Genomic DNA, 114,709 nt, shown 5'->3' on the forward strand with positions numbered 1-114,709 from the left:
GTGCAGGTCGTCGACAGCGGCGAGAACGTCACCGGCATCCTCCAGGCCCTCGACAATGCCCGCGCCGAGACCGACCGGCCCTCCTTCATCGAACTGCGCACCATCATCGGCTACCCCGCCCCCACCAAGATGAACACCGGCAAAGCCCACGGCTCCGCCCTCGGCGCCGAGGAAGTCGCCGAAGTCAAAAAGATCCTCGGCTTCGACCCCGACAAGAACTTCCAGATCGAAGACGACGTACTCGCCCACGCCCGGAAGGTGATCGACCGCGGCCGTGCAGCTCACCAGGCCTGGACGACGACCTACAACGACTGGGTCGCCCGAGAGCTGGACCGCAAGGAGCTGCTCGACCGCATGCACGACCGGTCGCTTCCTCCCGGGTGGGAGAAGACCCTGCCGAGCTGGGACGTCGGGCATGAGGAGGTGGCGACGCGCAAAGCCTCGGGCGAGGTGCTCACATCGCTCGCCGACGTGCTGCCGGAACTGTGGGGCGGCTCGGCCGACCTCGCGGGGAGCAACAACACCACGATGGAGGGAGCCGACTCGTTCGGCCCGCCCTCCACCGCCACGACGATGTGGAACGCCCACTGGTACGGCCGCACCCTGCACTTCGGCATCCGCGAACACGCAATGGGCGCCATCCTCAACGGCATCGCCCTGCACGGCCCCACCCGCCCCTACGGCGGCACCTTCCTCACCTTCTCCGACTACATGCGCCCCGCGGTCCGCCTCGCCGCACTCATGCAAGCCTCGGTCATCTACGTCTGGACCCACGACTCCATCGGCCTCGGCGAAGACGGCCCCACCCACCAACCCATCGAGCACTACGCCGCCCTGCGCGCCATCCCCGGCCTCTCGTTCATCCGGCCCGGCGACGCCAACGAGACCGCCCACGCCTGGCGCGCCGCGCTCGAACGAGCCGAAGGTCCCACAGGCCTCGCGCTCACGCGTCAGAACCTGCCCGTACTGGAGGGCACGTCCTACGAAGGCGTGACCCGCGGCGGATACGTGCTCGCCGAGGCATCCTCCGGCGGCCCGCAGGTGATCATCATGGCCACCGGGTCCGAGGTGCAGGTCGCGGTCGACGCCCGAACGGTCCTGGAGAACGACGGCGTGCCCACCCGGGTCGTCTCGATGCCCTGCGTCGAATGGTTCGACGAGCAGGACGAGGCCTACCGCGAGGCCGTGCTACCGGCCGCTGTCCGAGCCAGGGTCTCGGTCGAGGCAGGAGTCGCGCAGCCGTGGCACCGGTTCACCGGCGACATCGGCGAGTGCATCTCCATCGAGCACTACGGGGCGAGTGCCGACCACAAGACGCTCTTCCGCGAGTTCGGGATCACCACCGACGCGGTGGTGGACGCCGCGCGCCGCTCCCTGGGCCGGGTCTGATCCCCCTCCCCGGCTCGGCGCCGGGAGAGATCCGACGGATGACGATGCAGCAGATGGAGAAATGGAGCAGAAACCGAGCATGAAGATAGCGATGGTCGGATTGGGGCGGATGGGCGCCAACATGGTGCGCCGGTTGCTCCGCGACGGACACGAGTGCGTCGTTCACGACATCTCGGCCGACGCCGTCGCCGCGCTGGTCGGCGAGGGTGCAGAGGCGGCGTCGTCACTCGAGGATCTCGTGTCCCGGCTCGAGGCACCTCGCACCGTCTGGCTGATGCTTCCGGCGGCGATCACCGGGGGCACGGTCAAGAACCTGCTCGACGTGCTGAAGCCCGGCGACGCGATCGTCGACGGCGGCAACTCCTCCTACCGTGACGACATCGACCGGGCGGCTGCCGCGGCCGCCTACGACGTGGACTACGTCGACTGCGGCACGAGCGGTGGGGTGTGGGGGCTCGATCGCGGCTACTGCCTCATGATCGGCGGGCCGGACCGCGCGGTCACGCGGCTCGACCCCGTGTTCGCCTCGCTGGCGCCGGGCGTGGATGCGGCAGCACGTACGCCCGGCCGGCACGGCGCGGTGTCGCAAGCCGAACAGGGCTACCTGCACTGCGGCCCACCGGGAGCGGGCCACTTCGTGAAAATGGTGCACAACGGCGTGGAGTACGCCCTGATGGCGGCCTACGCCGAAGGGCTCAACATCATCCGCGGCGCAGGGGTGGGCCGCCGCGCCACCGGGGCGGACGCGGAGACCGCGCCGCTGCGCGAGCCGCAGTACTACCCGTTCGACACGATCGACCTCGGCGAGGTCGCCGAGGTGTGGCGCCGCGGCAGCGTGATCGGCTCGTGGTTGCTCGACCTCACCGCGCAGGCGCTGCTCGCCGACCCCGACCTGGAGCAGTTCACCGGGCGCGTCTCCGACTCCGGCGAGGGCCGATGGACGTCCATCGCGGCGATCGAGGAGGGCGTGCCCGCCCCGTTGCTCACCGCCGCGCTCTACAGCAGGTTCGCCTCCCGCGGGAGCGAGGTCTTCGCCGACAAGGTGCAGTCGGCTCAGCGCAGGGAGTTCGGCGGGCACATCGAGAGGAGCGCCGAATGACGGCCGCCGACGCCGCAGCGACCGATGTCGCTGCGGAGCACCCCGGCCCCCGTGCGGACGTACTGGTGCTCTTCGGAGTCACCGGTGACCTCGCCCGCAAGATGATCCTCCCCGCGCTCTACCGGCTCGTCGAGCGCGGTGAGCTCACCGTGCCCGTGATCGGCGTGGCCCGCACCGACTGGAACACCGAGAAGCTGCGCGAACACGTCGGCCACAGCGTCGAGGCAGCACTGGACGACGTCGAGCCCGCGGCGCTGCAGCGGCTGCAGGGTCTGGTGCACCTCGTGTCGGGCGACTACGGGGACCCACTGACGTTCGAGAGGCTCGCATACGCGGTCCACAGGCACGCGGGGCAGGGCGCGTTCGCCGTGCACTACCTGGCCGTCCCGCCGGGCTTGTTCGGCGCCGTCGCGGACGGGTTGGCCACAGTGGGGCTGCACGAGTTCGCCCGGCTCGTGGTGGAGAAGCCGTTCGGCCGCGACCTCGACTCCGCCCGGGCGCTCGACGCACTGTTGCGCCGCCACTTCGCGGACGAGCGGATCTTCCGCGTGGACCACTACCTGGGCAAGGAACCGGTCGAGGACCTGCTGGTGCTCCGGTTCGCCAACACCCTGCTCGAACCGATGTGGAACCGCACATGGGTGGAGCGCATCGACATCACGATGGCCGAGGACTTCGACGTCGCCGAGCGGGGCTCGTTCTACGACTCGGTGGGCGCGGTCCGCGACGTCGTGCAGAACCATCTGCTCCAGGTGCTCGCCTACCTGACGATGGACGCCCCACACAGCGACGCAGCCGACGACCAGCACGACGCCAAGAACCGGCTCCTGCGGGCCGTACGTCCCGTGGACCCGGCCGATGTCGTGCGCGGGCAGTACATCGGCTACCGGGACGCGGCCGGTGTCGCCCCGCGCTCGACGACCGAGACCTACGTGGCATTGACCCTGCACATCGACAACTGGCGCTGGAGCGGCGTGCCCGTGCACATCCGGGCGGGCAAGGCGCTACCACGCACCGTCGTGGACGCCGTCGTGGTCCTCCGCCGGCCGCCACAGATGTTGTTCACCGGGACGGATGGGCCGCCGCCGCCCAACCGGATCCGACTGCGGCTGCAGCCTGACGCCGGTGTCACCTTCCACGTCCTTGCGAAGCGGCCCGGTGGCGACGACGTGGCGACCGAGCTGCCCGTGTCGGTGGACTTCCGCCAGGTGCTCGGCCCGGTCCACGCGGCCTACGAACGGGTCTTCGAGGATGCGCTGGCCGGAAACCCCGCGCACTTCGCCCGGCTGGACAACCTCGAGCAGGCCTGGCGGATCGTCGGACCGATCCTGGACGTGGGAACGGAGCCCCTGCCGTACGCCCCCGGCACGTGGGGCCCCACCGAGCAGCTGCGCTCCTGAACCATCCGGTGCTTCCCGGACGTGATCTCTTTCATGGCGATTCGCTCCGGGGTGAGTGCGCCGCGCATCGACACCGATTCGCGCCGCTCGCGTCTCCCCTGCGCCTCATGCGTGGCTTGCCCGGGAATGTGACCGGGGACAAACACGGGCGCGACCAGGGGCTCACCCCACAAAAGTGCATACGTGCCCTTCTCGTCACATGAAGGAGAACGCGATGATCTGCGGACGATGTGGATGGTTCGTTCCCACTGACTGCACATGCCGCCGAGTCAGCGACCCGGCCACGATGGCCCGACTGCGGGGCATCGTCGACCAGCGTCATCGTGATTCAGCGGCTCGAGCGAGCAGATCGGGGTGGGCGATCGAGCCGCGGCTGGCCGGATGAGACCGGCCCCGCTCGTTTCGCCTACCACACCCGGTATCGGGCCGCTGTCGCGTAAGCCTGCGTCGGGTCCACCGTCACGTCGAGTGTGAGCGTCCAGATCCCCGGGAGCGGCACGACGGCGTTCGTGCTGTGCCACCGCGACGTGTCGCCCGGGTCGTTCACCAACCTGACGCCCAGGGCGGCGACGCTCGCGGTGGACAGGGCCGCGGTGATCGCCTGTACCGGGACCGGTCGGCCGGCACCGTCGATGACGTCGAGCTCGACGTCCTGCCTGCCCCGCCGCGTGTCGTCGACGTGAACGTGCACGACGTCCGCGCCGAGGGGTGCCTCGACGTCGACCGGCGGCCCGTAGGTCGTGGTGGCCGGTGGCTCCGACACGAGCACCGCGGTGACGGCCAGCACGACGACGGCGAGGGCGGCCTCGATGCGCACGCTGCGCCGGATGACGGAGAGCACGTCGCCGCCGGCGAAGCGTTCGTCGTCCGTCCCGCCCGGGGCGGGGGCCAGGACGCGTCGCTGTGCCAGAACGGCGGCGACGAGCATCGCGGCGACGACGCCGAGCTTGATCAGCAGCACGGCACCGTAGCCGGTGGACCACAGCGCCTGTACCGGGTCGATCTGGCGCGAGGCCTGGAACTCCCCGGTCACCACCAGGCACGCGACGCAGCTGTAGGCGATGTAGGACCAGCGCTTCATGGCGGCGGAGTGGAGCTCACGCCCGCCCCGTCGGGCGAACGGCACCACGACCGTGACGAGGACGGCGAGGCCACCCAGCCAGACCGCCATCGCGGCCAGATGCAGGATCGCGGAGATCAGCGCGAGCGGGACGTCGGGACCGATGGACTCGTGCCCGGTCAACGCGACGGTGACCAGGAGTGCCAGCGCCGCCACCGCACCGGTCACGGCATGTCCGAGGCGGCGCAGTCGAGCCAGCGAGGCGCTGGTCAGCAGCGGGATCACCAGGAGGAGCAGCGCCAGCCGGGCGATCAGCTCCTGCCCGAAGGCACTGCCGAGCGTCTCTCCCGCGCCGGCGAGCCGGAGCACCGCGGGCCAGCTGCCGTCCTGCGCCCGTGCTCCCTGGAGCAGGAACGCGGCCAGGGTGCCCACCATCATCAGTAGCCACCCGCACCACAAGGTCAGGCGGGTGCGGCGCGCGGTGATCACCCATGGCCACAACCACGCCGCCGCGGCACCGACCCCGATCAACAGGACGATCCCCAGATAGAGCAGGCCCTGCGCCACATCGCCGGTGACGTCCAGTGCACGCGTCCGGTCCGGCGGCGGTGCGGGCGCGGCCGAGGGGTCCACGCCGATGCCGAAGGTGACGGAGCCCCCGACGATGTGCGTGTCCGCCGACACCACGCGCCAGGTCGCGGAGTACGTCCCGGCGGGCAGGCCCGGCCGGAGCGGCAGCACGATCGTCGTGCCGTCCGCGGACTGTCGCAGCTGCCCGGTGTCGACCCGCTCCCCGGTGCTGGAGATGACCTCGTCGGATGCCGGGATCGGCTGGACGGCCTCGTCGAACGTCAGCGACACCGCGGCCGGCTCACTGTCGACCTTGGCGCCGTCCTGAGGTGAGCTGGAGTCCAGCACCGCGTGCGCGCTCGCCGGACCCGCCGACCCGACGAGAGCGACGACGGACAGCAGCGTGGCGAGGACCAGGGTGCAGAGCCTGGGGCGCGTGCGGAACGCCCGGATCACGACCCCGCCGTGGTCCTACGCCTGGTCAGGGCGAGCGCCAGGGCGGCGGCGCTGATCACCAGGGCGACGATGCCGAGGACCAGGCCTGCGATGCCCGTCCACGAGCCTCCCGACGAGCTCTCCTGCCCGGTCATCCCGGTCGTACCGGTCATCCCGGTCATGGCCGCGCCCGCGGCGGACATGTCGGCCCCGCCGGGCGAGAGTTTCAGCAACGGCGCCGGGTGGGCCGGTTCGGTGGTTCCGTCGGCCGACTGTTCGTCCCAGTTCACCGTGGTGCCGTCGCTGTAGGTCTGCAGCGCCCCGAACGACACGCTGGACGCCTTGGGGAACGGGCCAACCGACAGGTTGAACATGTCGAACTGTCCCGGCGGGATGGCCGACGCGGGGCTCGTCGCCTTGAAGTCGACCTGCGAGACGTACTGGGTGATCGTCGACCCGTCCTCGCCCGGCACCGGGTTGGCGAGCGGCTTCTTCTCGACCGTCGCGGTCCAGCCGGCCTTCGGTTGGGTGTCCACCGAGGTGAACGGCGTGTTCGCAGGAAAGGTGATCTGCAACCCCGTGGTCGACGCGGTGGCCGATTCGGTGGGCACCCGGAAGGTCACCACCCCGGAGCCCGCCTGGACCGCGTCGGTGCCGGACACCTTCACGTGCGCCGATGCCGGCACGGCGAAGGCCAGGGTGGCCACCACCGCTCCGATCCCGGCGAGACCGGCCCGAAGCGCCCACCGGCGCTTCCGGACCTCGGCACCGACCGCCGTGTCACTCAATTTCTCCTACCTCTCGTTCCGGTCCACCGCAGACGGCTAGGCCATCACGGCAAACGTCACCGCCATCGCGGCCGCCATCAGGCCGCCGATCACCGCCGTCACCGACGTGCCGGTTCGCGCTCGGCGGAAGAAGACGGGACGCAGTCCGTGCGCCACCAGTCGAATCGCCGCGGCACAGAACACGATCGCGAGAAGGACACACGGCGGCTTGGTCCACATCGGGAGCCCGGACATCGCATCCATTCCACCTGCGGCCGGCGCCGACATGCTCATTCCCGACATGCTCATGCCGGCCATCGACGCCATGTCGTCGGACGACATCTGCGCGGATTCGGAGATCGCGGACGCCGGGGGCGACATGGTGGACATCACCACACCCATCCAGACCATGGAGCCCATCATCATCGCGCGGTACCAGGCGTTGTGGCCGATCACGACCGGCGCACCGGTCGTCGGATGTGCGAAGAAGAGCGCCTCTGCGATGAACCACAACATCGCGCCGGTGAAGACCGTCACGTACAGCATGATCGGAACCGTCGCAGTCCAGAGCATCACGATCATCGCGATTCCCATGAGCGCATGCAGGCCGGCGCCGAGCGTGAACCACCACCCGAGCCGAGGCCTCCACCGCCCGGCCGCATGAGCGATGTAGTACCCGGCGGCCACGGCGAATGCCGCAGACAGAATCCACCGGGAAACCTGATCGGTCATCACTTCCGCCGGTCCTCCTCCCCCGAACATGCCGCTCTACTGGTCCGCGGTTCCACCCCCGCGGTTCCGCGCAATGGGCCACGTCACACAACCCGAGCTCCGCGACATCGGCATGTGTCGCTGTTCCGCGGGCCTCGGAACAGCCTTATGTGTCTAAGACACGACAGGGGGTCGTTATGTGACGCGCCAGGGATGTGACGAACGCCGGCTCCGGGAACCAAGCGGGTCGCGGCGACGACTATGGATGTCGACGCGCACACCAGGGCGCGACGACCCGAGGGCGGAGGTGGAGCACGACCGTGATCGACGATGCGCCGAGCTGGGGGGCGGCACTGGCGCTCTGGCGGTTCTCCCCCGTGGTCGACCTGCTCCTCGCGCTCGCGACGGTGGGCTATCTGCTGCTCGTGCGCCGCTGCGGTGCCGGGGACGGCCCCGGATGGCCGTGGTCGCGCACAGCCGCGTTCCTCGTCGCCGTCGCCGCGCTCGTGGTGGCGCTCGACGGCCCGGTGGCGGCCTTCTCCGACGTGCTGTTCTGGGTGCACATGGTGCAGCACCTGATGCTGATCATGATCGTGCCGGTGCTGCTCGTCTGGGCGCAGCCGTGGCGCCTCGTGCACACGGCAGGAGGCCCCCGGGCACGCGCCACCGTGGACCGCGTGGTCGGCAGCCGGGTCGCGCGCTGGCTGACCGCACCGCTCCTCGGCCTCGGGCTCTATGCGGCCGTGGTCATCCTGACCCACCTCACCGGCTTCCAGCAGATCTCGGCCACCCAGCCCCCGATCCGGGCGGTCGAGCTCGTTCTCTACCTGGTCAGCGGCTACCTGCTGTTCCTGCCGCTCGCGGGGTCGGAGATGAGCCCGTGGTCGCCGCCGCATCTCCTGCGGTTCGTGCTGCTGGCGTTGAGCATGGGCGTCGACACGCTCACCGGCGTGGTCCTGATGCTGACCCCGCGGCCCCTCGCGAGCGCCTATGCGGCCGCCCACCCGGGGTGGGGACCCAGCGCCCTGGCCGACCAGGAGGCCGCAGGCGCGATCATGTGGTTCGGCGGGGACGTCCTGATGCTCGTACTGATGATCGCGATCGCGGTGCGCTGGGGCCGGGCCCGCGACCAGGACCAGGGCTTCGGCACCTGGATCGAGGGCGTGCGCCACCGCACGCTGCTCGGCACCGCGGCGACCGACGTCGACCACGTGGACGACGACGAGAGCGCGCTGCGGGCCTACAACGAGGCGCTGGCAGCCCTGCATGCCCGCACCTCCGGAGACAAGGGAGACCGGCCGTGACGGCGGACGCAGCAGCCGAGGTCGCCTCCGGCCCGGTCGGCGAACTGCGGCAGTACGAGATTCTCGTCGGCGGGATGACGTGCGCGGCCTGCGCCGCCCGCGTCGAGCGCCGGCTGAACAAGCTCGACGCCGTACAGGCCACCGTCAACTACGCCACCGAGCGGGCGCGCGTGCTGTGCCGGGACGGCGTCGACCCGCGCACGCTGGTCGAACAGGTGGAGCGGGCCGGGTACACGGCACGGCGGATCGACGACGTCGCCGCCACGGGTGACGACGACAGCGACCACGAGCGTCGGGTCGCCGACCTGCGACGGCGGCTCGCGGTGGCCGCCGTGCTGGCCGTGCCGATCTGCGACATGTCGCTGGCCCTGTCACTGTTCGGTGAACTGCGCTTCCCGGGCTGGCAGTGGGTGCTGCTCGTGCTGGCCGCCCCGGTGGTCGCGTGGTGCGCACTGCCCTTCCACCGGGCCGCGCTGGCCGGGGCACGCCACGGTGCGGCCTCGATGGACACCCTCGTCTCGGTCGGGATCCTGATCGCCTCCGTGTGGTCACTGTGGGTCATGATCGCCGACCGCGACGTCACACCCGGCCTGGGCCAGGGCCTGTCCGTGCTGACGGGCAGCGACCACGCCCTCTACCTCGACGTCGCCGCGGGCGTCACCACCTTCCTGCTCGCGGGCCGTTACTTCGAGGCGCGGGCGAAGCGGTCGGCCGGGTCCGCGCTGCGGGCGCTGCTGGCGATGGGTGCCAAGGACGTCGAGGTGCTGCGCGACGGCGAGGCCCGCCGTATCCCCGTGTCGGAGCTGGAGGTGGGCGACACGTTCACCCTCCGGCCGGGCGAGATCGTCGCCACCGACGCCGTTGTGATCGACGGCAGCTCGGCCCTCGACCTCAGCATGGTCACCGGCGAGCCCGTGCCCCAGGAGGTCGTCCCCGGCACCGCGGTCGTCGGCGGCGCGGTGAACTCCGGTGGACGGCTCGTGCTGCGTGCCACCCGGGTCGGGGCCGACACCCAGCTCGCGCGGATGGCGCGCCTCGTCCAGCGGGCGCAGGAGGGCAAGGCCGGCGCGCAGCGACTGGCCGACCGCGTGGCCGGGGTGTTCGTGCCCGCGGTGCTGGCCCTCGCCGTGCTCACCCTGATCGGCTGGCTCCTCACCGGGCACCCGGTCGGGCTGGCGGTCACCGCGGCGGTGGCCGTGCTCGTCGTGGCCTGCCCGTGCGCACTGGGCCTCGCCACGCCCACCGCGGTGCTGGTCGGCACCGGTCGTGGCGCCCAGCTCGGCGTTTTCATCAAGGGCCCGCAGGCGCTGGAGGCCACCCGGGCCGTGGACACGATCGTCCTCGACAAGACCGGCACCCTGACCGAGGGGCGCATGCGGCTCGTCGACGTCCGCACCGCTCCCGGCGTCACGCGCTCGCGGCTGCTCGCCATGGCGGGCGCGGTCGAGGCGGCGTCGGAGCATCCCATCGCGGCGGCGGTCACCATGGCAGCCACGGCCGAGCTCGGGGCCCTTCCCGCCGTCACCGACTTCGCTGCTCAGCCGGGCCTGGGCGCCCATGGACTCGTCGACGGTGAGCGGGTGGTCATCGGCCGGGCGAAGCAGCTCGCCGAGCACGGGCTGCGGGTGCCGGAGGACGTGCAGGCCGCCCGCGACGAGCTCGAGACGCGCGGCGTCACCGTCGTCCTGGTCGGCTGGGGCGACGCGGCACAGGGCCTGCTCGCCGTGGCCGACACGCTGCGGGAGACGAGCGCGGCCGCGGTCGCCGCGCTGCGGCGGCTGGGGCTGCACCCGGTCCTCGTCACCGGGGACAACGCCCGCACGGCGGCCACCGTCGCCGCCGAGGTGGGCATCGACGACGTGGTCGCCGAGGCGCTGCCCGAGGGCAAGGTCGAGGTGATCCGGAAGCTCCAGCAGCAGGGCCGGAGCGTCGCCGTCGTCGGTGACGGGGTCAACGACGCCGCGGCGCTCGCGGCGGCCGACCTCGGCATGGCCGTCGGCGAGGGCACCGACGCCGCGATCGAGGCCGCCGACATCGTCCTCGGCCGCGAGGACCTGCTCGTCGTCGCCGACGCCGTGGAGCTCGCCCGCCGCACCCACCGCACCATCCGCGGCAACCTCTGGTGGGCGTTCGGGTACAACACCGCGGCACTGCCGCTGGCCGTGCTGGGCCTGGTCAGCCCGCTCATCGCCGCTGCGGCGATGGCCCTGTCGTCGGTGTTCGTCGTGTCGCACAGCCTGCGCCTGCGCCACTTCCGGCCCACCGCAGGTGGCCCCGCTGTGACGACGTCCGACCGGCACCGCGTGGCGACGCGCGATCGCCACGGCGTGAGCGAGCTTGCGAGCGAACCATGAGGCACAGCAGCTCCGCGAACGCGGTCGACGAGCGTCAGCGAGGAGGCGGCGTGAGCGGGCCCGGCGTGATCACCCCGGATCGGCGCGGCGGGGCGATGCCCGGCCGGTCCATGCGGGCGGCGCTGATCCTCGGGGTGGCGGTCTCGGCCGTACTCACCGGCGCGCTGCTCGCTGCGCTCGCTCCCAGCGTCGCGGTGCAGTACGGGCTGCAGGACCTCGGCCCGGTCGTGGACGCTGGGCTGCCTGCGGCTCGGGTCGTCGCGGTGGGCGCGGCCGCGCTGAGCATCGGGAACCTGCTGCTCGCGGCGGTGCTGGCCCCCGGCGACGTGCACGGTGTCGTCTCGCCCAGCGGCTACGCGGGCCTGCGGGCCGCCGCACGCTGGGCGCTCGTGCAGGCCGTGGCGTCGGCCGTGGTCACGGGGCTGCTCGTCGCGGAGAACAGTGGCGTCCCACCGGCGTCGCTGGCAGGCCGCCTCGACGTGCTCGTCGTCGGCATCGGCCAGATCCAGCAGGCGGGCGGGTGGGCGGTCTCGACGCTCGCCGCGCTGGTCGTCGCGGTGCTCGCGGCCCTCGCACTGTCGTGGCGCAGCGCCGTGGGCCTGTTCGTGCTCGCCATGGCCGCGCTGCTGCCCATCACCCTGACCGCGGCCACGAACGCCGAGCGCTCCCACGACATCGCGGGTGACGCGGTCACCCTCCACGTGCTCGCCGCCGTGCTGTGGCTGGGCAGTACCGCCGCCACCGCGGTGCACCTCGCGCGGCGCGGCCCGGCCGCCGACGTCGTGCTGCGCCGCCATCGCACCGTCGCCCTCGGTGCGCTCGTCGTGGTCGCCGCATCCGGCGTCGTGTCGGCCTCGTACGCGCTCGCGCCGTCCGACGTGTTCACGAGCGGGTACGGGTGGCTGGCCGTGGTCGGACTGCTGGCGGTGCCGCTGCTCGCCCTCGCCACGCACCGGCTCGGCGCGGTCGGGCCGGGGATCGCCGGGCGGCAGGCGGCGCTACGGGTCGTCGCCGTGGAACTGGTGCTGCTCGGGCTCGCGTTCGCGACCGGCACGGCGCTGACGCGGGTGCCGCCGCCGAGCGAGACCGGCTACGAGGCCACCCGGTACGTCTACCTGATCGGTTACGACCTTCCCGCACACCTCACCGCGGCCGACCTCGCCATGCGCTGGCGGCCGGACCTGGTGTTCGGCCCGCTCGCCGTGCTCGGGGCGGTCACCTACCTGATCGGGGTCCGGCGGCTGCGCCGCGCCGGCGGCGAGTGGCCCGCACGGCGCACGGTCGCGTGGCTGGCCGGCTGCGCCACCGTGCTGGTCGCCACGTGCTCCGGCATCGCCACCTACGGCGCGGCCCTGTTCAGCGTCCACATGGTGCAGCACATGCTGCTCGCCACCCTCGCGCCGGTGCTGCTCGTCCTCGGCCACGGTGTGACCCTTGCCCTGCAGGTGGCGGAGCCCGGCCCGGCCGCCCGGCTCGTCGGAATCCTCGACAGTCCGGCGGTCCGGTTCATCCGCCATCCGGTGGTCGGCTGGCTGGCGGCCGCGGCCACCGTCTTCGGGCTCTACCCCACCGGGTTGTACGCCGCGATCGTGCAGGAGCACTGGGCGCACCTCGCGATGAACGTCGCGTTCTTCGCCACCGGCCTCGCACTGTTCTGGCCCGTCCTCGGCCGTAGCCTGCCCGCACGCGCTCTCCCCGCGATCGCACGCATCGTCATGGTGTTCGCGGTGATGGCGCTGCACGCCGGATTCTCGGTGTGGCTGCTCGGCCTGTCCGCGCCCGTGGCCGGCGGCTTCTACGGCGCGCTGCAACTGCCGTACGTCCCGAACCTGCTCGCCGACCAGCGGCTCGGGGCGGTGCTGGCGTGGGTGCTCGGGGAGCTCCCGGTGATCCTCGCGGTGCTCGCCCTCGTCGCCCGCTGGGCCCGCGACGACCGCACTCCCCGCGCGGAGGCCGAATCGTCCTACCCGGACCGGCTGCGGCAACGGCGGCTGGAGCGGCTCGTGGCCCGCGAACCCGGCTGACGCACACGAGAACCCCGCAGGGGCCTCCGCGCCGGTGATTCCGAGACCTATCAGCTACTCGGGGTCGGAGTACGGGGCATATGAGCGCGGTCGCCGCCTCAGTTCCCGTGCTGGGTGACGATCGTGCCGAGCTGCGGGCTCGCGCCGGGTTCGGTCCACGTGGCCAGAAGGTCCAGAGCATGCCTCGCGGGCGACGACGGTGCGGCGAGGAAGACGATCAGCATCTGGTCGGGATCGCCAGGGAAGGTCATCGCCTCCGTCTCCAGGTGGATCTCACCGACCAGCGGGTGGCGCAGCGTCTTGTTCCCGTGGCCGAACTCGACCACTTTCTGGTCGGCCCACCACCGACGGAAATCGTGGCTCGTCATGGAGAGCTCGCCGACCAGCGCGGTCGTCTTCGGGTCGTCGGGATGACGAGCCGCATCCATGCGCAGCGTTCCGACCATGTCGGAGGCGACCCGTTCCCAGTCGTCGCCGAACAGTGATCGTGCACCCTCGTCGAGGACGAGCCAGCGGGTGGCGTTGCGGTCCCGGGCCGGCATCGATGTGAAGTCGGCCAAGAGCAGACGGGCCATGCGGTTGGCGACGAGGACGTCGGTGCGTCGGCCCATGACGAAGGCCGGAGTGTCGCCCAACTGGTCGATCAGGGCGAGCAGACCAGGACGAACTGACTGTGCCTTCGGCGCGGTCCGGCGCCGGGAGGGCCGTGACTGCCGGGCCACGGTGTGCAGGTATGCGCGTTCGGCAGGATTGAGCTGCAGCGCCGATGCGATCGCGTCCAGGACCGCCTCGGAAGGGGTGATCGGGCGGCCCTGTTCGAGCCGTGTGTAGTAGTCGACGCTGACGCCGGCCAGCGAAGCCAGCTCCTCACGACGAAGCCCGGGGACCCGCCGGCCGGTAGGTGGCAGCAGGCCTCCGGCCTCAGGCCGCAGCGCCGCACGCCGGACGCGCAAGAACTCGCTCAGTTCGTCGTTGTGCGCCATGCCCTCCATGGTGCCTCCGCTCGATTTGCGTCGCGGGACGTCATGGTGGCCCTCCGCGTCCTATGGTCGGGAGAGCCATTTTCGCGTCCTCGGGCGGCTCCATCGCGTGGGTTGATTGGTGCGACACCGATTTCCCTCCGAATCGTAAGGAGTCATCCCATGTCCGAGACTTGGCTGATCACAGGCGCCACCTCTGGCTTCGGGCGGCTTGTCGCCGACCGGGCGCTCGCCCGCGGCGCCCACGTGATCGCCGTTGGGCGCCGCGGTGACCTGCTCGGCCGGCTCGCCGCGGAGGCACCGGCCGGCGCCCGCGTCACACCGATCACCCTGGACATCACCGCACCGGACGCACAGGCGACGCTGAGTGCGGCGGCGAGCGCCGCCGGCGGGTTGGACGTGCTGGTCAACAGCGCCGGCTACGGGCTGTTCGGAGCAGTGGAGCAGATCAGCGCCGCCGAGGTCCGCGCGCTGTTCGACACCAACGTGCTGGCGAATCTGGCGGTGCTGCGCGCCGCGCTGCCGGCTCTGCGCGCGTCCCGGGGCCGCATCGTGCAGATCTCGTCGATGAACGGTCAGTTCGCCTGGGCGTCGTCCGGCCTGTACTCGGCGTCGAAGGGGGCCGTCGAGCTCTTCAGCGAGGCATTGGCGCTGGAGCTCGCCCCGACCGGTGTCCGGGTCACGATCGTCGAGCCCGGCGTCTTCGCCACCGAGTTCGCCACCTCCCTGCATGTCATCGCTCCCGACGAGGTCTACTCACCGACCGTCGGGAAGTTCCTCAGCGACTTCTCGCAGCTGCCGCCCTCCGCCTTCGGCGAAGCCGCGCAGGTGGCCGACGCGATCATCGCGGTGTCGACCATGGATGAGCCTCCACTGCGCCTGGCGGTCGGTGCTGACGCTGTCGCCGGGATCCGCGCCTCGCTGCAGTCGCGCCTGGCCGAGCTCGAGAAGTGGGAGACCGCCGTCGTCGGGTCGGCCGCCTGATCTCACAAGGAGTTCACATGACCGCATCTTCCCGAAGTTCGCTCACGAGCCTGCTCGATTCAGGAATCACCGCGCAGTCGCTGCTTTCGCTGGCTGCACCCGGCGCGGTGTTCGATAGCGCCCTCACCGACTGGCCGGGATTGTCCCGATCACAGGCGGCGAGTCTGCTGGCCGCGGAAACGGCCGGCGTGGAGAACAGTGGAGTCAGGGAGCAGTTCGTCGGCGAGCGCCGTGAAGGCCTGATGATCGCCGGCGAGGTCGAGGGCGAGCCCATCCGGCAGATCCTCTTGGCCACCTTCGACGAACACGGGCGACCGACCCGGATCAAGAGCTTCTTCAACAGGATGCTGCCGTTCACCACGTTGCGGGACCGCGCAAAGCTGGCCTTCGACGATCTGCCTGCCGAGGCCTGGGACGTGCCTCGCCTACCGGCTGACACGGGCGAGTATTCGGCCAAGCCCAACTTCGCGTACAGCCCGGCACTCAGTTTCGACAGTCCGGTCCTCCGCAAGAACGTTTCCCCCGAGCCGGTGTCGAGCCGGGTTCTCGGACACGCGACCTCGATCTACGGGGCGAGGGAGTGGAACGAGTTCAGCCTGGACCGCGGCGAGAAGCGCATGGGCTACTTCGACGGCGGCATCAAGGGGCGGCCGGTGTCGATCGCGTGCGTCCTGAGGTTCGACGATGGCAACCTGGCTGACATCGCCGCTTGTGCGCGGCCGTGGTCGGCGGCCCTGGCGATCTATTCCCGCATCAAGGGACGGCTCGGCGAAGAACTCGGCCCCGAGTACTTCTGGGCAGCACAACCGGACTACGAGTCCTATCTCTGAGCCCCGCGGTGCCCCGGCCATCTGTCGTGATGCCGGTAGTCCGCCGATTCGCCCGCATGACCGCAGACGCGCCGGCACGTCGTACCCAACCTCTGCGGTCAGCACATCTAGCGGCTACACTGTTGTGTAGCGTACTGTCCGTGCGGACAGCCAGTCGTCCGCGCGTACAGGGGGAAGTGTGGCGTCACCCGGAATCGATCCTGCGGACCTGACCGCACGGGCCCGCATCAGGGATGCCGCGCTGCTGCACTTCGGTGAGCACGGGTTCGACCGGGCCACGATCCGGGGGATCGCCGAGACGGCAGGCGTGTCGTCCGGGCTGGTACGCCACCACTTCGGCTCGAAGCAGGCCCTGCGCGAGGCGTGCGACGCGCACCTGGCCTCCGTGATCCGCCGGCTCAACGACCAGGTCCGGTCCGAGTCCACGACCAGCCGCGTCAACCACGTGGCCAGCGCCCGCGCCGCGATGGGGCCCTACCAGCGCTATGTGGGTCGCGCCCTGGCCGAGGGGTCCGCCACGGCGCTGTTCGACGTGATGGTCGAGCTGAGCGAGCAATGGCTCGCGGAAGCCGACGCCGCGCGGCCCGATCCTCCCGGCGTCGATCGCCGCACGCGCGCCGCGGTGATCACCGCGATGGCCTTGTCCGTCTCCGTCCTGCACGAGCACCTGTCGCGCGCCATCGGCGTCGAGGTATTCAGCCCGGAAGGCGACCTGCTGCTCGCGCGCACGCTGATCGACATCTACTCCCACGCCATGCTGAGCACGGAGGACGCGGCCAAGATGCTGGCCGCTCTCCCCGAGCCCCGGAACACCTGAGAACCACCACCACAGCCAAGGGGGGCACGTGGAAAGGATCATTCGAAGTTTCGAGGAACTGGCCCGCGACGACGTGGACGTCGCCGGCGGCAAGGGCGCGAACCTCGGCGAGCTCACGCGGGCCGGACTGCCCGTGCCGCCAGGGTTCGTGCTGACCACGGCGGCATACCGCGAGTTCGTCGCGTCGAGCGGGATCGGCGACCAGGTGCTCGGCCTCGCCGCGCTGCCCGCTGACGCGGAACCGGGAGCGTACGAGGAGCCCTCGGCACGCATCCGCGAACTGTTCCGCTCGGCGGCGGTACCCGACGCGGTGGCGAAGGAGGTGCTCGACGCCCGGCTGCTGCTCGGTGACGCCCCGGTCGCCGTCCGCTCGTCGGCCACTGCCGAGGATCTCGAGGGCGCGAGCTTCGCCGGCCAGCAGGACACCTACCTCAACGTGCGCGGCACCGACGCGCTCCTGGCGGCCGTCCGGGACTGCTGGGCGTCGCTCTGGACGGCGCGGGCGATGGCCTACCGGGCACGCCAGGGCATCGACCCGTCCGCCGTGGCCCTCGCCGTGGTCGTGCAGCGGATGGTCGACGCCGACGCCGCAGGGGTCATGTTCACGGCCAACCCCACCAACGGACGGCGCAACGAAACGGTGGTCTCGGCCGCGTGGGGCCTCGGTGAGTCCGTCGTCAGTGGATCGGTGACCACCGACGACGTCGTCGTGGAGATGCCGAGCGCGCGCGTGCGCTCCCGCACCACGGCGGAGAAGGCGGTGATGACCGTCGCCACCGAGCAGGGCACCGAGGAGCACGCCGTGCCGGCCGCGCAGCGCGCCCGCCAGGTGCTCGACGACGACGGTGCTGCCGCACTGGCGCGGCTGGGCGCTCGGATCCAGGACCATTTCGGCGCGCCGCAGGACGTCGAGTGGGCTCGGGCGGGCAGCGAGGTCTGGATCGTGCAGGCACGGCCGATCACGGCGCTCCCGGAACCGGAGGCCGACGCGCCCACCGACTGGTCGGTGCCGGACCCCAAGATCGCCTACTACATGCGCGCGAGCATCGTCGAGCAGCTACCCGACCCGCTCTCGCCGCTCTTCGCCGACCTCGTCGACTCCTCGGTCACGCGGTCCCTGCGGGCCCTCTTCCGCGAGTTCCTCGGTGAGGACGTGGTGCGCGACGGCGACGTCAGCATGCCCACGGTCAACGGCTACGCCTACTACCGGTACACCCGCGCGGGCCTCACACGGGTCATGCTGCGCAGTCCGGCGGTTCTCAAGCTCGTGACGAACTCCGGCGACAAGGGCGCACAGGCACGGTGGCGCATGTACTCCCACCCGCGCTACCAGCAGGTCGTCGAGCGCTGGACGGCGCAGCCACTGGACGGGCTCACCGTGCCCGAGCTGATGGCGGGCGTCCGTGAGCTGCTCGACGCGGGCACGGAGTACTACACGGCGGTGCAGACGATCATCCCGATCGCCGCCGGCAGCGAGGTGGTCTTCACGCAGTTCTACGAGCGGCTGGTCCGCCGGGCCGGGGACCCACCTGCCGCGACGTTCCTGCTGGGCTTCGACAGCGCACCGATCCAGGCGGAGAAGTCGCTCTACGACCTCGGGAAGTGGGTCCGCGAGCACCCCGCCCTCGCGGAGTACCTACGCACGACGGCGTCGCCGGAGGTGGTCGGTCTGCTCGACGGCGGCGGAACTCCCCCTGGCGTCGAAGCGGCGACCTGGCAGGACTGGCGAGGCAGGTTCCGGGCGCACCTCGACCGCTACGGGCACACCGTCTACAACCTCGACTTCCGCAACGCCGTGCCGGCCGACGACCCCGCCCCGCTGCTGGACACGCTCCGCTTCTACCTGGGCCGGTTCGATTCGTCGTCGGCCGACGCGCCGAGCGGCGGTGGCCCTGACCCGTACGAGCGGCAGCGCCGCACCAGCGCGCGCCGTGAGGAGGCAACGGCGGCCGTGCTCGCGCGGCTGGACGCGCCGCGGCGCGCCACGTTCACCCGGCTGCTCCGGTGGGCGCAGGGCATCGCCCCGGTCCGCGAGGACGCGCTCGCGGACATCGGCCTGGCCTGGCCGCAGCTGCGCCGGATGCTGCGTGAGCTGGGCGAGCGGCTCGTGGCGGCCGGGACGATCGACCGTGCCGACGACGTGTTCTGGCTCCGCCGCGACGAGGTGCTCGGCGAAGCCACACCGCTCGGCGAGGCCGTCGAGGAGCGCAAGGCCCTCTGGCGCGGGCAGCGGCGGGTCACGCCGCCGCAGATCCTGCCGCAGGGCACGTCGTGGGAACGGTGGGAGAGCATCATGCCCGCGGCGTCGGCCGACCAGACGGGCCCGGTCCTGCGCGGCACCGGCGCCAGCGCAGGGCAGGTGACGGCCCCGGCTCGCGTGCTCAACGGCCCGGAGGACTTCAGCCGGATGAGGCCGGGGGACGTCCTCGTCGCGAGCATCACCACCCCGGCATGGACGTCGCTGTTCGCCATGGCGTCGGGCGTGGTCACCGACGTCGGCGGACCGCTCTCCCACAGCTCGATCGTGGCTCGCGAGTACGGCATCCCCGCCGTGCTCGGCACCGGCGTGGCCACCCGGCGTATCGCGGACGGCTCGCAGATCCGCGTCGACGGCGACGCAGGCACGGTGACCCTGCTCGACGAGGCCGGGGACGACGCGACACCGGCCACGGGCGACGGACCGGCGTCCCGGCGAGGACCCGCGCTCGCCGCAGCCGCACTGGCAGGCGCGGCGGCACTGGTGCTCGCCCGCCGCCGCCGGCGCCGCCGCTGAGCCCGGCTGCGCACCCTGACGGTCACCGCACACCTGCACCGTGTGCGGTGACCGTCGGGTGTGGCGGCTACTTCGTGCGGTAGTCGGTGGGCACGTCCTCGAGGATCACTGTCTTCGTCTCGAGGTAGGGCAGCAGTCCCTCACGGCCGCCCTCGCGTCCGATCCCGGACTGTTTGAACCCGCCGAACCCCATGCTGAGCTCCATGCGGAACGCGTTGTGCCCCACGGTGCCGGACCGCAGCTGGCGGGCAACGTGCCGCGCCCGGTCGACGTCATTGGTGAACACCGAGGCGTTGAGCCCGTAGATCGTGTCGTTCGCGATCGCGACGGCGTCCTCCTCGTCCTCGGCCGGGATCACGGTCAGCACCGGGCCGAAGATCTCCTCGCGTGCGATGGTCGAGGAGTTGTCGACGTTCGCGAACACCGTGGGCTCCACGAAGAACCCGCGGTCCAGGTGCTTGGGCCGGCCACCGCCCGTGGCCAGCACCGCTCCCTCCTCGATCCCCTTCGCGATGTAGCCCTCCACCCGGTCGCGCTGGCGCCGCATCGCCAGCGGGCCCATCTGGGTGCTCTCGTCGAACGGGTCGCCGACCTGCACCTGCGAGAAGGTCGAGGAGAGCGCCTCGACGAGCTCGTCGTGGCGCTTGCGGGTGACGACGATGCGGGTCAACGACGCGCACACCTGGCCGGTGAGGCGGCACTCGGCACTCGAGAGGACCTCGGCCGCCCGGCCCAGGTCCATGTCGTCGAGGATCACCGCGGCCGACTTCCCGCCAAGCTCGAGCGTGAAGCGCGCGATCCGCTCGCCGCACAGCGAGGCGATGCGCCGCCCCGCTGCCGTCGAGCCGGTGAAGGCGATCTTGTCGACGCGAGGGTCGCGCACCAGCAGTTCGGAGACCTCACGATCGGCCGTGACGACGTTGAGCACCCCGGCCGGCAGCCCGACCTCCTCGGCGATCTCCGCCATGAGGTAACCGGCCCCCGGCGCCTCCGGAGAGCACTTCAGCACCACCGTGCACCCGGCGAGCAGCGCGGGAGCCAGCTTGTGCGCGATCAGCGCCATCGGCGCGTTCCAGGGAATGATCGCCCCGACCACCCCGACGGCCTCGCGAACCAGCAGGCCGAACTTGCCACCGGCCACGGGCTCCCTGGGCGTCTCGAACGGATAGTCCGTGGCGAGGTCGGCGTAGAACTCGTAGGTCTTCGGGATGCCGCCGATACCGGCGCGCGCCGCCGCGTAGAGGATGCCGGACTCGCGCGGCCAGATCTGGCTGGCGTCCTCGGCCCGCCGGCCGATCGCGGCGGCGATCGCGCGCAGATACCCGGCGCGCTCCTCGTGTGACATCCGCGGCCAGGGGCCGGTGTCGAAGGCCTTCCGGGCCGCCGCGACGGCCGCCGAGATGTCGGCCTCCCTGGCCTCCGCGACCTGGAAGAACAGCTCCTCGGTGGCCGGCTCGATCACGTCGATCATGGCACCCGACGAGGGGGCGGCCCACTCCCCGTCGATGAAGAACCGGTCCGGGCGCCGCAGCGGCGCCCTCGTGTCACTGGTGACGCTCATGCCCGATCTCCCTCCGACCAGATACCGCCGCTTCTACGGAGCTATCTGGCAATCAGACCCGCATCTGCGGAACATCTCCCGAGAGTAGACGGCTCGCGCCCGCCCCGTCAGGGCTCAGTCATGATCGCGAAGCGACCAGAGCCTGCCACCGCCGAGCGGGGTCACGGCCCCCGGTTCGCCGGAGACGAGCCGAACGTCGGCGACCGCCACCGGGATGACGAGGCCGGGTACGAGGTGGGTCCGGACACGTTGAGATGCCGCGTCCGGCGGCGCTATGTAGCTTGCCGAAATGGCCAGGGCCACCCGGGCGAATCTGCTCGCCACGCTCCATCGCAACCTTCCCGAGATAACCGATCACGTCTCCGAGGCGGCGCTTGCGGCGATTCCGGCATACGCCGAGTTCGACGAGGACCTCCGATGCCCCACGGGCCTTGCCGTGCGGAGCTTCGTCGAGCACGTGGAGGGTAAGCGCAACGAGGTCGACCACTCACTCATCGAGTACGCACGCCAACTCGCCCAGCGCGGCGTCGACGGTGGAACGCTCGCCCATTGGTGGCGAATCGTGAATCACGAGCTCTGGGTCTGGCTGACCACGAAGTGCCCCACGGAATTCGACCTGCAAGGCGACGGACTGGCCGTCTGGAACGAGTTTCTCGACATCCACGAACGGTATGTGGGCGCCAGCATGGATGCCTTCTTCGAAACACAGAGCGAAATGCGCGCGAGCGAACTCGCGTGCCGTCACGCGTCGCTCGACGCACTTCTCGACGGTCGGGCGTCGGATCAGACCGCCACCATGCTGCAGGTGCTCGGCATCCGGTCGGAGAAGGTACGCATCGCCCGGTTCTCGTTCACCGGCACGGGACCGAACGACCCGGCCGACCCGTCATCGCGGTTCGAGCCGTTGATCCGGGATATCCAGGCACACACCCGTCGCCTGCCGTGGACGGTGTCCGACGGGCGGCTGATCGTGTGCCTGCCGCACGACGAACGCACGAAGGGGAGTCTTGCGAGGCTTGCGGATCGGCTCGAGCCCACCGTGCACGTCGGCGTCAGCCGGCCGTGGCCCATCACCGGAAGCCTCGCGGTACCCAACAGGCAAGCCGAGCTGGCTCTCCGGGGAGCCGGCACGACCACGCGGCTGGTGGACTTCGGCGCACTCTCACTCGTGCAGATCGCCGCGCTGCAGGTCGACCTGAAAGCCGAGGACGTTCCCCCCGCGCTCGACACCCTCCTGGCGGAGGACGCCAGGTCGGGCCACGAGTGGGTGCGCACCGCCGAGGCCCTGACGCAGTCCCACGGAAGCATCTCCGGTGCCGCCGGCGCGCTGCAGGTACACGCGAACACCATCTACTACCGGATCACCGCGGCCCGCAGCCTCAGCGGCCTCGACCTTCGCAACCCGACGGTCCTGGCGGACATCCAGTTCTTCCAGGCATGCCGGGCCTTCGGTACCTACAACGGCGCCGACCCGGCCGCGCCCCCCGAGTAGCGTCGGCGAGAAGCTCTGCGCCGGCGCCCGCTGCTCGCTGAACCTCACGGCGCGAGGGCGCCGAGGCGGCGGGCCGCCTCGATCACCTCACCGAGCAACCCCAGCCATTCGTCCACGTCGGCGGCCTTCAGGCCCACGTCGAGCCCGAGGCCCTGGCCTGCGCAGAGGTACACCTGGGTCGCACCGGTCTCGCGGGCAGCCAGGAGGTCCTCGGCGATCTGCTGGGGCGATCCGCCGAGGAACGGCCGGCCCTCCCCGATCGGCTCACGGGTGACCGGGGTCGGCCAGGGCGCCTGGTTGACCACCATGAGGTCCCCTGGGTCGCGGCCCGCCTCCCGGGCGGCGTCATGGAGCGCTGACACGACGCCGCGCAGTTCCTGCGCCGAGGAGGTGATCGGGATCAGGCCGTCCGCGATCCGGCCGGCGCGCTTGATGGCGGCCGGCGAATTCGCGGCGAGCAGCACCGGAATGTGGGCCTGGACCGGCTTCGGGTTCACCTGCGACGGCGCGATTCGGTAGAACTCGCCTTCGTGCCGGACCGGGTCCGGGCCCCACGCGGTCCGCATCGCCGTGATGAATTCCTCCGTGCGGGCACCCTTGCGGCTGCTCGACACGTTCGCCGTCTCGAACTCGTTGTGCTCCCAGCCCTGTCCCAGGCCGGCGATGACCCGGCCGCCGCTGAACCGGTCCAGGGTGGCGAGCCGGCGGGCGAGCATCACGGGTACGTGCAGCGGCGCCACCAGGATCGCGGTGCCCAGCTTGATCCGCTCGGTCACGGCGGCGATATAGCTCAGCGTCTCCAGCGGTTCGTACACCGAGCCGTAGAACTCCGGCACCATGTCGGGTTCACCCCCCGTCCACAGCACGACCTTCTCGAGCGGGCGGAGCAGGCGTTCGAACGTCCACAAGGCGCTGTAACCGAGCCGATCGGCCTCCTTGGCGACTTTGACGATCGTCTCCGGCGAGGTCTGCGGCCCGGCGACGGGCAGTGCGAGACCGAGTTCCATTGGTCCTCCAACAGGTGGAATTCATGAACGGGTTGTCAGAGATCGGCAGTCCCGACGAGTCAGCGATGCCAGGACCTGTCCGGTAATGCGCCGCGGCCTCATGCCGCCGGGGATCCGCTCGGCGGTCCTGCCGGCCCGGTGGCCAACCCAGGCCCCTGGCAGGGGAGGCTCACCGGCGCATCGTCCGAATGGTCGCGCCGAGTCTGCGAGCGGTGCAGTAGCCACACCGCAGCCATGACCACGACGACCAACGCCGCGATTGCCAGGAGCATGGTGTGTAGCGCTGCTGCGTACGCGTCCGGGTGGCCCGGATGCCCGGCCGCGACCGAGTCGGCCACCGCCGGATCACTCAACGAGTGGCGGATCAGCAGTGCCAGTGTCGCAGAGTATGCGCCGACCGCGATCGCCTCACTCCCGGTCCGGAACAGGTTGAGCAGTCCCGCAGCTGTTCCCGCCAGATGGGCTGGAACGGCTGCGAGGGCCTCGCCGTCGACCAGGCCGATCGACAGTCCCCAGCCGAGACCGAGGAAGAGCAACGGCAGCGGCAGGTCGATCACCGTGCCGTCGGGGTGCAGCAGCAGGAGCCCCAGTGCTCCGATCAGTAGGGAGAACAGGCTCGTGACGATCACGGCCATCGGTGTCAGCCGCGTTCGCTGCAGGAGCCGGGCCACCCCGATCGGGGCGAGCAGGACAGGGACGGTCATGAACAGCACGAGCAGACCGGTTTGCGTCGGGTTCAGTGCGAGGATCGCCGACAGCCCATTGGGCAGGTAGACCTCCAGCGTCACGAAGGCGATCGCACCAGCGACCGGGACCAGCGAGATGGCCAGGAACGTCCGGTCACGCAGCACCCGAAAGTCGATCAGCCTCCGGTCGGCGCGCGGCTGTGGACGTACGTGCGGAATCGACACCTGCATCACCGCCGCCACCACCAGCACCGCGCTGTGCGCCAGGAAGATCATGCGCCATCCGAATCCGCTGGTCAGCAGGCCCGAGACGGTCGGTCCGACCGCCATGCCAAGGCCGATGGCCGTGCCGAACAGGCCGAACGCCCGGTTGCGGGCCTGGCCGGCGTACAGGGACGACAGCAGCGAGGTCGCACTGGTCAGCACAGCGGCCGATCCGAGCCCGGCGATCACGCGCGAGAGATCGAGCATCAGCAGGCTGTTGGAGGCGGCGCTCAGCAGGCCACCGAGCAACGCAAGGCCGATGCCGGCCCGGAAGGTCGTGCGGTAGCCGATCCGGTCGGCTGCGGCACCCCACAAGACTGCGCCCAGCGCGAACGGGACATTGAATCCGTTGACGACCCACTGCAGCGGGCCGGCCGCGGTGCCGAGGTCGTCCGAGATGGGCGGTAGCGCGATCGCTGTGCCCGTGATCGACATCGGAATGACGAACTGCGCGACCAGAATCGACGGCAGCGTCAAGGATCTGGTTGAGACCGTCTGAACATCGGTCGCCATGCAGGCGTTCCTTTCGAACACCGATGAGTACGATGATACGTACCTATTCCGGGGACAGCAGACGGTTCATCAGGCAATCTGCAGCGTGGTGGCCACGGGTACGGCTCGGACCAACGTGTCTCGAATAGGCGAGCGACTTTCGACCAGGGCGATCAGCTCGCGAAGCTCCTCGGGGCCGTGCCCCGGCGCATCCAGCGTCACCTGCACACGTACCTCGCTCGCCCCGACCGGCGCGTCGGTTTCGAGCCCCAGAAAGCCCCGGACGTCGAAGTCGATCTCGACCCCCACCGTCATCGAGCGGACGGCGATTCGCTCGGCTGCCGCGCTCGCCACCAGCGTCGCCGTGTAACAGCCGACGAGTGCCTGCGCAATGTACTCGCCAGGCGAAGCAGCAGTGTCCGTGCCGAGCAGAGACGTCGGCTCGTCGCTCGACATCGCGAATCGCCCGGTCCGCGTCACGTCGGTCGCGGCGCCCTGGCGAAGCTGACCGGTTGTGGAGTCGATCCGAAACCCGCCGGCCCACTCGCCCACGACCGAGAACGTGACCCGAGCAATTTTCGGATCGCTGTGTACGGCATCGATCGTCGCTTCGACGGCCAGGGGGTCGATCATCTCGTTTTCGGTCATGACGTCCTTCATCGGTCGTGGTCGCAAAACCTTCACCACCACTCTGCTAGCGGCCCCGAATTGGCGTCACTGGAGCCGGACCAAGAATTTTCTCCGGCGGACTGTGGGATCACACTGTCCGGTTCCGGGAGATTCCGACGCTCTGCCGGTCGGCGAGGCGCCGCACCGGCGCCGGGAACCCCGCACGAGATTCGCACCGGCACCGCCGCCAGCGCTGGCCGCCAATGAGACCGCTCCGGCAGTCTGACAGCGGAAACAGTCACACCGGAGGGGATTATATGATCGACGATTCGGTCAGGGAGCGCTGGGAGGCATTCACCCGATCATCGTTCCTTCCGGGCACGGTGATCATATTTGTCGCAGCCCTCGCGGCAGGCCTGTTCGCAGGTGCCTACACCTACGCGATGGCCGATCCGACCCCGCACGACATACCCGTCGCCGTCACGGGCGCCCCGACCTCCGAGGCCACGCACGTCGCCTTCGTCGAAGGCATGGACCGTGCCACCGGCGCCTCACTGCGCCTGCAGCAGTACGACTCCTATGCGCAGGCCCGGGAGGCCGTCGACCAGCAACAGGTGTTCGCCATCCTGCAGCTGCGCCCGGACGGCCCCGAGCTGGACGTGTCCAGCGCCTCGGGTGCCACCGTCGCGGAGCTGCTGGCGCAGGTCACCCCCGCGGTCAGCGCCTCAGTGGGCGCCCACTTGACCGTGCGGGACATCAACCCTCTGCAGCCGGGCGATCCGCACGGACTGGCCATCTTCTACATCACGTTGGCGACGGTGGTGGTGGGCTTCGTGGGAGCCACCCAGCTCACCGTGCACGCGGCCGGCTTACGGCCCGGACAGACGCTGGCCTTCACCGCAGGTTATGCCGTGCTGGGCGGACTGGCGATCATCGCGGTCGTCGACTGGGTGCTGGGAACCCTGCGGCTGCCGCTCCCCGAGTCGTGGCTGATCCTGTCGCTGACCATGTTCACCTGCGGTGTGGTCTTCCACATGTTCACCTCCCTGATCGGGCGGTGGGCGATCGCGCCGACGTGGGTCCTGCTGGTGATGCTCGGCAACGCCTCATCCGGCGGTGCGGTGGCCTGGCCCCTGCTGCCGTCGCTGTTCGCCGCCGTGGGCCAGTGGCTGCCACCTGGCGCCGCGGTGAACGCCCAGCACACCGCCATCTACTTTGGGGGGAACCAACACGCGTTCCCCTTCATCGTGCTCATCGTGTGGGCCGTGGTGTGCTCCGCTGTGTACGTGTTCCGCCGCCACCGAGCGCAAGCGCAGAGGGGTTGACGTCAGGCATGCATATCGCCGTCACCGTCGTGGTCGCTCTGGCCGGCGTGGCCTGTGTCCTGCTGACACTGGTCTCGGCCGTGAAGACCGTGGTCGTTCCCCGCGCCGCCCCCGTCCTGATCACCCGGTGCGTGTTCGCCGGGGTACTCGCGCTTTTCACCGTCGCACTGTGGCGCCGCCGCGACTACCAATCCCGTGACCGGGTGATGGCCCTGTACGCACCTTTCGGCCTGCTGGCGCTTCCGGTGGTATGGCTCGCGCTCGTCGCTATCGGTTTCATGGCGATCTACTGGGCGTTGGGCGTGCACCCGCTCTGGGAGGCGTTCCTGGAGAGCGGCTCGTCCCTCCTCACGCTCGGCTTCCGCACGCCCACCGACACGGTCGGCGCGATCATGACGTTCTCCGAGGCGATCCTCGGGCTGGGCCTGCTCGCGCTGGTGGTGTCCTATCTTCCGTCCACGTACTCCTCGTTCTCCCGCCGCGAGCTCATGGTCACCTCGCTCGACACCCAGGCCGGAAGCCCACCTTCGGCGGCAGAGCTGCTGGAACGACTGGCACGCATCGACGGGATCGGCGAGCTCGACGACTTCTGGCAGGAGTGGGCCCGCTGGTTCGCCGACATCGCGGAGACGCACACGTCGACGCCGACGCTGGTGTTCTTCCGCTCGCCGCAGCCCGACCGGTCGTGGGTGATCGCGGCCGGCACGGTGCTCGACGCGGCGGCGCTCGTGTCGTCCACCCTGGACGTGCCCAATCAGCCGTCCGCGGCGCTCTGCATCCGTTCCGGCTACCTGGCGATGCGGAACATCGGCGACTTCTTCGCGATGCCGTACGACCCCGATCCGGCACCGGACAGCCCCATCTCGATCACGCGTGCCGAGTACGACGCCGCATGCCGACGACTGAGCGACGCCGGTGCGACCCTCAAGCCCGACCTCGACAGGGCATGGCGCGACTTCGTGGGCTGGCGGGTGAACTACGACGCGCTGCTGTTGCGCTTCGCGTCACTGTGCATGGCCCCGCCGGCGCCGTGGTCGTCCGACCGCGCCGTTCCGTTCCAGCGCCCGCCGATCGCACGTCGCCGGCCGCGGTCCCGCATCTGACCCAGACCGGGGCGGTCACACGTTCTCAGGCGCTGTGCCGGGTCCGGATCGTGCGTCCGCCGAGGAAGGACCACGTCAGCACCCAGGCGGTGCCGAGCGTCAGAGCGAGGGCGAGCGGGACGTGCACCGCGAGCACCCCGGTGTCCCCGAGGTAGGCCTGCACGATGCCGATCAGGAACACCAGGGCGCTGATCACGGTGGGCCAGATCGACCCGCGCGTGGCCCGCCACAGCATGGCCGCCGCGATCGTCATGAGCGCCGACAGAACGTGAAACGCGATCGCACCGGCACCGTGAATGCCCTCGGCAGCTCCGTTGCCACTGAAGATCTGTCCGGCGGTCGCACCCTGGAAGAGGATCTCGATGGTGCTCAGGGCTGCCGTGACCTGTAGTGCGGTCCGCGCCCCGGCTCCGGTTCTGCGAGCTGTCTCGATCTGCGACATCAGTACACCCTTCGTCTCGCCGGACGATCCGGCCATCCCCCACTACGCCGTGGCAGCCCGCCCGGTTCAATGTGGATGGCCGCGAAATGGGAACGACGACGAAAGCTCGCCGAGGGGGGCACAGCGCTCGCCCCCGGCGGCCGCCGATGGACTTGTTCCCTGCTCAGGAGGTCAGGAGCTGGGTCTTCTGCGAGGTGAACTCCTCGTCGGTCAGGACGCCTGCGGTTCGCGCGTCACCGAGGCGCATGAGCAGGTCGAGCTTGCTGCTCATCGCCGAGATGCCCTCCGGCGTCATCGGCTGGTTGGCCGAGGGCGTCGCAGCAGCCGCCGCAGCGGCTCCCCCATCCTCCTCCTGCGGGGCGTCGTTCTTCGCGCCGTCATGCTTCGCGCCATCCCCCGCGCGGGCCGCCGAGGGCGGAAGCACCGCTGAGGGATCGGTGTCGCCGCCCGCGGTCACGCCGCCGTTCGTGGTGACGGGAATCGGGCTCGTCTCCTCGTCGGCGACGGTCTCGGCGCGGGCGCCGAGGTTCAGCACGAGCTCGATCAGACCGATGTACAGAGCGACGCATGCCACGACCCAGATGAACACCGACAGAGACGGCGCGGGCCACAGCAGCAGGACCAGGGCTCCGACCGCGATCCCGGCCCACCGGACCGCCCGCAGGTTGCGCCGGAGGAACGCCGCGAGCCCGGCGAGCCGCTCCGGGAGATTCAACCCGTCGACGAACGCCCTGGTCTCGTCCGCAATCCGCTGCGGCCAGGACGGTGTCTGCTCCTGCCCGACCGGCTGGCTCCCGTCTCCCGGAGCCGCGGCGGCCGCACGGTCCTCTGCGCGGCGCGCGCGGGAGGCCTCATAGCCCCGCCGGACGGCCGGGATGAGCCCGATCCGACCCCACAACAGCGTCACAGCCGTGATCCCGGCCATGATCAGCACGAGCCACAGCGTCCAGCTGCGCAGGCTCGCGGTGACGCCGTCATAGACGGCGTTGGCGACCTCGACGTTGGCCGGCTTCACGTCACCGAGCAGAGGTCCGCGGATCAGGACGAGGGAGAAGACGAGCAGCAATGCGATGACTCCGGTGGTCACCGCCCAGGCGCGGAGCGTCCGCATGCGCTGCCGCGACACCGCCAGGGCCCCGGCGAGAATGCCGAGCGCGACCAGGCCGACCCACAGCCACAGCGACTTCAACACGTCGATGGCCGTGTAGACGCGAGGAGCGTCCTGCGGGGTGAGCACGGTGAAGCCCACATCGTCTGGGATCAGGTTGATCACCTGCCCGGCCAGGCCCGTCCGGTCCTGGGCCGGTATCCGTGCCTTGGCCTGCCCCAGCGTGAGCCCGACCGGTTCGCCGTTCAGTATCTGCGTCTGAGCGGTACGCAGGGCGGCGCCGGTCAGCCCGGCGAACTGGGGTGAGGTCAGGATCAGCTGCACGCCCCTGGACAGCAGGTTCCTCGTCCCCTCCTCCACGGAGGGCCGGAACGCCTGCAGCCTCGGCGGCAGCACCGAGACGGCCTGGTCGATGGCCTGTTGGACGTCGGGCTTGGCCATGATCGTGTCCACGACCTGGGACTCCACCCGGGCCTCCACCGTCGGATCGGTGATGATCCTCTGACCGTTCGCCACGAAGACGTCCGTGTTCACCACGTTGTGGCGCGTCCACAACGACGTGCTGGACAGCACGAGCAGTAGCGCGCTGACGAGTACCAACAATCCCACGCCGAAACGACGCATCGGTGTCACCTCCGGGCGCCAGCGGCTGATGGCGCGAATGGCCCCGCCCGGGCCGGCTCCCGATACCGACACGGGAGACGTGCCCGGTGAGGCGGGCCGACTGTTACGCCCGCACGCCGCATGCGCATCACCCACGACGGGGGATGCGGCATTTGCCGGTGATCAATTGTCGATGCGGAACAGCCCGCCCCGATAGGGCGTTTTACCTGCGGAGGTGAGCGAAACGACTCCCGAGGAAATGATCTGTATCGGTTGCGGCGAGGAGATGCCCGAAGAGCGGGCAGAACTCGGCTACCGCTACTGCACCAAGGATTCCTGCCAGGCCCAGTACCACCGCGGCCTGGCTGTCACAGCCTTCGGGCTGAACAAGAGCGGCGAGACATTCGTGGTCGCCGACGCCGACGAGATCCGGCGCCGAGGCGAGGCCGGGGAGTTCAGGAAGAAGGACTCCGGCGTGGGGCTCGACTACCGCCCGACCGGGGCTCCCGCCGCGCCGCGTCCCCGGGTACCGCAGCAGCGGCGCGGGCAACCGGCGCCGCGGCGGCCGTGGACCCCGGAGCAGGAGAAGATCACCCGGCTCTATCACGACATGGGACTGAGCCCGCGGCAGATCGTCGCCCGGGCACGCGAGAACGCACCGCGGCTACAGCTGACGGAGCCTCTGGTCGTCAAGATCCTGTCGTCGCTTCCCCGATGAATCTCGCGTTCGTCGACGGTCTCACCTCCGAAGCGACCGAGCGCAACGGAGGACGAGCTGTGAACGACGCCAACCACGGTCATGCCTTGGAGCCGGACGAGATCGAATCCGCCGTGCGCACCCAACGGCTGAATCTCAGCGACTACCTGGACGGGTTGGACGACTCCGAATGGACGGTTCAGTCCCTGTGCTCCGCATGGACGGTGCGCGAGGTGGTCGCGCACCTGACGCTCACCACCAGAGCGACGATCCCCTTCATCATCACGTCCGCGATCAAGGCCCGGGGCAGCTTCGACCGCATGGAAGAGAAGATGGCACGTGACCGGGCAACACGGTTCACGACCACCGAGCTTGTCGAGCAGCTGCGCGAAAGCGCCGATTCGTCCCGCAGGACCGTCGGCAGCGGTCCCATGGACCCGCTGGTGGACCTGCTCGTTCACGGCCAGGACATAGCCCGCCCGCTGGCCCGGCCCTACGAGATGCGGCCGGACCTCGCGCTACCGGCGCTGGCTTACGTCGCGCCCAACCGCTTCCTCGGCGGACCCAAGCGCGTGGCGGGGCTCGAACTGGTTGCCACCGACGCGGAGTGGTCCTCGGGCGAAGGTCCAGAGGTGCGGGGAACAGCCGAGAACCTGCTTCTGGTGGCCGCCGGGCGATCCGCCGCCCTGGCGCACGTGACAGGCGCAGGCGTCGACCGCCTCACCGAGCGACTCACAGCAGCGTGAGGCTGATCAAGCGCGCTGGCGATGGCAACGTCAGGATCTCTACGGCGCCGGAACCGGCCCGAAGTCGCCGTCGAGTGGCCGGCTCAGCTCTTCGACAAGCGCCGGATCGGCGTAGATCGCGGCCGTGGCCTTCCACTCGACGATCACCTGCGCCAGCGCTGACCACCGGCCCGACTCAGCAGAGGCCTCAAAGGCGCGTACGACGTCGGTGGCGAACCGGCGACGTTCGGATTCCGGAAGCAGATCCACCACGGAACTCCCTCGGTCAGCGCGTCGCTGGCATCCTTGATCGGGTTGCAGACGTCCTGGTCAGGCTGGTGGGCGCGGCAGGGTTCGAACCTGCGACCGCTCGGGTGTAAGCCGAGTGCTCTTCCGCTGAGCTACGCGCCCGGGAGCCCGGGTGACCCGGGCTGATCGAACCGGGGAAGGTCAGGCGGCCAGCTCTGCCACTGCCTTCTTCCAGCCCCCCTGGTCGCGGGCGTCACCGGGCTGGTTGACCTCGCTGAAGCGGACGATGCCGTCCTTGTCCACGAGGAACGTGCCGCGCAGGGCCATCCCCCGCGTGTCGTTGAACACGCCGTAGGCCGTGGCGACCTCGCCGTGCGGCCAGAAATCAGCCAGCAGCGGGAAGTCGTAACCTTGTGCATCCGACCACGCCTTGAGCGTGAACGGGTGGTCGACGGAGATCGCCAGGATCTGCACGTCGTCGTTCTGGAAGTTCGGGAGGTCGTCGCGGACGGAGCACAGCTCGCTCGTGCAGATGCCGGAGAACGCGAAGGGGTAGAAGACGACCAGGACGTTGCGCTTCCCCCGGAACGACGAGAGCGTGACCTCCTGGTTGTTCTGGTCCTTCAGGCTGAAGTCAGGGGCCTCGGTGCCGACCTCGGGCGCCATGGGCTGGTCTCCTCGGATTCGAACGATGCGGTCATGGCGAGCCTAGTCCCGCCCCGCCCGGCCGTGACCGCGCCTTCCCCGGTACGGACGGTCCAGGGATGACGGTGCGCGCCGAGGACTGGTTCCTGTCCGACGCGGAGCGGGGCAATCCCGCCCACCGGTTGCCCGCGTGGACCGCCGGCAACCGGGTCGTGCCGCTCGTGCACGGTGCCGCGTACTTCGCCCGTCTCGTGGCCGAGGTCCGCGCCATGCAGCGGGGCGACCACCTGTTCTTCACCGACTGGCGTGGCGACGCCGACGAGCGTCTCTGCCTGGACGATCCCACGGTCGGCGAGCTCTTCAGCGACGCCGCGCGCCGAGGAGTGGTCGTCAAGGGCCTGATGTGGCGCTCGCACAACGACGACCTGTCCTACAGCGAGGAGGAGAACCGCCGGCTCGGCGACATGGTGAACGACGCCGGCGGTGAGGTGCTGCTCGACGAACGGGTGCGGCGCGCCGGCTCCCACCACCAGAAGCTCGTGGTGCTGCGCCACCCGCACGACCCGGGGCGCGATGTCGCGTTCGCGGGCGGCATCGACCTCTGCCACTCCCGCCGCGACGACGCCCGCCACCTCGGCGACCCCCAGGCGCTTCCGATGTCGCGCGCCTACGGCGAGCGGCCGCCGTGGCACGACGTCCAGTTCGAAGTGCGCGGCCCGGCCGTCGCGGCCCTCGACGGGCTGTTCCGTGAACGATGGACGGACCCGACCCCGCTCGACTCGCACAACCCCGCCGCCCGGCTGCGCGACGCGCTCTCGAAGGCCGACATGGTGGCCGATCGCCTGCCCGGGGAGGCGCCCACACCCGACCCTGCCGGGGACGCGCTGGTTCAGGTCCTGCGGACCTACCCCGCGCGCCGCCCCCGCTACCCGTTCGCGCCCGGCGGGGAGCGGTCGGTGGCACAGGGGTACGCAAAGGCCCTGAGACGGGCGGAGCGGCTCGTCTACCTCGAGGACCAGTACATGTGGTCCCCGCACATCGCCCGGCTCCTCGCGGACGCTCTGCGCCGCAGTCCCGGGCTGCATCTCGTGGTGGTCGTGCCGCGCCACCCGGACGTGGACGGGCGCTTCGCGCTGCCGCCCAACCTGGTCGGCAGGCTCCAGGCGATCCAGGTCTGCCGCGCGGCCGCCCCCGACCGGGTGCACGTGTTCGACCTCGAGAATCACGACGACACACCCGTGTACGTCCACGCCAAGGTCGCCGTCATCGACGACACCTGGGCGTGCGCGGGCAGCGCCAACCTCAACCGGCGCTCGTGGAGCCACGACAGCGAACTCTCCGTGGCCGTGCTCGACGAGACCCGCGACGAGCGGGAGCCCACCGACCCGGGTGGCCACGGCGACGGCGCTCGCGCCTTCGCCCGCAACCTACGGCTGGAGCTCCTGCGCGAGCACCTCGACCGCGCCCCAGGCGACGACGAGGACCTCGTGGACCCCGACGCCGCCGTACGCGCCGTGAACGCCGCTGCGGGCGCTCTGGACGCATGGCACAGGGACGGGCGGGTGGGACCGCGCCCGCCCGGACGCCTACGCCGCCACGAACCCGAGCGCATGCCGCTCCGCACGAAGCTCTGGGCCGTGCCGGTCTATCGCCTCGTCTACGACCCGGACGGGCGCTCGTGGCGCGACCGCCTGCATGACCGGTGGTGACCGGCCCGCAGACGTCTGCGCGGTGGGGTCACCGCCGCGTCTTCGCCGCCTTGGGTGCCACGAGCCGAGAGCCCGTCCAGCCTTCGCTGACCGTGATGTTGGACGTCTGCGCCAGCCCAGCCGTGGGCGCAGCCTCGGCGATCTCGCTGGGATCGACGTGCCCGGGGCGCCCCGTCTTCGGGGTGAGCACCCAGATCACGCCGTTGTCGGCAAGGGGGCCGATGGCGTCGACCAGGGCGTCGACGAGGTCGCCGTCGCCCTCTCGCCACCACATGAGGACGAGGTCGACCACCTCGACGGCGTCCTCGTCGAGCAGTTCGTCCCCGGCTCTCTCCTCGGCGGCATCACGCACCGCTTCGTCGACGTCTTCGTCCCAACCGAGTTCCTGGACGACCATGCCCGGCTCGACGCCGAGCTTGCCCGCGATGTCGGACGTACGTCCGGCATCATCCGCGGCGACCACGCGTGTACCTCTTTTCCTCGTGCCTCACCCGGGCGTACAGCCCGGGGCCTGCTCATCGGGTTGCGGAATCCGAACACGACGACTCACCGACGCGCAACCACTCGTTACGAGATCGCATGCCGAGGGGCACGATAGGGGATACCTCAGACGTCTACTCGGCACGAGCCACCAGGGAGAACCCCTTGACCCGGCAGACCAGCGACAGCACGAACCATGATCCCACGCAGCCGCGGCGGGTCCACGTCATCCGCGATGGGCTCGCTGCGCACCTGCCGGACATCGACCCCGAGGAGACCGCGGAGTGGCTGGACTCCTTCGACGCGGTGCTTGATGCCGCGGGCCAGCAACGTGCGCGCTACCTCATGCTCAGGATGCTCCAGCGAGCACGGGAACGCCACGTCGGCGTCCCCTCGCTGACCAGCACCGACTACGTCAACACGATCCCCACCGACCGCGAGCCGTGGTTCCCCGGCGACGAGGAGGTCGAGCGCACCTACCGGCGCTGGATCCGGTGGAACGCCGCCATGACGGTCCACCGCGCGCAGCGGCCGGGCATCTCCGTCGGCGGCCACATCTCGTCCTACGCGTCCTCGGCCACGCTCTACGAGGTCGGTTTCAACCACTTCTTCCGTGGCAAAGACCACCCGGGTGGGGGCGACCAGATCTACATCCAGGGCCATGCGTCCCCCGGTATCTATGCCCGTGCGTACCTCGAGGGGCGGCTGTCGGAGGATCGGCTCGACGGGTTCCGGCAGGAGCTGTCGCACGGCGGGCCGGGCCATGGCCTCCCGTCCTACCCGCACCCCCGGCTGATGCCGGACTTCTGGGAGTTCCCCACCGTCTCGATGGGGCTCGGCCCGATGAACGCGATCATGCAAGCGCGGTTCAACCGCTACCTGGGCGACCGCGGCTTCTCCAACACCGACGACCAGCACGTCTGGGCGTTCCTCGGCGACGGCGAGATGGACGAGCCGGAGTCACGCGGTCTCATCCAGATCGCCGCCACCGAGGGCCTGGACAACCTGACGTTCGTGGTCAACGCCAACCTGCAGCGCCTCGACGGGCCGGTGCGGGGCAACGGGAAGATCATCCAGGAGCTGGAGTCGTTCTTCCGTGGCGCCGGCTGGAACGTCATCAAGGTGATCTGGGGTCGTGAGTGGGACGCCCTGCTGCACGCCGACCGTGACGGCGCGCTCATCAACCTGATGAACACCACCCCGGACGGGGATTACCAGACCTACAAGGCCAACGACGGCGGGTACGTCCGCGACCACTTCTTCGGCCGAGACCCGCGCACGAAGGCGCTGGTCGAGCCCATGACGGACGCCGAGATCTGGAACCTCAAGCGCGGCGGCCACGACTACCGCAAGGTGTACGCGGCCTACGCGGCAGCGCTGGAGCACAACGGGCAGCCCACGGTCATCCTGGCGAAGACGATCAAGGGTTACGGCCTGGGCTCGCACTTCGCGGGGCGCAACGCCACGCACCAGATGAAGAAGCTCTCGCTCGACGACCTGAAGAACTTCCGCGACTCCCAGCGCATCCCGATCTCGGACAAGGCGCTGGAGCAGAACCCGTACCTGCCGCCGTACTACCACCCCGGCGACGACGACCCGGCCATCCAGTACCTGCGTGAGCGCCGCCGGGTGCTCGGCGGCAACCTGCCGTCGCGCCGCGTCACGGCGAAGCCGCTCGTGCTGCCCGGCGACAAGGTCTACGACGTGGTCCGCAAGGGCTCGGGCAAGCAGGAGGTCGCCACCACCATGGCGTTCGTCCGGCTGGTACGCGAGCTCGTCAAGGACAAGGAGATGGGCGCCCGGTTCGTCCCGATCATCCCCGACGAGGCACGCACGTTCGGGATGGACTCGATGTTCCCGACGCAGAAGATCTACAACCCGAACGGGCAGCAGTACACCTCGGTGGACGCCTCGCTCATGCTCGCCTACCGCGAGTCCGAGCAGGGCCAACTGCTGCACGAGGGCATCAACGAGGCGGGGTCCGTGGGCTCGTTCACGGCGGCCGGCACGTCGTACGCCACGCACGGGCAGCCGATGATCCCGATCTACGTCTTCTACTCGATGTTCGGCTTCCAGCGCACCGGCGACTCGATCTGGGCCGCGGCGGACCAGATGGCCCGCGGGTTCCTCGTCGGGGCCACGGCCGGACGCACCACGCTGACCGGTGAGGGCCTGCAGCACAACGACGGCCACTCGCTGCTGCTCGCGGCCACCAACCCGGCCGTCCTGGCGTACGACCCGGCGTTCTCCTACGAGGTGGCGCACATCGTCAAGGACGGGCTCCGGCGCATGTACGGGGAGGGCGCCCCCGACGACGAGGCCACCCTCGGGGGCGAGAACGTCATCTACTACCTGACGGTCTACAACGAGCCCTACGTGCAGCCGGCCGAGCCGCAGGACCTGGACGTCGACGGCGTGCTGCGTGGGATCTACCGCTACGTGGGCAGCGCGCGGGCGGAGGGTCCGCAGGTGCGACTGCTCGCGTCCGGCGTGGCCGTGCCGTGGGCTCTCCAGGCCCGCGACATGCTCGCGGAGCAGTGGGGAGTCGGCGCCGAGGTCTGGTCGGTCACCTCATGGGGCGAGCTACGTCGCGACGGGGTCGAGGCCGAGCGGCACAACCTCGTCAACCCTGAGGAGACGAAGCATGTGCCGTACGTCACGCGGGCGCTCGGCGACAGCGGCACACCCGTGGTGGCGGTGTCGGACTGGATGCGGGCAGTGCCCGACCTGATCCGACAGTGGGTACCGGCGCCGTTCACCACGCTCGGCACCGACGGGTTCGGGCTGTCCGACACCCGTCCGGCGGTGCGGCGGCACTTCAACGTCGACGCCGAGTCGATCACCGTGGCCGCACTCGAGGCACTCGCCGAGCGCGGGGAGTTCGACCGCGGGCAGGTGGCCGAGGCGGCGGCCAAGTACCGGCTCGACGACCCGCAGGCCGCGGGGCCGCAGACCACCGACAGCGGCGTCGCCTGAACGACGTCCTGCCCCGAGGTGTGATGCACGCCTCGGGGCAGGACGCCCTCGGCGGCACCGTCGACACTGCGTGAACGGCCCGTCGCCGAGGGCGTGCGAGCCGGCCGCCCGCTTGCGTCACTCTCCCCCGACGCACCACCCGGACGGCGCCTCACCTGCGGCGCCATGACAAACACACAGGTCATTGGCTCTCGGCAGCGGGGCCGGAACACGATACGCTCCGCGCGATGCCGAGCCCGCGTGATCGGGAACGGCGTCCCGACCCGGGCGCGGACCGTAGCGGCCAGGCGGCGCGATGCTGGGGGCGAGTGCCCCAGCACCAGGTACGAGGAGAGCAAGAATGGCAGAGGGCACCGTCAAGTGGTTCAACAGCGAGAAGGGCTATGGCTTCCTCGCTCCTGACGGTGGTGGCGCGGACGTGTTCGTGCACTACTCAGCGATCCAGACCAACGGTTACAAGAGCCTCGACGAGGGCCAGCGGGTGTCGTTCGACATCGAGCAGGGCCAGAAGGGTCCGCAGGCAACCAAGGTCACTCCGCTCGGCTGAGACCGAGCTGCCGGATCAGATCCGGTAGCTCCCGCGGCGCTCCTGCGCCCCACCCCACGCGCTCCGGCCCACAGCACGTCATCGGACCGGAGGCGTTGACCGACATCCGTTGGCCATCGCACGGCCTGCGGCGGATCGCCTCGCCCTCGATCGGGTTCACGGCATCTCGGCCCACCCCACATCCGGCGCCATGCGCGCCTTTCGTGGGCACGCGACTGCCCGTGTTCCCCCGGACGGGGGTCACGATCCGCTGTCGCGCGTGCCGTTGCGTGTCAGACGGTAGCGGTGTGCCCACGCGGTTACACGACCGGGTGGGGTCAAGCGGCCGTGCCGGCACGGGTCGCTCACGCAGGGTCAGGACGCGGGGAGCCCCATCAGGTCGGCCAACGCGTCCATCTCCACGCTCAGCAGCGTGGAGGCCTGGTGACCCATGCCGACGAACTTGCCCTGGACCTCCAGGTTCACAACACCGTGCAGGCGCACCCACACGATGAGTGCCCCGGTGAGCGCCGTGGCGGGGTCCGCTTCGGGCGCGTACGCCCGCACCCAGTCGCCCACCTGCTCATTTCCGTCGACCCAGCCCTGCACCTGTTGCCTGAGCTCCGTGGCGGCGGGCCAGGTCTGTCCCTCGCCGAGCGCGGGGAGGAACGGGCCGAGCACGGCCTTGGCCCGGTCGAGCGTCTCCGGAGGAGAATCGATCGTGGGCCGGGGCATCACCGTCAGCAGCTGGTACAGGTGCGGAGCGGCGACGGCCCACTTCCGGTAGGCCTCGGCGAGGCGGTGCAGACGCTCCCGCGCGGGCAGCGCCGTGATGAGCTCCGCCTCGGCGTGCACCGCGGCCGCAGCTTCGGCGTAACAGTCGAACACCAGTTCTGTCAGCAGGTCGTCCCGGCTGCGGAAGTACTTGTAGAGAGCAGGGCCGGTGACACCCAGCTCCTTCGCAACGGCGTTGAGACTGAGCGCTGCGGGCCCGCCGATGCACATCTGGGCCAGTGCGGCCTGCTTGATCTCGGCGCGCACCTGGTCTCGATAGCGCTGCCGCGGGCTGCCGTTGCCAACGGTCATCCGGTCACCCTCCTCCGGGTGCTCGATCCGACGTCGGTGAAGCTGAGGACATCCTTAATGCTTGTGAGAACGTCTGGCCACGGCAATGGACCGTCGCCGAACGGGCGTCGAACAACCGTGCGCGGCGCCGGAAAAAGTGATACGGACAGTCACCCCAAGCCTGTGCGCATCTCCCAAAGGAGCACCTCTGCCCCGCCCGGACCAGCCACAATATGTTGCCCGTCACCGACAGTAATACGCGCTGCGTCCCCAGCCGAGAGTTCGCCTGCTGCTTCCAGCTGGACCACTCCGCGTGTCACGAACACATGCACAAGTGGTGCTGTCGGCACCATCACCAGCACACCCGGGCGCAGGCGGGCGGCATGGAGCGCCGCGTGCTCCTGCCGGAGGGAGACCGCGCGGTCCCGCGCGTGCTTCCGCATCCCCGACGCCACGACGAGCAACTCACCCGTCTCGAGCGCGGCGCCGATGTCGAGCTGTTCGTACCCCGGCGAGCCCGCAGAGTCCGGGAGCACCCACATCTGCACGAGGTGCACCTCGTGGGATCCCTCGGCGTTGCGCTCGGAGTGGACGACCCCAGAACCTGCACTCATCCGCTGCGCCGTGCCCGGACGGATCACCGCGGAGTGCCCGGCGTCGTCCTCGTGCAGGAGCGCGCCCTCGAGCACCCACGTGACGATCTCCATGTCCCGGTGCGGATGCGGCTCGAAACCGCCGCCGGGCGCCAGCACGTCCTGGTTGTTCGCCATCAGCAGGCCGAAGTGCGTGTTGGCCGGGTCGTAATGGGCGCCGTAGGAGAAGCTGTGGCGCGAGTCGAGCCACGCGGTGCGGGTGCGCATCCGGTCACCTGCCCGCCGCACCTCCACCGACGGGGCGAGGGGCGTGCCCATCCGAGCCTCCTGTCCGCGGAACGCCTGCGCCAACGCCCGTCGGTCCCACGGTGTTCCTGCCGGCGTGCGATGCTGCCGAGCGTGGCACGCGTCGGAGCGAGCACGGAGGCGGCGCGGTCCGGATCGGCCGCCGTCTCCCCGGCCACGCTGCGCAAACTCGAACTCGCCGCCGGTGACCTCGCGCTCGCGTGCCTGGTCGCGATGGAGGAGCACCAGCCGTGGTTCGCCCGGCTGCCGGCCGAACAGCGCTCGGCAGTGCTACTGGTCACCCAGACCGGCGTGGCCAACTTCGTCGCATGGCTCGGCGAGCGGGGGCAGTCGATCCGGCTCACCGCCGAAGCCTTCCGCATCGCCCCGCGAGACCTCGCCCGGCGGCTGAGCCTGCGCCAGACCGTCGACCTGGTCCGCATCGCCACGGATGTCTTCGAGCGGCACCTCCCGCCGCTCGCCGCCGACGAGGACGAACGGCACGCCCTCGTCGAGGGCGTCCTGCGCTTCGGTCGCGACATCGCCTTCGCCGCGGCAACGGTGTACGCGGGCGCGGCCGAGACCCGCGGCGCATGGGACGCCCGGCTCGAGGCGCTCGTCGTCGACGCCGTGGTGCGCGGCCCCGACGCCGAGGGCGGAGCGGACGACGCGCTCGTCTCCCGGGCCTCCACGCTGGGCTGGGACCCGGACGCAGCGGTCCGGGTGGTGGCCGGCAGCCCGGCCCCCGACACGGCCGCCGAGCGCCTCGGTGAGCTGCGCCGTCAGGCAGCCAGGGCCGGCCGCTCGGTGCTCGTGGGGGTGCAGGGCAGCAGGTTGATCCTGCTGCTGTCCGAGCCGCCCGCCGGGAGCGGACCGGGAAGCGACACCGGCGAGGACATCGGCGGCCTCGTCGACGCCTTCGGGGCGGGGCCGGTGGTGGTCGGCCCGGTGGCCGGTGAGCTCGCCACCGCCCACTGCAGCGCCCGCGACGCGCTCTCGGCGCTGCGCGCGGCACCGGGATGGCCCGATGCCCCGCGCCCCGTCGCCGCCGACGATCTGCTGCCAGAGCGCGCGCTGGGAGGCGACACGGCGGCCCACCGCAGGCTCGTCGAGTCGATCGTCATCCCGCTCGAGACGGCGGGCGGCGAGCTTCTGCACACGCTCGCCACCTACCTGGAGGGCGGCGGGGCGCTCGAGGCCTGCGCGAGAGCGCTTTTCGTCCATCCCAACACCGTGCGCTACCGGCTGCGCCGCGTCTGCGACCTCACCGGCCGCAGCCCGTTCGACCCGCGCGATGCACTGGTACTGCGCACTGCCGTCATCGCGGCGAGGCTGACCCTCGGGCGAGATCCGGGGGCATCGGCGTGAGGTGCGCAACGCCTACAACGCAAAGGGCATGGGCGGTGGCTTACCCGACGAGTGACCAGAGCTGCCTTGGAGGAAACCTCCAAATCCCGGGGCCGGAGTTGGTGCGTGCCGGTATCCCCGCGGCGTCCGCCTCCGGTGTTCTCTGGTTCTCGTGATCGCGTTGCTCGCTCCTGGTCAGGGGTCCCAGACTCCTGGCATGCTCGCCCCCTGGCTGGATGATCCAACGGCAGCGGAGACGCTCGCCGGATGGTCCGCCACCACCGGCCTCGACCTCGGCCATCTCGGCACGGACGCCGACGCCGAGGAGATCAAGGACACGGCCGTCACCCAGCCGCTGGTCGTCGCCGCTGCGCTGCTCGCCGCCACCCGGCTCGCCGGGCGCGCGGACCTGCCCGCCGCCGCGCCCGCCGCCGGTCACTCCGTCGGCGAGCTCGCCGCAGCCGCCGTGGCCGGCGTGCTCACCGCGGACGCCGCCGTCGCGCTCGCCGCCGTGCGCGGGCGCGCCATGGCCGCCGCCTGCGCGCTCGAACCCACGGGCATGAGTGCGGTGCTGGGTGGGAAACCCGACGAGGTGCTCGCCCTGCTCGACGAGCTCGGCCTCGACCCGGCCAACCGCAACGGCGCGGGGCAGATCGTCGCGGCCGGCCCCGTCGCAGCGCTGGCCGCGCTCGCCGAGAACCCGCCGGAACGGGCCCGCGTGAAGCCCCTGGCCGTGGCCGGGGCCTTCCACACCCGGTTCATGGCGCCTGCCGAGGAGACGATGCGCTCCCACGCGGCCGAGGTCTCCCCCGCCGACCCCATCCGCCCCCTGCTGTCCAACGCCGACGGCACGGTCCTCACCACCGGGGCAGAGGCGCTGCGTAGGCTGGTCGCCCAGGTCACGCGGCCGGTGCGCTGGGATTCGTGCATGACCACCTTGCAGGAGCTGGGCGTCACCGCCGTGATCGAGCTGCCGCCGGCGGGTGCGCTCGTCGGGCTGGTCAAGCGCGACCTCAAGGGCACCGCGACCGTGGCCCTCAAGACTCCGGACGACCTCCAGGCGGCCGTCGACCTGATCACCGAGCACGCGGGGGCAGAAAAGTGACGAAGCTGAAACTGGCATCCACCACAGCGGGCGCCCGGATCCTCGGGCTGGGCAGCGTCCAGCCCGACAACGTCGTCACCAACGACGACCTGGCCCAGCGGATGGACACCAACGACCAGTGGATCCGCGAGCGGGTGGGCATCGAGAGCCGCCGCATCGCGGAAGAGGGCGCACTCCTGGTCGACATGGCCGCCGAGGCCGGGGCCCGCGCCGTCAAGGACTCGGGGCTGACGCCCAACGAGATCGACACGGTCATCGTCGCCACCTGCACCATGCCCACCCCGATCCCCAACGCCGCCGCGCAGACCGCCGACCGCATCGGCATCCCTGCACCGGGAGCCTTCGACATCAACGCCGCATGTGCGGGGTTCTGCTTCGGGATGGGCACGGCGGCCGATCTCGTGCGCGGCGGCAGCGCACGCAACGTGCTCGTGATCGGGGCGGAGAAGCTGTCCGACTGGCTCGACTGGACCGACCGCTCGACGGCGATCATCTTCGCCGACGGGGCGGGCGCGGCGGTCCTCGGACCGGCCTCCGACGAGGCCTCCGTGGGCGTCGGGCCGCTCGCCTGGGGCAGCGCCGGTGACATGTCCCAGACGATCCACATCAGGCCGGACAACAACGCGCTCGCCCAGGAGGGCCAGGCGGTCTTCCGGTGGGCAACCACCAAGATCGCACCGGTGGCGCTGCGGGCGATCGAGCTCGCGGGGCTCACCCCGGCCGACATCGACGTCTTCGTGCCGCACCAGGCCAACCTCCGCATCGTCGACGCGGTGGCCAAGCGGCTGCGCGCCAAGGGCGCCCGCGATGACATGGTGGTGGCCGACGACATCCGGTACTCCGGCAATACTTCGTCGGCGTCCATCCCTCTCGCGCTGGACCACATGCGCACCGACGGGCGGCTGCGTTCGGGCGACACCGTGCTCCTCGTAGGCTTCGGCGCGGGCCTGTCCTACGCCGGCCAGGTCGTCGTCTGTCCCTGACCTCCGATCCGACGACTCCAGTTCCCACCAGAAGGAGAACCACCGTGGCTGACAACACCGAGATCCTCAGCGGCTTCGCCGAGATCGTCGAGGAGGTCGCAGGTATCGACCCCGCCGAGGTGACCGTCGAGAAGTCCTTCGTCGACGACCTCGACATCGACTCGCTGTCGATGGTCGAGATCGCGGTGCAGGCCGAGGACAAGTTCGGCGTGAAGATCCCCGACGACCAGCTGGCCGAGCTGAAGACGGTCGGCGACGCGGTGGACTACATCGCGAAGAACCAGTGAGGCACCTGTACGCGGCCGTTCCTGCGGAGGCAGCATGAGCACAGGTCCCGACGTCGTCGTCACCGGGCTCGGCGCGACGACCCCGCTCGGCGGTGACGTCGCGTCGACGTGGGAGGCGCTGCTCGCCGGCCGGTCCGGCGTCCGGCGCATCGACGACGCCGACCACGAGTGGGTGGAGCGCCACCAGCTGCCTGTGAAGATCGCGGCGCCGCTGGCGGTGGCACCCACCGAGGTGCTCCCCCGTGTCCAGGCGCGCAGGCTCGACCGGTGCGAGCAGGTCGCGCTGGTCGCGGCCAAGGAGGCATGGGCCCAGGCCGGTCTCGGCGACCGCGACAACATGCAGGTGGACCCCGAGCGGCTCGCCGTCGTGGTCGCCACCGGCATCGGCGGCGCGGTCACGCTGCTCGACCAGGACGACCTGCTGGAGAACAGCGGGCTGCGCAAGGTCTCACCGCTCACCGTGCCGATGCTGATGCCGAACGGCCCCGCGGCCTGGATCGGCATCGAGTACGGCGCACAGGGCGGCGTCCACGCTCCCGTCTCGGCGTGCGCCTCCGGCGCCGAGGCACTCGCGTGGGCGCTGCGGCTGCTGCGTGGCGGCGAGGTCGACGTGGTCATCGCCGGCGGTGCGGAAGCCTGCATCACCGGCATCACCGTGGCCGGCTTCGTGCAGGCCCGCACGCTCTCGCAGCGCAACGACGAGCCGGAGCGGGCCTCGCGCCCGTTCGACGTCGACCGCGACGGGTTCGTGCTCGGCGAGGGCGCCGGGATCATGGTGCTCGAACGCGCCGACTTCGCAGCGGCGCGCGGGGCCACGGTGCACGGCAGGCTCGCCGGTGCCGGACTCACCTCCGACGCCTACCACATCACCGGCCCGGAGCCGGAGGGCATCGGGCAGTCGCGGGCCATCGCCAAGGCGGTGCGCGACGCCGGGCTGGAGGCGATCGACGTCGGCCACGTCAACTGCCACGCCACGTCCACAGTGGCCGGCGACGTGGGTGAGACGCGAGCGGTGCGCAAGGCCCTGGGCGACCACCCGGTGCTCACCGCACCGAAGTCCGCGCTGGGTCACATGGTGGGTGCAGCCGGGGCCGTGGAGAGCATCATCACGCTGCTCTCGGTCAAGGAAGGCGTGATCCCTGCGACGCTGAACCTCGAGAATCTCGACCCGGGTGTCGAGCTCGACGTCGTGGCGGGTGAGCCGCGCAAGGTCGAACTCGAAGCCGCCGTGTGCGACTCGTTCGGGTTCGGCGGCCACAACGCCGCCGTCGTCTTCACCGGAGCGTGAGCGAGAGCGTTGCCCCGCCCGAGGCGACGGCAACGCTCTTCTCCCGCTTCACCCCACCTGGTGCAGCCAGGTGACCGGAGCGCCGTCACCGGCGAACCGGAACGGCTCCAGGGCGTCGTCCCACGCCGAGCCGAGCAGGTCGTGCATCCGGGTGGGCAGCTGGCTCGCCGGCACCTCGGCGAGAAGGGCCCGCAGCCGGTCCTCCGCCACCACGATGTCGCCGTTGGCGCTCGTCCGCCCGGACCACAGACCGAGCGTGGGGACATGACAGAACCGTTCGCCGTCCACGCCGGGACTCGGCTCCTCGGTCACCTCGAACCGAAGCATCGGCCAGGCACGCAACGCGCCCGCAATCGCGCCACCACAGCCGGCCGGACCCGTCCAGCTGCATTCCGCCCGCATCTGACCGGGCACCGCCGGTTGGGTAGCCCACTGCAGGGACACCTTCGTCCCGAGCACGCCTGATATCGCCCACTCGACGTGCGGACAAACCGCAGTCGGCGACGAGTGGACGAAGACCACGCCGCGTGCGTTCACTGCAGACCTCCAACGTCGACGAGGATCGTCTTCCCCTACGTCCTCGCGCCGTGGCAGCCCGCTCATACAACCGGATCGTTCCCGGTTTTGTTGTGGTGATCAGTCTGCACGAACCTGCGACGACACGGCCAGCACGCCGCGACGGGTGGGCGTGTCGTGCGACGAGCGACAGATCCGTGACGCTGCGCTATCGAATTACCCCCGTGTGGTAACTCATCGCTGCGGAAGAGGCCCACCATCGAGGTACATGTTGTCCTCGAGAACCGCTCGGCGTGACACTCGAAGGGGAATGTCGCCGGCTCCACGGCGGAATCGATTGCCGGTGATGACCACATCGGTCATCACCGCGGCCGGCGAATCCTGCTGCACCGTGTAGCGGCCGCCACCGAGGACGTTTCCCCTGATCACCACGGGGCCGTCGGCACGCGGACCCGCCTTGTCGGGCGCCAGCAGCACCGCACTCGCCCGTCCGGGACCATCACCGAGTTCGATCCTGTTGTCCTCGACGAGGACATTGCTGCCCGTTCCCCGGAGCACCAGCGCGTGGGCGTCGCCACCGGTTGCCGGCGCGAAGTCGTGCACGTTGCTATTGCGTAGCCGCGCCCCTTCGCCGAGCCGGGCGCCGTCATGCGTTACACCGACGATTTCGATCCGTTCACCGCTCCACCGGTCGCCGCCTATTGCCGCTTCGGGGAAGTCACCGGTAAGCGTCACGTCCTCGATACGCACCGAGCCCGCCGCCGTGGTGACGATCCCGTAGGGAGTGGCGCCATCGCCGGTAACCCGACTACGGCGCACCACCACGTCGGGGGCGTCCACCACGATCCCGCCGCGCACGTCCCATCCGTCCAACACCGCACCGGCGACGGACAGCGTGATCGAACCACCCGAACAGAGTTCGCCGATCCCGGCGGGAAGACCGACACTGCCCCGCTCCGGCGGGGTGTAGGGGCCGGCGGCATCGCACCCGACGGCAGCCGTCGGGGCGAGCGTGACGCTGGGGCCGGGGCCACCGGGGAAGGTGCCCCCTTCGGTGGCCACGACGACGGCGGACACGGCGAGCACACACGCAGCGAGGGCGAGCCCCGCACGCACGAGGCCCCGACCCGGCCCACCCAACGCCTGCACGGCGCGAAGCGTACGACCGGCGCATTTCGCTGTGCTCGCCGGGTTCTACAAAGAGTGAATTGTTATCACGTTGTGTAGTGAGCGATGCCGTTCTCCTCGCCGGCTGTCACAAGCCCGCGCTCGGCCAGCAGATCGAGGTGGACCGAGGTCTCCAGCGTCGCGAGCATGGCGTTGAACGGGTCGAGCTCGTCCAGGCGCCGGTCACGACGGGTCCAGGGCAGCGCCGCCGCCACCTCGTACGCCGTGGAGCGCCCGTCCTGCACGGCACTGAGGGTCGCGTCGAGTCGCTTGCCGTGGTGAGCGAGCAGTTCGTCGACCCGCTCGTGCACGCGCATGCCGACCGGACCGTGCGCCGGGAGCATCGCCGCATCCGGACGGGCCCGTACGAGCTCGAGCGAGGCGATGAAGTCGGCCAGCGGACGGGGCGAGGTCACCGCCTCGAACCCGATCGAGGGCGTGATACGCGGCAGCACGTGGTCGCCGGAGAACAGCAGACCGCCACCCTGGTCCGCGAAGACCACGTGACCCTGCGTGTGCCCGGGAGTCGCGAGCGCCTGCAGCACCCGTTCCCCGCCCGCGGCGGCGTCCAGCACGAACTCCGCGCCGTCCTCGATCCAGTCGTCGGGGAACTCCCACACCGTGCTGTCGTGGGGCGCCTCCCCCTGCGCGGCGATCCGTGGGAGCAGGGCCTGGCCGCCGGCGCGACGCAATCGCCCCAGGTGGGCCGGGCCTTGCCGATCGGGCCCGTTGATCACCTCGAGGGCGGGCTGCTCCCCCCGCCCCAGCGCCACCCGCATGCCGAACTCCCGCCGCAGCACGACGGCCTGGGTGTAGTGGTCACGGTGGACGTGGGTGACCAGGAACCGGCGGACATCGCCCAGCCCGGAGCCCAGCTGGGCGAGCGCGCCCCGCAGAAGATCATCTGCCTGAGCCAGCGCCCATCCCGAGTCGATGAGCGTCCACCCGTCGCCGTCCGCCACGGCATAGATATTGACGGCCCGGAGCCCGTCGTTCGGGAGCGGCAACGGGATGCGGTAGACACCGGGGGCGCAGCGGAACACTCCCGGAGCGGTCCAGTCACCGTCCGGTTCATCGTCGGGGATCACGCCCGCGACGATAGGCGTCTTGGCGTCACGGTGCGCGACGACGCCCGGCCGGCCACATGCCCGCCGCGAGCGCGCCCCACTTTTTCAAGACCACTCTTCAGTGAACCTCGACGTACCCGAAAGTGTTGCAACCGTCCGTTAGTGTCCATCTCATTGCGATCAACTGCCCCCGTTCGGGGGCCACGAAGGAGGATGCGCACGATGGCTGCTGACGGAATGCGACACCCAGATCTGATGGGGGCGCCGTTCCTCACCGTGGCCGAGATCGCCCAGCGCATGCGGGTGTCGAAGATGACCGTGTACCGGCTCGTGCACAGCGGAGAGCTACCGGCCGTACGTTTCGGCCGGTCGTTCCGCGTGCAGCGGGCGGCTGTGGAGGAGCTGATCCGCGCGGCGCGCTACGAGGCCGGGCGTGACGCCGTCGACGCCCACACCGCCGCCGCCCGGGCGAACTGAGGTCCGGCTCGAACGCTCCGCGGGCCGACCGGCACGGGGCCTGTTTCTCTGCGCACGACCCGCACCACGGGCGTCGGCACCTGGTGGGGCGTGCTCGGTGCGCGACGGCTCACGGCCGCCGCTCCCACGAGGCGATGCCGCGGCGGCGTGGCGCAGTGTCGCGGGTTGGTGCGCGCAGCGGAGCCGAGGCCGGGCCGCGGCCAGAGCGCGCAACGCCACCTGACTGGCACGATCGCCGGATCTGCGCTTTTGTCGGTGCCCGTCGCTACCGTGCCCTCCTCGTGACTCACTCCCGGGAGGCCCCGTTGCTCGACCACGTCTCGATCCAGGTCACCGACGTCAATGCCGCAGCGGCGTTCTACCTGCGGGTTCTCGCACCCGTGGGCGTCCGCGAGGCGATGCGGTTCGACCGTGAGGGGCAGCCCGTGGTCGGGCTGTGCGGACCGGACGGCCAGCCGCGGTTCTGGCTCGGGCCCGCAGGCACCTCCGCAGACCGAGAGGTGCATCTCGCCTTCACCGCTCCCAGCCGCAACGCGGTCGACGACGTGCACCAGGCTGCTGTGGCGGCCGGCGCCCAGATCCTGCACGCGCCGAGGATCTGGCCGGAGTACCACCCTGGCTACTACGGCGTGTTCGTCAGGGATCTCGACGGCAACAACGTCGAGGCGGTGCACCACCAGGCCCCGTGACGCGGCGCGCCCCTCCAAATCACCGCTGCGTCGGACCGCTGGGCGGCACGAGCCGCCGTTCCGAGATCGACGGCACCGTGCTCGTCACGTACCGGCGTCTGTTCGCGCCTTCGCGTCGGCCGGCCGGGCACGCCCCAGGCCGGGCAGGAACCGGCCGGCCCCGGCCGCGTAGTGCGAGTAGGTGTCGCCATGGACGCGGCGCAGGTAAGGCTCCTCGACGACACGGACCTGGATCTGTACCGCGGCGATGAGGCAGGCCAGGGCGAGCACCGCGACGAGGGTGGGAGCCATCAGCGCGACGCCGGCGCAGACCGCGGCCATGCCGGTGAAGATCGGGTTGCGGATCGAGCGGAACAACCCGCTCGTTATCAGCTCGGTGCGTTCGGTGTCGTCGACCCCGATCCGCCAGGAGGAGCCCATCGCGGCTTGGGCGAGCAGAACGACCACCAGCCCGGCCAGTCCCACGATGATCCCGGCTGCGGCGAGCCCGGGGTGCGCGGGCAGCACCGGCGCGGTGATGCCGGTGAGCATCAGCACGGGTGCCGCGAGCCCGAGGAGGAGCGCGATGGGGAACAGCACGCCACCCCACCAGGCCGCCGATCCTGACTGGCCGGAGATACCCCGAAACCCGCTCGTGCCGGTCCAGCGGATCTGCAGCCAGGTCCGCACCCCGAACGCGAGCACCAGGCCGGCCAGGTAGAGCAACAAGGCCACCCAGGCCCAGCCCGCCGCGCTCATCGGGTCTCCCCCGTGCAGCAGGTGTCGGTGCAGCCCGGAGGGCATCCGCAGTCGCCATTGCTGCGCACACCGCCATCGCGTTCATCGAGGCGGACGGGCGAGCAGCAGGTTTCGCCGCGCAGTGCTTCGCGGCCTTCCCGGACCGCCACGACGGCCAGGCCGAGCGCGACCACGGGGTCGGCCCACCACCAGCCGAACATGGAGTTGAGCACGAGCCCGACCAGGACCGCCGCGGACAGATAGGTGCACAGCAGCGTCTGCTTGGAGTCCGCAACCGCGCTGGCCGAGCCCAGCTCCCGTCCGGCCCGGCGTTGCGCCCAGGACAGGAACGGCATGACGACCACACTGATCGCGACCAGCACGATGCCCACCAGCGAGTGCTCGGGCCGCTCGGCACCGATCAAGGTGCGCACCGCCTCGACCGTGACGTAGGCGGCGAGCGCGAAGAACGAGCCCGCGATCACCCGCAGCGCCACTTTCTCCCGCCGTTCCGGGTCGGGGCCGGCGAACTGCCAGGCCACAGCCGCGGCGGAGCTGACCTCGATCACCGAGTCCAGCCCGAACCCGATCAGCGCGATGGAGTCCGCGATCGTCCCGGCGGTGATCGCCACGACCGCCTCGATCACGTTGTAGGTGATCGTTGCCGCGACCAGCCACCGGATCCGTCGACGCAGCACGTCCCTCCGGACGGACGTCGCGGCCGGGACGGTCACGACACCGCCTCAGCCGTGTCCGCCACCGCGATCTCCGAGGCGCTGGTGGGCTCGCCGTAGACGGGGCAGAGCGCGACCGCCTCCCCCGTCTCGACCAGCAACGCCTCCGCGCTGCGCAACAGGTCGATCAACTCGGGCCGGGTCAGCGAGTAGAACGACTGCCGCCCCTCGGCGCGGTAGTCGATCAACCGGCAGTCCCGCAGACAGGCCAGGTGCTTCGACACCGTCGACTGCGCCAACCCCAACGCCCGAGTCAGATCGACCACCCGGGCCTCACCCTCGGCCAGTCGCCGCACGATCGCCAACCGCGTCGGGTCACCGAGCGACCGGAACAACGCCACCGCCGGCCCGAGGTCTCGCCCGCAACAATCCATCGCCACGAGGCGATGCTAGCGCTAGCCGGTGATCGATCGGAAGGTCACGGGCACAAGGTCGCGGAACGAGGAGGGTACGAAGGGCCCCTTCGGCCGGTAGGTCGGGACGAACGCGCCGCTCGTGCGAGCAGCCGACCAGCGCCACCGCCGCGTCCACTCCGGACCCAGCGCCGCTCGACGTGAGGCAACCGACTGTGCTATTCATCGTTGCCAAGCGATGACAACCGTCATCCCCGATGAATGTGGGGGCATCGTGCTGACGAACCGGGTGGATACGGCAGTGGTGAACTCGCCGCCGCGGCGGCGGTCGCAGCCCGGGGGGACCCGGTGATCGGGGCACCGGTCGACGTCCCGGGCGCCACCATCGAGCCGGCAGCCCGGGCACGCGCCGAAACCCTTCGCCTGCCACTGGACGCCCGCCGCGCCCGCCGTGGCGGTCCCGCCGCCGTCGCCGCCCGGCAGCGCGCCCGGCTGGCCGCCCTCGTCGACCACGCCCGCACGCGGTCACCGTTCTACCGGCAGCTCTACGCCGGCTTGCCGGAGCGGGTCGAGGACCCGGCGCTGCTGCCCGTCACCGGCAAGGCAGCCCTGATGGGCCGCTTCGACGACTGGATCACCGACCCTGCCGTGACCCTCGAACGGGTGCAGGCCTTCGTCGCCGACCCCGCCCTGATCGGGCGGCCCTTCCCCGGCGCGCACGCCACGTATGCGGTGGCCACCACCTCCGGCACCACCGGCACCCGCGGGCTGTTCCTGCTCGACGACCACGCCCTACGCGTCGCGAGCGCCATCGGTGCCCGGCTGCTGTCGAGCTGGCTACGCCCCGTCGCGCTGCCCCGCCTGCTCGCCGGCCGCGGCCGGGTCGCGCTGGTGGTCGCGACCGGCGGCCACTTCGCCTCCGCCGCCGCGGCCGCCCGCCTCGGCGCCACCCACACCGACACAGCCGGTGGCGCGGCAGGAGGTGGCCGGACTCGGGTGTTCGACGTCGCCACCCCGCTGCCCGAACTCGTCGCCCAGCTCAACGCCTTCCAACCCGCGGTGCTCGCCCCTTACGCCACCACCGCGGCGCTGCTGGCCACCGAGCAACGAGCCGGCCGGCTACGCATCCGGCCCGCCCTGGTCGCACTGGCCGCCGAAGGCCTGCCCGACGGCGAACCCGCTCGGATCGCCGCAGCGTTCGGCTCCACCGTGGGCAATTCCTACGCAGCCACCGAATGCCCGTTCCTGTCCTACGGCTGCCGGGAGGGTTGGCTGCACGTCAACGCCGACTGGACCATCCTCGAGCCCGTCGACGCCGACCACCAACCCGTCCCGCCCGGGCAGCCCGCCCACACGGTGCTGGTCACCAACCTGGCCAACCGGATCCAGCCGATCCTGCGCTACGACCTCGGTGACAGCGTCCTGCAGCGTCCCGACCCCTGCTCGTGTGGCAACCCGCTGCCCGCGATCCAGGTCCACGGCCGCACAGCCGACCTGCTCACCTTCCCCACCCCGAGCGGCGGAACCATCACGCTCACCCCGCTGACCCTCTCCACCCGGCTCGACCGGCTCCCCGGGATCGCCCTCTTCCAGATCGAAGACCACACCGACCGAACTGCTGCTGCGCCTGCAACCCACGCCCGGCGCCGATCCCGAGCAGACCTGGAGGGCCGCACACCACGAGCTGGCAGATCTGCTCGCCACCAGCGAGCTGCAGCACGTCACCGTTCGCCGCGCCAACCACGGCCCGCAGCCTGCGACCGGCGGCAAGTACCGGCTCGTCCAGCCACTGGCGCACTCAACCGACTGAAACCGACCCACTCTCGTCTCGGCCACGGTCGTCGCCGAGGGTGAACCTTCGCAAATCGGACGGACCGGTGCTTGTTACGCTCCGGCCATCGTGATGCACAGCCGGATCTCCAGTACCGCCAGTTCCGTGGCGAAGCATTGGAGCCTGCTTGCCGTCATCGCGCTGGTGATCCTGACTCACGCCTTTACCTGCCAGGCCGTCCTCGCCTCCCCTTCGGTCCCCGCCGCCGCGATCTCGTGCCAGAGCGACACCGAACACGACGTCGTCTGTGAATTCGGCTCTGCCGCTGTCGCCGGCCCGATCGGTCGCGACACCAGGCGCGACGATCCCGGGACCCAGGTGGCGTTGCTCGTCGCTCTCGTCACGATCACGGCCGCGGCGGTGGCGCGATTCCTGGCCGTCGCCGGCCCCCAGGAGTGGGCACCGCGAAGGACGCTTCGAGGTCGGCACCGGCTCATGACCCTCTGCATCACCCGCGTCTGATCAGACCATCTGCCTGAGAACTCCGCATGGTCCGCGTCTCACGGGACGCCTCATGGACCCGCTCCAGACGCTCTACAGCCGTTTCCGCTGATCGAAAGAAAGCCTGTGACCGGCACTCATGTGATCCGAGTCGAAGCTCCCTCACCCGCCGCGGCGGCCTCTACGTTGCGACTGCCCTCTTGCCGATCGGTGCGGTCCGTGCCGGGAGGAGGCGCCCGCGCTACAAGAGGTATACGACATCGCTCGGGCGTCGGGTGTGACCGTTCTCGGCGTCGCCGTTCGCGACGATCAGCAGGCAGCGGCCGGCTTCATGCGTGATCGGAACCTGTCCTACCCCTCGCTGTTCGACCAACCGGGGCGCACGCTGCAGGCTTTTCGCGGCTTCCCGCGCAACACCATTCCGTCGACGCTCGTCCTCGACCGGTCCCATCGGGTCGCCGCCGTCTTCCTGACGACGGTTCGGGCATCCGAACTGCTCTCGGTCGTGCAACGGGTCGCCGCCGAACCGCGTGAGCGCTGCCCGTTTCCTCCAGAGAGGCCAACCATGACCACAAACCTCAAGGTCACCATCACTGTCGCGGCCGTTGCAGCGGCTGTACTCGCTCTCGTTCTTCTCGTGAGCCGGCCCAGCACACCAGCACCGGAGAGCGCAGACGCATCCGCAGGCTCCCCCGTCTCGTCCGAGGTCCTGGTTCGGGAGAACAGCCACCGGCTCTCCACAGCGGCCGACGGAAGAGTGACGCTCGTGGAGTTCCTCGACTTCGAATGTGAAGCCTGTGGAGCCGCCTTCCCGATGGTGGAACAGCTCCGCAACGAGTACGCAGGCCGAGTCACCTTCGTCACCCGGTACTTCCCCATCCCCAGCCACGCGAACGCCGAGAATGCGGCGGTAGCAGTGGAGGCAGCGGCCCGGCAAGGTCGGTTCGAGGCGATGTACCAGCGGATGTTCGAGACCCAGGCCCAGTGGGGCGAGCAGCAGGAGTCCAAGGCCGAACTCTTCCGCGGCTTCGCTGCCGACCTCGGATTGGACATGGCTGCGTATGACCGTGCGATCGCCGATCCGGCCACTCTCGACCGGGTGCTCGCCGACAAGCGCGACGGGGAGGTCGCCGGAGTCCAGGGCACGCCGACCTTCTTCCTGAACGGCGTGCAACTCAGAGTGCGCTCCGGAGACGACCTACGTGCAGCGATCGACCTTGCTCTCAGCCGGTAGCGGTGAGTCGAGACGTGACCTCCACCGACCCGGACACCCGCGATGCGAGCGCTACGGCTCCGCGTCACAGAAACCTCGGGGACACCGCACTCGGCACATTCCTGCCACGCGCCACCGCGTGCATTCTGGCGGTGGGCGGCGCGCTCGGCACCGTCGCCGCCTTCGCGCTCATCCTCGACCGCATCTCGCTCCTGAAGGACCCGGCCTTCGTACCCAGCTGCAGCATCAGCCCGCTGCTGTCATGCGGTTCGATCATGACATCGCCACAGGCCGAGGTTCTCGGGTTCCCCAACCCACTGATCGGCTTGGTCACGTTCCCGATCGTGACCACTGTCGGCGTTATCGCGCTCGCCGGCGGCACCGTTCCACGATCGATGTGGCTGGGACTGCAGTTGGGCACTGCCGCCGGCCTCTTGTTCGTGCATTGGCTGATCGGCCAAAGCCTGTACAGCATCGGCACCCTGTGTCCGTACTGCATGATCGTATGGGTCGTGACGATCACGATGTTCTGGTACGTCACAGTGCACAACCTGACTGCAGGTCACCTACCGATCCGAGCGGGATGGCACCAGGCAGCAGCGCACATCGCGCGCTACCACAGCGCGATACTCAGCCTTTGGTTCCTCGTGATCGTCGCGTTGATCGCAGTCCGATTCTGGTCGTACTGGGTGGGGCTGGTCTCGTGACTTCCGACGTCATCCTCCGGTCCGGGCCGCACGGCGCAGGGTGAACGCCGCGAGCCGGACGGTCAGCGCGTCGAGCACGAACCCGGCGAACGACCAGAGACCCACCCCGTTCCCGGGCGCGCCGCCGAAGCCCACCAGCGGGCCGATCAACGGCACCAGGAAGCTCGCCACTCCGATCGCCCCGGCGATTGCAGCCGCCAACATGATCTCGCGGCGAGGACTGAGGAGCAGCGCGACGACGCCGGCCAGAGCGGCAGCCGCAAGCACCCACGACACGGCGTTCGCGGCAGGACCGGCAGCGCCCTCCAGCGCCAGCAGGAGGTGCACCGCACCGGTTGCGGCCCAGACGACTGCGACGACTTTGCGGCCACCGCCGGACAGAGGAGGGTGATCGGACATAGCGGACATCTTGCCCTTCGCGTCTCCGAGCGGAACGTGAGCGGCTGAGAGAGACGGCACGGTGCTCGAGGCCGTGGACGACAACCGCCCACCGTAGTCGCCCACCGCGCCGCACGGCCGACCCCGAGCGCCACCGACACCGCGCGTAGAATCGAACATTCAGGACGAAACACGTAGGAGCGTGGCGCATGACGAGGCTCACCTTCGCCATCGGCGGGATTCTCACCGCGCTGGGAATCGTCGCGTACGTCGTGACCGGAGCCGCCAGCATCACCGCGCTCATCCCGACGTTCGTCGGCCTGCTCCTGCTGATTTGCGCCGCCCTCGCGCGCAGGCCGGCGCTGCACCGCCACAGCATCCACGCAGCACTGGTCATCGCCCTGCTCGGTGCAGTGGGATCGCTCATGAACGTGGTCAAGCTCGGCGATGTATTCGCCGGCACGGCCGAGCGCCCGTCGGCGGTTGTCGTCAGTACGATCATGTTCGTTCTGCTGGTGGTCTACGTCATCATGGGAGTGCGGTCCTTCATCGCTGCACGCCGCTCTCCGGCGCCCACAGAACGCCTCTGATTCTCATTCTCGATGTAGGGCGCGACGACCGCCGGATCCGGCTCGGGCAAGCGCCCCCGACCCCGGTGCGGATCCGCTCTGGACGTCTCGGATTTCCTGAGCCGGGTTTCCGCCCCACATCGAGTTCTGCGGCACCTCCTCGCCCTTCATGAGGAACGAGTCGGTCGCGAGCACTGCGCCGTCGCCGATCGACGTGCCGTAGTGGACGAAGGCACCGACCCCGAGCGTGCACCCGGCGCCGATCGCGATGTGGTCGGACTTGAAGGTGCCGTCCTCCTGCGAGTGGCATTGGATCTTGCTGGACGCATTGAGTGTGCAGTGATCGCCGATGGTGACGAGGGTGCGCTCGGTTATCAAGGCACCGTCGTCGAAGACCCTCCGACCGATCCGGACGCCGAGCAGGCGCCACACCAGGTTCTTGAACGGGGTTCCGTTGAGCACCTGGATGTAGGTCACCGAGGGCACCTTCCAGAATCGTTCATGGCGCCAGAAGACGGAGTCGTAGATCGAGCAGAACCGGGGCTGCAGGTTGCGGAAGTGCGTGACAATACGCTCGACCAGCACCCAGTAGCCGATGGTGAACAGAAGTGTGACGGCACCGAACACCCCGATGACCACCTCGTTCCTGCCGTCGTAGAACTCCAGGATGCCGGCACCGAGAAGGGCGAGTCCGAGCGTGTATATCCATCGGACCAACAGATACAGCGCCATGGTGACGACGTTGTGTCTTCTCTTGGCGACGAGCCGACGAGGCAGCCGCCCATCCGTGACCATGTCGTCGTACATGCCGTCCCGCTGGACAGAGCGCGGGATCTCGAAGCTGGGCGATCCCAGAAGCCCGGTGTTCTTCCGAATCTCGCCGGCGACGGGGACCATCACCTTCGTGGCAAGGAGGCAGTTGTCGCCGACCGTGCTCTGCGCGGGGTACGGGATGTTGTTCCCCAGGTAGCTGTTCGACCCGATCGTCGCCCGGGAAAGACGGAAGGACGTGTTGGAGAACTCCGCATTGATGATCGACAGTCCATCGGCGACCACCGTGCCGCTGCCGACAGTGACCAGATACGGACTCTCGTGCCGCACGTCCATACCGAAGTTCGATCCGGTCTGCACTACCGCCGAAAGATCATACCCGACCCAACGCAGATAATGGACGACGAGGTTGCTGTCCCCGAAGAGCCACGTGAAGAACCTGACATTGGTCATTCGCGCAATCGCCTTGTGGATCCCGTAGTGGAAACCGTAGAGCGGGTAAACCTTATCGGGCTTGATCGCGAGATTCAGCAGGCGGGGCACGGAGCCGACGACGAGGAGGCCGAAGATCACGAAGCCGAAGAAGAGCACCGAGCCGGCGATCAGGGCGTCGATGTAGTGCGTCCACACCGAGAACGCTGCCGACCCCGGGTTGAGGAGCGCATTGAGCTGCGGAACCTCGACGAGCAGCAGGATCAAGCCACCAACGGCCAGCGGCACGTACACGGCCAACGCGATCAACAGTTGCGTGAACCCGTACAGAGCGCCTCTCAAGCTGCCACCGTCGGTACGAGCGACCGTGTGGTAGTCGACCTCGGTCGGATGCGCAGGAGACCCGTGCCAACGCTCACCGGCCGGCACGGCTTGCCCAGGATGCAGCGACGAGGAGTGGCCGAGCTGAGAGCCGTCGCCCATCGACACATCGATATCGACCACTGTCATCTCACCGACGAACACGTTCTTTCCAAGAGTGACCGCACCGGCCTGAATCACACCGTTGTGGGCGCGATAGCAGGAGATGAACGAGTCCTTGCGGACGACCGTGCCCGCTCCGATTGTGAGCAGGTCGGTGCAGACCGGGAGGTTGCGGGAGAAGATTACGACACCACGGCCGATCTTCGCGCCCAGCGCCCTCAGGTAGAGGTTGAGCAGTGGCGACGCCGTGCTCGAGCGTGATCGGCCGCCGATGACCAGGAGGAGCGGGTTCGATCGGATCAGAGTCTTGACGATCCAGAATCGGAGGTAGGTCAGGCTCCACACGCGGATCTCCCGGGGTTTCCAACGCCCGATCAGTATCCATTTCGCCACGATCGGAAGCGTGCACACCCCGACAAAGACCGCCCCACCGAACAGGACCGACCGCAGATAGATTTCTCCCGCACCGGTGGCGGCGGAGATCCAGTTGTATCCCAGATCGCCGACGACACCGACGAGGTAGGTGTATCCGAGGAAGACGAGCAACTGAAGCGCTCCGCACAGGATGTACTCCGCCTTGCTTGCGGGTGCCGCTGTGGAGACCGAAGGAGGTGCGACCCCGAAAGCGGGTGCCGCCTCCTCGTCGCTCAGCGCCGCAGCCAGGAGCCGAACAGTCGAGTGCTGGTAGATGTCGGTCATCGACACGGTCGGCAGGTCCGGCCGCTTCCTGACCCGTGCGCAGAACCGCGCCATGACCATGGAGTCGGCGCCGAGGTCGTCGAAGAAATGACTGTCAGCCGTGACACCGTCGACGTGTACGACCTCGGCAAGAACCTGCACCAGCTTCCCCTCCAAGTCGTCTTCGAGAAGAGGAACTACAGGCGGGACGAGCGCTCTTGCCAGATCACGTACCGTCGGATGGCGGTAGATTTCCTTCATCGAAATGCTCGGTAGGTCGTGTCGCTTCCTTGCCCACGCGCAGAACCGTGCCATCACCATGGAGTCGGCACCGAGATCGTCGAAGAAGTTGGCATCCTCCGCCACTCGCTCGACACCCAGGATACCGGCCAAGTTCTCAGCGAAAGCCTCGCCGATGTCGACTCTTGAATCGAGCTGCCCATTTCCAATGGCCGACGACGCAGTCGGGCCGGCCGGCGAGTCCTTGGTAAGATTCTTCACCGCATGAGCTCCTCTGGACGAGATCGAGAAATGCCCCCGCGTTACGGATCCGATAAGCGCTCTCTTCCGCCTGGCCTCAGAAGCGTCACACTTCACGAAGCCCACAGCCCGACCGGGCCGACCAGCACAGGCTGCTGCAGGTGGCACAGAGGCTTGCTCTACCCACCGTAGGTTCGAGTGACGCTCAACAGTTAAGCGTATGGTAAAACGATCACAAACATCCGTTTACCTACCAGGTAGATTCCACAAAGCACTGAACAGCGATGGCGCGCTCGCGGCCCGGCTGGGGTGTCTCAGTTGCATTTCCCGTGCAGCAGCACATAGCCGGTGCTCGGGTCACGGCGGAACACGTGGACCGGGAAGAGGGAGGATCGCTGAGATCTGTCCCTCGATTGCATGTAATGAGCTCAGCCGAGGTCACCCGCCCGGGCGTCCGACGGCGACATCACGGTGATTCCTGCCGTAGGGTCTCGGCCGCATACGCAGCGGATGGAGCGCCCCTCGGACCTCCCACGGGTGTGATCGCCCGTGACGATGTCGAACCGCAGCACCTGAACAGGGGCTCGGTGCCGCGAGCTGTGACGCCGACGGCCTCGCCGGCCGGGTCGAGGAGCCGAAGGAGGTCGAGTCCGTGCGCACTCGAATCGTCGGCCTCGCGGTCTGGGTCTCGGTGCTGGCGATCGGGCTCTTCGGGGTGCCGTTGGCCGTGGCCGTGCATCAGTACGCGCTGCAGGCGGAACGGGACGAGCTTCTCCTGCTGGCCGACACCATCGCCACGGCTGTGTCGCCGTACGTACCTGACCACGTTCCGCGCCGCGAGATCCCCGGACCAGGGTCGGTCGAGGTGGGGGTCTACGACGTGGACGGCAGATGGCTCGGCGGCGCCCGTTCCTCCGGTCCGTCGCCCGAGTTGGCACGGGCCCTCGCCGGTGCGGTGGCAACGGGTTCCGACAAGGGCGAGCTGGTCGCCGCCGTACCCGTCCTGCACGAGGACGACGTGCTCGGGGCCGTACGCGTCGCGACCTCGCTGAACGCCGTGATGACCAGGGTCGCGCTGGTGTGGAGCGGTATGGCGACCCTCGCCGCGGTGGCCGTGGCTGTGGCATGGCTCGTCGGGCGCCGCCAAGCTCGCCGCCTGGCGCGCCCGCTCGAGGAACTCGCCATCGCAGCCCGTTCCCTGGGCGACGGCGACTTCAGCGTGCGCACGCGACGAGGCGGGATCCACGAGATCGACGCGGTCGGCGCAGCACTCGACGACACGGCTGTCCGACTGGACGATCTCCTTGCCCGAGAACAAGCGTTCTCCACGGACACCTCACATCAGTTGCGGACCCCGCTCGCGGGTCTTCGGCTACGACTCGAGGCCGCCCTCGAACAGCCGAACCAGGACCCCTGGCCCGCCATCGCCGCGAGTCTCACGGATGCGGATCGGCTCGAGACCACCATCAACGAACTCCTCGCGCTTGCCCGTGACTCACGCCGGACCGAGTCAGGTCCTGTCGATCTGAGCGCACTACTGGAAGAGCTGGCTCCGGAGTGGCGTGATCGGCTCGCGCTACAGAACCGAGATCTCCGCGTCAGCTTCGAAGGCTCCACGGAGGAGCCCGTGGGCTCTACGGCCGCGATCCGGCAAGTACTCGCAGTCCTCATCGACAACGCGATGACTCACGGCGCGGGCACCGTCGACGTCACGGTGCGCGAAGCCCCTGACGCCGTGGCGATCGACGTCTCGGATGAGGGCCCAGGTATCCGCGAGCCCACGGATGTGTTGTTCGCTCGCGGGGCGGAGCGGCACAGCGGAAATGGAATCGGTCTCCCATTGGCCCGCCGTCTTGCCCAGGCAGAGGGCGGCCGGCTGTTGCTGGCCAGGCGGACCCCGCCCACATTCACTCTCCTGCTGCCGGCCGCAATAAATCTGGATGACCACGATCGAGCTCGGGCCGCCGGGGCCGATCAGCAGCCAGGACCAGGCGCGGTGGCGGTCACCCTTCACAAGCACTGATCTCCAGCATGTATCCGTGGCCCCGAACGGTGACGATCTTCGGAACACGGCCTGCCGCAGATGCGACTCTCCCCATCTTCCGGCGCAGCGCAGCGATGTGGACATCGAGAGTTTTGGTCGGGCCGAACCAGTGCTCGTCCCAGACATCCGTCATCAACGTCCTCCGGCTCAACGCCGCCTCGGGCTCCGCCGCCAGGCGGGCAAGCAGGTCGAACTCCTTGGGACGCAGCTGCAGCTCCCGCCCAGCGACCGTCGCACGACGACGGGAGAGGTCGATGATCAGGTCACCCACGGGTCGCACAGATCGACCCGGCCCCTCGTTGCGGCGCAGATGCGCACGAACACGGGCAAGCAGTTCGCTGAATCGGACCGGCTTGAACAAGTAATCATCGGCCCCCGCATCGAGACCGACCACGACATCCATCTCAGCCGATCGGGCCGTCAGCATGACGATCACGCAAGCAGGCTGAGCGTGCCGCAGCTGTCTGCAGACCTCGATACCGTCGATGTCCGGCAGGCCGAGGTCCAGCAGCACAAGGTCGAATGGAGTCGCCGACGCCTGGGCGAGCCCTTTCTCCCCCAACCGCTCCCACACCACCTCATGACCATGGACACGGAGACTCGAGGTCAGAACCTCTCCGATTGTCAGGTCGTCCTCAACGAGGAGTAGATGGCCCGTCATGGCGATATTGTTGCAAGCTACACCGTTATTGCGCTCTATCAGAGCCACTGATCTTCAGCGTGTTCACAGGTGCAAAGGGGGACACTTAAAATTGGTGATCCCTGTGCCCGGATACGCCGACAGCGTATTCCTCGTACCGCGCTTCCGCCGAAGCGGACTCGGGACATGCCACGGTCCTGGCTCCCCGGCGGCGTGAAAGCAGGTCGGCCCCGGGACGAGATGGAGTGCGGGCCTCGCTCCTGAGCGGGGCTCGCACTCCTTCTCGTGGGCCGATGTCAGCTGCAGCCGCTGGTGGAGCCGCAGCCCTCGCAGAGGTAGCAGGAGCCCGCCGGACGCATCTTCGTGCCGCAGGTCATGCACAACGGCGCGTCGGCGGCCTTACCCAGGCGCAGCTCCAGGAGCTCGGTGGAGCTGCCGACCTCGACCGGAGCCGGCGCGGCACCCGGGGTGCGCTCGGCCTCCTCGGCCGCCGGTGCGGCGTCGACCGAGGACCGCAGCCCCTCCACGTCGACCTCGCCGTAGCCCGTGGAGTAGTCGGTGCCCGCCACCTGCTTGGTGCGCTCGTCGGCGGAGAAGATGCCGAGCTGCGCGCGCTTCTCGTAGGGCAGGTGGTCCAGCGCCAGCCGCCGGAACAGGTAGTCGAGCACGCTCGTGGCGATGCGGACGTCCGGGTCATCGGTCATCCCGGCGGGCTCGAACCGCAGGTTGGAGAACTTCGAGACGTAGAACTCGAGCGGGATGCCGTACTGCAGACCCACCGAGATCGACATCGAGAAGGCGTCCATGACACCGGCCAGGGTGGAACCCTGCTTGCCGAGCTTGACGAAGATCTCGCCGAGCCCGTTGTCCGGGTAGGACCCCGCCGTCAGGTAGCCCTCGGCGCCGCCGACGGTGAAGGAGACCGTCTCGCTGGGGCGCTTCTTCGGCAGCCTGCGGCGCACCGGACGGGCCTCGACCGGGGCGGGAGCCTCGGCCTTCTCGGTGGCCTTGGCCGACTTGCCGGCCGAGAGCGGCTGGCCGACCTTGCAGTTGTCCCGGTAGATCGCGAGCGCCTTCAGGCCGAGCTTCCAGCCCTCCAGGTAGATCTTCTCGACGTCCTCGACGGTGGCCACCTCGGGCATGTTGACCGTCTTGGAGATCGCCCCGGAGAGGAACGGCTGCACCGCCGCCATCATCCGGACGTGACCCATCGGCGCGATGGACCGCTCGCCCATGGCGCAGTCGAACACCTCGTAGTGCTCGTGGCGCAGCCCGGGCGCGTCGATGACGTGACCGTGCTCGCCGATGTACTCCACGATCGCCTCGACCTGCTCGTGCTGGTATCCCAGCTTCACGAGCGCCCGCGGCACGGTCTGGTTGACGATCTGCATGGAGCCACCGCCGACCAGCTTCTTGAACTTGACCAGCGCCAGGTCGGGCTCGATGCCGGTGGTGTCGCAGTCCATCATCAGGCCGATGGTGCCGGTGGGGGCGAGCACCGAGGCCTGCGCGTTGCGCCAGCCGTTGCGCTCCCCGACCGCGAGGCATTCCTTCCAGGTGCTGGTTGCGAGCTTGTGGACCGGGCTGCTCGCCGGGAAGGTACGGACGTCGTCGTTGGCCGCTGCGTGCTTGCGGATCACTCGCTGGTGCGCCTCGGCATTGCGGGCGTAGCCGTCGTAAGTGCCGACGACGCCGGCGAGCTCGGCCGAGCGCTTGTACGCCGCGCCGGTCATCAGCGAGGTGATGGCCGCGGCGAGGGCCTGGCCGCCCTCGGAGTCGTACGCGTGGCCGGTGGCCATCAGGAGTGCGCCGAGGTTGGCGTAGCCGATGCCCAGCTGACGGAACTTGCGCGTGGTGTCGGCGATCGGCTCGGTGGGGAAGTCGGCGAAGCAGATCGAGATGTCCATCGCGGTGATGATCAGCTCGACGGCCTTCCGGAACCGCGCCGCGTCGAACTGGCCGTTGTCGCCGAGGAACTTGAGCAGGTTCAGCGAGGCGAGGTTGCAGCTGGAGTTGTCCAGGTGCATGTACTCCGAGCACGGGTTGGAGGCGGAGATCCGGCCCGACTCGGGACAGGTGTGCCAGTCGTTGATCGTGCCGTCGTACTGGATGCCCGGGTCGGCGCACTCCCACGCCGCCTGCGCGATGGTGCGGAAGAGCTTCTTCGCGGGAACCCGGTCGATGACCTCTCCGGTCATGCGGGCACGCAGCCCGAACTCGCTGTCGGCCTCGACGGCGCGCATGAACTCGTCGGTGACACGAACCGAGTTGTTGGCGTTCTGGTACTGCACCGACGCGATGTCGCTGCCGCCGAGGTCCATGTCGAAGCCCGCGTCGCGCAGCACGCGGATCTTCGCCTCCTCCTTGGCCTTGGTGGCGACGAACTCCTCGATGTCGGGGTGGTCGACGTCGAGGACCACCATCTTCGCCGCCCGACGCGTGGCGCCACCGGACTTGATGGTGCCCGCACTGGCGTCCGCACCGCGCATGAACGACACCGGGCCGGAGGCCGTGCCGCCGGAGGACAGCAGTTCCTTGGACGAGCGGATGCGCGAGAGGTTGAGCCCCGCGCCGGAACCGCCCTTGAAGATCAGCCCCTCCTCGCGGTACCAGTTGAGGATCGACTCCATCGTGTCGTCGACGGCGAGGATGAAACAGGCCGATACTTGTTGAGGGCTCAACGTTCCAACGTTGAACCACACGGGCGAGTTGAAGCTGAACACCTGGTGCAGCAGCATCCAGGTGAGCTCCTGGGCGAAGACCTCGGCGTCCTCCTCGGTGGCGAAGTAGCCGTGCTCCAGGCCCGAGCGGTGGTAGACGCCGACGACCCGGTCGATCAGCTGCCGCAGGCTCGACTCGCGCTTGGGCGAGCCCGCAGCGCCACGGAAGTACTTGCTGGTGACGATGTTGGTGGCGTTGACGGACCAGAAGTCGGGGAACTCGACGCCGCGCTGCTCGAAGTTGACCGTGCCGTCACGCCAGTTGGTCATGACGACGTCGCGGCGCTCCCAGCTGACCTCGTCGTAGGGGTGGACACCCGGCGTGGTGTAGATCCGCTCGACGGTGAGGCCCGCCGCCCTGCCCGACTTGCCCTGGGCTTTCTTCCCTCGCCCTGACGCGGTTCCGACGGTCTCGGTCATGCTCTCCCTCTCCTGCGCGCTGCCGATGGCTGGGTGCACCGGCGCGCGTTTGCGAATGCTTCGGCTTGCTGTGCGGTGTGTGCAGGTGTGTTCTCGGTCGGTGCCCGGACGGCGGCGACTCGGATGGAGCGAGGCGCCGGGGTGCGGGACTTCAGTCGGCGGCTTGCCCGCTGCCGGGCGTGCGGAGCTCGGCGATCTCCTTCTCGAAGTCCTCGATGGACGAGAAGGAGCGGTACACGCTCGCGAACCGGAGGTAGGCGACCTCGTCGAGCTCGCGCAGCGGACCGAGGATGGCGAGCCCGACCTCATGGCTCGGGATCTCGGCGGTGCCGCCCGCACGGACGGCCTCCTCGACGCGGTGGGCGAGCTGCTGCAGCGCGTCCTCGTCGACGGGGCGGCCCTGACAGGCTCGGCGGACTCCGTTGACGACCTTCTCGCGGCTGAACGGCTCGGTGACCCCGCTGCGCTTGACGACGGCGAGCACGGCCTCCTCGACCGTGGTGAACCGACGACCGCACGCCGCGCAGGACCTCCTGCGCCGCGTGGCCTGGCCGTCGTCGACCTCACGGGAGTCGATCACACGACAGTCCGAGTACCGGCAGAACGGGCAGCGCATCGGACCGATCCCTTCCCCACAGTTCTCCCGGCGTGACCGCCGTGAGACCCACCCCCGTGAACGAACAACACGAGTGTAACCACAACATGTAGGGGTGGGGGAAGCCGGAGGCCCCATACGTGCCGCCATCTGTCCTCCTAACGAGGACGAGCAGTACTCGGCCCGGCGCGGCGGACGCCGAGGGTCAACCCTGTGGCACGCGCAGTACCTGGCCGGGGTGCAGCTGCACCGAAGTGAGGGAGTTGGTGGTGACGATGCGCTCCGTGAGCGCCGCCAGCTGGGGCTCCGACGCCGTGGGCGCCACGCCCCGAGCCACCTCCCAGACGGTGGCCTCGGGCCCCACCGTGACCGTGGAGGCGACCGCAACGGCCGGGCCACCACCCACATCGGCCCGGGACTGGGCCACGACACCGCCGAGCTGTCCGAGGCCGACCACGACCGCCGCGGCGACCACGGTGAGACCCGCGGCGGCCAGCGCGCGGCGAACCCTGATCCGGAGCGGCAGCCCAGCACCACTACCCCGGACCCGCCGCGCCAGGATCCGCTGCCCCGACGAGAGCAACCGCACCGCAGGCCACGCGGGATGCGGCAGCGCGGCCGGGCGCACGACGACCGGAACCGCCACCGGGCGCACGGGGCGCGGGCCACGCGACCCCCGCCGCCGCCCGTGCAATCCGGATCCGCCGACCCTCCCCCGATCGCCGGCACGAAACCGCCGCCCGGCCCATGCAGCGGCGGCATCACCCGGGCCGCCCGACACGTCTTCCGGCGCGACGACGCGGGAGCGCGACCACTGCACCCCCGGCGGCGTCAACGTCGCCACCCGCCCGTGACCCGACGTCTGAAGGCGTCCCCCACCGGAACGAATCTCGGCCGGCCGCCCGATCTCGTCGTGCTCGTTCATCGCCGCCTCGCCTCTCAACGTTGTGCCAATCAACGCCGTGCTCACCGAGCAGCCCCACCGCCGCCCGCGCGACTCAAACAACCGTTCGAACGAACGTCTGTGCGATGTCTACCACCGAGCACCGACAGAATCGAGAAAAGTGGGCGTGTCGTTCGAACATGCGTTTGGCGGAGGACGGGATCGGGGCTACCGTCGTGCCGACCACAACGGACACCGCGTCGCACCACGCCAGCGCGAGAAGGCCGCCGGCAGCGACCACGGAGGAGGCACGACGAATGGCACGGGACGAGCCCGGCACCGGGGCCGGTAGCGAGGCCGGCCCGGACACACCCGGCGGCGTCAACGCGACGCTGAACGGCAGGTCGGCACAGGTCAGCGCGTTCCCCGACCCCCCGACCAACCCGGCAGGGCTCACCCCCCGCCAGCGCAAGGTGCTCGAGGTGATCCGCGACTGGGTCGAACGGTTCGGCTACCCGCCGAGCGTGCGGGAGATCGGTGACGCCGTGGGCCTCACCTCCACCTCCTCGGTGCACCACCAGCTGCGCACCCTGGAGCGCAAGGGCTACCTGCGCCGGGATCCCAACCGCACGCGCGCGGTCGACGTGCGGGGGCCGGACGACACGCCGGTCAGCGACGACGTCGTCACGGCGGGCACGGTCACCACCGACAGCACCACCTCCGACGAGCTCCGCCCGGCACCCGCCTTCGTGCCGCTCCTGGGCAACATCGCGGCCGGTGGGCCGATCCTCGCCGAGCAGGCCGTCGAGAGCGTGTTCCCGCTCCCCCGCGAGATCGTCGGCGAGGGCACCCTCTTCCTGCTGAACGTCCGTGGCGACTCGATGATCGAGGCCGCGATCACCGATGGCGACTGGGTGGTCGTCCGGCAGCAGCCCGTGGCCGAGAACGGCGAGATCGTCGCCGCGATGATCGACGGCGAAGCCACGGTCAAGACGTTCAAGCGGCGCGACGGGCACGTGTGGCTGATGCCGGCCAACCCGGCGTACGACCCGATCGCAGGCGATGACGCCACCGTGCTCGGCCGTGTGGTGGCGGTGCTGCGTAGGCTCTGACAGCAGCCCGGACGGCTGCAGGCGCTACCGCTCCAGGGTCAACGACGGCGCAGGGCGATCGCCCCCGCCAGCATCAGCAGGACCCCTGCCACGGCGCCTCCGCCGAGGGCGGCAGGCAGCCACGGGGGGGTGGGTTCGGCCGCCTCCGGCGCCCGTACGGGCGCCGAGGCACCGTCGGTCCCAGGGCGCGCGGCGGCGAGAGCCACCGCTCCCGCCACGGCGCGGAGCTCGCCGGTGGCCCCGCGGCTCTCCGACCCGGACAGCAGCGTGCCGTCGCGGTCGAACGCCAGCGCCTCACCTTGCGGTTCGTCAGGCAGCGGCACGCGCACGGGCGTGCCGCTGAGCGCGCCGACGAAGTCGCCCCGGGACACGGGGTACAGCCAGGCGTCGGTGTAGGTGCGCAGGGCCACCACCGAGCCGTCCACGCTCACCGCGGCCCCGGTCACCACGCGCGATCCGATCTCTCCGATCGGTCCGCCCGGCGTGTCCGACGACGGCAGCGTCACCTCGCCGACCCGTACCAGCGGGGTGGGGCCGACTCCCTCGGGCACCTGGGCAGTGCGGTACACACCGGCCGGGCGCCCCACCTCCTTGGTGATCACGACCGGGCGGCCACGCGCGTCGATCAGCAGGGCCTCCGCATCGTGCGGACCGTCGGGGTAGGTGAGCCGGTGCAGCCGGCTCTCCCCTTGCGGCGGCAGCACCACCACGGCGACGGTGTCGCGGCGCAGCTCGTTGTCGCCGATGTCGGCCACCCAGAGGGACTCGTCCGGGCCGACGGCGAGATCCTCGGGGTCGAAAGGGTTCACCCCCGCGCTCTGCGAGTCGACCACGGCGCACGTGTCGGGGTCGATCTGGTGCAGCTCGACGCGGCTGCCCCCGTCGCTCATCGCCCACAGCGCATTGCCGGCGACCGCCAACCCCGAGAGCTCGGCGAGCCGCGGATCCTCCACGGCACACTTCACCTGCGGAGCGGCTGGTGGACCGGCCAGGGCCATCGTCAGGACCCCGGCCATGAGCAGTCGGATCAGTGTGCGGCGCCGTCCTCGAGGGGGACCCCCGCGAGCGCGAAGGGCAGCACGGCCGTGGCCAGGTCGGCACCGACCCTGGCGCGCAGCCGGGTGCCGTGCGGGGTGTGCTCCTCGGCCAGCACCTCGCCCTCCGAGTGCACCCGGGCCACCAGCGAGCCCTGCACGTAGGGCACCAGCAGCTCCACGTCGACCTCGGGTCGCGGCAGCAGCTCGGCGAGGCGCTCGCGGAGCTTGTTCACTCCGTCGCCACGACGAGCCGAGACGAACACGGCGTCCGGGAGCAGGTGGCGCAGCCGCGCGAGCTGCAGGTCGCCTGCTGCGTCCGTCTTGTTGACGACGAGCAGCTCCTTGGGCATCGTGCCCGCGTGCTCCTCGCCGATCTCGACGAGCACCTGGCGGACCGCCTTGATCTGGTCCTCCGGGAGCGGGTCGGACGCGTCGACCACGTGCACGAGCAGGTCGGCGTCGGCCGTCTCCTCCAGCGTGGATCGGAACGCCTCGACGAGCTGGTGCGGCAGGTGCCGCACGAACCCGACGGTGTCGGTCAGCGTGTAGGTGCGTCCGTCGGCGGTGGAGGTGCGGCGCGTGGTGGGGTCGAGGGTGGCGAACAGCGCGTCCTCGACGAGCACACCGGCGCCCGTGAGCGCGTTGAGCAGGCTCGACTTGCCGGCGTTGGTGTAGCCGACGATCGCCACCGACGGGATCTCGTTGCGGTTTCGGGAGCCGCGCTGGGTGGCCCGCACCTGCCGCATCCCGGCGATCTCGCGCCGGAGCTTCGTCATGCGGTGGCGGATGCGGCGACGGTCGAGCTCGATCTTGGTCTCACCGGGGCCACGGCCACCGATGCCGACGCCGCCTGCGGCCCGGCCACCGACCTGGCGCGACAGCGACCCACCCCAACCACGCAGGCGCGGGAGCAGGTAGGACAGCTGCGCGAGCTCCACCTGCGCCTTGCCGTCCTTGGAACGGGCGTGCTGGGCGAAGATGTCGAGGATGAGGCCGGTGCGATCGATCACCTTGACCTTGAGCTTCTCCTCCAGCTGACGCAGCTGGCCTGGCGAGAGCTCGCCGTCGCAGATCACGGTGTCGGCGCCCGCGGAGAGCACGGAGTCGCGTAGCTCGTCGACCTTCCCGGTGCCGATGAAGGTGGCCGGATCGGGCTTGGAGCGGCGCTGGATCAGGCCGTCGAGCACCTGCGAACCGGCGGTCTCGGCCAGGCGCGCCAACTCGGTGAGCGAGGCCTGGGCCTGCTCGGCGCTGCCTTCGGTCCAGACCCCGACGAGCACGACGCGCTCGAGGCGCAGCTGCCGGTACTCGACCTCGGTGATGTCGGTGAGCTCGGTGGACAGTCCCGCCACGCGGCGGAGGGACGTGCGCTCCTCGAGATCGAGGTCGCCTCGCGTGGCGTCGGCGGAACGCGCATCGGCGCCGTAACGGCGCGGCTCACCAGTGGTGGCGGACAGGACGGGTTTAGTCATCGTGGGATTCATGCTCCCATGCCAACGCCCCGCCTGTCTGGTTTGTTTCTACGCGGAACATCGCGTGTCGGATGCGGTCAGCTGCTCATCCGAGCGGGTTCGCGACCGGCGGCCTCCCACCAGGACCTGGTCAGCTCGCCGTGGGCCACGAGAACAGCGGGTCCGTGCAGCACGGTGGTGGCTGCCTCGACGGTGACCCTGAGGCGGCCGCCGAGGGTGTGCACTGCCACCGTGCCGGTGTGGCGGCCGGTGTCGCGCAGCGCGGCCACGACCGCGGCGACCGTGCCGGTGCCGCAGGAGCGCGTCTCCCCCACACCCCGCTCGTGGACGCGCATCGTCACCTCTCCGTCAGGACCTGCGCCGGTCGCGACGAGCGGGGAGACGAATTCGACGTTCACCCCGTGCGGGAACAGTGCCCGGTCGTGGCCGGGGGCGACGGTGAGATCGAGCGCTGCGATGTCGTGGCCGGTGACGCACGCCAGGTGGGGGTTGCCGACGTCCACGGCCACGCCGGGGAAGAACGCACCGTCGACGCTCGCGGTGCTGGGCTCCCCGACGATCGCGGGCCCCATGTCCACCGAGATCTCACCGTCGGGGCTGGTGGGATCCATCCGGACGACGCGCACGCCGCTGCGGGTGCCCACCGGCGTCTCGCTGCCGGTGAGCCAGCCGGCGCGGGCGAGGTAGCGGGCGAAGACGCGTACGCCGTTGCCGCACATCTCGACGACCGTGCCGTCGGCGTTGCGGTAGTCCATGAACCACTCGACGCCCGGCACCGGCGCGGGTGCGTCCGTCAGCGCCGCCCAGCGCACCACGCGCAGCACGCCGTCGGCACCGAGCCCGCGGCGGCGATCGCAGAGCGCGGCGACCCTGGTGGGGGTGAGGTCCAGGGTGGCGTCGGGGTCGGGCAGCACGATGAAGTCGTTCTCGGTGCCGTGGCCCTTGCTGAACTGCACGTCATGAGCCTACTTGGGCTGCCAGCGCGGCCATGGCGCGGTCGAGGAGGCCGGGGGCGGCGGCGTCGAGCCAGTGGATGCGGGAATCGCGACGGAACCAGGAGCGCTGGCGGCGAACGAAGCGTCGGGTGGCGCGAACCGTCTCCGCCGCGGCGCAGGAGTGGTCCCCCGCGCCGTCGAGAGCGGCGATGACCTGCTGGTAGCCCAGCGCACGTGACGCGGTGAGCCCGTCACGCAGCCCGTGGTCGAGCAGCCCGCGGGTCTCGTCGACCAGCCCGGCGGCGAACATCCGCGCCACCCTGCGGGCGACGCGTGCGTCGAGGTCCGCGGTGTCGCGTTCCACTCCGAGCAGCACCGCGCCGTAGCGGGGCGCGCCGCCGGCGGGCAGCCGCGCCGGGAACGGGCGGCCGGTCAGGGCGATCACCTCGAGGGCCCGGACGATCCGCCTGCCGTTCGTGGGCAGCACGACCGCGGCCGCCTCCGGGTCGACCTCGGCGAGCCGGGCGTGCATCGCCTCGGGCCCGCGCTCGTCCAGCTCGGCCTGCAGCGCGGCGCGCAGATCCGGATCGGTGCCGGGGAACTCCAGCTCGTCGACGACGGCCTGCACGTACAGACCGGAGCCGCCGACGAGCACTGCGGTGCGACCGGCTGCGCGAAGCCGCTCCACCACCTCCCGCGCCGCGCGCTGATAGGCCGCGACGGACGCGACCTGCGTGACGTCGAGGACGTCGATCAGGTGGTGCGGGATGCCGGCGCGTTCGGCGGGCGAGAGCTTCGCGGTGCCGATGTCGAGGCCGCGGTAGAGCTGCATGGCGTCGGCGTTGACGACCTCGCCGCCCAGCTCCGCGGCCAGCGCGAGGCCAAGGTCGGACTTGCCCGTCGCCGTCGGCCCGACGACGGCGACCAGTGGTGGCGCGTTCACCGCAACGGCGCCCAGACCGCCACGTGGTAGGCCACGCCGTACGGGATCGACGAGTGCAGCAGCTCCCCGCGCCACCGGCCTCCGGCGGCCGCCGCGGCGAGCACCTGCCACGGTGCGCGGCCCGCTGCGAGCAGCGCGGTGGCGAGCCCGGCGTCGAGGTGCGCCAGCACGTCGGTGTCGGCGTCCCGCAGCGCCGTCGCGACGGCCGTGTCGAACGGACCGGCGCGCTCGTCGAGCAGGCCGGGAAGCGTCTCGCTGTGGGTCGCGGCGCCGTCCCCGACGACGAGCAGGCCGATCGGCTCCGGGTCGGCCGCGGCCTCGGCGGCGAGCGCAGTACCGAGATCCGCACACGAGGCCGGGGTTTCGTCGGGGGCGACGAGCTCACCCCGGATGCTGGCCGGGACACCCGCGGCCGCCGCCATCCATCCGGCGATCAGCAGCGGCAGCGGGAGCTCCCGGTCGATCGGCGCAGCGGCGGAGGCGGGATCGAGCTGCACCGTCACGTCGACTCCGAAGCCGGCGAAGGTGCCGCGGGCGGGCGCCCGGACGGTGCGCCTGCCACGCCCATCGGCGCCCACCACGATCCACCGCGGCGAGGCCGCCCCCAGACACACTGCCGCGCCGACGCACGCCGCCCGTAGCTCGGCGGTCTCGGCCGCCGCGCCCGTCGCCAGCTCGGGAACGAGCAGGGGCGGTTCGGGCACCACGGCGACCAACGACAGCACGATCGAAGCCTAGGCTGCAGTTCTCGACCAGCGCGTTCGGGCGCGACTCGCCGATCGGTACAGGCCGCTGGCTGCGCAGCGCCCGCGCGGGTTGTTCCGGTCGGCCCGCCGAACTGTTTCAATCGCGGGACGACCAGCGGTCACGAGGACCGGGAACGGTCGCTGTGCACGGCTCCGCCCACGGGCGGGGCGCCCGCCGTCCGCGGCGGGCCGGAGCAAGGAGGACGACGGTGTCGGAGCAGCAGGGGACGGAAACGCCACACACGGCCACAGAGGGCGAGGCCACCGGGCCCGCAGCCGAGGTCGAGCAGGCGGCAGCGGCGCAGCCGACGGCCCAGGAGCAGTCGGTTCCGGCAGGTGATGCGGACGCTGATCCAACCGGCGCTGACGCCGTCGAGACCCCGGCCGCACAATCCCCGGCCACCCAGACCTCAGCCGCCGAATCGTCGCCGGCCCAACCTCCGGCCGCACAACCTCCGGCAGCCCAACCTTCGGCAGCCCAACCTCCGGCAGCACGGCCATCGCCGCTGGAGTTCGGGCACGGTCGCGGCTCAGGCGCCGGGGCCGAACCCGGAGCCGGCGCCGAGGCAGCGGCCACGCCACCGGCCGAGCCGACTCCTGCGCCGACGCCCGCACCGACCGCAACGCCTGTGCCCGCGCCGCCGGCCACCCCAGCAGCCGAGGCAACTCCCGCCTCGGCAGAAGCCGGCGCCGAGGCCGCGGCTGCGGCCGTGCCGGCAGCCGAGCAGACGGACACGGCAGCCACGCAGGACGCCACGCCTGCGTCCGAGCCGACGGCAAGTCCGGTGGCCGCCGCCCCGGCGGCTCCCGAGCCGCCCCGGCCCGCGCCACCGCGCCCGGGCCCTGCCGCGACGCCCGCGCCGCCGCGGCCCAGCCCGGCCACGGTCGCCGACGCGGCGCACCCGAGCCCGGCCACGGTCGCGAACGCGCCGCACCCGAGCCCGGCCGATGTCGCCCACGCGCCGCACCCGAGCCCCACCGACGTCGCCAACGCGCCGCACCCGCCACCGGTCGTCTCACCGGCGGCCGCGGGTGGCACGGCCACGGACGCGCCGGTGCCGGTCGCCCAGCCCTCCCCCGTCGCCAGTGCGAGCGTCGACCCGGGCCGCTGGGGCCGAGTGGACGCGGAGGGCACCATCTACGTCCGCACGCCCGACGGGGAACGGGTCGTCGGGTCCTGGCAGGCCGGGGCGCCCGAGGAGGGGCTCGCCCACTTCGCCCGCCGGTTCGACGACCTACTTACCGAGACGGAGCTGCTCGCGGCGCGCCTCGCCGCCGGAGGTGGCGACCCGAAGCACGCGCTGAGCAGCGCCAAGACGCTGCGCGACGGACTGGACGAGGCCACCGTGGTCGGCGACCTGGTGGGGCTGCGCGACCGGCTCGACGAGCTGATGGCGCAGGCCGAGGAGGCCGTGAACGCGGCCAGGTCGGCCCGCGACGCCCAGCGTGCCGCCTCCGTGGCCCGCAAGGAGGAGCTCGCCGCGGAGGCCGAGACGCTCGCCACCGAGGCCACGCAATGGAAGCAGGCCGGCGACCGCTTCAAGGCGATCCTCGACGAGTGGCGCTCGATCCGCGGCATCGACCGCAAGACCGACGAGCAGCTGTGGAAGCGGTTCTCGAAGGCCCGTGAGTCGTTCAACCGTCGCCGCGGCTCGCACTTCGCCGACCTCGACCGCCAGCGCGCCACGGCGAAGGCCCGCAAGGAGGAGCTGGTCGTCGAGGCGGAGAAGCTCACCGACTCCGACGACTGGGGGCCCACCGCGGCCCGCTACCGCGACCTCATGGCCGAGTGGAAGGCCGCAGGTCGCGCGCAGAAGGACGCCGACGACGCGCTGTGGCAGCGGTTCCGCACCGCACAGGACGCGTTCTTCGCGCGCCGGTCCGGCACCTTCGCCGAGCGGGACGCCGAGTTCTCCGCCAACGCGGAGGCGAAGCGGGCCCTGCTCGCTGAGGCCGAGAAGATCGACGTGTCGGATCCGGGCGGAGCCCGCGCCGCCCTGCGCCGTATCCAGGAGCGCTGGGAGGAGATCGGCAAGGTCCCGCGCGACGACATCCGGCCGCTCGAGGCCGGCTTGCGGGCCGTCGAGGAGAGGGTGCGCGATGCCGCCGAGCGGCAGTGGCGACGCACCGACCCCGAGGCCGAGGCACGGGTGGCGCAGTTCCGTGAGCGGGTGGCTCAGTTCGAGGCGCAGGCGGAGAAGGCCCAGGCGGCCGGCGACGCCCGGCGCGCCGAGCAGGCGCGGAGTCAGGCCGAGCAGTGGCGCGAGTGGCTCACCACCGCGGAGCAGGCGGTGCGGCAGCGCTGACGGGTACCCGGGGGGCCGTGCGCTCCCCGGGCCGCCGGGCCGGCCGGTGGGTCAGCGACGTCCGGCGATCCGCACCCAGCACACGGTGAGCGTCACCACGGCGAGCACCGCCAGCACGAGCCCCACGCCGGGCCCGGTGGCGCCCACCGGAGCCCCGACCTGCCGGGACCAGATCGCCCACACCCCGGTGACCACGGAGATCCCGCAGCCCACCGCGGCCAGCCAGGCCAGTGCCCACCACCGGGTGGCGAGCGCCAGTGCCGAGACGACCAGGCCGAAGCCGAGCGAGGTGTAGGTGAACAGGCGCGGCAGCACCCCGAGCCGAGGCTCGAGGCCGGCGAACACCTCCCAGCCACGGATCGACCCGGTCCACGGCAGCATCAGCGCCCCGATCAGCACGAGTATCGCGATCGACACGGCCAGTGCGGTGGGGCCGGGGTCGATCTGACGCTCGATGCGCCTGCCCGCCCGGTCCAGCTCCTGGTCGAGGGCCGCCAGCTCTTCGGGGACCTTCCGCTCGTTCATCGCTCTTCCTCCCTCGCCGCTCGATGGCCGCGCCCGATCAGCTCGTGCGTCGCTCACGTGCGGGTACCGCATCCGGGTGCGGCCGCCACCGGTTCCGGGGCGCCGAAGACCGGCAGGCCGAGCGTCGTGGGGGCGCCGCCCGGACGGGTGCCCGCCTCGTGCGCGTCGCCGGCACGGGTGCGGCGGTGGGACAGCACAGGACCGTCCGCCACCAGGTGGTGCGGTGCTCCGTACCCGATGGCGACCTCGACGACGTCGCCGGGCCGGATCGCGGCGGAACCCGCCTCGCCGGGGGCGAAGTGCACCAGCCGTCCGTCACGGGCGCGGCCGCTCATCCGGCGGGTCGCGCCGTCCTTGCGTCCCTCACCCTTGGACACCAGAACCTCGACGATCTGACCCTCGAACGCCCGGTTGGCCGCCCAGGAGATCTCCTCCTGCACGGCGACGAGCCGCTCGTACCGCTCCTGCACGACGGCCTTGGGCAGCTGGTCGGGCAGCGTGGCGGCCGGTGTGCCGGGCCGGGGCGAGTACTGGAAGGTGAAGGCGTTGGCGAACCGGGCATCGCGAACGACGTCGAGGGTGGCCTCGAAGTCGGCATCGGTCTCACCGGGGAACCCGACGATGATGTCGGTGCTGATCGCCGCGTGCGGGATGGCGGCCCGCACCTCGTCGAGGATCGAGAGGTAGCGCGCCGACCGGTACGAGCGGCGCATCCGTCGCAGCACGTCGTCCGAGCCGGACTGCAGGGGCATGTGCAGCTGTGGGCACACGTTGGGCGTCTCGGCCATCGCGGCGATCACGTCGGAGGTGAAGTCGCGGGGGTGCGGGGAGGTGAACCGCACCCGCTCGAGGCCGTCCACCTCGCCGCAGGCCCGCAACAGCTTCGCGAAGGCGCCCCGGTCGCCGAACTCGGCTCCGTAGGAGTTGACGTTCTGTCCGAGCAGGGTCACCTCGAGCACGCCGTCGGCCGCGAGCGCCGAGACCTCGGCCAGCACGTCGCCCGGCCTGCGGTCCTTCTCCTTGCCCCGCAGCGACGGGACGATGCAGAACGTGCACGTGTTGTTGCAGCCGACCGAGATCGACACCCATCCGGCATAGGCGGACTCCCGCCGGCTCGGCAACGTGGACGGGAAGACCTCGAGCGACTCGGCGATCTCGACCTGTGCGATGGCGTTGTGCCGCGCCCGCTCCAGGAGGACGGGCAGGGCGTGCACGTTGTGCGTACCGAACACGACGTCGACCCAGGGAGCGCGCCGGACGATCTCGGAGCGGTCCTTCTGCGCGAGGCAGCCCCCGACCGCGATCTGCATTCCGGGCCGGGCGTCCTTCACCGGGCGGAGGTGGCCGAGGTTGCCGTAGAGCCGGTTGTCGGCGTTCTCGCGGACGGCGCAGGTGTTGAACACGACGACGTCGGCCTCGTCCGAGTCGGACTTCGTGTACCCCGCCGCCTCGAGCAGCCCGGCCATCCGCTCGGAGTCGTGCACGTTCATCTGGCACCCGTACGTGCGGATGGCGTAGCTACGGCTCACAGATTGAGGGTAGGCCGCCGCCGGGCGGTCGACCGCATCGGCCGGGCACGGCAGGATGCCCCCGTGGCGGGGGGGCGTGCGGTGGACCGGCGTTCCGTGCTGCGCTGGCTCGGCGCTCTCGGCCTGCTGAGCACATTTCCCGCCTGCTCGTCGCCCTACGCCGGTGCGCGGCTGACCCTCGCCACGGGCGGCACCCAGGGCGTCTATTTCGCGCTCGGCACTGCACTCGCAGACGCGTGGCAGCAGAAGCTGGGGCTCGCGGTCCGGCCCGCTGTGCTCTCGACGGCCGGTTCGGTGGACAACCTGCGGCTCCTCGCCGCGGGGGCGGCCGACGTGGTGTTCAGCCAGGTGGACACGGCCGCCGACCAGCTGGAACGCTCCGCACCGGATGATCCGCGTGCCCCACGCGCGCTCGCCCGGATCTACGACGACGTCGTGCACGTCGTGGTCAGGGCCGATTCGCCTGCCACCACGCTCGCCGGCCTGCGGGGAGCCAGGGTCTCGCTCGGCGCCCGTGACTCGGGCGTGTACGTGATCGCCACGCGGCTGCTGGGCGTGGCCGGGCTGAACCCCGACACGGACCTGCAGGCCGAGCAGCTCGGGATCAACGAGTCGGTGGCCGCGCTGGAGAGCGGTGCGATCGACGCGTTCTTCTGGTCGGGTGGGGTGCCCACCGACGGGATCAGCCGGCTCTCGCAGGCGCTGCCGATCCGGCTGCTCGACCTCGAGGACGTGGTCACGCCGGTGCGCGAGGCCTTCCCCGCGTACGCGCCCGGCACCGTCCCGGCCGCGACCTACGGCATTCCTGCGCCCGTCACCACGCTGCTCGTGCGCAACTTCCTGCTGGTGGCTGCCGCGATGCCGGACGACCTGGCGAACGCGCTGGTGAGAGGGCTGTTCGAGGCACAGCCGGACCTCGCTGTGGCGAGCCCGGCCGCTCTCACCATCGATCCCCGCGCCGCCATCGGCACCCAGCCGGTGCCGTTGCACCCTGGCGCGGAGCGGTTCTTCCGCATGACGAAGACCATCTGACGTAGTCCACGGGGTCCCCGGGCTCCTCAGGGAGCACCCGGCGCAACCGTGCGATCACCTGCAGGCCACCGCCCGCGGGGAGCTCCAATTCCAGCCCACCCCCGGCCAGCTCGACGGTGCGGGCGGCGATCGCCAGCCCCAGCCCGGAGCCCTCGACGTTGCTCTGGCCCGGGCTGCGCCAGAACCGGTCGGTCGCCCGTTCCAGCTCGTCCGGTTCGAGGCCGGGGCCGGTGTCCCGCACCGCGATCTCGACGTGGGAGGAGGTCACCCCGGTGCGCACGGTGATCGCGCCACCCGGCGGCGAGAACTTCACCGCGTTGTCCAGCACGGCATCGAGCACCGTCTCGATCGCCCCGACCGGCGCGGCCGCGCTCAGGCCGTGCTCTCCGCAGCGGAGGAGCCGCAGGCCGGTGTGCTCCGCCAGCGGACGCCAGGCCTCGATCCGGTCCGCCACGGCAGGGTCGACCTCGACGACCACCACGGGCGCTGTGCGTTCGGCCCGGGCCAGCGCGAGCAACCCGTCGAGCAGTGTCGAGAGCCGCTCGGCCTCCTCCAACGCAGCGATGTGGTCCTCCACGGCGGCCGCGTCGACCCGCCCCTCCAGGTTGGACAGCCGCAGGCGCAGAGCCGTGAGGGGGTTGCGCAACTGGTGGCTCGCGTCGGCGACGAAGGCCCGCTGCGCCGAGTACGCCTGGGTCACCGTCTCGGCCATGCGGTCGAAGGAGACCGACAGCCTGCGCAGCTCCGGAGGCCCCGACCCGTCGGCCACCGGCTCGGCGTCCGCCCCGGCGAGCACCGCGGCTGCGACCCGTCCGGTGCCCTCGTCGAGCCTGCGGACCGGACGCAGGATCCACCTGACGATCGGCAGCGCGACCAGCACGGCCAGCACGAGCGCGAGCAGCCCGGCTGCCGCCACCACCGACCACACCCGCACCTCCTCGGCGCGTAGGGCGTCGGTCGGCGAGACCGTGACAGCGGCCCCGCGGACCTCGGCATCGACCAGCACCGGCTCGGCGAGCACCAGCGGCCGGTCGTCCCAGGGCAGCAGCGGCGGGTACGACTCCGAGCGCCGGTTCGCCAGCGCGAGCTCGACACGCCTGCGGCCGGCGTCGTCGAGCACGGGCGGCGGCTGCCGTGACGTGGCGACCACCCGGCCGTTCCGATCCACCACCATCACCGCGACGCCGTAGACGGAGTCGTAGCGGCGTAGGTCGGCCTCCAGCCCCGACGTGTCCGCCTCGGTGATCGGGCGCTCCGCGAGCGAGGCGTAGAAGATCGTGTCGGTCAGCCGGTCGGTGAAGAGCTCGAGCTGGTTCGCCTGGGCGTTCGTCAGGGCCAGCGGGACGCCCAGCCCCACGGCCAGCAGGCCGACCAGGAACAGCACGATCACCAGGAGCCGGGCGCGCACCCCTACTCCGTGCCGGTGAAGGAGGGGCCGTTGTCGGGCACTCCCAGCCGGTAGCCCACGCCCCGCACGGTCTGCACGAGGTCGGCACGGCCGAGCTTGGTGCGCAGCGTTGCCACGTGGACGTCGAGGGTGCGGTTGGCACCGGCCCAGGAGCGGCCCCACACCTCGGCCACGATCCTGCTGCGCGGGCACACGGCGCCGCCCGAGCTCGCGAGCAGCGCGAGTACCTGGAACTCCTTGCGCGTGAGGTTGACCGGCCTGCCTGCGACCGTGACCGAGTGGCGGTGCAGGTCGACGCTGACGTCGTCGATCACCACCACGTCGTCCGGGCCCGCGGATCCCGCGGCCGGGACGACCCGGCGCCGACGGTAGACAGCATGCACCCGTGCCAGGAGCTCGCCGATGTCGTAGGGCTTGACGAGGTAGTCGTCCGCGCCGGAGTGCAGGCCGAGGATGCGGTCGTCGACCTCGCCGCGGGCGGACACCACGATCACCGGCACCTCGCTGACCGCCCGGATCTCCCTGCAGACATCCACGCCGTCGATGTCGGGCAGACCGAGGTCGAGCAGCACCACGTCGACCCCGGCCAGATGGTCGACCACCCCGCGGCCGTGCGCCAGCCGCGTGGTCGTCATCCCGTTACGGTGTAATGCGGGCCGCAGTGCGGCCGCCACCCGGTCGTCGTCCTCCACCAGCAGGATGTGCAAATCCCCCACACCTTCTCGCCGAGCGTTATCGGAGCGAAACCCTATGGGTTGCTCAAGGTGCTGGACTGAGTCGACCGCATCGTCCTAGCGTCCCGCCATGCCCGGAGGCCCACAGTGACCAACACCGCCATGATCCGCATGGCGTCCGTCGACAAGCACTTCGGCGAGCTCCACGTCCTGCGCGACATCAACCTCGAGGTCGACAGCGGCCAGGTCGTGGTGGTGCTGGGCCCGTCTGGATCCGGCAAGTCCACGCTCTGCCGGACGATCAACCGGCTCGAACCGATCGACAGCGGCATCATCGAGGTCGATGGTAAGCGCTTGCCTGAAGAGGGCAAGGCCCTCGCGGCGTTGCGCGCCGACGTCGGCATGGTCTTCCAGAGCTTCAACCTGTTCGCCCACAAGACGATCCTCGAGAACGTCACCCTCGGGCCGACCAAGGTCCGGAGGGTGTCGAAGGCCGCCGCCGAGAAGGACGGCCTCGCGCTGCTCGAACGCGTGGGCATCGCCAACCAGCGGGACAAGTACCCCGCCCAGCTCTCCGGCGGCCAGCAGCAGCGCGCGGCCATCGCCCGCGCGCTCGCCATGAAGCCCAAGGTGATGCTCTTCGACGAGCCGACATCCGCCCTGGACCCGGAGATGGTCCAGGAGGTACTCGACGTGATGACCACGCTCGCAGCAGACGGCATGACGATGCTGGTCGTCACCCACGAGATGGGCTTCGCCCGCCGGGCCGCCCATCGGGTCGTGTTCATGTCCGACGGCGAGATCGTCGAGGACGCGGCGCCCGATTCCTTCTTCTCCAACCCCTCCTCCGACCGCGCCAAGGACTTCCTCGGCAAGATCCTCACGCACTGACAGGCCGCTCGCCCGGCCCGCACGGCCTCGTTTCTCGCACCGACGGAAGGACCTGCACCACCATGCGTCTCGCTCATCTCACCCGGATCGCCGCCGTTGCGGCGGCCCTGGTGGTCGCCGCCACCGCCTGCGGTGACCAGTCGTCATCACTCGGCGGTTCCTCCGGTGCCGCGCCGTCGGTCGCCCAGGGCGTCTCCTTCCCGGCCGGCTCCACCATGGAAGCCCTCAACAAGGCCCAGACCCTCCGTGTCGGCACCAAGTACGACCAGCCGCTGTTCGGCCTGAAGGGGCTCGACGGCAACCCCGCGGGCTTCGACGTCGAGATCGCCAAGATCATCGCCGGGAAGCTGGGCATCCCCGCCGACAAGATCGCCTACACCGAGGCGCCGTCCGCCGTGCGTGAGGAGGTGATCGAGCAGAACCGCGTCGACGTCGTCGTCGCCACCTACACGATCAACGACAAGCGCAAGGAGCGGATCAGCTTCGCTGGTCCGTACTACGTCGCGGGCCAGGACCTGATGGTCAAGAGCGACAACACCACCATCACCGGTCCCGACTCGCTACGTGCTGCGAACGCCAAGGTCTGCTCGGTGTCGGGCTCGACCCCGTCGGAGAACATCAAGAAGTACATCGACCCGGCGAACCTCACGCTGTTCGACGTGTACTCGAAGTGCGCCGACGCGCTGCGCACCGGCCAGGTCGACGTCGTGACCACCGACAACGTCATCCTCAGCGGCCTCATCGAGCAGTCGAACGGGGCGTTCAAGCTCGTGAACAACAAGTTCACCGAGGAGCCCTACGGCATCGGCATCAAGAAGGGCGACGTCGCCTTCTGCCAGTTCATCGACCAGACGCTCAAGGAGGCGGAGGCCGACGGCAGCTACAAGGCCGCTTGGGACTCGACCGTCGGGAAGGTCACCCCGGAGGTCCCGCCGCTGCCTGCGGCCGACGCCTGCAGCTGATCTCTCCGGAACCGGGGTGCCGACCAGGCCGGTCGGCACCCCGGTGCCGTTCCTCGGTGCGAAAGGGGTGTTGTGGGCGTCATCGTCGAGCAGTTCCCGCTCTACGTGCAGGGTTTCCTCCAGACGCTGCTCATCTGCCTGATCTCCGCGATCGGTGCGCTCGTCGTGGGCACGGTCCTGGCCGGCTTCCGGGTCTCGCCGGTCCCACCACTGCGCATGGTCGGCGCGGCCTGGGTCACGGTCTTCCGTAACACCCCGCTCGCCGTGGTCCTGTTCGCCGTGGCGTTCGGACTGCCCGAGCTGGGCATCAACGGGTCCTACTTCTACTTCGGCGTCATCGGGCTGACCTGCTACACGGCCGCCTTCGTCTGCGAGGCCGTCCGCAGTGGCATCAACTCGGTGTCGGCCGGTCAGGCCGAGGCCGCCCGTGCGATCGGCCTGACGTTCAGCCAGTCGCTCTCACTGATCGTGCTTCCCCAGGCGCTGCGCACCGTCGTGCCCCCGCTCGGCAGCGTGATCATCGCAATGATCAAGAACTCGGCCATCGTCGGCGCGTTCGGCGTCGGCGGCGACCTGTTCGCCAACGGCGTCCAGCTCACCTCGGCCCAGGGCTACGCCGCTGCGGGCGTCCTGGCCGGTGTGCTCCTGGGCTACCTGCTCCTGACCATCCCCGGCGGCATCCTGCTGGGCGTACTCGAGCGGAAGGTTGCGGTGGCCCGATGACCACCTCCGTCCTCTACGACGCACCGGGACCCGTCGCCCGGCGCCGCACCCTGATCTCCAGCAGCGTCGCCGGCGTCATCGTGCTGGTCGTGATCGCTCTCGTGATCATCCGGCTGGCGGGCCAGGGCCAGTTCTCCGGTGAGCTGTGGGGTCCGCTGATCAACCCGTTCAACTCCGACTTCGCGGCGGTCTGGCGGCTGCTCGGCCAGGCGCTGGTCGCCACGCTCGTGGCTGCGGCGCTCACGCTGGTGTTCTCGCTGGTCATCGGCACGCTGTTCGCGGTCAGCCGCATCACGGCGAACCGGTACTACCGCTGGCTCGTCGTCGGGGTGATCGAGTTCCTGCGGGGCGTGCCCGTGGTGATCGCGATCTTCTTCGCGGCCAGGGTGCTGCCCGAGGTGGGGCTCGACCTGCCGGTCCTGTGGTATCTGGTCATCGGGCTGACCGCCTACAACTCGGTGATCATCGCGGAGATCATCCGGGCCGGCGTGGCATCGCTGCCGCGGGGCCAGGCCGAGGCGGGCTACTCCCTCGGGCTGACCAGGGGCCAGGTGCTCTCCTCGATCCTGCTGCCGCAGGCGTTCCGGGTGATGCTCCCTGCGCTGATCAGCCAGCTCGTGGTGATCGTCAAGGACACCTCGCTGGGCTTCATCATCAGCTACGAGGAGTTCGTCCGGACGGCGAACATCATCATCCAGACGCTGCACAACCCCATCCAGATCTACACGATCGTCGCTCTGATCTTCATCGTCATCAACTACGCCCTCGGCAAGCTCGCGGAGTACGTGGAGCGCAGGCTCTCCCGGGCGAGGCGCACGGCCGCCGCACCGGCCGACCCGGCGCTGATGGACACCGGGGGCGCCACCGGCGGAGCGTGACGCCCTGCGGTGCGTGTGAGCACGCTCAGAGGTTCTCCACTACCACCGGCTCGATCCCCTCATCCGCGGGCAGCTCGAAGCCGAGCACCTGGGCGTAGAAGCTCAGCTCGGCGTCGAGCGCCCGGCGGATGTTCTCCGCACGCCGGAAGCCGTGCTGCTCCCCGTCGAAAAGCAGGTAGGCGACGGGGAGCCCGCGCTTGCGCAGCGCCTCGACGATCAGCTCGCTCTGGTTCGGCGGCACGATCTCGTCCTCGCTGCCCTGCAGGACGATCAGCGGGCGGTGGAAGCGGTCGACGTGATGGATCGGCGAACGTTCCTCGTAGACCTTGCGAGCCTGCGGGTACGGACCGACGAGCCGGTCGAGGTAGCGGCTCTCGAACTTGTGGGTGTCGGCGGCCAGCGCCGCGAGGTCGGCCACGCCGAAGAGGTCGGCGCCCGCCGCGAACGGCGTGTCCTCGCGGGCCAGCGCCGCGAGCGTCGTGTACCCGCCGGCCGAGCCTCCGCGGATGCACAGCCGGTTGCGGTCGACACGTCCCCGCTCCGCGAGCCACTGCGCGGCCGCGATGCAGTCGGCGACGTCGATCACGCCCCACTCACCGAGGAGCTGCTCCCGGTAGGCGCGTCCGTAGCCGGTGGAACCGCCGTAGTTGACGTCGACGACGGCGAACCCGCGGCTCGTCCAGTATTGGAGAGCGAGGTTCAGCACGGGCACAGCCGCCGACGTCGGACCGCCGTGGATCACCACGATCAGCGGCGGCAGCTCGCCCTCCGGGCCGTGGTACTGCTCGTGCGCCGGCGGGTAGAAGAGCGCGTGCGCCGTGCGCGGCAGCCCCGCTCCGTCCGCCGACGGGAACGAGACCGGCTCGGGCACCGACAACATCGATGGCCCGATGCCCAGGTCGCGCGGCGGGCGCAGCACCTCCAGCGCGCCGGCGGCCAGGTCCACGAGGTACACCCCCGGCTCGGCCACGGGGCCGCCCGCGATGACCGCCACCGTGCCGGGACCGGCCGGCTGCACCGCCGTGATCACCGAGAACGGCAGGTCCAGCTCGGCGAGCGAGCCGTCGGGCTCGCGCACGACGAGGGCGTCGAAACCCGAGCGGCGGCGCACGAACACCACCCGGGCGTCAGCGAGCACCGTGTAGTACGCCGAACCCAGGCCGAACCCCACCGAGCCGATCTCGGCCTCCTCGCGCACCACGGGCTGGATGTCGGCCCCTGGCACCCAGCGGTACAGGTTCCACCAGTCGGTGCGGTCACTGATGAACCACAGTGAGCCGTCCTCGTTCCACCGAGGCTCGAACACCGACTCGCCGTGACCGCCTGCCACCACCGTCTCCTCGCCCGTACGGAGATCGCGGACCAGCAACTGCGTGTCGTCCCACGGCATCGACGGGTGGTCCCACTGCACCCAGGCGAGCGAGCGGCCGTCGGGGCTGATCCGGGGCGACGCGACGAAGTCCGGACCGGTGACGAGCACCTCCGGCTCGGACGGGGTGTGGGCCGCGATCCGGACGATCTCGTTGCGTACGTCGAGCGCCGAGCTGCCCGCGTGGTGCTCCCGGATGCAGGCGATCCAGGTGCCGTCGGGAGAGACGTCCCCCTCGGCGTAGCGGTCTGCGCGCGGCGAGACCGGCTCCGGGGTCAGCGGTTCGGGCGCGGCCCCCGGGGCCATCCGGTACAGCCGCTGGTCGGCCCAGTCGCTGAACCACACGATCCCGTCGCGCACCCACCAGGCCGCGCCGCCGTACTCGTGCACCGCGGTGCGGGCGTCGCGTCCGGCGGGCAGCAGGTCGGCGGTGGTGCCGTCCTCCGAGCGGCGCACCAGCTGCGTTCGTCCTGCGTCGGCGGGCCGTCCTTCGGACCACACGATGTCGGCCCCGTCGACGGCGAGCCCGGAGAGCCGCACCGACGCGGCGACGACCTGCTCCGAGGTGATGGGGGTCGGCCAGGAACCGTAAGGACGCTCGTTCGTCGGCACGACCCTCACGCTAGTAGGGCGCCGGATGAGAGACCTGTCACGAGGCCCTCATCACGTGCTCACCGCCGGCGCCGACTCTCGTACGAGTCGTCCCGCGCCGCGGGACCCGAGCGACGGAGCCCATCATGCGTACACCGAAGAGCAGGACGTGGAAGGCCGCTGCCGTCGGCATCGGCGTTGTCGGCATCGCCGCAGCGATCGGCGCCGGCACGGCCGGAGCGAGCACGACGCCTGCGGAGATCCTCCCGGTGGCGAGCTCGAACTCCTCCGGCAACTCCTCCGACAACTGCAGCTCGGACTCCTCCAGCAACACGAGCTCCAACTCGTCGAACAACTCCAGTTCCAACTCCTCGAACAACTCCAGCTCCAATTCCTCCAGCAACTCCAGCTCCAACTCCTCCAGCGACGACGACTGACCACCCGCCGCGGCGGCCCTCGCCGGGGTCGCCGCGGCCCGGCCCGACCAGGAGGTCAGGGTGAAGCGCAGATCCGCGACCATCGCGTTCCGCTGCCGTGCCGAGGACGCCGGGGTGATCGCCGAGCCCGTCCCGGCCCGCACGGTGCTCCCGGCGTGGCTGCGCCGCCTGCCCGGCATGGACGCCGAACGACTCAGCGCCACGAACGACGGGCTCACCGTCAAGCGCTGCATGCCGTTCCTCGACGCGCTGGGCGCCGGCTGGATCCTGCCGCTCGCCACGACTGTCCGGCTGGAGATCAGCGACGGCGGCCGCACCGTCAACGCGGGTTGGGAGTTCGACCGGGAGATGGTGAGCACCCACGCTCCGTTCCAGGTCGCAGGCAACCCGTACGAACCACGACCACCGATGAAGTTCCACAACCACTGGACGATCCGGACCGCGCCGGGCTGGAGCTGCCTGTTCCTCCCGCCGCTGAACCGCCCGAGCGACGTCGTGCAGCTGTTCGCGGGACTCGTCGACACCGACGTCTACACGGCCCCGGTGAACCTGCCCTTCATCGCGACCGGCTCCGACGGCGTGCACGTACTGCCGAAGGGGACACCGCTCGTGCAGGTCGTCCCGTTCCGCCGGGACACCGGCCTCACGGCCTCGATCAGGCCGGAGACGGACGACGAGCGGGAGACGCGGCGCCGGGTGCACCGCAACACGCAGGCGGGCGACGGCTGGTACCGCAGGATGGCCAGGGCCGGCCGGTGATGGCTCAGCGCACTCGAGTCCGCAGCGCGGTCCGCAGCACCCCGAGGGCCTCCCACAGCGCGCCCCGGCGCACCAGGGGCAGCACGGCGATCGCCCCCGAGAGGCCCGGCCACCAGCGCACCGAGCCGTCCGGGCGCACGGTGCCCAACGCGGGGGCCGCGCAGGCCCTCACCGACGCGGGAAGGCCGGGGTGGATGGCGGCGAGCTGAGGATCGCGGCAGGACCGCACCCGCACCGGAACGCGCAGCAGGTCGGGCAGCTCCCGTGCGATCCGGGAGCAGGCAGGGCAGGAGACGTCGTAGACGACGACCACCTCGGCGGTCTTCACCACCCGAGCATCGCAGCGACCAGCGTGCCCACGCAGGTCAGGGCCAGCACCGGCCGGACCAGGGGCTCCGACCGCGCCCACACCGCGCTCCATGCGCCGTCGTCGCTCCAGGCGTTGGACAGCAACGGCATCGCGAGACGTCCGAGCGCGAAGCCCGCGGCCAGCGCGAACGCGGCCGGGAACGGCACGATGAACACGATCGCGACCAGCACGAGGTGCGGCAGCGCCGAGGGCGAGTACGTGCGCATCCCGGTGCCCATCTCGAAACCGAACTGCATCGCACCCCACTGCCGCAGGTGCTGGACGTCCTCCGGGACGAGCCGGGCGTTCTGGGGTACCGGGAACCGCAGCAGCCCACACTCCCGCAGCAGCACCGGCACAGCGGCCAGGCCGAACAGGACGTCGCGGACCACCTCGGGCAGCAGCGCGTGGGGCAGCGCACCGAGCACCGCGGCCGCGAAGGCCACCACCACGGCACCGAGCAGCAGGCCGGTGCCGAAGAACCGGATCACGGGCTTGTCGCGCCAGACCGACGCGCTCAGCAGGAACGCTGAGTTGTGGCTTCAGGTACTGCCCGAGTTGGCGAACCCGGCCGCGGCGCCCGCCACAGCGACGAGCAGCAGCAACGCGCCCGCAGCTGCGAGCTCCCGTTCGGCGGTGACCGCGACGAACGCGGCGAACACGCCGACGAGCAGCAGCAGTACCGCCGCGGTGATCGGGTGCAGCAACCACCGGGGACGCGATCTGGCGGGGATCATCAGACGGACCTCATGCCCGGGCGCACGAGCGCGCCGACCGGGCCCGACTGGCCACGCGTTCCCGACGTGATCGGCGCTCCTGCCGGGACGACCGTACTCGCCGGTGTGGCCGTGGCCGCCGGGGTCTCGGTGGCCGCGGGGGTCGGCGCGGCCGTCGTGTCGGCGGCACCCGCCGCTGCCTCGGTGTCCGGCGGCAGCTCGCAGGCAGCGATCGTGACGCCCCGGTAGGTGTCGCCGTCGGCGTAGTACACGTCGGTGACCGCGTCGGAGCAGCGGTAGCCCTTCCAGCGCCAGCCGTTCTTGCCGTGGCAGCTCGTGGTGAGCCGCGTCGACTCGTAGGAGTCGCCGTCGATCTCGTAGGTGCCCTCACGGTGGTAACCCTCGGAGCACGGGTACGACCCGCGGCGCCAACCGCCGTAGCAGAGCGCGTTGCCGTCCTCGGGCCAGTTGTTGGCCTCCTCGTCGTAGGACTCCGGCGTGCACTCGAGGTGCTCCGACTTGTCGTCGTCCTCCGCCTCCGGGTCCGCGGACGCCTGGCGTCGGCTGAGGTACCAGTCGAGGGGCACCAGCGCCGCCGCGGCCGCGCCGATCACCAGACCGCGCAGCACCGCGCGTCGGCTGGGCCGGATGGCACGGATGCGCGCCACCACAGCACTCGGGCGAGCCTGCATCGGAGGTGCGAACGCCGTGGGGATGTCGTCCAGGCGCGTCATGCGCGGGTCACCTCTCGTCCTCCTGGGTGCTGTCGCCCGGGGTCGTGTGTCTGCGTCAGGTCCCGGACGAGCGCACCCAGGTCCGTGTCGGCGTAGACGAAGCTGCGGTGGGTGACGACGCCGGCGGCGTCGACGGCGAGCAGGGTCGGTGAGTACCCCTCGAACAGGTCGGCCCGGGCGTCGACGTCGGCGAGCATCTCGGCGCGACCGCCGGGGCGTGCGGCGAAATCGTCGGGCCGGTCCACCAGCGCGACGAAGCGGATGTGCTCGTCCTGCTCGCCTGCCACCGTGATGGCGTCCCACATGTTGTGGCAGAGCGCGCAGTCGGCGTCGAGCACGGCGACGACGGCCGCTCGCTGCCCGGAGCGCGGACGCACCGCGGCAGGTGCCGGGCGTCCGACGAGCGGTGCGTAGCCGGACAGCTCCGCTACCCGGCCCGCCTCCAATGCACGCACCCGCGCGTACACCGCGACGAGCGCCACCAGCACGAAGAGCGAGACGAGCAGCGCGAGCAGCGCCACGGCCAGTGCGATGGACACGGCTCAGCCCCTCCAGATGCCGCGCAGAGCGGCGAGCGCTCCGACGACCTGCTGCTCGGCCATGGGGGCGACGGCGCGGCCCGACTCCGGTCCGTGCAGGACGAGGTCCATGGCTGCGCTGTCGCCCGCGAACAGGTAGCGCCATTGGTGGGGGGTGCCGACGACGCGGGCGGCGTCGAGGGGGTTGAGCTCCCGGCCCGCACGCCACAGCTCCCCGCCCGGCAGGGCGAGCCCGGCCCACTCGGGCAACGTCGGCAGCACGTCGGTGGAGCGCCGCACGATCAGCGTGGAGCGGTCGCTACGCCCGATCAGCGCCACGTCCCCCTGGCTGACGAGCAGATCCGAGGTGGGGGTGAGGGTCGCTCCGGTCGGCGAGTCGGCGAACCGGAACGTGCTCAGCAAACGGCCCAGACCGGCGTCGTCGGGAGCAGGACCGCCGAACCACGTGGTGGCCTCGTGGTACGGCCCGGCGAGCACGAGCGCGGAGTCGGAGCGGTTCGGCGCCTCGAAGACGACGGCGTCGAAACCGCGCATGGACAGTCTGCGTTCCCGTGCGCCCGGCAGCACGCGGCGCGGGATCACGCGGTGCTCCCCCACCGGGGCGAGGAAGAACTGGCGGGCCATCCGGGGCCCGCTGAAGCGTGTGTTGCCATACCAGCGGTACTCGCCGAACTCCGCCGGAAGGGTCAGGTCGACAGGAGCGCCAGAGGGCGCGATTCGGGAGACTCGTGTCTGTCCGGTGGACTGCACCGGTCCCGCTGCCGGGGCTGCCGTCATGCCTGTTCCTCCACGTACCAAGGTGGAACGGCCAAGGCGGCGTCCCGCTCGGATAACGAAAGCGCAACCGTCGCGATACGCGATTGCCCGACTGCAGAGCGTAAGCATCCGGGTGAAAGTCGGCGGAGCACTGTGCGGTTATACCCGGCCAACGGAGGGATGCGCGCCATGAACGATTCGCCCGATAGTTCTAATCAGAACGCCGAATCGCCCAAAAGCCAGAATTCGACAGGGCCATCCGGGGGCATCGAGCCGCTGGACGCGGAGATCGTGGAGGACGCGACGGCGCCGCCCCCACCGTCACCCGTGCCCGACTACGACGATCGGGGCGTCCCGAGTCTGGACTACGTCCGCGAGAAGATCGAGACCCGCTACGCCACCTCGATCGGCGCGGCCGAACTGGCAGAGAACACCCCCGAGGCCCGCAGCGTCGAGGAGCAGGAGGCCGAACGCGAGCGCGCGGCCAAGGCAAGGCTGGAGGAGATCCGCCGGAGCATGGGCCGCTGAGCCCTTCCCGGAATGCGGCAGAGCCACCTTCACGCGGTGCGGGTGCGTGAGGGTGGCTCTGCCGCGATCAGAGGATCAGGCGCCTGCGCGCTTGAAGATCTTGCTGCCCAGCCAGACCAGCGGGTCGTACTTGCGGTCGACCACGCGTTCCTTCAGCGGAATGAGCGCGTTGTCGGTGATCTTGATGTGCTCGGGGCAGACCTCGGTGCAGCACTTGGTGATGTTGCAGAAGCCCAAACCGTGCTCCTCCTGCGCCTCCTGCTTGCGGTCGGCGACGTCGAGGGGGTGCATGTCGAGCTCCGCGATCCGCATCAGATAACGCGGGCCGGCGAAGTTCTCCTTGTTCTCCTCGTGGTCGCGCACCACGTGACAGGTGTTCTGGCAGAGGTAGCACTCGATGCACTTGCGGAACTCCTGGCTCCGCTCGACGTCCACCTGCTGCATCCGGTACTCACCGGGCTCCAGGTCGGGCGGCGGCGCGAAGCTCGGCACCTCGCGGGCCTTCGTGTAGTTGAACGACACGTCGGTGACGAGGTCGCGGATCACCGGGAACGTCCGCAGCGGTGTGACCGTGATGGTCTCGGTCTCGGTGAAGGTCGACATCCGGGTCATGCACGCCAGGCGCGGCTTGCCGTTGATCTCCATGCTGCACGACCCGCACTTGCCGGCCTTGCAGTTCCAACGGACCGCGAGATCGCCCGCCTCGGTCTGCTGCAGCCGGTGGATGATGTCGAGGACGACCTCGCCCTCGTTCACCTCCACCGGGTAGTCGACGAGCTCGCCCTTCTCTGCGTCGCCCCGCCACACCCTGAAGTGGGCGTCATAGCTCATTTCGCAGCCTCCCCGGCGCTCGCAGCACCAGCTCTGTGTCCGCCCAGCTCTTCGCCGGTGTAGTACTTCTTCAGCTCGTCCATTTCGAACAGGTCCAGCAGCTCGGGCCGCATCGGCACCTGCTCCTTGCGCACCAGCTCGACGTTGTCCTCGCCCAGGGCCGACAGCACCAGCAGCACGTGGCGCCAGTCGGAGTCCATCACCGGGTAGTCGTCCCGGGTGTGGCCGCCGCGGCTCTCCTGCCGCTCCAGGGCCGCCTTCGCCACGCACAGCGAGACCAGCAGCATGTTGCGCAGGTCGAGCGCGAGATGCCAGCCCGGGTTGAACTCCCGGTGGCCCTCGACGCTCACCGTGCGGGTGCGCGTGGCGATGTCCTGGAGCTTCTTGAGCGCCATCTCCATCTCGTCGGCCTTGCGGATGATCCCGACGAGCTCGTGCATCGTCTTCTGCAGCTCCAGCTGCACCACGAACGGGTTCTCCCCGCCCTCTGTGGCCGACGAGAACGGCAGCAGCGCCCGCTCCTGGGCAGCGGCGACGTCGTCCGTACGGACGGCGGGGCGCACCCCGGCGAGCCCGTCGACGTACTCCGAGGCGCCCAGTCCGGCGCGGCGGCCGAACACGAGCAGGTCCGACAGCGAGTTGCCGCCCAGCCGGTTGGAGCCGTGCATCCCGCCCGCAACCTCGCCGGCCGCGAACAGGCCCGGCACCGTGGACATGGTGGTGTCCGGCTCGACCTCCACTCCGCCCATCACGTAATGGCAGGTGGGGCCGACCTCCATCGGCTCCTTGGTGATGTCGACGTCCGCCAGCTCCTTGAACTGGTGGTACATCGACGGGAGCCGCTTCTGGATCTCCTCCGGCGACAGGCGCGAGGCGATGTCGAGGAAAACACCGCCGTGGGGGCTCCCCCGCCCGGCCTTCACCTCGGAGTTGATCGCGCGCGCCACCTCGTCACGGGGCAGCAGCTCCGGGGGACGGCGGTTGTTGTCCGCGTCGGTGTACCAGCGGTCGCCCTCCTCCTCTGTGGTGGCGTACTGGTCCTTGAAGACGTCGGGGACGTAGTTGAACATGAAGCGCTCGCCCTCGGAGTTGCGCAGCACACCGCCGTCGCCGCGCACCGACTCCGTGACCAGGATTCCCTTCACCGACGGGGGCCAGACCATGCCCGTCGGGTGGAACTGCAGGAACTCCATGTTGATGAGGGTGGCGCCCGCACGCAGGGCCAGCGCGTGGCCGTCGCCGGTGTACTCCCAGGAGTTCGAGGTCACCTGGTAGCTCTTGCCCACCCCGCCCGTGGCCAGCACGATCGCCGGAGCGTCGAACCGGACGAACTTGCCGGTGCTGCGGTAGTAGCCGAAGCAGCCCGCGATCTTCCCGTCGGCCTTGAACAGATCGGTGATCGTCGTCTCGTGGAAGACGCGGATGTTGGCCTCGTAGTCACCGGTCTCGCGGTAGTCCTCCTGCTGCAGCGACACCACTTTCTGCTGCAGGGTGCGGATCATCTCCAGCCCGGTGCGGTCACCGACGTGCGCGAGGCGCGGGTAGGTGTGGCCACCGAAGTTGCGCTGGCTGATCTTGCCGTCCTTGGTGCGGTCGAACAGCGCACCGTAGGTCTCGAGCTCCCAGACGCGGTCGGGCGCCTCCTTGGCGTGCAGCTCGGCCATCCGCCAGTTGTTGAGGAACTTCCCGCCGCGCATGGTGTCGCGGTAGTGCACCATCCAGTTGTCGTTGGGGTTCACGTTCCCCATCGACGCCGCGCAACCGCCCTCCGCCATCACCGTGTGCGCCTTGCCGAACAGCGACTTGGAGATGATGGCGGTGCGCTTGCCCTTCATTCGGGCCTCGATCGCGGCGCGGAGGCCCGCTCCACCGGCACCGATGACGACGACGTCGTACTCGTGGCGCTCGATGCTCTCGTTCCCACCCTGTCCGGTGGTCTGTTCCGTCGTCACAGTGTTCACCCCACGATCCGCAGGTCGGAGAACCACCCGGCCGAGACGGCCATGATGTAGAAGTCCGTAATGGCCAGGGAGGCCAGTGTGGTCCAGGCGAGCTGCATGTGCTTGCCGTTGAGCCGGGAAACCTGGACCCACAGCTTGTAGCGCACCGGATGCTTCGAGAAATGGTTCAGCCGGCCGCCGATGATGCTGCGACACGAATGGCACGACACCGTGTACGCCCAGAGCAGCACGACGTTGATCAGAAGGATGATGTTGCCCAGGCCGAGCCCGAAGCTTCCGTCCTCCTTGATGAAGGCCTTGATCGCGTCATACGTGTTGATCACGGAGATGATCGCGGCGAGGTAGAAGAAGTAGCGGTGCAGGTTCTGGCCGAGAAGAGGGAAGCGCGTCTCCCCGGTGTACCGCGCGTGCGGCTCGGCCACGGCGCAGGCGGGCGGCGAGAGCCAGAACGCCCGGTAGTACGCCTTGCGGTAGTAGTAGCAGGTGAGCCGGAACAAGAGCAGGAACGGCAACGTTAGAGCGGCGTAGGGCAGCCACCACACGTCGGGCAGGAAGCGTCCGAAGTGAGCGGCCTGCTCCACACAGCCGTTCGACACGCACGGCGAGTAGAACGGGGTGAGGTAGTTGTACTGCGGTACGAAGTACCACTCCTGCATGAAGGCGCGCACAGTGGCGTAGACGACCCACAGGGCGAGGCCGACGAAGTTGGCCAGGGGCGGCAGCCACCACCGGTCGGTACGGAGCGTTCGTTCCGCTATCTGCGCCCTGCCTGTGGACGCATCTGTGGTGGATGACACGTCAAGAAGTCCTCATCTTCTGCGGGTGAACCGACGCCAGCCGCAGAAGCCGCGGCGCCGGGACGTCTGGATCTCGCGGGAGCCTACGACCTTCCGACCAACGGGGCTCGGCGGGCTATGGGTCGAATTCCCCCATCGTGATGCGATTCACTCGGCGCATTCCAAACGCGGACGCAGAAGAACCACGATCCTGCTCTGAGCTGCAGGAACGTGGTCCTCAATGCGCGGCGCGAATCCGCTTTCGAGATCGTCAGGCCGTGCGGCGCCCTCCCGCTGTCGCGTGCAGATAGTCACGGTTCAGCTGGGAGATCACATCGAGTGGGATCTCCTTCGGGCACGCCACCGCGCATTCACCGGTGTTCGTGCAGCCCCCGAAGCCTTCTGTGTCGTGCGTCTCGACCATGCGCACCACGCGGTCGGAGCGTTCCGGCTGCCCCTGGGGAAGTTCGCCGAGGTGAGTGATCTTGGCGCCGAGGAAAAGCGACGCACTGCCGTTGGGGCACGCGGCGACGCACGCCCCGCAACCGATGCACGCGGCGGCGGTGAACGCACGGTCGGCGTTCTCCTTCGGCACGGGCGTGGAGTGCGCCTCCGGTGCGGCGCCCGTCGGGGCCGAGATGTATCCGCCCGAGGCCACGATTCTGTCGAGTGCGCTGCGATCGACGACGAGGTCGCGCACCACCGGGAACGCCGCCGCCCGGAACGGTTCGATGGTGATCGACTCGCCGTCCCGGAAGTGCCGCAGGTGCAGCTGGCAGGTCGTCGTCGCCTTCTGCGGACCGTGCGGCTCGCCGTTGATCACCATGCTGCACGCGCCGCAGATCCCCTCACGGCAGTCGTGGTCGAATGCGACCGGCTCCTCGCCGTCGAGCACGAGACGCTCGTTGAGCACGTCGAGCAGCTCGAGGAACGACATGTCCTCGTCGGCGTCGTCGACGCGGTAGCCGACCAGCCGGCCGCGGTCGTCCGGGCCGTTCTGACGCCAGATCTTGAGATTGAGCTTCACTTGTAACTCCGCTGGCTGGGAATGACGTACTCGAAGTGCAGGTCCTCCTTGTGGAGGACCGGGGGCTCGCCCTGGCCCGTGTACTCCCAGGCCGCGGCGTAGGAGAAGTGCTCGTCGTCGCGCAGCGCCTCGCCGTCCTCGGTCTGGCTCTCCGCACGGAAGTGCCCACCGCAGGACTCCGTGCGGTGCAGCGCGTCGAGGCACATCAGCTCGGCGAGCTCCAGGAAGTCGGCGACGCGTCCGGCCCGCTCGAGCGACTGGTTCAGTTGCGCGCCGGTGCCGGGCACCTTCACGCTGCTCCAGAACTCCCTGCGCAGCTCCGGGATGCGGTCCAGGGCCTTGCGCAGGCCTGCGTCGGTGCGCTCCATGCCGCAGTGGTCCCACATCAGGTGTCCCAGCTCGCGGTGGAACGAGTCCACCGTGCGGTTCCCGCCGATCGAGAGCAGCGTCTCGATCCGGCCGTTGACCTCCTGCTCGGCAGCGCGCACCTCGTCCGCTCCGGGATCGACCGGACTGAGGTGCGACGCCGCCAGGTAGTTGCCGATCGTGTTGGGCAGGACGAAGTAGCCATCGGCCAGGCCCTGCATCAGGGCGGAGGCACCGAGCCGGTTGGCGCCGTGGTCGGAGAAGTTCGCCTCGCCGACGACGAACAGGCCGGGGATGCTGCTCTGCAGGTCGTAGTCGACCCACAGGCCGCCCATCGTGTAGTGGACCGCCGGGAAGATCCGCATCGGCACGACGTAGGGGTCCTCGCCGGTGATGCGCTGGTACATCTGGAACAAGTTCCCGTACTTGGCCGCCACGGCCGGGCGCCCGAGCCGGTTGATCGCCTCGGCGAAGTCGAGGTAGACACCGAGACCGGTGGGGCCGACCCCACGCCCGGCGTCACAGACGTTCTTGGCCGCACGGCTGGCGACGTCGCGGGGCACCAGGTTGCCGAAGCTCGGGTACTGCCGCTCGAGGAAGTAGTCGCGCTCGGACTCGGGGATGTCGCCGGGAGCCCTCGTGTCACCGGCCTTCTCCGGCACCCAGACGCGGCCGTCGTTGCGCAGCGACTCGCTCATCAGCGTGAGCTTCGACTGGTGATCGCCGCTCACAGGGATGCACGTCGGGTGGATCTGCGTGTAGCAAGGGTTCGCGAACAGCGCTCCTCGCCGGTGCGCGCGCCAGCTCGCCGTGACGTTGCAGCCCTTGGCGTTGGTGGAGAGGTAGAAAACGTTGCCGTAGCCGCCCGAGGCGAGCACCACGGCGTCGGCGAGGTGGCTGCGTGTCTCCCCCGTCACGAGGTCGCGAGCGACGATCCCGCGCGCGCGACCCTCGACCATGATCAGGTCGAGCATCTCGTGACGCGAATACATGTCGACGTTGCCCGCGTCGATCTGCCGCTCCAGAGCCTGGTAGGCGCCCAGCAGCAGCTGCTGACCCGTCTGGCCGCGGGCGTAGAAGGTGCGGGAGACCTGCGCGCCACCGAACGAGCGGGTGTCGAGCAGACCGCCGTACTCACGGGCGAACGGCACGCCCTGCGCCACGCACTGGTCGATGATCTGCACGCTGATCTCGGCCAGCCGGTGCACGTTCGACTCCCGGGACCGGAAGTCCCCGCCCTTGACCGTGTCGTAGAACAGCCGGTAGACGCTGTCGCCGTCGTTGCGGTAGTTCTTCGCCGCGTTGATCCCGCCCTGCGCGGCGATGCTGTGGGCCCTGCGCGGGCTGTCCTGATAGCAGAACGAGCTGACGTGGTAGCCGAGCTCGGCCAGGCTCGCCGCGGCGCTCCCCCCGGCGAGACCGGTGCCGACGACGATGATCTTCATCTTGCGCCGGTTCGCCGGGTTCACCAGCTTGACGCCGAAGCGGCGCTTCTCCCAGCGATCCTCGATCGGCCCAGCGGGCGCGACGGTGTCGGCCACCGGGTCGCCGACCGTGTAGTCCGTGTAGCTGCTGGTCATATCAACGCACCAATCCGGTCAGGATCGAGAACGGGACGGAGAGAAAGCCGACGGTCAGCAAGACCGCGACCACGAGGGCGACACCCTTGATGGTGTTCTGGGCGGCGGCACTGGAGCGGCCCAGCGTCTGCAGGCCGCTCCACAGGCCGTGACGGACGTGGAACCCGACCGCGATCACCGCCACCGTGTAGGCGACCGTCGCGTACCAGTGGCTCGGCGCGAAGTCGACCACGAGGTTCGAGTGGACGTCGCCCTCGACGAACTGCGGGTTGAGCGTGCCGGCGGTGAGGTCGAGGAGGTGGTAGATGATGAACAGCAGGATGATCACGCCACCCCAGCGCATCGTCCTCGCGGCGTAGCTGCCCCGAACCGGCTGGCGGTGGGCGTACCTGACCGGGCGGGCCCGGCGGGCGCGGCGCGCGAGGATCGTGGCCGAGACGATGTGGGCCACGATCGCGACCACGAGGACCACCCGCACGATCCACAGCAGCGTCTGCATGGGCAACGCCGGCTCGCCGACGGTGCGCAACCAGGCTGCGTAGGTGTTGATGGCGTCGGCACCCAGGAAGATCTTCAGGTTTCCGATCATGTGGGCGATCAGGTAGAGCAGCGCGAGGGCGCCGGACACCGCCATCACGAACTTCAACTGGACCGACGAGGGCCGCGGCGTGTGCCGCGCCCGCACCGCCGGCCGCTCTCCCACTGTCACCATGGGGTCAGGGTGCGTAGTCCGTGGGCCTAACGTCCAATGCATCGAAACGGGATCGTCGATAGACGTACGCTATATACGTGACACTTCAGCAGCTCGCGTACTTCGTGGCCGTAGCCGACGTGGGCAGCTTCACTCGTGCGGCGGAGTCACTCGGAGTGGCCCAGCCCACGCTGTCCCGGCAGCTCAGGGCGCTGGAGGACGAACTCGGTTCGCCCCTTGTGGACCGTGGCAGCCGCGACGGGCTCGCACTGACCCCCGCGGGTGAGGCCGTTCTGCCGTTCGCCCGGCGCATGCTCGCCGACGCCGACGGCGCCCGCACCGCCGTGGCCGAGATCGTCGGGTTGCGCCGCGGGCGCGTGCGGGTCGGAGCGACGCCGTCGCTGTGCATCGGCGTGCTGGCCGACGTTCTGCGCGTCTTCCACGAGAAGTACCCCGACGTGCGGCTGGAGCTGGTGGAGAGCGGCTCGCAGCCGCTGGTGCGCTCACTCGTGCGCGGCGAGCTCGACGTGGCGATGGTGATCGTGCCGCCGCGAGGGATCGACGCAGCACTCGACACCGAGCCCTTGTTGCGGGAGCGCCTATCGGTGGCGTCCCCCACGTCGGAACGTGCACCGACATCACGCAGTTCGATGACGGTGAAGGAGCTGGCCCGCCGGCACCTGGTGGTGCCGCGACAGGGCTACGACCTGCTGGAGTCGACGCTGAAGGCGTACGCCGACGCCGGTGAGACCCCCCAGTTCGCGGTGGAGGGCGGGGAGATGGACGCCGTGCTCCGGATGGTGGAGGCCGGCACCGGCGTGGCGGTGGTGCCGGACCTCGTCTTCTCGAGCAGGCCGCGACTGCGTCGCACGGTGCTCACACCCCCGCTGTACCGGACCGTCGCACTGGCCCGCCGCGGCGATCTCGCGCCGACCCACGCCATGCGCGCGTTCCGCGAGACCCTGCTGTCCTTCCTCGCCGTGGTGTCGGCGGGCGACGGGTTCCCCGGCGACGTGCAGGTGCTGCGGCGCCCCGAAGCTCTGACACCTGCCCCGGCGGCGCCCCCGGATTAGCCTGCGAGGCATGGCCGACTCCGACATCCACTTCTACTTCGACCCCGTCTGCCCGTTCGCCTGGATGACCAGCAAGTGGGTGCGGATCGTGCAGGCCCAGCGGGACTACTCGGTCGACTGGCGGTTCATCTCGCTACGGCTGCTCAATTCCCACATCGACTACGGCGCGCACTTCCCGCCGGAGTACGAGGCCGGCCACACGGCGGGCCTGCGGTTGCTCCGCGTTGCGGCCCGCACTCGTGCCGAGTTCGGTCGCCCGGCCGTCGGCCGCCTCTACGCCGCCCTCGGCGCTCGGATCTTCGACAGCGATGTTTCGCAGGAGGTGGCCGCCGACCGCGAGCTCCGCGGCACGAGGGCGTTCGTCGAGCCCGTGCTCGCCGGGATCGACCTGCCGGCCACACTGGCCGACGCTCTCGACGACGCCGGCAGGGATGCCGAGATCCAGGCCGAGACCGACGAGGCCCTTCGGCTGACCGGCAAGGACGTGGGCACCCCGATCCTGCACTTCGAGCCGCCGGAAGGCGTTGCGTTCTTCGGCCCGGTGATCAGCCGGCTCCCGGACGAGAAACAGGCGGCCGAGCTGTGGGACCACGTGATCGCGCTGGCGCGGTTCCCCGGGTTCTCCGAGCTGAAGCGGAGCCTGCGCGAGCAGCCCCAGCTGCGCGCCTTCGGCGTGCGTGAGCACGAAACCGGCAAGCAGGAGGACTGGCACGGCGGAAGCCGCCGGCTGAAGAAGTAGGCACAGGGGCTGGGGCTACGAGCGGCACGTTCGCCCGATAGGTCGGTGCCGGAGTGCCGCTCGTCCGGCGCAGAACCCGGTGCCCGCCCCTGATGGGCCCGTCCCGCTGCGCCGACGGCGACGGATCAGTCGTCCGGGGGCTCCGCGCCGTCGAGCTCCTCGACATCGGCACCGTGCTCGGCGAGGGCCTCCCGCACCACCCGGTAGGCCACCGCGGCGCCGTAGCCCTTGCGGGCGAGCATTCCGACGAGCCGGCGCCCGGCCACCGTCTGCTGCTCGGCGGACGCCACCTTCATCGACCGCAGCTTGCGGTCGACCAGCTCACGCGCCCGCCGCTCCTCGGACTCACCGTCGACCTCGGCCAGCGCCTCCCCCGCGACCTCGTCGGCGACCCCCTTGCGGCGCAGCTCCACCGCGATCGCGCGCCGTGCCAGGCCGCGGTGAGCGTGCCGGGAACGGACCCACTGACCTGCGAAGGCGGCGTCGTCGATCAACCCCACCTCGTCGAACCGTTCGAGCACCGTGGCGGCGGCGTCGTCGGGAATGCCCTTGCGTCGCAACGCCTGCGCCAGCTCCTGGCGGGTGCGCGCCCGGTCGGTGAGCAGCCGCAGACAGATCTCCCGCGCCATGCTCACAGGGTCGGCGTCGGGCTCACCGCCGGCCCGGCGATCCGACTGCCCGGCCACACCGGAAGCCCGAGCACCGGAATCCGAGGCGGACCTCCCCCTGCGCTCGGCCCGATCGCCACGACCCGAGCGCCTGCGGCGACCGGCCTGCTCGCCGTGCCCGTCGCCGTCACCGTGGCCGGCCCCGTCGATCTGGGCGGCACGGTTGCCGCGATCGGCCCGCTCAGCCGGGGCAGCCCGATCGGCGCGCTCGGCTCGGGCAGCGCGGCTGTCACGATCGGCCGGACCGGCCAGGTCAGCCTGGTCCCCATCGCCGTTCCGGCGCCACCGCTCCCGCCCGCGACCGCCATCCGCGCTCGTGGTGCGAGCCCGTCGACCGGCCGCACGGCCTCGAGCCGCAGTGCCGAGCTCGGCCACCGGCACCTCGCGGCCGGTGCCCGCAAGCTGCGCGGCGTCGAAGAGGGCAACGGGGGCCGCTCCGGACTCCCGCACACCCTCGACCGCTCCATCCTCGTCGGATCGATCGTCGGCCGATCCGTCGTGGGATGGGAATGAGGCGACCGGAGCGGTGGCGTCGGGCCCGCGCAGGTCGGTGAGGTCGGCCGCAGGACGGGCCGGCTCGGCCGGATCCGGAAGATCCAGCCGGGCCACCGGGGCAGGCCCGGCTTCCTCGATGCCGAGCCCGTCGAGCCGGGCGACTCGGGCCCCGCTCTGCTCCGGCGGCGAGTGCTCCGGCACCGTGCTCAGAAGTCGACCGGGGCAGGCAGCTTCTCGGCCTCGGCGTCGAGCTGAGCCCCGATGCCCAGCTTCTCCTTGATCTTCTTCTCGATCTCGGTGGCGACGTCGGGGTTCTCGCGCATGAACTTGCGGGCGTTCTCCTTGCCCTGACCGAGCTGGTCGCCCTCGTAGGTGTACCAGGCGCCGGACTTACGGACGATGCCCTGCTCGACCCCCACGTCGACGAGCGATCCCTCGCGGCTGATGCCGACGCCGTAGAGGATGTCGAACTCGGCCTGCTTGAACGGCGGCGCCACCTTGTTCTTGACGACCTTGACCCGGGTGCGGTTGCCGACCATGTCGGAGCCGTCCTTGAGCGTCTCGATCCGGCGGATGTCGAGCCTCACCGACGCGTAGAACTTGAGCGCCTTGCCACCCGTGGTGGTCTCCGGCGAGCCGAACATGACACCGATCTTCTCGCGCAGCTGGTTGATGAAGATCATCGTGGTGCCGGAGTTGCTCAGGGCGCCGGTGATCTTGCGCAACGCCTGGCTCATGAGCCGGGCCTGCAGACCGACGTGGCTGTCGCCCATCTCGCCCTCGATCTCCGCACGCGGTACGAGCGCGGCCACCGAGTCGACGACGATGATGTCGAGCGCGCCGGAACGGATCAGCATGTCGGCGATCTCGAGGGCCTGCTCCCCCGTGTCGGGCTGGGAGACGAGCAGGGCGTCGGTGTCGACGCCGAGAGCCTTGGCGTACTCCGGGTCGAGCGCGTGCTCCGCGTCGATGAACGCGGCGATGCCACCCGCCGCCTGTGCGTTGGCCACCGCGTGCAAGGCGACGGTGGTCTTTCCGCTGGACTCAGGGCCGTAGATCTCCACGACACGGCCGCGGGGCAGGCCGCCGACGCCGAGGGCGACGTCGAGGGCGATGGACCCGGTGGGGATGATCCCGATGGGCGGCCGGGTGTCATCACCGAGGCGCATCACCGAGCCCTTGCCGTGGTTCTTCTCGATCTGGGCGAGCGCGAGTTCGAGAGCCTTCTCGCGGTCGGGTGCGGGGGTCATCGCCGGTCTCCACCTCGGTGCTCGGACGGTCTGTCGGTACTGGCGTCGACGGTAGAGGGCGCCACCGACGATTCGCGGGAGCGGTCGGGATGTGTGGACAGCCGCACCGCCATGTGGACAGCAGCGTAGCGAACGTCTGTTCGATCGGGGTAACGACACGCCGGGCGGCTAAGCTCCCGCGCCCGGCGGCCCAGAGCGAGAGCGGGCTCAGCGACGGGCCGGCGGCACCTCGTAGACCTCGCAGACGGCCCTCCACACGTCGCGCGGATCGATACCGGCTTCGAGCGCCTCCTCCACGGTGCGCCCACCGAGCTCGGCGAACACGTGATCGTGGGACACCGCGGCAGCCCGGGCCGCCCCGAACTCGCCCGCCATCAACTCCCGGAAGTACGTCAGTCGCACCCCGACCACGGTAGCTGGGACGCTGCGAGGGTGACGGATCTGTTGTCTCCGCTGTGGGCCACGCTCCGCGGGTCACCCGAGGAACTCCACCGCCTGCACGTCACCGGGCCGCCGACGACCCTGACGTCGACGTTTCCGGTCACCGATGCCGGCGCAGCCGCGGTCGGCGCGAGCCTGCTCGCCGCCACGCTCGGCACCGGCCTACGGGTGGACCTCGACACGCGCGAGCTCGCCGTCGCGCTGCGCAGTGAGCGGTACGTGCGCCGCGACGGACGGACGCTCGGCAACCCGTTCGACCCGCTCTCGGCCTTCCACCGCACCGCCGACGGGTGGCTTCGGCTGCACGCCAACTACCCGTGGCACCGCGCGGCCGCCCTGCGGGTGCTGGGCTGTACGGAGGCGGAGGTACCGGCGGCGATCGCCGGATGGGCCGGGGTGAAGCTGGAGAACGCGCTGCACGACGCCGGCGGCATCGGCGCGGCCGTCCGCACCGAGGAGGACTGGCGGGCCGAGACGGGCCCCCCGCCCGCGCCCGTCGAACACCGCACCGTCGGCGACGCCCCGGCCCGCCCCCGGCGCAGGCCCCGCGTGCTGGACCTGACCCGTGTGATCGCGGGCCCGGTCGCCACCCGCACGCTCGCCGTCCACGGCGCCGACGTGCTGCGTCTCGACGCACCGGACCGGCCGGAGATCCCCCTCCAGTCCGCCGACACCCTGCCCGGCAAGCGCAGCGCGCTGCTCGACCTCGGCTCTCGGCGGGACGAGCTGGAGCGGCTGTTGGGAGGTGCGGACGTCGTGGTCACCGGTTACCGCCCCGGCGCTCTCGACCGCTTCGGGCTCGCGCCCGAGGAGCTGGCGCAGCGGCATCCGGGACTGGTGATCGTCACGCTGTCGGCGTGGGGACACCGTGGTCCGTGGGCCCACAGGCGCGGGTTCGACAGCATCGTGCAGGCGGCGTGCGGGATCGCGGTGGCCGAGGGCGGACCGGACGCACCAGGCGCGCTCCCCGCCCAGGTGCTCGACCACGCCACCGGTTACCTGGGCGCCGCGGCTGCCCTGCTGGCGCTCGCCCGGCAGCGCCGCGACGGCGGCAGCCACCACATCCGGCTGGCGCTGGCGGCCACGGCTGCCTGGCTGCAGGGCCTGCCGCGCCAGAGCGCGGACGCGGGCGCGGAGGTCGACCCGGCCCCCTACCTGCAGGAGCTCGACGCGTTCACGCTCGCCCGTCCACCCGGCACGGTCGACGGAGAACGTCTGGCATGGCGCCCACCCGCTCCGTCCTTCGGCACCGCGTCGCCGGTCTGGCTCGACGAGTAGCGTTGTGTCCGTGACGTCCGTGATGTCCGTTCTCGCGCAGGACCCCACCGGGCTGTCCTCACCACTCGGCCGGCTCGTCGTGCTGGCCGGGCTGCTCGCGTCGCTCACGCTCCTGCTGCGCTGGTGGTGGCAGAACCGCAAGCGGTGACGCCACCCCTTGCCCCCGGTGCAACGATCATCGTGTCGCCCGAGGGAGGAGCTCCCCGATGGGATCCACGGTCATCGTCAACGACGGCCAGCACCTGAATTACACCGACCACGGCGGAAGCGGGCCCGTCGTCGTCCTGCTGCACAGCTTTCTGATGGACGAGCGCATGTTCGCCTCGCAGGTCGCGGCGCTGCGCTCGGAGTTCCGGCTCGTCACGGTGGACGAGCGGGGACACGGCGGGACCCCCGCCGACGCCCCCTTCGACTACTGGGACATCGCTCGGGACGTGCTCGGCCTGCTCGACCATCTCGGCGTCGACAGCGCCGCCGTCGTGGGCACCAGCCAGGGCGGCTTCGTCGCCCTCCGGATGGCACTACTGGCGCCGGACCGCGTCACGGCCGTCGCCGTCATGGGCTCGTCGGGTGCGGCCGAGGACCCACAGGTCGCCGCCGCGTACCGGCAGCTCGCCGAGAGCTGGGCGGCGAACGGGCCGACGGAACAGCTGCTGGACACCGTCGCCGGCATCTGCCTGGGCTCGACGCCGGCGGACGAGTGGAAGGAGACGTGGCGGAGCGTTCCCGGCGATCGGATGCTCCGCATCATGACCCCCCTTGTCGAACGCGACTGCGTCCTCGGCCGGCTCGACGACGTCCGCTGCGCGGCGCTCGTCCTGCACGGCTCGGCCGATGCCGCCTACCCCGTGGCACACGCCGAGGAACTCGCAGCAGCGATTCCGGGCGCCGAGCAGCTGGTCGTGGTCGAGGACGGGGCGCATTTCCTGAGCCTGACCCACGCGGAGGCCGTCAACCCGCACCTGCAGCGGTTCCTCGCAGCGCACGCCTGACGCGAGCGACTCCCGTCAGACCGCCTTCAGGAACCCACCGTCCACCACGAAGTCGGCCCCGGTGGTGCTCGCGGACCGTGGCGAGACGAGGAGCGTGATCACGTCGGCCACCTCCTGGGGGTCGACGAGGCGCCCTGTGGTCAGGTTCATCATCTCCGGGGCGAGCTTGTCCATCACGTCGTTCCGGTTGCTGCCGGCCACATCCGCGAGGATGTCCGCGGCCCCGCCCTCCTCGGTCCACCAGGCCGTACGCACCGGACCGGGCGACACCGTGTTCACCCGGATCCCTTGCGGGCCGAACTCCTCCGAGAGCGCCACGGTGAGGTTGTTCAGACCTGCCTTGGCCGCCGCGTAGTCGACGTTCATGGCCCCCGGCTGGCGCGCGTTGCCCGAGGACACGTTGACGATCGCCCCACCGCCTCGCTCCAGCATCAGCGGGATCGCGGCGCGCACGGCGCGGACCACGGAGAAGAGGTTGAACTCGAACATCACCTGCCAGTCGGTGTCGGTGGGAGCGAGGAAGGAGAAGCGCGGCAGCCGCACTCCGGGCGGCGGTCCACCGGCGTTGTTCACGAGGATGTCCAGCCCGCCGAACACGTCCGCCGCGTGGCGGACCGCACGCGCGGGCACCTCGGGGTCGGTCAGGTCGGCCGGGATGTGGACGAGGTCGGGCCCGACGAGTGCGGCGAGCTCCGGAGTGGTCGTGCGGGAGGCGACCACGACGCGGGCACCCTCCCCGAGCAAGGTGCGTGCGGTGGCCAGCCCGATCCCCTTGCTGCCACCGGTGACGACCGCGACCTTGCCCTGCAGGTTCAGTTCCATGATCACAGCATCGGCGGGATCGACCGGACGTTCTGGCGGTCTTCGGACACGGCATGCCCGCGTCCGATTACCGCGATCCCCGGCTCAGCCGTTCTCGGCCACGTACCGGTCGGGGTCCTTGTCCTCGCCCGAGAGGCCCCGCGCGCCGGGGTGCTCACCCACGAAGCGCTCGAACCGTTCACCGAGCTCCTGACGCAGCTCGACCGACACGGCACGCAGGAAGTCGGGGATGTCGTCGCGCTCCTCCTCGGCCAGGTGCTCGTCGTTGGCCTCACGCGCATCCTGGATGCCTGCCCACCATTCGTCACTGCCTGCCTCGGCCGCAGCCGACCGCCGGATGCCGTCGCGGATCTCGTCGTGGTCGTTGATCGCGTCCTTCGTCTCGTCCTCGCTGCCCTCGACGTTCTGCAGCAGGGCCGGATAGAAGTGCTCCTCCTCCGCCGAGGCGTGGACCTCGAGGTGGGCCGAGAGCTCGCGCCACAGCTCTGCGGCGGCCTGCGGGTCCTCGCGCAGCTCCGCGAGCCGGGCGAACCGGCTCCGGAACGTCTCGTGGTCGTCCAGGATCAGGCGGATGACGTCGGGCACCGGGGCCTCCTCGGGGGCAACTCACGATCATGGCGGACGCAGGAAAGCAGTTTCCGCCACCGGCCGCAGCCCGGCAGCATGTGGCGATGACCGTGATCGCGGTGCCGTTCCACCTCGACGAGCATCTGCCCGACCTGGAGCTGCCGCTCTCTCCGGGGCGCAGCATCGCCCCGGCCCTGCCTGCCGGATCGCCCTGGGAGCGGATGGCCGCGCTCTACGAAGAGGTCGCCGAGGCCGTCGCAGCAGACGTCACCGCAGGCCGGGCACCCCTCGTGGTCTCCGGCGACTGCACCACCTCGCTCGGTGTCGTGGCAGGTCTGCAACGCGCGGGGCTCCGGCCGGCACTCGTCTGGTTCGACGCTCACGGCGACGTCCAGACGCCCGAGACGTCGACGTCCGGATACCTCGGCGGCATGCCGGTCCGTCAGCTGGTGGGCGGCGCGGACCGGACGGTCGCGCAGCGCCTCGGGCTGGCCGACGTGCCCGAGCAGGACGTGCTGCTGGTCGACGCGCGCGATCTGGATCCGCCGGAAGCGGAGTTCCTCGCCGGATCGGCGATCCGGCGAGTACCGGTCGGAGACCTCGCGGGAGCCGTGCCGGCCGGTCCGGTCTACCTGCACCTCGACGTCGACGTGATCGATCCGCGCGACCTTCCGGGCCTGCTGTTCCCCGTGCCGGACGGACCACGCCTGCCCGCGGTGGCAGCCGCGGTCCGCCACGTCCTGGCCGCCTGCGACGTCGTCGCCATCGGACTGGCCTGCACCTGGAAGCCGGGCAGCGGCGCCGACCGGGGCGTGGCCGAACTCGCCCGGGAGCTCGGCGCGACGGCGTGAGCCGCCCCGCCTCCCGTCGCCGGTCCGGCGCGCCCGGATTGTCGGGGGGCTGACGCATCATGGGTGGCGTGAGTGCACTCGACGGCTTCTCCGCCGCCACCCGTGAGTGGTTCGGCGGCGCCTTCGTCGCGCCCACTGCGGCGCAGGAGGGCGCGTGGAGTGCCGCTCAGGCAGGCAAGCACGCCCTCGTCGTCGCGCCCACTGGTTCCGGCAAGACGCTCGCGGCCTTCCTGTGGGCGCTCGACCGGCTGGCCACCGGGCCGCCTCCGGAGGAGCCGAGGCACCGCTGCCGCGTCCTGTACGTCTCCCCGCTCAAGGCCCTCGCCGTCGACGTGCAGCGCAACCTGCGCTCGCCGCTGGCCGGCATCCGGCAGGCGGCGCAGCGCCTCGGGCTCCCGGTGCCGGACATCGCCGTCGGGATGCGCACCGGCGACACCCCGGCCGACGAGCGGCGCCAGTTCGCCCGCACCCCGCCCGACGTCCTGGTCACCACTCCGGAGTCGCTGTTCCTGATCCTCACCTCGGCGGCCCGCGAGTCGTTGCGCGGGGTCGAGACCGTGATCCTCGACGAGGTGCACGCCGTGGCAGGCACCAAGCGCGGCGCCCACCTCGCGCTCTCGCTGGAGCGCCTCGATGAGCTGCTCGAGAAGCCCGCCCAGCGGATCGGGCTCTCGGCCACCGTGCGGCCCATCGACGAGGTATCCACGTTCCTCGCCGGCGCGCGTCCGGTCGAGGTGGTGCAGCCGCCCATCCCGAAGACGATCGAGGTCGCGGTCGAGGTGCCGGTGCCCGATCTCGCGGCCCTCGACGAGCGTCCCGCGCCGGGCAGCTCCGACGAGGAGGTCATCGGATCGGCGGCAGGCACGGCCGAGCGGCCGTCCATCTGGCCTGCCGTGGAGCGACGGCTGCTCGAGCTCGTCCGCGCCCACCGCTCCACGATCGTGTTCTCCAACTCGCGCAGGCTGGCCGAGCGGCTCACCGCACGGCTCAACGAGCTCGCGGCCGAGGAGCTGGAGGGCGAGATCCAGGAGCTCGACGCCCTGCGCAGCGACAACGGAGCAGGCACGAGCGCCTTCCCGGCCGAGGCGATCGGCCAGTCCGGCGTCGGGGGTGGCGCCGCGGCCACGGTGGCGAAGGCCCACCACGGGTCGATGTCGCGCGAGCAACGCACCCTCGTCGAGGAGGAGCTCAAGGGCGGCCTGCTGCCCTGCGTCGTGGCCACGTCCAGCCTCGAACTGGGCATCGACATGGGCGCGGTCGACCTCGTCGTGCAGGTGGAGGCGCCGCCCAGCGTCGCATCCGGCCTCCAGCGGGTGGGGCGTGCGGGCCACCAGGTGGGCGCCGTGTCCCGTGGCGTCGTCTTCCCCAAGTACCGCGGCGATCTGGTGTCCTGCGCCGTCGTCGCCGAACGGATGACGTCCGGCGCGATCGAGTCGATGCGCTACCCGCGCAACCCGCTCGACGTCCTCGCGCAGCAGATCGTGGCGATGGTGGCGATGGAGCCCTGGCAGCTCGATCAGCTCGCGCAGGTCGTGCGCCGGGCCGCGCCCTTCGCCGCACTGCCCGATTCCGCGCTGCATTCGGTGCTCGACATGCTCGCAGGGCGCTACCCGTCCGAGGAGTTCGGGGAGCTGCGGGCACGGATCACCTGGGATCGCGTCACCGACCAGTTGCAGGGCCGTCCCGGCGCCCAGCGGCTCGCCGTCACGTCGGGGGGCACGATCCCCGACCGCGGGCTGTTCACGGTCACCACACCCGGCGGGGCCGACGGCCGCGGCTCACGGGTGGGCGAGCTCGACGAGGAGATGGTCTACGAGTCGCGGGTCGGCGACACGTTCCTGCTCGGCACGTCGAGCTGGCGGGTGGAGGACATCACCCACGACCGCGTCATCGTCACGCCCGCCCCGGGCCAGCCCGCCCGCATGCCGTTCTGGAAGGGCGAGTCGATCGGCCGCCCACTGGAGCTGGGCCGGGCGGTCGGGGCGTTCGTGCGCGAGATGTCGGCGCTGCCCGACGACGCCGCCCGGGAGCGCGCCACCGCGGCCGGGCTCGACGAGTGGGCCACCGACAACCTGCTCTCCTACCTCCACGAGCAGCGCGAAACCACACGCCACGTGCCCAGCGACCGCACCATCCTGATCGAGCGCTTCCGCGACGAGCTGGGCGACTGGCGGATGGTGGTGCACTCACCGTTCGGGTCGCAGGTCAACGGTCCGTGGGGGCTCGCGATCGCGGCGCGAATGCGGGAGCGGCGGGGGGTCGAGGTCCACGCCGCCAGCGCCGATGACGGCATCGTGCTGCGCCTGCCCGACGCCGTCGACGAGTCCGGCGCCGAGGTCGTGCCCTCGGCCGAGGACGTGCTGCTCGACCCGGCCGAGGTGGAGCAGATCGTCGTCGCGGAGCTGGGTGGCTCGTCGCTCTACGCGTCACGGTTCCGGGAGTGCGCGGCTCGCTCGCTGCTGCTCCCCCGCCGCGATCCCCGGCGGCGCAGCCCGCTCTGGCAGCAGCGCCAGAAGTCGGCCCAGCTGCTGGCGGTGGCCGGGCGCTACGAGCAGTTCCCCATCACCCTCGAAGCGATGCGCGAGTGCGTGCAGGACGTCTACGACCTGCCCGGGCTGCGTGAGCTGATGAACGACGTGCAGGCCCGCAAGGTGAAGGTCGTCGAGGTGGCCACGCCCGCGCCGTCGCCGTTCGCGCGGAGCCTGCTGTTCGGCTACGTCGGGATGTTCCTCTACGAGTCCGACGCACCGCTGGCCGAGCGGCGGGCCGCCGCGCTGGCGCTCGACTCCACCCTGCTCGCCGAGCTGCTCGGTTCCGAGGCGATCCGCGAGCTGCTCGATCCCGAGGTGCTGGCCGAGGTCGAGGCGTCGCTGCAACGGCTCACCGACGAACGCCGGGCCCGCGATGCCGAGGGAGCGGCCGACACGCTGCGGTTCCTCGGCGACCTCACCACGGCCGAGGCGGCCGCGCGCGGGATCCGGGCGGAGTGGCTCGCGGAGCTGGAAGCGGCCCGCCGGATCATCCGGGTGCGGATCGCCGGGGAGGAGCGCTGGCTCCCCGTCGAGGACGCCGGCCGGGTGCGCGACGCACTGGGCGCCGCGCTGCCCGTCGGGGTGCCGGAGACGTTCACCGAGCCAGTGGCCGATCCGCTCGCCGACCTGGTGCTGCGGTACGCGCGCACCCACGGGCCGTTCCCGGCGGCAGAGTGCGCCGCGCGGTTCGGGCTGGGTGTCGCCGTGGTCGCAGGCGTGCTCGACCGGCTGGTCGGGTCGGGGCGGCTCGTGCGTGGGGAGCTGCGGCCCGCGTCCATGGGCGGGCAGAGCAGCGTGGAGTACTGCGACGCCGAGGTGCTGCGCCGGTTGCGGCGGGCCTCGCTGGCCCGGCTGCGGGCCGAGGTCGAGCCGGTCGAGCAGCAGGCGCTGGGCCGGTTCCTGCCGGCCTGGCAGGGGGTTCAGGCGGGCGCAGGCGGTGAGCGGCGCGGCCGGATGCGGCGGGCGCCCGGTGCCGAGGACGTGCTCGGGGTGGTGGAGCAGCTTGCCGGCGCGCCCCTTCCGGCGAGCGCGCTGGAGTCACTGATCCTGCCCGCGCGGTTGCCCGGCTACACCCCGGCGCTGCTCGACGAGCTCACCGCGGCGGGCGACGTCACCTGGACGGGGTGCGGCCCGCTCGCCGGCACCGACGGCTGGCTCGCCGTCGCCCCCGCCGACGTCGCCGATCTGCTGTTGCCCGAGCCTGAGCCGGACATCGCGGACACTCCCGTGCATCGGGCCGTGCTGGCTGCGCTGGGCTGGTCCGGCCCCGGCGGCGGCGACTCCGGCGGGGCGCTCTTCTTCCGCGAGCTGGCCGACCGGGCGGGGCGCACCCTCGTCGAGAGCGGGGAGTCGGGGCCGTCCGACGAGGCCGTGGTCACTGCCATCTGGGACCTCGTGTGGGCCGGTCTGCTGAGCAACGACACCCTCGCCCCGCTGCGGGCGCGGCTCGGGGGCACGGGCAGCCGTGGCGGCCCGGCGCACCGCACCCGGCGATCCGCGCCCCGGGGCCGGTACGCCCAGCTGCGCGCCGGGCGTCCGGCGATGCCGAGCAGGAGCGGGCCACCGTCGGTCGGCGGGCGCTGGGCGCTCGCCCCCGCGCGGGAGCCCGACCCCACGCGCCGCGCCCACGCCCGCGCCGAGGCGCTCCTCGAACGCCACGGCGTGCTAACGCGTGGCGCGTTGGCCACCGAGCGGATGAGCGGCGGCTTCGCGGCCGTCTACAAGGTGCTGCGGGCGATGGAGGATTCCGGCCGCGCACGCCGGGGCTACGTGGTGGAGGGTCTCGGTGCGGCGCAGTTCGCCGTGCCGGGCGCGATCGACCGGCTCCGTTCCCTGTCCCAGCCCGACGGGTCGGTGCCGACGCCCGCTCCCGACCACGGCTTCGGCCCCGAGGAGCACGGGTACGGCGCCGATCGCCTGTACACCGGGCCGGCAGGCAGCGACGGTGCCGGACTCCCCCGCGTCGTCCTGGCGGCGGCCGACCCGGCGCAGCCCTACGGCGCGGCCCTTCCCTGGTCCGCCACCGTGGGCGACACCAAGCACCGTCCGGGACGCAAGGCCGGGGCGCTCGTCGTCCTGGTCGACGGCGCACCTGTGTTGTACGTCGAACGGGGCGGGCGTTCGCTGTTGTCGTTCACGGTCGACCGCTCGCGACTCGCGGCCGGCGCTCAGGCGCTCGCCGGCGCGGTCCACGAGGGATGGCTCGGCTCCCTCGCCGTCGAGCGTGCCGACGGGGTCGGCTCGCTCGGCTCCGAGCTGGCCGAGGTGCTCACCGATGCCGGCTTCCGCGTCACGCCCAAGGGGTTGCGCCTACGGGCGTGATCGCAGCACCGCGTCAGGCCTGCGGGACGTTCGGGACGGCTCCTGCCTGGTCGTCGGCGTACTCCCGCGCTCCGAGCATCCTGCCGACGATCAGCACCACGTAGCCGCGAACGACCTCCTCGAGGCCCAGCTCACCGTCGTCGTGGAACCAGGTGCTGATCCCGTTGAGCACGCCGAACGCCGCGAACGCGGCGAGCCGGGCATCGATCGCGGTGAACTCCCCGGTGCTCATCCCGGCAGCGATCACGTCCCGCACGCGGCGCTGGTAGTAGCGCCGGTACTCGTCGATCTCGGCACGGTGGGCCGGCGTGAGCGCGGCGAGCTCGTGCAGCCCCACCATGTGCTCGACGCGGCGGGGGTGCAGGAACTCGAGGTGCGCACGCACGAATGCGGCGAGGCGCTGTGCGGGCGTGCCCGGTGCGTCGAGAAACGGGAGGTTCTGCTCGTTCAGCTCCCGGGTGACGGTCAGGCAGACCGCGTAGAGGATCTCTTCCTTGGCCGGGAAGTGGTGGTAGAGGCTGGCCCCTCGGATGCCGACCGCCTCCGCGATGTCGCGCATCCCCACGGCCGCGTAGCCCTGCCGGGCGAAGATCCGCGCAGCCGCGGCGACGATCTCCTCGCGGCGAACCCGCCCCGACCTCCGGCCGGCAGGCACGGGCTGGGCCGAGGAGGGCTCGTCGATCCGCTTCGGGGCACTCACGGCGGAATCTCCACCGTGCGCAGCTCCCGCTTGAGGATCTTGCCCTGGGCGTCCACCGGCAGCTCCGCCACGACGTGCACGGCCTTGGGCACCTTGAACGCCGCGAGCTGCTCCCTGCAGAACGCCACGATCGCGTGGTGCTCGGGGGTGGCGCCGGGCCGCGGCACGACGAACGCGGTGACCGCCTCGGACCACACCGGGTCGGGCCGGCCGACCACCGCGGCGCGCAGAACGGCGGGATGTGCTTGCAGCACCCGCTCCACCTCCTGCGACGAGACGTTCATCCCGCCCGACTTGATCACGTCGGTGAGCCGGTCGTGGAAGAACAGATTGCCCTCGCCGTCGATCCGCACGATGTCGCCGGTGTGCAACCAGCCGCCGCGGAGCACGTTCTCTGTCTTCGCGGGTTCCCGATGGTATCCGAGCATCACCGAAGGCGATCGACAGACGAGCTCGCCGAGCTCGGTGTCGTTGCCGTCGGCGTCGACCACCCGCACCTCCAGGTGGGTCACCGGCTTGCCGATCCAGGACGTATCGCCGCCGGGTACGTCGGACAGAGTGGAGAACCAGCCCACCGTGCCGAGCTGGGACAGCTCGGACTGCCCCCAGTAGGTGCCCCACCGCACGCCAGGGGCGGCCTCGGACCAGGCCTCGATCACCGCGGGCGTGACCTGCCCGCCGTACGTCAGGCAGCGCCGGACGGCGCTGACGGCGGCGGGTCCGAATCCCGCCTGCCCGGCGAGCCCGAGGTAGAACGTCGGGGTCTGCGCGATCACCGTGACGCGTTCGCGGGCGATGATCTCCAGCGACCGCGCGGCGTCCGTGCCTGCGGGCAGCACCAGGGTGGCGCCCATCAGCGTGAGCGTGGTCATCGAGCCGAGCCCTGAGATGGTGTGGAAGGGCATGACGAAGAGCCAGGTGTCGTCCGGGCCGGTCTGAAGGCCCCAGCCCCACGCAGGTGCAGTGGAAATCAGGTAGTTGCGGTGCTGGATCAGCACGCCCTTCGGCGCTGCCTCCGTGCCGCTGGTGTAGACGAGCATCGCGACGTCCAGCTCGTCGACGTCGGCCACGGGCTCGGTGTCGGGTTGCTCGGCGAGCGCGCGCTCGAGGGGCTCGCCGAACGTCAGAAGCGGGGCACCGGGGTAGGCCGCCGAGACGCGGTCGGTGAACTCCTCGTCGGCGACCACCACCACCGGCCCGGCATGCGTGAGCTGCTCGCCGATCTCCCGCTTACCGAACATCACGTTGACGGGGCTGAGCGCGGCGCCGATCTTGAGCGTCCCGTAGTAGAGAGCGACGACGTCCACGCTGTTGCGAGCAACCACGGCTACGACATCCCCCCGGCGGACCGAGCGGCCGAGCAGGAGATGTGCGAACCGGTTGGCGCGGCGGTCGAGCTCCCCGTAGGTGATCCGGGTGCGCGCCCCCACGGCGTCGTAGGCGACGAACGCGGTCTTGTCCGGCTGGGTGCGGGCGTGGCGGCGCAGCTGGTCGCCGATGGTGGCCCGGCCGACCGGGGCCCGGTGCTGCCATGCGATGTCGGACACGGTGGTCAGTCCCTCTCCACGAACACCATCGTCGCTGCAGCCCCGGAGACGGTGTCGGCGGGGTGCGCACTAGTGCCGGGCATCACCCGGGTGATCTCCATCAGTCTCGCCTTCCTGTCTGTGGTTAGGAGTGAACCAGCCGGTTGTCGGCAACGGTACAGACGTCAAGATGCCGTCCTTTCGTGTTCACCTAACAGCGGTTAGCCTCGCAGCATGAGCTCCGCCGGCGACGCCCTCACCGAGCCCGCACCGGGCGAACCGCTGGACCGCGGGTCGCTGACCTCGGCCATGGAAAGCGCCAACCTGCCCACGCTCGTCGTGGTGCTCCACCAACTCACCGGCGATCCCCGCTGGCTCGCCGACCCGTACCGACCCACCCGGGGTCGCGGGATGGACGACAACGACGACGGCGGGTTCGCCGAGCCGGTGCGGGCCGAGATCCGGGCCGCCGCGGTCGACGCCGTGCTGGCCTGGTCGGCGGGCAGGCAGCCCGCCGTGCCCGCCCCGACCGGCGCGTTTCTCGTCGAGTTGATGAGCCTCGCGGTGGGCGAGCCGGTGCCCGCCGAGTACGAGGCCATGGCGGCCGAGGACATGGGCTTCCGCACGCCGAAACCCGTACGGGCCGTTGCGCCGGGCACCGGGTTCCGGGTCGTCGTCATCGGTGCCGGGCTGTCCGGTCTGCTCGCCGCGATCCGGCTCCGGGAGGCAGGGATCAGCTGCGTCGTCCTGGAGAAGAACGACGATGTCGGCGGCACCTGGTTGGAGAACCGCTACCCCGGCGCCGGGGTCGACACCCCGAGCCACCTGTACTCCTTCTCGTTCGCGCCGAAGCAGTGGACCACCCACTTCGGCAAGCGCGATGAGGTGCTCGCCTATCTGCGCGAGGTGGCCGATCGCTACGACCTGCGCGGGATGATCCGGTTCGGCACCGAAGCGGCCGGCGCCGCCTACGACGCCCGCAGGCAGCGCTGGACAGTGCGCACCACGGCCGGCGAGGAGCTCGAAGCGAACGCCGTGATCACCGCGGTGGGTGTGCTCAACCGTCCGAAGGTCCCCGACCTGCCCGGACTCGGCGACTTCCGAGGACCGATCTTCC

The 114,709-nt window shown here is 70.7% G+C and carries 106 protein-coding genes, 1 tRNA gene and 1 pseudogene (1 of these 108 cut by a window edge); 50 read left to right on the forward strand and 58 right to left on the reverse strand.

Annotated features, from left to right (window positions below; genetic code table 11):
- From ABD743_RS27175 to zwf, 3 genes are all read left to right on the forward strand, one after another.
- Positions 1–1,389: transketolase family protein (locus ABD743_RS27175; RefSeq protein ID WP_344725168.1), on the forward strand; the 1,389-nt coding region annotated here is incomplete at its 5' end.
- 79 nt (positions 1,390–1,468) lie between these two features.
- A complete protein-coding gene (gene gnd, locus ABD743_RS27180; protein ID WP_344725170.1) occupies positions 1,469–2,488 on the forward strand; it encodes a phosphogluconate dehydrogenase (NAD(+)-dependent, decarboxylating) in 1,020 nt (339 codons plus the stop codon).
- Positions 2,485–3,888 (forward strand): glucose-6-phosphate dehydrogenase, encoded by a 1,404-nt coding sequence (gene zwf, locus ABD743_RS27185; RefSeq protein ID WP_344725172.1) that lies wholly within the window; start codon positions 2,485–2,487, stop codon positions 3,886–3,888. The genes gnd and zwf overlap by 4 nt, the downstream gene beginning before the upstream one ends.
- Positions 3,889–4,294: 406 nt before the next feature.
- On the opposite strand, the gene ABD743_RS27190 is transcribed toward zwf, so the two are convergent.
- The 3 genes from ABD743_RS27190 to ABD743_RS27200 are packed head-to-tail and all read right to left on the reverse strand — an operon-like array spanning position 4,295 to position 7,452.
- On the reverse strand, positions 4,295–5,974 hold the full coding sequence (locus ABD743_RS27190) for a copper resistance CopC/CopD family protein (RefSeq protein WP_344725174.1): 1,680 nt from the start codon (positions 5,972–5,974) through the stop codon (positions 4,295–4,297).
- Positions 5,971–6,741, reverse strand: coding sequence for a YcnI family copper-binding membrane protein (locus ABD743_RS27195; RefSeq protein ID WP_344725176.1), 771 nt, complete (start codon positions 6,739–6,741; stop codon positions 5,971–5,973). Before ABD743_RS27195 ends, ABD743_RS27190 begins: the two co-directional genes overlap by 4 nt.
- A gap of 36 nt (positions 6,742–6,777) precedes the next feature.
- Positions 6,778–7,452 (reverse strand): DUF5134 domain-containing protein, encoded by a 675-nt coding sequence (locus ABD743_RS27200; protein WP_344725178.1) that lies wholly within the window; start codon positions 7,450–7,452, stop codon positions 6,778–6,780.
- Between the two features lie 299 nt (positions 7,453–7,751).
- Between ABD743_RS27200 and ABD743_RS27205 the strand changes: the two genes are divergently transcribed.
- The 3 genes from ABD743_RS27205 to ABD743_RS27215 are packed head-to-tail and all read left to right on the forward strand — an operon-like array spanning position 7,752 to position 13,113.
- Positions 7,752–8,735: a cytochrome c oxidase assembly protein gene (locus ABD743_RS27205; RefSeq protein WP_344725180.1), complete on the forward strand. Its 984-nt coding sequence runs from the start codon at positions 7,752–7,754 to the stop codon at positions 8,733–8,735.
- A complete protein-coding gene (locus ABD743_RS27210) occupies positions 8,732–11,089 on the forward strand; it encodes a heavy metal translocating P-type ATPase (protein ID WP_486362892.1) in 2,358 nt (785 codons plus the stop codon). Before ABD743_RS27205 ends, ABD743_RS27210 begins: the two co-directional genes overlap by 4 nt.
- Positions 11,090–11,139: 50 nt before the next feature.
- The gene (locus ABD743_RS27215) at positions 11,140–13,113 is read left to right on the forward strand and encodes a cytochrome c oxidase assembly protein (protein ID WP_344725182.1); all 1,974 of its coding nucleotides are present in this window, start codon (positions 11,140–11,142) and stop codon (positions 13,111–13,113) included.
- Positions 13,114–13,211: 98 nt separating this feature from the next.
- Here ABD743_RS27215 and ABD743_RS27220 read toward each other — a convergent pair whose 3' ends face one another.
- On the reverse strand, positions 13,212–14,096 hold the full coding sequence (locus ABD743_RS27220) for a helix-turn-helix transcriptional regulator (protein WP_344725184.1): 885 nt from the start codon (positions 14,094–14,096) through the stop codon (positions 13,212–13,214).
- 159 nt (positions 14,097–14,255) lie between these two features.
- On the opposite strand from ABD743_RS27220, the gene ABD743_RS27225 reads away from it, so the two are divergent.
- The 4 genes from ABD743_RS27225 to ABD743_RS27240 all read left to right on the forward strand — a co-directional run bounded on the left by ABD743_RS27225 (position 14,256) and on the right by ABD743_RS27240 (position 19,497).
- Positions 14,256–15,077: an SDR family NAD(P)-dependent oxidoreductase gene (locus tag ABD743_RS27225; RefSeq protein WP_344725186.1), complete on the forward strand. Its 822-nt coding sequence runs from the start codon at positions 14,256–14,258 to the stop codon at positions 15,075–15,077.
- 17 nt (positions 15,078–15,094) lie between these two features.
- Positions 15,095–15,907 carry a hypothetical protein gene (locus ABD743_RS27230; protein ID WP_344725188.1) on the forward strand — a complete coding sequence of 271 codons (813 nt, stop codon included), beginning with the start codon at positions 15,095–15,097 and terminating at the stop codon, positions 15,905–15,907.
- 178 nt (positions 15,908–16,085) lie between these two features.
- Positions 16,086–16,724: a TetR/AcrR family transcriptional regulator gene (locus tag ABD743_RS27235; RefSeq protein ID WP_344725190.1), complete on the forward strand. Its 639-nt coding sequence runs from the start codon at positions 16,086–16,088 to the stop codon at positions 16,722–16,724.
- Between the two features lie 28 nt (positions 16,725–16,752).
- Complete coding sequence (locus ABD743_RS27240; RefSeq protein ID WP_344725193.1) at positions 16,753–19,497, forward strand: PEP/pyruvate-binding domain-containing protein; 2,745 nt, start codon at positions 16,753–16,755, stop codon at positions 19,495–19,497.
- A 67-nt stretch (positions 19,498–19,564) separates the two neighbouring features.
- Here ABD743_RS27240 and ABD743_RS27245 read toward each other — a convergent pair whose 3' ends face one another.
- Positions 19,565–21,058, reverse strand: coding sequence for an aldehyde dehydrogenase (locus ABD743_RS27245; RefSeq protein ID WP_344725195.1), 1,494 nt, complete (start codon positions 21,056–21,058; stop codon positions 19,565–19,567).
- A 289-nt stretch (positions 21,059–21,347) separates the two neighbouring features.
- Here ABD743_RS27245 and ABD743_RS27250 point away from each other — a divergent pair, with 289 nt between their 5' ends.
- Positions 21,348–22,550: a PucR family transcriptional regulator gene (locus ABD743_RS27250; protein WP_344725197.1), complete on the forward strand. Its 1,203-nt coding sequence runs from the start codon at positions 21,348–21,350 to the stop codon at positions 22,548–22,550.
- Between the two features lie 44 nt (positions 22,551–22,594).
- Here ABD743_RS27250 and ABD743_RS27255 read toward each other — a convergent pair whose 3' ends face one another.
- The 3 genes from ABD743_RS27255 to ABD743_RS27265 all read right to left on the reverse strand — a co-directional run bounded on the left by ABD743_RS27255 (position 22,595) and on the right by ABD743_RS27265 (position 25,647).
- Complete coding sequence (locus ABD743_RS27255; RefSeq protein ID WP_344725199.1) at positions 22,595–23,557, reverse strand: TIGR03619 family F420-dependent LLM class oxidoreductase; 963 nt, start codon at positions 23,555–23,557, stop codon at positions 22,595–22,597.
- Positions 23,558–23,655: 98 nt separating this feature from the next.
- Positions 23,656–25,020, reverse strand: coding sequence for an MFS transporter (locus ABD743_RS27260; protein WP_344725201.1), 1,365 nt, complete (start codon positions 25,018–25,020; stop codon positions 23,656–23,658).
- 69 nt (positions 25,021–25,089) lie between these two features.
- A complete protein-coding gene (locus ABD743_RS27265; protein ID WP_344725203.1) occupies positions 25,090–25,647 on the reverse strand; it encodes an OsmC family protein in 558 nt (185 codons plus the stop codon).
- Positions 25,648–25,925: 278 nt separating this feature from the next.
- On the opposite strand from ABD743_RS27265, the gene ABD743_RS27270 reads away from it, so the two are divergent.
- Both ABD743_RS27270 and ABD743_RS27275 read left to right on the forward strand, forming a co-directional pair.
- Positions 25,926–26,933 carry an ABC-2 transporter permease gene (locus ABD743_RS27270; RefSeq protein WP_344725205.1) on the forward strand — a complete coding sequence of 336 codons (1,008 nt, stop codon included), beginning with the start codon at positions 25,926–25,928 and terminating at the stop codon, positions 26,931–26,933.
- 8 nt (positions 26,934–26,941) lie between these two features.
- A complete protein-coding gene (locus ABD743_RS27275) occupies positions 26,942–28,036 on the forward strand; it encodes a hypothetical protein (RefSeq protein ID WP_344725207.1) in 1,095 nt (364 codons plus the stop codon).
- 25 nt (positions 28,037–28,061) lie between these two features.
- On the opposite strand, the gene ABD743_RS27280 is transcribed toward ABD743_RS27275, so the two are convergent.
- Both ABD743_RS27280 and ABD743_RS27285 read right to left on the reverse strand, forming a co-directional pair.
- Positions 28,062–28,478, reverse strand: coding sequence for a hypothetical protein (locus ABD743_RS27280; RefSeq protein WP_344725209.1), 417 nt, complete (start codon positions 28,476–28,478; stop codon positions 28,062–28,064).
- A 163-nt stretch (positions 28,479–28,641) separates the two neighbouring features.
- Complete coding sequence (locus ABD743_RS27285; RefSeq protein WP_344725211.1) at positions 28,642–30,210, reverse strand: SHOCT domain-containing protein; 1,569 nt, start codon at positions 30,208–30,210, stop codon at positions 28,642–28,644.
- Positions 30,211–30,424: 214 nt separating this feature from the next.
- On the opposite strand from ABD743_RS27285, the gene ABD743_RS27290 reads away from it, so the two are divergent.
- Positions 30,425–30,907 (forward strand): hypothetical protein, encoded by a 483-nt coding sequence (locus ABD743_RS27290; RefSeq protein ID WP_344725212.1) that lies wholly within the window; start codon positions 30,425–30,427, stop codon positions 30,905–30,907.
- An 86-nt stretch (positions 30,908–30,993) separates the two neighbouring features.
- Positions 30,994–31,632 (forward strand): maleylpyruvate isomerase family mycothiol-dependent enzyme, encoded by a 639-nt coding sequence (locus tag ABD743_RS27295; protein ID WP_344725213.1) that lies wholly within the window; start codon positions 30,994–30,996, stop codon positions 31,630–31,632.
- 39 nt (positions 31,633–31,671) lie between these two features.
- Here ABD743_RS27295 and ABD743_RS27300 read toward each other — a convergent pair whose 3' ends face one another.
- The 3 genes from ABD743_RS27300 to ABD743_RS27310 form a co-directional block, all read right to left on the reverse strand.
- Positions 31,672–31,881, reverse strand: coding sequence for a hypothetical protein (locus ABD743_RS27300; protein ID WP_344725214.1), 210 nt, complete (start codon positions 31,879–31,881; stop codon positions 31,672–31,674).
- Positions 31,882–31,947: 66 nt separating this feature from the next.
- Positions 31,948–32,022 (reverse strand) — tRNA-Val (locus ABD743_RS27305).
- Positions 32,023–32,061: 39 nt separating this feature from the next.
- Positions 32,062–32,526 carry a peroxiredoxin gene (locus ABD743_RS27310; RefSeq protein WP_241042266.1) on the reverse strand — a complete coding sequence of 155 codons (465 nt, stop codon included), beginning with the start codon at positions 32,524–32,526 and terminating at the stop codon, positions 32,062–32,064.
- 98 nt (positions 32,527–32,624) lie between these two features.
- Here ABD743_RS27310 and ABD743_RS27315 point away from each other — a divergent pair, with 98 nt between their 5' ends.
- Positions 32,625–34,214: a phospholipase D family protein gene (locus ABD743_RS27315; protein WP_344725215.1), complete on the forward strand. Its 1,590-nt coding sequence runs from the start codon at positions 32,625–32,627 to the stop codon at positions 34,212–34,214.
- A 28-nt stretch (positions 34,215–34,242) separates the two neighbouring features.
- Here the strand turns inward: ABD743_RS27315 and ABD743_RS27320 are convergent, their stop codons facing one another.
- Positions 34,243–34,677, reverse strand: coding sequence for a DUF3052 domain-containing protein (locus ABD743_RS27320; RefSeq protein WP_344725216.1), 435 nt, complete (start codon positions 34,675–34,677; stop codon positions 34,243–34,245).
- A 182-nt stretch (positions 34,678–34,859) separates the two neighbouring features.
- Here ABD743_RS27320 and aceE point away from each other — a divergent pair, with 182 nt between their 5' ends.
- Entirely contained in the window at positions 34,860–37,670 is a 2,811-nt protein-coding gene (gene aceE / locus ABD743_RS27325; protein ID WP_344725217.1) for a pyruvate dehydrogenase (acetyl-transferring), homodimeric type, read from the forward strand.
- Positions 37,671–38,010: 340 nt separating this feature from the next.
- Complete coding sequence (locus tag ABD743_RS27330) at positions 38,011–38,217, forward strand: cold-shock protein (RefSeq protein ID WP_075941971.1); 207 nt, start codon at positions 38,011–38,013, stop codon at positions 38,215–38,217.
- Positions 38,218–38,571: 354 nt separating this feature from the next.
- On the opposite strand, the gene ABD743_RS27335 is transcribed toward ABD743_RS27330, so the two are convergent.
- Positions 38,572–39,282 (reverse strand): TetR/AcrR family transcriptional regulator, encoded by a 711-nt coding sequence (locus ABD743_RS27335; RefSeq protein WP_344725218.1) that lies wholly within the window; start codon positions 39,280–39,282, stop codon positions 38,572–38,574.
- A gap of 149 nt (positions 39,283–39,431) precedes the next feature.
- Positions 39,432–40,172: a pirin family protein gene (locus ABD743_RS27340; protein WP_344725219.1), complete on the reverse strand. Its 741-nt coding sequence runs from the start codon at positions 40,170–40,172 to the stop codon at positions 39,432–39,434.
- Positions 40,173–40,253: 81 nt separating this feature from the next.
- Here ABD743_RS27340 and ABD743_RS27345 point away from each other — a divergent pair, with 81 nt between their 5' ends.
- The 5 genes from ABD743_RS27345 (at position 40,254) to ABD743_RS27365 (ending at position 45,149) form a co-directional block, all read left to right on the forward strand.
- The gene (locus ABD743_RS27345) at positions 40,254–41,507 is read left to right on the forward strand and encodes a PucR family transcriptional regulator (protein ID WP_344725220.1); all 1,254 of its coding nucleotides are present in this window, start codon (positions 40,254–40,256) and stop codon (positions 41,505–41,507) included.
- A gap of 151 nt (positions 41,508–41,658) precedes the next feature.
- Complete coding sequence (locus ABD743_RS27350; RefSeq protein WP_344725221.1) at positions 41,659–42,591, forward strand: ACP S-malonyltransferase; 933 nt, start codon at positions 41,659–41,661, stop codon at positions 42,589–42,591.
- Positions 42,588–43,574 (forward strand): beta-ketoacyl-ACP synthase III, encoded by a 987-nt coding sequence (locus tag ABD743_RS27355; protein WP_344725222.1) that lies wholly within the window; start codon positions 42,588–42,590, stop codon positions 43,572–43,574. Before ABD743_RS27350 ends, ABD743_RS27355 begins: the two co-directional genes overlap by 4 nt.
- 44 nt (positions 43,575–43,618) lie before the next feature.
- Positions 43,619–43,861: an acyl carrier protein gene (locus ABD743_RS27360; RefSeq protein ID WP_241042257.1), complete on the forward strand. Its 243-nt coding sequence runs from the start codon at positions 43,619–43,621 to the stop codon at positions 43,859–43,861.
- A gap of 34 nt (positions 43,862–43,895) precedes the next feature.
- Positions 43,896–45,149: a beta-ketoacyl-[acyl-carrier-protein] synthase family protein gene (locus ABD743_RS27365; RefSeq protein ID WP_344725223.1), complete on the forward strand. Its 1,254-nt coding sequence runs from the start codon at positions 43,896–43,898 to the stop codon at positions 45,147–45,149.
- A 48-nt stretch (positions 45,150–45,197) separates the two neighbouring features.
- Here the strand turns inward: ABD743_RS27365 and ABD743_RS27370 are convergent, their stop codons facing one another.
- The 3 genes from ABD743_RS27370 to ABD743_RS27380 form a co-directional block, all read right to left on the reverse strand.
- Entirely contained in the window at positions 45,198–45,686 is a 489-nt protein-coding gene (locus ABD743_RS27370; protein ID WP_344725224.1) for a DUF3145 domain-containing protein, read from the reverse strand.
- A gap of 213 nt (positions 45,687–45,899) precedes the next feature.
- Positions 45,900–46,814: a right-handed parallel beta-helix repeat-containing protein gene (locus tag ABD743_RS27375; protein ID WP_344725225.1), complete on the reverse strand. Its 915-nt coding sequence runs from the start codon at positions 46,812–46,814 to the stop codon at positions 45,900–45,902.
- 65 nt (positions 46,815–46,879) lie between these two features.
- Positions 46,880–47,920 (reverse strand): MBL fold metallo-hydrolase, encoded by a 1,041-nt coding sequence (locus ABD743_RS27380; RefSeq protein WP_344725226.1) that lies wholly within the window; start codon positions 47,918–47,920, stop codon positions 46,880–46,882.
- Positions 47,921–48,121: 201 nt separating this feature from the next.
- On the opposite strand from ABD743_RS27380, the gene ABD743_RS27385 reads away from it, so the two are divergent.
- Both ABD743_RS27385 and ABD743_RS27390 read left to right on the forward strand, forming a co-directional pair.
- Positions 48,122–48,376 carry a helix-turn-helix domain-containing protein gene (locus tag ABD743_RS27385; RefSeq protein ID WP_241042252.1) on the forward strand — a complete coding sequence of 85 codons (255 nt, stop codon included), beginning with the start codon at positions 48,122–48,124 and terminating at the stop codon, positions 48,374–48,376.
- Between the two features lie 281 nt (positions 48,377–48,657).
- Complete coding sequence (locus tag ABD743_RS27390; RefSeq protein WP_344725227.1) at positions 48,658–49,065, forward strand: VOC family protein; 408 nt, start codon at positions 48,658–48,660, stop codon at positions 49,063–49,065.
- A gap of 84 nt (positions 49,066–49,149) precedes the next feature.
- Here the strand turns inward: ABD743_RS27390 and ABD743_RS27395 are convergent, their stop codons facing one another.
- Genes ABD743_RS27395 through ABD743_RS27405 form a run of 3 tightly spaced genes read right to left on the reverse strand, consistent with a single transcriptional unit; the run spans position 49,150 to position 50,890 of the window.
- Positions 49,150–49,803, reverse strand: a complete 654-nt coding sequence (locus ABD743_RS27395) for a methyltransferase family protein (RefSeq protein WP_344725228.1) — start codon at positions 49,801–49,803, stop codon at positions 49,150–49,152.
- The gene (locus ABD743_RS27400; RefSeq protein WP_344725229.1) at positions 49,800–50,516 is read right to left on the reverse strand and encodes a cation diffusion facilitator family transporter; all 717 of its coding nucleotides are present in this window, start codon (positions 50,514–50,516) and stop codon (positions 49,800–49,802) included. The genes ABD743_RS27395 and ABD743_RS27400 overlap by 4 nt, the downstream gene beginning before the upstream one ends.
- Positions 50,513–50,890 (reverse strand): ArsR/SmtB family transcription factor, encoded by a 378-nt coding sequence (locus ABD743_RS27405; RefSeq protein WP_344725422.1) that lies wholly within the window; start codon positions 50,888–50,890, stop codon positions 50,513–50,515. The genes ABD743_RS27400 and ABD743_RS27405 overlap by 4 nt, the downstream gene beginning before the upstream one ends.
- 327 nt (positions 50,891–51,217) lie before the next feature.
- Here ABD743_RS27405 and ABD743_RS27410 point away from each other — a divergent pair, with 327 nt between their 5' ends.
- From ABD743_RS27410 to ABD743_RS27430, 5 genes and pseudogenes are all read left to right on the forward strand, one after another.
- Positions 51,218–52,723 (forward strand): phenylacetate--CoA ligase family protein, encoded by a 1,506-nt coding sequence (locus ABD743_RS27410; RefSeq protein WP_344725230.1) that lies wholly within the window; start codon positions 51,218–51,220, stop codon positions 52,721–52,723.
- An 82-nt stretch (positions 52,724–52,805) separates the two neighbouring features.
- Positions 52,806–53,162: a hypothetical protein gene (locus ABD743_RS27415; protein WP_344725231.1), complete on the forward strand. Its 357-nt coding sequence runs from the start codon at positions 52,806–52,808 to the stop codon at positions 53,160–53,162.
- Between the two features lie 196 nt (positions 53,163–53,358).
- Positions 53,359–53,610: pseudogene (locus ABD743_RS27420) on the forward strand (TlpA disulfide reductase family protein); the annotation flags it as partial.
- Between the two features lie 36 nt (positions 53,611–53,646).
- Positions 53,647–54,375 (forward strand): DsbA family protein, encoded by a 729-nt coding sequence (locus ABD743_RS27425; RefSeq protein WP_344725423.1) that lies wholly within the window; start codon positions 53,647–53,649, stop codon positions 54,373–54,375.
- Positions 54,376–54,506: 131 nt separating this feature from the next.
- Entirely contained in the window at positions 54,507–55,061 is a 555-nt protein-coding gene (locus ABD743_RS27430) for a vitamin K epoxide reductase family protein (RefSeq protein ID WP_344725232.1), read from the forward strand.
- Between the two features lie 9 nt (positions 55,062–55,070).
- Here ABD743_RS27430 and ABD743_RS27435 read toward each other — a convergent pair whose 3' ends face one another.
- Entirely contained in the window at positions 55,071–55,460 is a 390-nt protein-coding gene (locus tag ABD743_RS27435) for a hypothetical protein (protein WP_344725233.1), read from the reverse strand.
- Between the two features lie 188 nt (positions 55,461–55,648).
- Between ABD743_RS27435 and ABD743_RS27440 the strand changes: the two genes are divergently transcribed.
- Positions 55,649–56,029: a hypothetical protein gene (locus tag ABD743_RS27440; RefSeq protein WP_344725234.1), complete on the forward strand. Its 381-nt coding sequence runs from the start codon at positions 55,649–55,651 to the stop codon at positions 56,027–56,029.
- A 3-nt stretch (positions 56,030–56,032) separates the two neighbouring features.
- Here ABD743_RS27440 and ABD743_RS27445 read toward each other — a convergent pair whose 3' ends face one another.
- A complete protein-coding gene (locus tag ABD743_RS27445) occupies positions 56,033–58,978 on the reverse strand; it encodes a Pls/PosA family non-ribosomal peptide synthetase (RefSeq protein ID WP_344725235.1) in 2,946 nt (981 codons plus the stop codon).
- Positions 58,979–59,504: 526 nt separating this feature from the next.
- On the opposite strand from ABD743_RS27445, the gene ABD743_RS27450 reads away from it, so the two are divergent.
- Positions 59,505–60,875: a sensor histidine kinase gene (locus ABD743_RS27450; protein ID WP_344725236.1), complete on the forward strand. Its 1,371-nt coding sequence runs from the start codon at positions 59,505–59,507 to the stop codon at positions 60,873–60,875.
- Here ABD743_RS27450 and ABD743_RS27455 read toward each other — a convergent pair.
- The 4 genes from ABD743_RS27455 to ABD743_RS27470 form a co-directional block, all read right to left on the reverse strand.
- Positions 60,856–61,557 (reverse strand): response regulator transcription factor, encoded by a 702-nt coding sequence (locus ABD743_RS27455; protein ID WP_344725424.1) that lies wholly within the window; start codon positions 61,555–61,557, stop codon positions 60,856–60,858. The genes ABD743_RS27450 and ABD743_RS27455 overlap by 20 nt on opposite strands.
- A 275-nt stretch (positions 61,558–61,832) precedes the next feature.
- Positions 61,833–64,676 carry a vitamin B12-dependent ribonucleotide reductase gene (locus ABD743_RS27460; protein ID WP_344725237.1) on the reverse strand — a complete coding sequence of 948 codons (2,844 nt, stop codon included), beginning with the start codon at positions 64,674–64,676 and terminating at the stop codon, positions 61,833–61,835.
- A gap of 151 nt (positions 64,677–64,827) precedes the next feature.
- Positions 64,828–65,292, reverse strand: a complete 465-nt coding sequence (nrdR, locus tag ABD743_RS27465) for a transcriptional regulator NrdR (protein WP_344725238.1) — start codon at positions 65,290–65,292, stop codon at positions 64,828–64,830.
- Between the two features lie 184 nt (positions 65,293–65,476).
- On the reverse strand, positions 65,477–65,917 hold the full coding sequence (locus ABD743_RS27470) for a hypothetical protein (protein ID WP_344725239.1): 441 nt from the start codon (positions 65,915–65,917) through the stop codon (positions 65,477–65,479).
- Positions 65,918–66,471: 554 nt separating this feature from the next.
- Here ABD743_RS27470 and lexA point away from each other — a divergent pair.
- Positions 66,472–67,266 (forward strand): transcriptional repressor LexA, encoded by a 795-nt coding sequence (gene lexA / locus ABD743_RS27475; RefSeq protein ID WP_344725240.1) that lies wholly within the window; start codon positions 66,472–66,474, stop codon positions 67,264–67,266.
- Positions 67,267–67,304: 38 nt separating this feature from the next.
- On the opposite strand, the gene ABD743_RS27480 is transcribed toward lexA, so the two are convergent.
- From ABD743_RS27480 to ABD743_RS27500, 5 genes are all read right to left on the reverse strand, one after another.
- Complete coding sequence (locus tag ABD743_RS27480; protein WP_344725241.1) at positions 67,305–68,282, reverse strand: NHL repeat-containing protein; 978 nt, start codon at positions 68,280–68,282, stop codon at positions 67,305–67,307.
- Positions 68,283–68,293: 11 nt separating this feature from the next.
- Positions 68,294–69,775 carry a GTPase HflX gene (gene hflX, locus ABD743_RS27485; protein WP_344725242.1) on the reverse strand — a complete coding sequence of 494 codons (1,482 nt, stop codon included), beginning with the start codon at positions 69,773–69,775 and terminating at the stop codon, positions 68,294–68,296.
- Positions 69,776–69,852: 77 nt separating this feature from the next.
- Positions 69,853–70,731, reverse strand: a complete 879-nt coding sequence (dapF, locus tag ABD743_RS27490) for a diaminopimelate epimerase (RefSeq protein WP_344725243.1) — start codon at positions 70,729–70,731, stop codon at positions 69,853–69,855.
- Between the two features lies 1 nt (position 70,732).
- Entirely contained in the window at positions 70,733–71,653 is a 921-nt protein-coding gene (miaA, locus tag ABD743_RS27495; protein WP_344725244.1) for a tRNA (adenosine(37)-N6)-dimethylallyltransferase MiaA, read from the reverse strand.
- The gene (locus ABD743_RS27500) at positions 71,650–72,378 is read right to left on the reverse strand and encodes a class III extradiol ring-cleavage dioxygenase family protein (protein ID WP_344725245.1); all 729 of its coding nucleotides are present in this window, start codon (positions 72,376–72,378) and stop codon (positions 71,650–71,652) included. Before ABD743_RS27500 ends, miaA begins: the two co-directional genes overlap by 4 nt.
- A 650-nt stretch (positions 72,379–73,028) precedes the next feature.
- Between ABD743_RS27500 and ABD743_RS27505 the strand changes: the two genes are divergently transcribed.
- Entirely contained in the window at positions 73,029–74,705 is a 1,677-nt protein-coding gene (locus tag ABD743_RS27505; protein WP_425566990.1) for a DUF349 domain-containing protein, read from the forward strand.
- A 51-nt stretch (positions 74,706–74,756) separates the two neighbouring features.
- On the opposite strand, the gene ABD743_RS27510 is transcribed toward ABD743_RS27505, so the two are convergent.
- Together ABD743_RS27510 and miaB are read right to left on the reverse strand one after the other, a co-directional pair.
- Complete coding sequence (locus tag ABD743_RS27510) at positions 74,757–75,230, reverse strand: Rv2732c family membrane protein (RefSeq protein WP_344725246.1); 474 nt, start codon at positions 75,228–75,230, stop codon at positions 74,757–74,759.
- Between the two features lie 53 nt (positions 75,231–75,283).
- Entirely contained in the window at positions 75,284–76,759 is a 1,476-nt protein-coding gene (gene miaB / locus ABD743_RS27515) for a tRNA (N6-isopentenyl adenosine(37)-C2)-methylthiotransferase MiaB (RefSeq protein ID WP_344725247.1), read from the reverse strand.
- Between the two features lie 63 nt (positions 76,760–76,822).
- Between miaB and ABD743_RS27520 the strand changes: the two genes are divergently transcribed.
- The gene (locus ABD743_RS27520) at positions 76,823–77,791 is read left to right on the forward strand and encodes a TAXI family TRAP transporter solute-binding subunit (protein ID WP_344725248.1); all 969 of its coding nucleotides are present in this window, start codon (positions 76,823–76,825) and stop codon (positions 77,789–77,791) included.
- Here the strand turns inward: ABD743_RS27520 and ABD743_RS27525 are convergent.
- Together ABD743_RS27525 and ABD743_RS27530 are read right to left on the reverse strand one after the other, a co-directional pair.
- On the reverse strand, positions 77,700–79,199 hold the full coding sequence (locus ABD743_RS27525) for a sensor histidine kinase (protein WP_344725249.1): 1,500 nt from the start codon (positions 79,197–79,199) through the stop codon (positions 77,700–77,702). The two genes, ABD743_RS27520 and ABD743_RS27525, sit on opposite strands and share 92 nt — an antisense overlap.
- Before the next feature lie 2 nt (positions 79,200–79,201).
- Positions 79,202–79,906, reverse strand: a complete 705-nt coding sequence (locus tag ABD743_RS27530; RefSeq protein WP_344725426.1) for a response regulator transcription factor — start codon at positions 79,904–79,906, stop codon at positions 79,202–79,204.
- A 129-nt stretch (positions 79,907–80,035) separates the two neighbouring features.
- Here ABD743_RS27530 and ABD743_RS27535 point away from each other — a divergent pair, with 129 nt between their 5' ends.
- The 4 genes from ABD743_RS27535 to ABD743_RS27550 all read left to right on the forward strand — a co-directional run bounded on the left by ABD743_RS27535 (position 80,036) and on the right by ABD743_RS27550 (position 83,327).
- On the forward strand, positions 80,036–80,764 hold the full coding sequence (locus tag ABD743_RS27535) for an amino acid ABC transporter ATP-binding protein (protein WP_344725427.1): 729 nt from the start codon (positions 80,036–80,038) through the stop codon (positions 80,762–80,764).
- Between the two features lie 62 nt (positions 80,765–80,826).
- Positions 80,827–81,726: a glutamate ABC transporter substrate-binding protein gene (locus tag ABD743_RS27540; protein WP_344725250.1), complete on the forward strand. Its 900-nt coding sequence runs from the start codon at positions 80,827–80,829 to the stop codon at positions 81,724–81,726.
- A 72-nt stretch (positions 81,727–81,798) separates the two neighbouring features.
- Positions 81,799–82,449 carry an amino acid ABC transporter permease gene (locus tag ABD743_RS27545; RefSeq protein WP_344725251.1) on the forward strand — a complete coding sequence of 217 codons (651 nt, stop codon included), beginning with the start codon at positions 81,799–81,801 and terminating at the stop codon, positions 82,447–82,449.
- A complete protein-coding gene (locus ABD743_RS27550) occupies positions 82,446–83,327 on the forward strand; it encodes an amino acid ABC transporter permease (RefSeq protein ID WP_344725252.1) in 882 nt (293 codons plus the stop codon). The genes ABD743_RS27545 and ABD743_RS27550 overlap by 4 nt, the downstream gene beginning before the upstream one ends.
- A 25-nt stretch (positions 83,328–83,352) precedes the next feature.
- Here the strand turns inward: ABD743_RS27550 and ABD743_RS27555 are convergent, their stop codons facing one another.
- Both ABD743_RS27555 and ABD743_RS27560 read right to left on the reverse strand, forming a co-directional pair.
- A complete protein-coding gene (locus ABD743_RS27555) occupies positions 83,353–85,308 on the reverse strand; it encodes a S9 family peptidase (RefSeq protein ID WP_344725253.1) in 1,956 nt (651 codons plus the stop codon).
- Between the two features lie 37 nt (positions 85,309–85,345).
- Positions 85,346–85,807, reverse strand: a complete 462-nt coding sequence (locus tag ABD743_RS27560; protein ID WP_344725254.1) for a hypothetical protein — start codon at positions 85,805–85,807, stop codon at positions 85,346–85,348.
- Between ABD743_RS27560 and ABD743_RS27565 the strand changes: the two genes are divergently transcribed.
- Positions 85,785–86,483 (forward strand): DUF6065 family protein, encoded by a 699-nt coding sequence (locus ABD743_RS27565; protein ID WP_344725255.1) that lies wholly within the window; start codon positions 85,785–85,787, stop codon positions 86,481–86,483. The genes ABD743_RS27560 and ABD743_RS27565 overlap by 23 nt on opposite strands.
- A 4-nt stretch (positions 86,484–86,487) precedes the next feature.
- Here ABD743_RS27565 and ABD743_RS27570 read toward each other — a convergent pair whose 3' ends face one another.
- The 6 genes from ABD743_RS27570 to ABD743_RS27595 are packed head-to-tail and all read right to left on the reverse strand — an operon-like array spanning position 86,488 to position 89,598.
- Positions 86,488–86,811: a thioredoxin domain-containing protein gene (locus tag ABD743_RS27570; RefSeq protein WP_344725256.1), complete on the reverse strand. Its 324-nt coding sequence runs from the start codon at positions 86,809–86,811 to the stop codon at positions 86,488–86,490.
- On the reverse strand, positions 86,808–87,323 hold the full coding sequence (locus ABD743_RS27575; RefSeq protein ID WP_344725257.1) for a hypothetical protein: 516 nt from the start codon (positions 87,321–87,323) through the stop codon (positions 86,808–86,810). The genes ABD743_RS27570 and ABD743_RS27575 overlap by 4 nt, the downstream gene beginning before the upstream one ends.
- A gap of 51 nt (positions 87,324–87,374) precedes the next feature.
- Positions 87,375–87,569 (reverse strand): hypothetical protein, encoded by a 195-nt coding sequence (locus ABD743_RS27580; protein ID WP_344725258.1) that lies wholly within the window; start codon positions 87,567–87,569, stop codon positions 87,375–87,377.
- Positions 87,569–88,282, reverse strand: a complete 714-nt coding sequence (locus ABD743_RS27585; RefSeq protein WP_344725259.1) for a hypothetical protein — start codon at positions 88,280–88,282, stop codon at positions 87,569–87,571. The genes ABD743_RS27580 and ABD743_RS27585 overlap by 1 nt, the downstream gene beginning before the upstream one ends.
- The gene (locus ABD743_RS27590; protein ID WP_344725260.1) at positions 88,279–88,821 is read right to left on the reverse strand and encodes a hypothetical protein; all 543 of its coding nucleotides are present in this window, start codon (positions 88,819–88,821) and stop codon (positions 88,279–88,281) included. Before ABD743_RS27590 ends, ABD743_RS27585 begins: the two co-directional genes overlap by 4 nt.
- 3 nt (positions 88,822–88,824) lie before the next feature.
- Complete coding sequence (locus tag ABD743_RS27595; protein WP_344725261.1) at positions 88,825–89,598, reverse strand: hypothetical protein; 774 nt, start codon at positions 89,596–89,598, stop codon at positions 88,825–88,827.
- Between the two features lie 168 nt (positions 89,599–89,766).
- Between ABD743_RS27595 and ABD743_RS27600 the strand changes: the two genes are divergently transcribed.
- Entirely contained in the window at positions 89,767–90,105 is a 339-nt protein-coding gene (locus ABD743_RS27600) for a hypothetical protein (RefSeq protein WP_344725262.1), read from the forward strand.
- Positions 90,106–90,180: 75 nt separating this feature from the next.
- Here ABD743_RS27600 and ABD743_RS27605 read toward each other — a convergent pair whose 3' ends face one another.
- From ABD743_RS27605 to ABD743_RS27630, 6 genes are all read right to left on the reverse strand, one after another.
- A complete protein-coding gene (locus tag ABD743_RS27605; RefSeq protein WP_344725263.1) occupies positions 90,181–90,936 on the reverse strand; it encodes a succinate dehydrogenase/fumarate reductase iron-sulfur subunit in 756 nt (251 codons plus the stop codon).
- Entirely contained in the window at positions 90,933–92,888 is a 1,956-nt protein-coding gene (locus ABD743_RS27610) for a fumarate reductase/succinate dehydrogenase flavoprotein subunit (protein WP_344725428.1), read from the reverse strand. The genes ABD743_RS27605 and ABD743_RS27610 overlap by 4 nt, the downstream gene beginning before the upstream one ends.
- Positions 92,889–92,893: 5 nt before the next feature.
- Positions 92,894–93,694: a hypothetical protein gene (locus ABD743_RS27615; protein WP_241040146.1), complete on the reverse strand. Its 801-nt coding sequence runs from the start codon at positions 93,692–93,694 to the stop codon at positions 92,894–92,896.
- 250 nt (positions 93,695–93,944) lie between these two features.
- Positions 93,945–94,700, reverse strand: coding sequence for a succinate dehydrogenase/fumarate reductase iron-sulfur subunit (locus tag ABD743_RS27620; RefSeq protein ID WP_344725264.1), 756 nt, complete (start codon positions 94,698–94,700; stop codon positions 93,945–93,947).
- Positions 94,697–96,646, reverse strand: coding sequence for a fumarate reductase/succinate dehydrogenase flavoprotein subunit (locus tag ABD743_RS27625; protein ID WP_344725265.1), 1,950 nt, complete (start codon positions 96,644–96,646; stop codon positions 94,697–94,699). Before ABD743_RS27625 ends, ABD743_RS27620 begins: the two co-directional genes overlap by 4 nt.
- 1 nt (position 96,647) lies before the next feature.
- Positions 96,648–97,358, reverse strand: a complete 711-nt coding sequence (locus ABD743_RS27630; RefSeq protein ID WP_344725266.1) for a succinate dehydrogenase cytochrome b subunit — start codon at positions 97,356–97,358, stop codon at positions 96,648–96,650.
- Between the two features lie 77 nt (positions 97,359–97,435).
- Here ABD743_RS27630 and ABD743_RS27635 point away from each other — a divergent pair, with 77 nt between their 5' ends.
- Together ABD743_RS27635 and ABD743_RS27640 are read left to right on the forward strand one after the other, a co-directional pair.
- Positions 97,436–98,410: a LysR family transcriptional regulator gene (locus ABD743_RS27635; protein WP_344725267.1), complete on the forward strand. Its 975-nt coding sequence runs from the start codon at positions 97,436–97,438 to the stop codon at positions 98,408–98,410.
- A gap of 10 nt (positions 98,411–98,420) precedes the next feature.
- The gene (locus ABD743_RS27640) at positions 98,421–99,149 is read left to right on the forward strand and encodes a mycothiol-dependent nitroreductase Rv2466c family protein (RefSeq protein ID WP_344725268.1); all 729 of its coding nucleotides are present in this window, start codon (positions 98,421–98,423) and stop codon (positions 99,147–99,149) included.
- Positions 99,150–99,274: 125 nt separating this feature from the next.
- Here the strand turns inward: ABD743_RS27640 and ABD743_RS27645 are convergent, their stop codons facing one another.
- Positions 99,275–99,778: a regulatory protein RecX gene (locus ABD743_RS27645; protein WP_344725269.1), complete on the reverse strand. Its 504-nt coding sequence runs from the start codon at positions 99,776–99,778 to the stop codon at positions 99,275–99,277.
- Between the two features lie 153 nt (positions 99,779–99,931).
- Here ABD743_RS27645 and ABD743_RS27650 point away from each other — a divergent pair, with 153 nt between their 5' ends.
- Positions 99,932–100,330 carry a hypothetical protein gene (locus ABD743_RS27650; protein ID WP_344725270.1) on the forward strand — a complete coding sequence of 133 codons (399 nt, stop codon included), beginning with the start codon at positions 99,932–99,934 and terminating at the stop codon, positions 100,328–100,330.
- Between the two features lie 188 nt (positions 100,331–100,518).
- On the opposite strand, the gene recA is transcribed toward ABD743_RS27650, so the two are convergent.
- Positions 100,519–101,562 carry a recombinase RecA gene (gene recA / locus ABD743_RS27655; protein WP_344725271.1) on the reverse strand — a complete coding sequence of 348 codons (1,044 nt, stop codon included), beginning with the start codon at positions 101,560–101,562 and terminating at the stop codon, positions 100,519–100,521.
- 207 nt (positions 101,563–101,769) lie between these two features.
- Positions 101,770–101,964: a DUF3046 domain-containing protein gene (locus ABD743_RS27660; RefSeq protein ID WP_241040138.1), complete on the reverse strand. Its 195-nt coding sequence runs from the start codon at positions 101,962–101,964 to the stop codon at positions 101,770–101,772.
- 30 nt (positions 101,965–101,994) lie between these two features.
- Here ABD743_RS27660 and ABD743_RS27665 point away from each other — a divergent pair, with 30 nt between their 5' ends.
- The 3 genes from ABD743_RS27665 to ABD743_RS27675 are packed head-to-tail and all read left to right on the forward strand — an operon-like array spanning position 101,995 to position 104,273.
- Complete coding sequence (locus ABD743_RS27665) at positions 101,995–103,281, forward strand: CoA transferase (protein WP_344725272.1); 1,287 nt, start codon at positions 101,995–101,997, stop codon at positions 103,279–103,281.
- A 10-nt stretch (positions 103,282–103,291) separates the two neighbouring features.
- Positions 103,292–103,429, forward strand: coding sequence for a hypothetical protein (locus ABD743_RS27670; RefSeq protein ID WP_344725273.1), 138 nt, complete (start codon positions 103,292–103,294; stop codon positions 103,427–103,429).
- A 58-nt stretch (positions 103,430–103,487) separates the two neighbouring features.
- On the forward strand, positions 103,488–104,273 hold the full coding sequence (locus tag ABD743_RS27675; RefSeq protein ID WP_344725274.1) for an alpha/beta fold hydrolase: 786 nt from the start codon (positions 103,488–103,490) through the stop codon (positions 104,271–104,273).
- A 15-nt stretch (positions 104,274–104,288) separates the two neighbouring features.
- Here ABD743_RS27675 and ABD743_RS27680 read toward each other — a convergent pair whose 3' ends face one another.
- Both ABD743_RS27680 and ABD743_RS27685 read right to left on the reverse strand, forming a co-directional pair.
- The gene (locus ABD743_RS27680) at positions 104,289–105,095 is read right to left on the reverse strand and encodes an SDR family NAD(P)-dependent oxidoreductase (RefSeq protein ID WP_344725275.1); all 807 of its coding nucleotides are present in this window, start codon (positions 105,093–105,095) and stop codon (positions 104,289–104,291) included.
- 84 nt (positions 105,096–105,179) lie between these two features.
- Positions 105,180–105,680, reverse strand: a complete 501-nt coding sequence (locus tag ABD743_RS27685; protein ID WP_344725276.1) for a hemerythrin domain-containing protein — start codon at positions 105,678–105,680, stop codon at positions 105,180–105,182.
- Positions 105,681–105,766: 86 nt separating this feature from the next.
- Here ABD743_RS27685 and ABD743_RS27690 point away from each other — a divergent pair, with 86 nt between their 5' ends.
- Complete coding sequence (locus tag ABD743_RS27690; RefSeq protein ID WP_344725277.1) at positions 105,767–106,513, forward strand: arginase family protein; 747 nt, start codon at positions 105,767–105,769, stop codon at positions 106,511–106,513.
- 59 nt (positions 106,514–106,572) lie between these two features.
- Complete coding sequence (locus ABD743_RS27695) at positions 106,573–111,366, forward strand: ATP-dependent helicase (protein WP_344725278.1); 4,794 nt, start codon at positions 106,573–106,575, stop codon at positions 111,364–111,366.
- Between the two features lie 13 nt (positions 111,367–111,379).
- Here ABD743_RS27695 and ABD743_RS27700 read toward each other — a convergent pair whose 3' ends face one another.
- Both ABD743_RS27700 and ABD743_RS27705 read right to left on the reverse strand, forming a co-directional pair.
- Positions 111,380–112,066, reverse strand: a complete 687-nt coding sequence (locus tag ABD743_RS27700; RefSeq protein WP_344725279.1) for a TetR/AcrR family transcriptional regulator — start codon at positions 112,064–112,066, stop codon at positions 111,380–111,382.
- Positions 112,063–113,613, reverse strand: a complete 1,551-nt coding sequence (locus ABD743_RS27705; protein WP_344725280.1) for a class I adenylate-forming enzyme family protein — start codon at positions 113,611–113,613, stop codon at positions 112,063–112,065. The genes ABD743_RS27700 and ABD743_RS27705 overlap by 4 nt, the downstream gene beginning before the upstream one ends.
- Before the next feature lie 213 nt (positions 113,614–113,826).
- Between ABD743_RS27705 and ABD743_RS27710 the strand changes: the two genes are divergently transcribed.
- A protein-coding gene (locus ABD743_RS27710) for a flavin-containing monooxygenase (RefSeq protein WP_344725281.1) crosses the window boundary here: on the forward strand, positions 113,827–114,709 show its start. The gene runs 1,043 nt beyond the window's last position; 883 of the gene's 1,926 nt are visible here — the first part of the coding sequence; its start codon is at positions 113,827–113,829; its stop codon lies beyond the right edge, outside the window.

The organism is Pseudonocardia yunnanensis, assembly GCF_039534065.1.
GTDB classification, from domain to species: Bacteria; Actinomycetota; Actinomycetes; order Mycobacteriales; family Pseudonocardiaceae; genus Pseudonocardia; species Pseudonocardia yunnanensis.

Excerpts from the sequence above, each read along its gene's own strand:
- gnd (WP_344725170.1), top strand. The coding sequence starts at position 1,469 with ATGAAGATAGCGATGGTCGGATTGGGGCGGATGGGCGCCAACATGGTG.
- zwf (WP_344725172.1), top strand. The coding sequence starts at position 2,485 with ATGACGGCCGCCGACGCCGCAGCGACCGATGTCGCTGCGGAGCACCCC.
- ABD743_RS27200 (WP_344725178.1), bottom strand. The coding sequence starts at position 7,452 with ATGACCGATCAGGTTTCCCGGTGGATTCTGTCTGCGGCATTCGCCGTG.
- ABD743_RS27220 (WP_344725184.1), bottom strand. The coding sequence starts at position 14,096 with ATGGCGCACAACGACGAACTGAGCGAGTTCTTGCGCGTCCGGCGTGCG.
- ABD743_RS27225 (WP_344725186.1), top strand. The coding sequence starts at position 14,256 with ATGTCCGAGACTTGGCTGATCACAGGCGCCACCTCTGGCTTCGGGCGG.
- ABD743_RS27230 (WP_344725188.1), top strand. The coding sequence starts at position 15,095 with ATGACCGCATCTTCCCGAAGTTCGCTCACGAGCCTGCTCGATTCAGGA.
- ABD743_RS27245 (WP_344725195.1), bottom strand. The coding sequence starts at position 21,058 with ATGAGCGTCACCAGTGACACGAGGGCGCCGCTGCGGCGCCCGGACCGG.
- ABD743_RS27250 (WP_344725197.1), top strand. The coding sequence starts at position 21,348 with ATGGCCAGGGCCACCCGGGCGAATCTGCTCGCCACGCTCCATCGCAAC.
- ABD743_RS27255 (WP_344725199.1), bottom strand. The coding sequence starts at position 23,557 with ATGGAACTCGGTCTCGCACTGCCCGTCGCCGGGCCGCAGACCTCGCCG.
- ABD743_RS27260 (WP_344725201.1), bottom strand. The coding sequence starts at position 25,020 with ATGGCGACCGATGTTCAGACGGTCTCAACCAGATCCTTGACGCTGCCG.
- ABD743_RS27265 (WP_344725203.1), bottom strand. The coding sequence starts at position 25,647 with ATGACCGAAAACGAGATGATCGACCCCCTGGCCGTCGAAGCGACGATC.
- ABD743_RS27270 (WP_344725205.1), top strand. The coding sequence starts at position 25,926 with ATGATCGACGATTCGGTCAGGGAGCGCTGGGAGGCATTCACCCGATCA.
- ABD743_RS27275 (WP_344725207.1), top strand. The coding sequence starts at position 26,942 with ATGCATATCGCCGTCACCGTCGTGGTCGCTCTGGCCGGCGTGGCCTGT.
- ABD743_RS27280 (WP_344725209.1), bottom strand. The coding sequence starts at position 28,478 with ATGTCGCAGATCGAGACAGCTCGCAGAACCGGAGCCGGGGCGCGGACC.
- ABD743_RS27285 (WP_344725211.1), bottom strand. The coding sequence starts at position 30,210 with ATGCGTCGTTTCGGCGTGGGATTGTTGGTACTCGTCAGCGCGCTACTG.
- ABD743_RS27310 (WP_241042266.1), bottom strand. The coding sequence starts at position 32,526 with ATGGCGCCCGAGGTCGGCACCGAGGCCCCTGACTTCAGCCTGAAGGAC.
- ABD743_RS27315 (WP_344725215.1), top strand. The coding sequence starts at position 32,625 with ATGACGGTGCGCGCCGAGGACTGGTTCCTGTCCGACGCGGAGCGGGGC.
- ABD743_RS27330 (WP_075941971.1), top strand. The coding sequence starts at position 38,011 with ATGGCAGAGGGCACCGTCAAGTGGTTCAACAGCGAGAAGGGCTATGGC.
- ABD743_RS27335 (WP_344725218.1), bottom strand. The coding sequence starts at position 39,282 with ATGACCGTTGGCAACGGCAGCCCGCGGCAGCGCTATCGAGACCAGGTG.
- ABD743_RS27340 (WP_344725219.1), bottom strand. The coding sequence starts at position 40,172 with ATGGGCACGCCCCTCGCCCCGTCGGTGGAGGTGCGGCGGGCAGGTGAC.
- ABD743_RS27365 (WP_344725223.1), top strand. The coding sequence starts at position 43,896 with ATGAGCACAGGTCCCGACGTCGTCGTCACCGGGCTCGGCGCGACGACC.
- ABD743_RS27385 (WP_241042252.1), top strand. The coding sequence starts at position 48,122 with ATGGCTGCTGACGGAATGCGACACCCAGATCTGATGGGGGCGCCGTTC.
- ABD743_RS27395 (WP_344725228.1), bottom strand. The coding sequence starts at position 49,803 with ATGAGCGCGGCGGGCTGGGCCTGGGTGGCCTTGTTGCTCTACCTGGCC.
- ABD743_RS27405 (WP_344725422.1), bottom strand. The coding sequence starts at position 50,890 with ATGGATTGTTGCGGGCGAGACCTCGGGCCGGCGGTGGCGTTGTTCCGG.
- ABD743_RS27435 (WP_344725233.1), bottom strand. The coding sequence starts at position 55,460 with ATGTCCGATCACCCTCCTCTGTCCGGCGGTGGCCGCAAAGTCGTCGCA.
- ABD743_RS27440 (WP_344725234.1), top strand. The coding sequence starts at position 55,649 with ATGACGAGGCTCACCTTCGCCATCGGCGGGATTCTCACCGCGCTGGGA.
- ABD743_RS27455 (WP_344725424.1), bottom strand. The coding sequence starts at position 61,557 with ATGACGGGCCATCTACTCCTCGTTGAGGACGACCTGACAATCGGAGAG.
- ABD743_RS27460 (WP_344725237.1), bottom strand. The coding sequence starts at position 64,676 with ATGACCGAGACCGTCGGAACCGCGTCAGGGCGAGGGAAGAAAGCCCAG.
- nrdR (WP_344725238.1), bottom strand. The coding sequence starts at position 65,292 with ATGCGCTGCCCGTTCTGCCGGTACTCGGACTGTCGTGTGATCGACTCC.
- lexA (WP_344725240.1), top strand. The coding sequence starts at position 66,472 with ATGGCACGGGACGAGCCCGGCACCGGGGCCGGTAGCGAGGCCGGCCCG.
- ABD743_RS27480 (WP_344725241.1), bottom strand. The coding sequence starts at position 68,282 with ATGGCCGGGGTCCTGACGATGGCCCTGGCCGGTCCACCAGCCGCTCCG.
- hflX (WP_344725242.1), bottom strand. The coding sequence starts at position 69,775 with ATGACTAAACCCGTCCTGTCCGCCACCACTGGTGAGCCGCGCCGTTAC.
- ABD743_RS27510 (WP_344725246.1), bottom strand. The coding sequence starts at position 75,230 with ATGAACGAGCGGAAGGTCCCCGAAGAGCTGGCGGCCCTCGACCAGGAG.
- ABD743_RS27535 (WP_344725427.1), top strand. The coding sequence starts at position 80,036 with ATGATCCGCATGGCGTCCGTCGACAAGCACTTCGGCGAGCTCCACGTC.
- ABD743_RS27540 (WP_344725250.1), top strand. The coding sequence starts at position 80,827 with ATGCGTCTCGCTCATCTCACCCGGATCGCCGCCGTTGCGGCGGCCCTG.
- ABD743_RS27550 (WP_344725252.1), top strand. The coding sequence starts at position 82,446 with ATGACCACCTCCGTCCTCTACGACGCACCGGGACCCGTCGCCCGGCGC.
- ABD743_RS27560 (WP_344725254.1), bottom strand. The coding sequence starts at position 85,807 with ATGGTCGCGGATCTGCGCTTCACCCTGACCTCCTGGTCGGGCCGGGCC.
- ABD743_RS27580 (WP_344725258.1), bottom strand. The coding sequence starts at position 87,569 with ATGATCCCCGCCAGATCGCGTCCCCGGTGGTTGCTGCACCCGATCACC.
- ABD743_RS27585 (WP_344725259.1), bottom strand. The coding sequence starts at position 88,282 with ATGACGCGCCTGGACGACATCCCCACGGCGTTCGCACCTCCGATGCAG.
- ABD743_RS27595 (WP_344725261.1), bottom strand. The coding sequence starts at position 89,598 with ATGACGGCAGCCCCGGCAGCGGGACCGGTGCAGTCCACCGGACAGACA.
- ABD743_RS27600 (WP_344725262.1), top strand. The coding sequence starts at position 89,767 with ATGAACGATTCGCCCGATAGTTCTAATCAGAACGCCGAATCGCCCAAA.
- ABD743_RS27605 (WP_344725263.1), bottom strand. The coding sequence starts at position 90,936 with ATGAGCTATGACGCCCACTTCAGGGTGTGGCGGGGCGACGCAGAGAAG.
- ABD743_RS27625 (WP_344725265.1), bottom strand. The coding sequence starts at position 96,646 with ATGACCAGCAGCTACACGGACTACACGGTCGGCGACCCGGTGGCCGAC.
- ABD743_RS27630 (WP_344725266.1), bottom strand. The coding sequence starts at position 97,358 with ATGGTGACAGTGGGAGAGCGGCCGGCGGTGCGGGCGCGGCACACGCCG.
- ABD743_RS27640 (WP_344725268.1), top strand. The coding sequence starts at position 98,421 with ATGGCCGACTCCGACATCCACTTCTACTTCGACCCCGTCTGCCCGTTC.
- ABD743_RS27645 (WP_344725269.1), bottom strand. The coding sequence starts at position 99,778 with ATGGCGCGGGAGATCTGTCTGCGGCTGCTCACCGACCGGGCGCGCACC.
- recA (WP_344725271.1), bottom strand. The coding sequence starts at position 101,562 with ATGACCCCCGCACCCGACCGCGAGAAGGCTCTCGAACTCGCGCTCGCC.
- ABD743_RS27675 (WP_344725274.1), top strand. The coding sequence starts at position 103,488 with ATGGGATCCACGGTCATCGTCAACGACGGCCAGCACCTGAATTACACC.
- ABD743_RS27680 (WP_344725275.1), bottom strand. The coding sequence starts at position 105,095 with ATGGAACTGAACCTGCAGGGCAAGGTCGCGGTCGTCACCGGTGGCAGC.
- ABD743_RS27690 (WP_344725277.1), top strand. The coding sequence starts at position 105,767 with ATGACCGTGATCGCGGTGCCGTTCCACCTCGACGAGCATCTGCCCGAC.
- ABD743_RS27695 (WP_344725278.1), top strand. The coding sequence starts at position 106,573 with ATGGGTGGCGTGAGTGCACTCGACGGCTTCTCCGCCGCCACCCGTGAG.